General features: G+C 59.5%; 111 protein-coding genes and 3 pseudogenes (2 of these 114 cut by a window edge). 86 read left to right on the top strand and 28 right to left on the bottom strand.

The genetic code is table 11. The features are described from left to right. The 57 genes and pseudogenes from ACYZT1_RS08555 to ACYZT1_RS08835 form a co-directional block, all read left to right on the top strand. A protein-coding gene (locus ACYZT1_RS08555) for a sigma-54-dependent transcriptional regulator (RefSeq protein ID WP_462018543.1) crosses the window boundary here: on the top strand, positions 1-441 show its end. Its footprint begins 1,119 nt before the window's first position; the window shows 441 of its 1,560 coding nt (coding positions 1,120-1,560); its start codon lies off the left edge, out of view; its stop codon occupies positions 439-441. 368 nt (positions 442-809) lie between these two features. After that, positions 810-1,547 (top strand): flagellar basal body rod protein FlgF, encoded by a 738-nt coding sequence (locus tag ACYZT1_RS08560; protein ID WP_462018544.1) that lies wholly within the window; start codon positions 810-812, stop codon positions 1,545-1,547. Between the two features lie 48 nt (positions 1,548-1,595). Further along, on the top strand, positions 1,596-2,381 hold the full coding sequence (gene flgG / locus ACYZT1_RS08565) for a flagellar basal-body rod protein FlgG (RefSeq protein WP_028621830.1): 786 nt from the start codon (positions 1,596-1,598) through the stop codon (positions 2,379-2,381). 50 nt (positions 2,382-2,431) lie between these two features. After that, positions 2,432-3,127 carry a flagellar basal body L-ring protein FlgH gene (gene flgH, locus ACYZT1_RS08570; protein ID WP_028621831.1) on the top strand — a complete coding sequence of 232 codons (696 nt, stop codon included), beginning with the start codon at positions 2,432-2,434 and terminating at the stop codon, positions 3,125-3,127. Between the two features lie 42 nt (positions 3,128-3,169). Next, positions 3,170-4,243, top strand: coding sequence for a flagellar basal body P-ring protein FlgI (locus ACYZT1_RS08575; protein ID WP_462019210.1), 1,074 nt, complete (start codon positions 3,170-3,172; stop codon positions 4,241-4,243). An 11-nt stretch (positions 4,244-4,254) separates the two neighbouring features. Then, positions 4,255-5,544, top strand: a complete 1,290-nt coding sequence (gene flgJ, locus ACYZT1_RS08580; protein WP_462018545.1) for a flagellar assembly peptidoglycan hydrolase FlgJ — start codon at positions 4,255-4,257, stop codon at positions 5,542-5,544. A 23-nt stretch (positions 5,545-5,567) separates the two neighbouring features. Beyond that, positions 5,568-7,628, top strand: a complete 2,061-nt coding sequence (gene flgK, locus ACYZT1_RS08585; protein ID WP_462018546.1) for a flagellar hook-associated protein FlgK — start codon at positions 5,568-5,570, stop codon at positions 7,626-7,628. A gap of 13 nt (positions 7,629-7,641) precedes the next feature. Further along, positions 7,642-9,207 (top strand): flagellar hook-associated protein 3, encoded by a 1,566-nt coding sequence (locus tag ACYZT1_RS08590; protein ID WP_462018547.1) that lies wholly within the window; start codon positions 7,642-7,644, stop codon positions 9,205-9,207. A gap of 113 nt (positions 9,208-9,320) precedes the next feature. Beyond that, a complete protein-coding gene (locus ACYZT1_RS08595; RefSeq protein WP_462018548.1) occupies positions 9,321-12,896 on the top strand; it encodes a glycosyltransferase in 3,576 nt (1,191 codons plus the stop codon). 276 nt (positions 12,897-13,172) lie between these two features. Next, the gene (rfbF, locus tag ACYZT1_RS08600) at positions 13,173-13,946 is read left to right on the top strand and encodes a glucose-1-phosphate cytidylyltransferase (RefSeq protein WP_462018549.1); all 774 of its coding nucleotides are present in this window, start codon (positions 13,173-13,175) and stop codon (positions 13,944-13,946) included. Then, the gene (rfbG, locus tag ACYZT1_RS08605; protein WP_462018550.1) at positions 13,928-15,010 is read left to right on the top strand and encodes a CDP-glucose 4,6-dehydratase; all 1,083 of its coding nucleotides are present in this window, start codon (positions 13,928-13,930) and stop codon (positions 15,008-15,010) included. The genes rfbF and rfbG overlap by 19 nt, the downstream gene beginning before the upstream one ends. Further along, complete coding sequence (locus tag ACYZT1_RS08610) at positions 15,007-15,567, top strand: dTDP-4-dehydrorhamnose 3,5-epimerase family protein (RefSeq protein ID WP_462018551.1); 561 nt, start codon at positions 15,007-15,009, stop codon at positions 15,565-15,567. Before rfbG ends, ACYZT1_RS08610 begins: the two co-directional genes overlap by 4 nt. Further along, entirely contained in the window at positions 15,564-16,790 is a 1,227-nt protein-coding gene (locus tag ACYZT1_RS08615) for a methyltransferase domain-containing protein (protein WP_462018552.1), read from the top strand. The genes ACYZT1_RS08610 and ACYZT1_RS08615 overlap by 4 nt, the downstream gene beginning before the upstream one ends. Beyond that, positions 16,787-17,623: pseudogene (locus ACYZT1_RS08620) on the top strand (NAD-dependent epimerase/dehydratase family protein); the annotation flags it as partial. The gene ACYZT1_RS08615 and the pseudogene ACYZT1_RS08620, both read left to right, overlap by 4 nt. Before the next feature lie 80 nt (positions 17,624-17,703). Next, on the top strand, positions 17,704-18,438 hold the full coding sequence (locus ACYZT1_RS08625; RefSeq protein ID WP_462018553.1) for a cephalosporin hydroxylase family protein: 735 nt from the start codon (positions 17,704-17,706) through the stop codon (positions 18,436-18,438). A 38-nt stretch (positions 18,439-18,476) separates the two neighbouring features. Then, positions 18,477-21,407 carry a TIGR00180 family glycosyltransferase gene (locus tag ACYZT1_RS08630; RefSeq protein WP_462018554.1) on the top strand — a complete coding sequence of 977 codons (2,931 nt, stop codon included), beginning with the start codon at positions 18,477-18,479 and terminating at the stop codon, positions 21,405-21,407. A gap of 343 nt (positions 21,408-21,750) precedes the next feature. Further along, positions 21,751-22,677, top strand: a complete 927-nt coding sequence (locus ACYZT1_RS08635; protein ID WP_462018555.1) for a ketoacyl-ACP synthase III — start codon at positions 21,751-21,753, stop codon at positions 22,675-22,677. A 299-nt stretch (positions 22,678-22,976) separates the two neighbouring features. Beyond that, positions 22,977-23,825, top strand: coding sequence for a flagellin domain-containing protein (locus ACYZT1_RS08640; protein WP_462018556.1), 849 nt, complete (start codon positions 22,977-22,979; stop codon positions 23,823-23,825). Between the two features lie 74 nt (positions 23,826-23,899). Continuing rightward, the gene (locus tag ACYZT1_RS08645; RefSeq protein WP_462018557.1) at positions 23,900-24,265 is read left to right on the top strand and encodes a flagellar protein FlaG; all 366 of its coding nucleotides are present in this window, start codon (positions 23,900-23,902) and stop codon (positions 24,263-24,265) included. An 82-nt stretch (positions 24,266-24,347) separates the two neighbouring features. Further along, entirely contained in the window at positions 24,348-25,775 is a 1,428-nt protein-coding gene (gene fliD, locus ACYZT1_RS08650) for a flagellar filament capping protein FliD (protein ID WP_462018558.1), read from the top strand. 130 nt (positions 25,776-25,905) lie between these two features. Next, on the top strand, positions 25,906-26,301 hold the full coding sequence (gene fliS, locus ACYZT1_RS08655) for a flagellar export chaperone FliS (protein ID WP_462018559.1): 396 nt from the start codon (positions 25,906-25,908) through the stop codon (positions 26,299-26,301). An 11-nt stretch (positions 26,302-26,312) separates the two neighbouring features. Then, positions 26,313-26,609 (top strand): flagellar protein FliT, encoded by a 297-nt coding sequence (locus ACYZT1_RS08660; protein WP_462018560.1) that lies wholly within the window; start codon positions 26,313-26,315, stop codon positions 26,607-26,609. A 173-nt stretch (positions 26,610-26,782) separates the two neighbouring features. Continuing rightward, complete coding sequence (locus ACYZT1_RS08665; RefSeq protein ID WP_462018561.1) at positions 26,783-28,258, top strand: sigma-54 dependent transcriptional regulator; 1,476 nt, start codon at positions 26,783-26,785, stop codon at positions 28,256-28,258. A 110-nt stretch (positions 28,259-28,368) separates the two neighbouring features. Further along, positions 28,369-29,592 (top strand): sensor histidine kinase, encoded by a 1,224-nt coding sequence (locus ACYZT1_RS08670; protein ID WP_462018562.1) that lies wholly within the window; start codon positions 28,369-28,371, stop codon positions 29,590-29,592. Between the two features lie 8 nt (positions 29,593-29,600). After that, positions 29,601-30,980 carry a sigma-54-dependent transcriptional regulator gene (locus tag ACYZT1_RS08675; protein ID WP_462019211.1) on the top strand — a complete coding sequence of 460 codons (1,380 nt, stop codon included), beginning with the start codon at positions 29,601-29,603 and terminating at the stop codon, positions 30,978-30,980. Between the two features lie 129 nt (positions 30,981-31,109). After that, positions 31,110-31,439, top strand: a complete 330-nt coding sequence (gene fliE, locus ACYZT1_RS08680) for a flagellar hook-basal body complex protein FliE (RefSeq protein ID WP_462018563.1) — start codon at positions 31,110-31,112, stop codon at positions 31,437-31,439. A gap of 15 nt (positions 31,440-31,454) precedes the next feature. Next, positions 31,455-33,242 (top strand): flagellar basal-body MS-ring/collar protein FliF, encoded by a 1,788-nt coding sequence (gene fliF, locus ACYZT1_RS08685; protein WP_462018564.1) that lies wholly within the window; start codon positions 31,455-31,457, stop codon positions 33,240-33,242. Next, positions 33,235-34,254: a flagellar motor switch protein FliG gene (gene fliG / locus ACYZT1_RS08690; protein WP_150582620.1), complete on the top strand. Its 1,020-nt coding sequence runs from the start codon at positions 33,235-33,237 to the stop codon at positions 34,252-34,254. Before fliF ends, fliG begins: the two co-directional genes overlap by 8 nt. A 7-nt stretch (positions 34,255-34,261) precedes the next feature. Next, positions 34,262-35,080, top strand: a complete 819-nt coding sequence (gene fliH, locus ACYZT1_RS08695; protein ID WP_462018565.1) for a flagellar assembly protein FliH — start codon at positions 34,262-34,264, stop codon at positions 35,078-35,080. Beyond that, entirely contained in the window at positions 35,070-36,428 is a 1,359-nt protein-coding gene (gene fliI / locus ACYZT1_RS08700) for a flagellar protein export ATPase FliI (protein ID WP_462018566.1), read from the top strand. Before fliH ends, fliI begins: the two co-directional genes overlap by 11 nt. A 6-nt stretch (positions 36,429-36,434) precedes the next feature. After that, on the top strand, positions 36,435-36,884 hold the full coding sequence (gene fliJ / locus ACYZT1_RS08705; RefSeq protein WP_462018567.1) for a flagellar export protein FliJ: 450 nt from the start codon (positions 36,435-36,437) through the stop codon (positions 36,882-36,884). Positions 36,885-36,970: 86 nt separating this feature from the next. After that, positions 36,971-37,276 carry an STAS domain-containing protein gene (locus tag ACYZT1_RS08710; RefSeq protein ID WP_462018568.1) on the top strand — a complete coding sequence of 102 codons (306 nt, stop codon included), beginning with the start codon at positions 36,971-36,973 and terminating at the stop codon, positions 37,274-37,276. Beyond that, complete coding sequence (locus tag ACYZT1_RS08715) at positions 37,273-38,988, top strand: ATP-binding SpoIIE family protein phosphatase (RefSeq protein WP_462018569.1); 1,716 nt, start codon at positions 37,273-37,275, stop codon at positions 38,986-38,988. Before ACYZT1_RS08710 ends, ACYZT1_RS08715 begins: the two co-directional genes overlap by 4 nt. A gap of 30 nt (positions 38,989-39,018) precedes the next feature. Next, positions 39,019-39,366 (top strand): Hpt domain-containing protein, encoded by a 348-nt coding sequence (locus ACYZT1_RS08720; RefSeq protein ID WP_462018570.1) that lies wholly within the window; start codon positions 39,019-39,021, stop codon positions 39,364-39,366. 93 nt (positions 39,367-39,459) lie between these two features. Then, positions 39,460-40,830, top strand: a complete 1,371-nt coding sequence (locus ACYZT1_RS08725; protein ID WP_462018571.1) for a flagellar hook-length control protein FliK — start codon at positions 39,460-39,462, stop codon at positions 40,828-40,830. 177 nt (positions 40,831-41,007) lie between these two features. Beyond that, complete coding sequence (gene fliL, locus ACYZT1_RS08730) at positions 41,008-41,508, top strand: flagellar basal body-associated protein FliL (RefSeq protein ID WP_462018572.1); 501 nt, start codon at positions 41,008-41,010, stop codon at positions 41,506-41,508. A 9-nt stretch (positions 41,509-41,517) separates the two neighbouring features. Next, positions 41,518-42,486: a flagellar motor switch protein FliM gene (gene fliM, locus ACYZT1_RS08735; protein ID WP_008024584.1), complete on the top strand. Its 969-nt coding sequence runs from the start codon at positions 41,518-41,520 to the stop codon at positions 42,484-42,486. 69 nt (positions 42,487-42,555) lie between these two features. Then, complete coding sequence (gene fliN, locus ACYZT1_RS08740) at positions 42,556-43,014, top strand: flagellar motor switch protein FliN (RefSeq protein ID WP_462018573.1); 459 nt, start codon at positions 42,556-42,558, stop codon at positions 43,012-43,014. Further along, the gene (gene fliO / locus ACYZT1_RS08745; RefSeq protein WP_462018574.1) at positions 43,015-43,479 is read left to right on the top strand and encodes a flagellar biosynthetic protein FliO; all 465 of its coding nucleotides are present in this window, start codon (positions 43,015-43,017) and stop codon (positions 43,477-43,479) included. It begins immediately after the preceding gene. Beyond that, complete coding sequence (gene fliP, locus ACYZT1_RS08750; protein ID WP_462018575.1) at positions 43,479-44,237, top strand: flagellar type III secretion system pore protein FliP; 759 nt, start codon at positions 43,479-43,481, stop codon at positions 44,235-44,237. Before fliO ends, fliP begins: the two co-directional genes overlap by 1 nt. Continuing rightward, a complete protein-coding gene (fliQ, locus tag ACYZT1_RS08755; protein WP_150582608.1) occupies positions 44,234-44,503 on the top strand; it encodes a flagellar biosynthesis protein FliQ in 270 nt (89 codons plus the stop codon). Before fliP ends, fliQ begins: the two co-directional genes overlap by 4 nt. A 3-nt stretch (positions 44,504-44,506) precedes the next feature. Further along, positions 44,507-45,292 carry a flagellar biosynthetic protein FliR gene (gene fliR / locus ACYZT1_RS08760; protein ID WP_462018576.1) on the top strand — a complete coding sequence of 262 codons (786 nt, stop codon included), beginning with the start codon at positions 44,507-44,509 and terminating at the stop codon, positions 45,290-45,292. Positions 45,293-45,295: 3 nt separating this feature from the next. Further along, the gene (gene flhB, locus ACYZT1_RS08765; RefSeq protein ID WP_462018577.1) at positions 45,296-46,435 is read left to right on the top strand and encodes a flagellar biosynthesis protein FlhB; all 1,140 of its coding nucleotides are present in this window, start codon (positions 45,296-45,298) and stop codon (positions 46,433-46,435) included. 258 nt (positions 46,436-46,693) lie between these two features. Further along, a complete protein-coding gene (gene flhA / locus ACYZT1_RS08770; protein ID WP_462018578.1) occupies positions 46,694-48,823 on the top strand; it encodes a flagellar biosynthesis protein FlhA in 2,130 nt (709 codons plus the stop codon). 12 nt (positions 48,824-48,835) lie between these two features. Continuing rightward, positions 48,836-50,161, top strand: a complete 1,326-nt coding sequence (gene flhF, locus ACYZT1_RS08775) for a flagellar biosynthesis protein FlhF (RefSeq protein ID WP_462018579.1) — start codon at positions 48,836-48,838, stop codon at positions 50,159-50,161. A gap of 116 nt (positions 50,162-50,277) precedes the next feature. Next, positions 50,278-51,108 carry a flagellar synthesis regulator FleN gene (gene fleN / locus ACYZT1_RS08780; protein ID WP_008001746.1) on the top strand — a complete coding sequence of 277 codons (831 nt, stop codon included), beginning with the start codon at positions 50,278-50,280 and terminating at the stop codon, positions 51,106-51,108. Continuing rightward, entirely contained in the window at positions 51,105-51,845 is a 741-nt protein-coding gene (fliA, locus tag ACYZT1_RS08785; RefSeq protein ID WP_150582603.1) for an RNA polymerase sigma factor FliA, read from the top strand. Before fleN ends, fliA begins: the two co-directional genes overlap by 4 nt. 166 nt (positions 51,846-52,011) lie before the next feature. Beyond that, entirely contained in the window at positions 52,012-52,383 is a 372-nt protein-coding gene (locus ACYZT1_RS08790; protein WP_024012118.1) for a chemotaxis response regulator CheY, read from the top strand. 22 nt (positions 52,384-52,405) lie between these two features. Then, on the top strand, positions 52,406-53,194 hold the full coding sequence (locus ACYZT1_RS08795) for a protein phosphatase CheZ (protein WP_462018580.1): 789 nt from the start codon (positions 52,406-52,408) through the stop codon (positions 53,192-53,194). Between the two features lie 47 nt (positions 53,195-53,241). Next, positions 53,242-55,503, top strand: a complete 2,262-nt coding sequence (locus ACYZT1_RS08800; protein WP_462018581.1) for a chemotaxis protein CheA — start codon at positions 53,242-53,244, stop codon at positions 55,501-55,503. Between the two features lie 51 nt (positions 55,504-55,554). After that, the gene (locus ACYZT1_RS08805; RefSeq protein ID WP_462018582.1) at positions 55,555-56,700 is read left to right on the top strand and encodes a protein-glutamate methylesterase/protein-glutamine glutaminase; all 1,146 of its coding nucleotides are present in this window, start codon (positions 55,555-55,557) and stop codon (positions 56,698-56,700) included. Continuing rightward, positions 56,700-57,440 carry a flagellar motor protein gene (locus ACYZT1_RS08810; RefSeq protein WP_462018583.1) on the top strand — a complete coding sequence of 247 codons (741 nt, stop codon included), beginning with the start codon at positions 56,700-56,702 and terminating at the stop codon, positions 57,438-57,440. Before ACYZT1_RS08805 ends, ACYZT1_RS08810 begins: the two co-directional genes overlap by 1 nt. A 12-nt stretch (positions 57,441-57,452) precedes the next feature. Then, positions 57,453-58,346, top strand: a complete 894-nt coding sequence (motD, locus tag ACYZT1_RS08815) for a flagellar motor protein MotD (protein ID WP_462019212.1) — start codon at positions 57,453-57,455, stop codon at positions 58,344-58,346. 40 nt (positions 58,347-58,386) lie between these two features. Beyond that, positions 58,387-59,175: a ParA family protein gene (locus ACYZT1_RS08820; RefSeq protein ID WP_462018584.1), complete on the top strand. Its 789-nt coding sequence runs from the start codon at positions 58,387-58,389 to the stop codon at positions 59,173-59,175. Between the two features lie 124 nt (positions 59,176-59,299). Further along, the gene (locus ACYZT1_RS08825; RefSeq protein ID WP_462018585.1) at positions 59,300-60,190 is read left to right on the top strand and encodes a CheW domain-containing protein; all 891 of its coding nucleotides are present in this window, start codon (positions 59,300-59,302) and stop codon (positions 60,188-60,190) included. Between the two features lie 71 nt (positions 60,191-60,261). After that, on the top strand, positions 60,262-60,747 hold the full coding sequence (locus ACYZT1_RS08830) for a chemotaxis protein CheW (protein ID WP_007946765.1): 486 nt from the start codon (positions 60,262-60,264) through the stop codon (positions 60,745-60,747). Next, positions 60,748-61,140, top strand: a complete 393-nt coding sequence (locus ACYZT1_RS08835; RefSeq protein ID WP_462018586.1) for a DUF2802 domain-containing protein — start codon at positions 60,748-60,750, stop codon at positions 61,138-61,140. It begins immediately after the preceding gene. A gap of 119 nt (positions 61,141-61,259) precedes the next feature. On the opposite strand, the gene ACYZT1_RS08840 is transcribed toward ACYZT1_RS08835, so the two are convergent. Further along, a protein-coding gene (locus tag ACYZT1_RS08840) for an IS3 family transposase (RefSeq protein WP_462017490.1) occupies positions 61,260-62,635 on the bottom strand; the annotation gives its coding sequence in 2 pieces (ribosomal slippage) (positions 61,260-62,162 and positions 62,165-62,635; 1,374 coding nt in all). A gap of 340 nt (positions 62,636-62,975) precedes the next feature. Between ACYZT1_RS08840 and ACYZT1_RS08845 the strand changes: the two genes are divergently transcribed. Next, positions 62,976-63,218 (top strand): hypothetical protein, encoded by a 243-nt coding sequence (locus tag ACYZT1_RS08845; protein ID WP_462018587.1) that lies wholly within the window; start codon positions 62,976-62,978, stop codon positions 63,216-63,218. 150 nt (positions 63,219-63,368) lie between these two features. On the opposite strand, the gene ACYZT1_RS08850 is transcribed toward ACYZT1_RS08845, so the two are convergent. Both ACYZT1_RS08850 and fliK read right to left on the bottom strand, forming a co-directional pair. Beyond that, complete coding sequence (locus ACYZT1_RS08850) at positions 63,369-63,698, bottom strand: EscU/YscU/HrcU family type III secretion system export apparatus switch protein (protein WP_462018588.1); 330 nt, start codon at positions 63,696-63,698, stop codon at positions 63,369-63,371. Further along, the gene (gene fliK / locus ACYZT1_RS08855; protein WP_462018589.1) at positions 63,695-65,269 is read right to left on the bottom strand and encodes a flagellar hook-length control protein FliK; all 1,575 of its coding nucleotides are present in this window, start codon (positions 65,267-65,269) and stop codon (positions 63,695-63,697) included. Before fliK ends, ACYZT1_RS08850 begins: the two co-directional genes overlap by 4 nt. Before the next feature lie 198 nt (positions 65,270-65,467). Here fliK and ccmA point away from each other — a divergent pair, with 198 nt between their 5' ends. From ccmA to phnN, 11 genes are all read left to right on the top strand, one after another. Beyond that, on the top strand, positions 65,468-66,103 hold the full coding sequence (gene ccmA, locus ACYZT1_RS08860) for a cytochrome c biogenesis heme-transporting ATPase CcmA (RefSeq protein ID WP_462018590.1): 636 nt from the start codon (positions 65,468-65,470) through the stop codon (positions 66,101-66,103). Next, entirely contained in the window at positions 66,100-66,768 is a 669-nt protein-coding gene (gene ccmB / locus ACYZT1_RS08865; protein WP_462018591.1) for a heme exporter protein CcmB, read from the top strand. The genes ccmA and ccmB overlap by 4 nt, the downstream gene beginning before the upstream one ends. Positions 66,769-66,860: 92 nt before the next feature. Continuing rightward, the gene (locus tag ACYZT1_RS08870; RefSeq protein ID WP_462018592.1) at positions 66,861-67,616 is read left to right on the top strand and encodes a heme ABC transporter permease; all 756 of its coding nucleotides are present in this window, start codon (positions 66,861-66,863) and stop codon (positions 67,614-67,616) included. Continuing rightward, the gene (gene ccmD, locus ACYZT1_RS08875; RefSeq protein ID WP_064390881.1) at positions 67,613-67,789 is read left to right on the top strand and encodes a heme exporter protein CcmD; all 177 of its coding nucleotides are present in this window, start codon (positions 67,613-67,615) and stop codon (positions 67,787-67,789) included. Before ACYZT1_RS08870 ends, ccmD begins: the two co-directional genes overlap by 4 nt. Continuing rightward, on the top strand, positions 67,786-68,241 hold the full coding sequence (ccmE, locus tag ACYZT1_RS08880) for a cytochrome c maturation protein CcmE (RefSeq protein ID WP_462018593.1): 456 nt from the start codon (positions 67,786-67,788) through the stop codon (positions 68,239-68,241). Before ccmD ends, ccmE begins: the two co-directional genes overlap by 4 nt. A gap of 3 nt (positions 68,242-68,244) precedes the next feature. Next, positions 68,245-70,248 (top strand): heme lyase CcmF/NrfE family subunit, encoded by a 2,004-nt coding sequence (locus ACYZT1_RS08885; protein ID WP_462018594.1) that lies wholly within the window; start codon positions 68,245-68,247, stop codon positions 70,246-70,248. Beyond that, the gene (locus ACYZT1_RS08890; RefSeq protein WP_462018595.1) at positions 70,245-70,781 is read left to right on the top strand and encodes a DsbE family thiol:disulfide interchange protein; all 537 of its coding nucleotides are present in this window, start codon (positions 70,245-70,247) and stop codon (positions 70,779-70,781) included. The genes ACYZT1_RS08885 and ACYZT1_RS08890 overlap by 4 nt, the downstream gene beginning before the upstream one ends. After that, positions 70,778-71,251, top strand: a complete 474-nt coding sequence (locus tag ACYZT1_RS08895) for a cytochrome c-type biogenesis protein (protein WP_462018596.1) — start codon at positions 70,778-70,780, stop codon at positions 71,249-71,251. Before ACYZT1_RS08890 ends, ACYZT1_RS08895 begins: the two co-directional genes overlap by 4 nt. After that, on the top strand, positions 71,244-72,446 hold the full coding sequence (gene ccmI / locus ACYZT1_RS08900; RefSeq protein WP_462018597.1) for a c-type cytochrome biogenesis protein CcmI: 1,203 nt from the start codon (positions 71,244-71,246) through the stop codon (positions 72,444-72,446). Before ACYZT1_RS08895 ends, ccmI begins: the two co-directional genes overlap by 8 nt. A 12-nt stretch (positions 72,447-72,458) precedes the next feature. Next, on the top strand, positions 72,459-72,872 hold the full coding sequence (locus tag ACYZT1_RS08905) for a hypothetical protein (RefSeq protein WP_462018598.1): 414 nt from the start codon (positions 72,459-72,461) through the stop codon (positions 72,870-72,872). A 101-nt stretch (positions 72,873-72,973) separates the two neighbouring features. After that, positions 72,974-73,570 (top strand): phosphonate metabolism protein/1,5-bisphosphokinase (PRPP-forming) PhnN, encoded by a 597-nt coding sequence (phnN, locus tag ACYZT1_RS08910; RefSeq protein ID WP_462018599.1) that lies wholly within the window; start codon positions 72,974-72,976, stop codon positions 73,568-73,570. A gap of 77 nt (positions 73,571-73,647) precedes the next feature. Here phnN and ACYZT1_RS08915 read toward each other — a convergent pair whose 3' ends face one another. From ACYZT1_RS08915 to gcl, 9 genes are all read right to left on the bottom strand, one after another. Continuing rightward, a complete protein-coding gene (locus ACYZT1_RS08915) occupies positions 73,648-74,853 on the bottom strand; it encodes an MFS transporter (protein ID WP_462018600.1) in 1,206 nt (401 codons plus the stop codon). A gap of 171 nt (positions 74,854-75,024) precedes the next feature. Further along, complete coding sequence (locus ACYZT1_RS08920; protein WP_462018601.1) at positions 75,025-76,023, bottom strand: sulfate ABC transporter substrate-binding protein; 999 nt, start codon at positions 76,021-76,023, stop codon at positions 75,025-75,027. A 94-nt stretch (positions 76,024-76,117) separates the two neighbouring features. Beyond that, the gene (locus tag ACYZT1_RS08925) at positions 76,118-76,942 is read right to left on the bottom strand and encodes an ion transporter (RefSeq protein ID WP_462018602.1); all 825 of its coding nucleotides are present in this window, start codon (positions 76,940-76,942) and stop codon (positions 76,118-76,120) included. Positions 76,943-76,963: 21 nt separating this feature from the next. Continuing rightward, positions 76,964-77,878: an urea transporter gene (locus tag ACYZT1_RS08930; RefSeq protein ID WP_462018603.1), complete on the bottom strand. Its 915-nt coding sequence runs from the start codon at positions 77,876-77,878 to the stop codon at positions 76,964-76,966. 206 nt (positions 77,879-78,084) lie between these two features. After that, positions 78,085-79,500 carry a pyruvate kinase gene (gene pyk, locus ACYZT1_RS08935; RefSeq protein WP_462018604.1) on the bottom strand — a complete coding sequence of 472 codons (1,416 nt, stop codon included), beginning with the start codon at positions 79,498-79,500 and terminating at the stop codon, positions 78,085-78,087. Next, positions 79,490-80,770, bottom strand: coding sequence for a glycerate kinase type-2 family protein (locus ACYZT1_RS08940; protein ID WP_462018605.1), 1,281 nt, complete (start codon positions 80,768-80,770; stop codon positions 79,490-79,492). Before ACYZT1_RS08940 ends, pyk begins: the two co-directional genes overlap by 11 nt. Positions 80,771-81,010: 240 nt before the next feature. Further along, a complete protein-coding gene (locus ACYZT1_RS08945) occupies positions 81,011-81,901 on the bottom strand; it encodes a 2-hydroxy-3-oxopropionate reductase (protein ID WP_462018606.1) in 891 nt (296 codons plus the stop codon). A 203-nt stretch (positions 81,902-82,104) separates the two neighbouring features. After that, positions 82,105-82,887 carry a hydroxypyruvate isomerase gene (gene hyi / locus ACYZT1_RS08950; RefSeq protein ID WP_462018607.1) on the bottom strand — a complete coding sequence of 261 codons (783 nt, stop codon included), beginning with the start codon at positions 82,885-82,887 and terminating at the stop codon, positions 82,105-82,107. 76 nt (positions 82,888-82,963) lie between these two features. After that, positions 82,964-84,739 carry a glyoxylate carboligase gene (gene gcl / locus ACYZT1_RS08955; RefSeq protein WP_462018608.1) on the bottom strand — a complete coding sequence of 592 codons (1,776 nt, stop codon included), beginning with the start codon at positions 84,737-84,739 and terminating at the stop codon, positions 82,964-82,966. Positions 84,740-85,005: 266 nt separating this feature from the next. Between gcl and ACYZT1_RS08960 the strand changes: the two genes are divergently transcribed. Next, positions 85,006-85,446: a GlcG/HbpS family heme-binding protein gene (locus ACYZT1_RS08960; RefSeq protein WP_462018609.1), complete on the top strand. Its 441-nt coding sequence runs from the start codon at positions 85,006-85,008 to the stop codon at positions 85,444-85,446. Positions 85,447-85,650: 204 nt separating this feature from the next. Further along, a complete protein-coding gene (locus ACYZT1_RS08965; RefSeq protein WP_462018610.1) occupies positions 85,651-86,109 on the top strand; it encodes an REP-associated tyrosine transposase in 459 nt (152 codons plus the stop codon). 109 nt (positions 86,110-86,218) lie between these two features. Here ACYZT1_RS08965 and ACYZT1_RS08970 read toward each other — a convergent pair whose 3' ends face one another. Continuing rightward, a complete protein-coding gene (locus ACYZT1_RS08970) occupies positions 86,219-86,827 on the bottom strand; it encodes a TetR/AcrR family transcriptional regulator (protein ID WP_462018611.1) in 609 nt (202 codons plus the stop codon). A gap of 133 nt (positions 86,828-86,960) precedes the next feature. Between ACYZT1_RS08970 and ACYZT1_RS08975 the strand changes: the two genes are divergently transcribed. Continuing rightward, positions 86,961-87,875, top strand: coding sequence for a DUF808 domain-containing protein (locus ACYZT1_RS08975; protein WP_462018612.1), 915 nt, complete (start codon positions 86,961-86,963; stop codon positions 87,873-87,875). Positions 87,876-87,964: 89 nt separating this feature from the next. Here the strand turns inward: ACYZT1_RS08975 and ACYZT1_RS08980 are convergent, their stop codons facing one another. Beyond that, complete coding sequence (locus tag ACYZT1_RS08980; RefSeq protein WP_462018613.1) at positions 87,965-88,753, bottom strand: MlaA family lipoprotein; 789 nt, start codon at positions 88,751-88,753, stop codon at positions 87,965-87,967. Then, complete coding sequence (locus ACYZT1_RS08985; RefSeq protein WP_462018614.1) at positions 88,746-90,044, bottom strand: serine/threonine protein kinase; 1,299 nt, start codon at positions 90,042-90,044, stop codon at positions 88,746-88,748. Before ACYZT1_RS08985 ends, ACYZT1_RS08980 begins: the two co-directional genes overlap by 8 nt. Before the next feature lie 223 nt (positions 90,045-90,267). Between ACYZT1_RS08985 and ACYZT1_RS08990 the strand changes: the two genes are divergently transcribed. Then, the gene (locus tag ACYZT1_RS08990; RefSeq protein ID WP_462018615.1) at positions 90,268-90,624 is read left to right on the top strand and encodes a hypothetical protein; all 357 of its coding nucleotides are present in this window, start codon (positions 90,268-90,270) and stop codon (positions 90,622-90,624) included. Positions 90,625-90,744: 120 nt separating this feature from the next. Here ACYZT1_RS08990 and ACYZT1_RS08995 read toward each other — a convergent pair whose 3' ends face one another. Continuing rightward, complete coding sequence (locus tag ACYZT1_RS08995) at positions 90,745-92,340, bottom strand: glycoside hydrolase family 17 protein (protein ID WP_462018616.1); 1,596 nt, start codon at positions 92,338-92,340, stop codon at positions 90,745-90,747. Positions 92,341-92,626: 286 nt separating this feature from the next. On the opposite strand from ACYZT1_RS08995, the gene ACYZT1_RS09000 reads away from it, so the two are divergent. The 4 genes from ACYZT1_RS09000 to ACYZT1_RS09015 all read left to right on the top strand — a co-directional run bounded on the left by ACYZT1_RS09000 (position 92,627) and on the right by ACYZT1_RS09015 (position 95,989). Next, a complete protein-coding gene (locus ACYZT1_RS09000) occupies positions 92,627-93,478 on the top strand; it encodes a glycine betaine ABC transporter substrate-binding protein (protein ID WP_462018617.1) in 852 nt (283 codons plus the stop codon). 240 nt (positions 93,479-93,718) lie between these two features. Further along, a complete protein-coding gene (locus ACYZT1_RS09005; protein WP_462018618.1) occupies positions 93,719-94,030 on the top strand; it encodes a DUF485 domain-containing protein in 312 nt (103 codons plus the stop codon). Continuing rightward, a complete protein-coding gene (locus ACYZT1_RS09010) occupies positions 94,027-95,685 on the top strand; it encodes a cation acetate symporter (protein WP_462018619.1) in 1,659 nt (552 codons plus the stop codon). Before ACYZT1_RS09005 ends, ACYZT1_RS09010 begins: the two co-directional genes overlap by 4 nt. Positions 95,686-95,824: 139 nt before the next feature. Further along, complete coding sequence (locus tag ACYZT1_RS09015; protein ID WP_462018620.1) at positions 95,825-95,989, top strand: metallothionein; 165 nt, start codon at positions 95,825-95,827, stop codon at positions 95,987-95,989. 20 nt (positions 95,990-96,009) lie between these two features. Here the strand turns inward: ACYZT1_RS09015 and ACYZT1_RS09020 are convergent, their stop codons facing one another. Then, on the bottom strand, positions 96,010-96,288 hold the full coding sequence (locus ACYZT1_RS09020) for a hypothetical protein (protein ID WP_462019213.1): 279 nt from the start codon (positions 96,286-96,288) through the stop codon (positions 96,010-96,012). A gap of 19 nt (positions 96,289-96,307) precedes the next feature. After that, a complete protein-coding gene (locus tag ACYZT1_RS09025; protein WP_008064402.1) occupies positions 96,308-96,535 on the bottom strand; it encodes a DUF6555 family protein in 228 nt (75 codons plus the stop codon). Positions 96,536-96,788: 253 nt separating this feature from the next. On the opposite strand from ACYZT1_RS09025, the gene selD reads away from it, so the two are divergent. Both selD and mnmH read left to right on the top strand, forming a co-directional pair. After that, entirely contained in the window at positions 96,789-97,823 is a 1,035-nt protein-coding gene (gene selD / locus ACYZT1_RS09030) for a selenide, water dikinase SelD (RefSeq protein ID WP_462018621.1), read from the top strand. Continuing rightward, the gene (gene mnmH / locus ACYZT1_RS09035; protein ID WP_462018622.1) at positions 97,823-98,920 is read left to right on the top strand and encodes a tRNA 2-selenouridine(34) synthase MnmH; all 1,098 of its coding nucleotides are present in this window, start codon (positions 97,823-97,825) and stop codon (positions 98,918-98,920) included. Before selD ends, mnmH begins: the two co-directional genes overlap by 1 nt. Positions 98,921-98,998: 78 nt before the next feature. Here the strand turns inward: mnmH and ACYZT1_RS09040 are convergent, their stop codons facing one another. Then, positions 98,999-100,054, bottom strand: coding sequence for a permease (locus ACYZT1_RS09040; RefSeq protein ID WP_462018623.1), 1,056 nt, complete (start codon positions 100,052-100,054; stop codon positions 98,999-99,001). A gap of 91 nt (positions 100,055-100,145) precedes the next feature. Beyond that, a complete protein-coding gene (locus tag ACYZT1_RS09045; RefSeq protein ID WP_462018624.1) occupies positions 100,146-100,820 on the bottom strand; it encodes a histidine phosphatase family protein in 675 nt (224 codons plus the stop codon). Between the two features lie 277 nt (positions 100,821-101,097). Between ACYZT1_RS09045 and ACYZT1_RS09050 the strand changes: the two are divergent. From ACYZT1_RS09050 to hemB, 3 genes and pseudogenes are all read left to right on the top strand, one after another. After that, positions 101,098-101,361 (top strand): annotated as a pseudogene (locus tag ACYZT1_RS09050) (glutathione binding-like protein); the annotation flags it as partial. A 33-nt stretch (positions 101,362-101,394) separates the two neighbouring features. Next, positions 101,395-102,237, top strand: a complete 843-nt coding sequence (locus ACYZT1_RS09055) for a PhzF family phenazine biosynthesis protein (protein ID WP_462018625.1) — start codon at positions 101,395-101,397, stop codon at positions 102,235-102,237. A 129-nt stretch (positions 102,238-102,366) separates the two neighbouring features. Continuing rightward, on the top strand, positions 102,367-103,341 hold the full coding sequence (hemB, locus tag ACYZT1_RS09060; RefSeq protein WP_462018626.1) for a porphobilinogen synthase: 975 nt from the start codon (positions 102,367-102,369) through the stop codon (positions 103,339-103,341). Here the strand turns inward: hemB and ACYZT1_RS09065 are convergent. Next, a pseudogene (locus tag ACYZT1_RS09065) lies at positions 103,341-103,538 on the bottom strand (hypothetical protein); the annotation flags it as partial. The gene hemB and the pseudogene ACYZT1_RS09065 overlap by 1 nt on opposite strands. A gap of 87 nt (positions 103,539-103,625) precedes the next feature. Here ACYZT1_RS09065 and ACYZT1_RS09070 point away from each other — a divergent pair. Next, a complete protein-coding gene (locus tag ACYZT1_RS09070; RefSeq protein ID WP_462018627.1) occupies positions 103,626-104,720 on the top strand; it encodes a DUF1615 domain-containing protein in 1,095 nt (364 codons plus the stop codon). Between the two features lie 104 nt (positions 104,721-104,824). Here ACYZT1_RS09070 and ACYZT1_RS09075 read toward each other — a convergent pair whose 3' ends face one another. The 3 genes from ACYZT1_RS09075 to ACYZT1_RS09085 form a co-directional block, all read right to left on the bottom strand. Then, on the bottom strand, positions 104,825-105,544 hold the full coding sequence (locus ACYZT1_RS09075; protein ID WP_462018628.1) for an anti-sigma factor: 720 nt from the start codon (positions 105,542-105,544) through the stop codon (positions 104,825-104,827). After that, on the bottom strand, positions 105,541-106,074 hold the full coding sequence (locus ACYZT1_RS09080) for a sigma-70 family RNA polymerase sigma factor (RefSeq protein WP_462018629.1): 534 nt from the start codon (positions 106,072-106,074) through the stop codon (positions 105,541-105,543). The genes ACYZT1_RS09075 and ACYZT1_RS09080 overlap by 4 nt, the downstream gene beginning before the upstream one ends. 114 nt (positions 106,075-106,188) lie before the next feature. Next, a complete protein-coding gene (locus ACYZT1_RS09085) occupies positions 106,189-106,710 on the bottom strand; it encodes a DUF3455 domain-containing protein (protein ID WP_462018630.1) in 522 nt (173 codons plus the stop codon). Between the two features lie 159 nt (positions 106,711-106,869). Here ACYZT1_RS09085 and ACYZT1_RS09090 point away from each other — a divergent pair, with 159 nt between their 5' ends. Then, positions 106,870-107,493, top strand: a complete 624-nt coding sequence (locus tag ACYZT1_RS09090) for a glutathione S-transferase (protein ID WP_462018631.1) — start codon at positions 106,870-106,872, stop codon at positions 107,491-107,493. A gap of 106 nt (positions 107,494-107,599) precedes the next feature. Here ACYZT1_RS09090 and ACYZT1_RS09095 read toward each other — a convergent pair whose 3' ends face one another. Next, positions 107,600-108,040 carry a CBS domain-containing protein gene (locus ACYZT1_RS09095; RefSeq protein WP_462018632.1) on the bottom strand — a complete coding sequence of 147 codons (441 nt, stop codon included), beginning with the start codon at positions 108,038-108,040 and terminating at the stop codon, positions 107,600-107,602. A 233-nt stretch (positions 108,041-108,273) separates the two neighbouring features. Here ACYZT1_RS09095 and ACYZT1_RS09100 point away from each other — a divergent pair, with 233 nt between their 5' ends. Next, on the top strand, positions 108,274-110,634 hold the full coding sequence (locus tag ACYZT1_RS09100) for a DNA polymerase II (protein ID WP_462018633.1): 2,361 nt from the start codon (positions 108,274-108,276) through the stop codon (positions 110,632-110,634). Here ACYZT1_RS09100 and ACYZT1_RS09105 read toward each other — a convergent pair. From ACYZT1_RS09105 to ACYZT1_RS09115, 3 genes are all read right to left on the bottom strand, one after another. Then, positions 110,599-111,069 (bottom strand): DUF1810 domain-containing protein, encoded by a 471-nt coding sequence (locus ACYZT1_RS09105; RefSeq protein ID WP_462018634.1) that lies wholly within the window; start codon positions 111,067-111,069, stop codon positions 110,599-110,601. The two genes, ACYZT1_RS09100 and ACYZT1_RS09105, sit on opposite strands and share 36 nt — an antisense overlap. Before the next feature lie 30 nt (positions 111,070-111,099). After that, the gene (locus ACYZT1_RS09110) at positions 111,100-111,921 is read right to left on the bottom strand and encodes an aldo/keto reductase (protein ID WP_462018635.1); all 822 of its coding nucleotides are present in this window, start codon (positions 111,919-111,921) and stop codon (positions 111,100-111,102) included. A 276-nt stretch (positions 111,922-112,197) separates the two neighbouring features. Then, the gene (locus ACYZT1_RS09115) at positions 112,198-113,346 is read right to left on the bottom strand and encodes an aldose epimerase family protein (RefSeq protein WP_462018636.1); all 1,149 of its coding nucleotides are present in this window, start codon (positions 113,344-113,346) and stop codon (positions 112,198-112,200) included. Positions 113,347-113,587: 241 nt separating this feature from the next. Here ACYZT1_RS09115 and ACYZT1_RS09120 point away from each other — a divergent pair, with 241 nt between their 5' ends. Beyond that, on the top strand, positions 113,588-113,803 hold the start of the coding sequence (locus ACYZT1_RS09120; protein ID WP_462018637.1) for a hypothetical protein. It continues 534 nt past the right edge of the window; the window shows 216 of its 750 coding nt (coding positions 1-216); it begins with the start codon at positions 113,588-113,590; the stop codon falls past the right edge of the window.

Below are 113,803 nucleotides of genomic sequence, written 5' to 3' on the forward strand. Positions count from 1 at the left end.
TTGCACATCCCGCCGCTGCGTGAATGCCTCGACGGCTTGACGCCGCTGGTGGAGCATTTTCTTGATCAGGCCAGTCGACAGATTGGTTGTGCGCTGCCGAAACTGGCGCCGGCGGCGATGGATCGGCTTAGTCACTATCATTGGCCAGGCAACGTCCGACAGCTGGAAAACGTGCTGTTCCAGGCGGTTTCCCTGTGCGAGGGCGGCACGGTCAAGGCTGAGCATATTCGCCTGCCGGACTACGGCGCGAGGCAGCCGCTTGGCGATTTTTCCCTCGAAGGCGGGCTGGACGCGATTGTCGGGCGCTTCGAAAAAGCCGTGCTGGAGAGTTTGTACGCCGAGCATCCGAGCAGCCGGCAATTGGGCAAGCGATTGGGGGTTTCGCATACGACGATCGCCAATAAGCTGCGTGAACATGCAGTGGGCAAGGACAACACCTGACCCTGCGGCGATGGGGCTTTTGTGGCGAGGGGCCTTGCCCCCGTTGGGTTGCGAAGCAGCCCGATATCCAGCAAGCAAATACTGCCAAGTAACGCATCGGGCGGGTTTGCGGCCGCTTCTCGACCGAACGGGGGCAAGCCCCCTCGGCACAGGGATTCTGTGTTGGCTGCAAACGGTCGACGCTTGCCGTAAGCGGCATGACACCGCCGGTTTTTCGTCTTTGACACGATTATCAATAACCCTCTTATTCCCCTCAGCCCCAGCATTTGCCGGGTCTCGTCCCCTGAAATAATAGTTGGTCTGCAAATTGCTTAAGGCTCAGCAGTACAGCAGTGGGCGGCAAACGTCCGGCATGCAGAGGAATGAGTGTGGACAAGTACCTTTATGTGGCAATGACCGGCGCCAGCCAGAATGCACTGGCGCAGAAGGCTCACGCGAACAACCTCGCGAACATTTCCACCAACGGTTTCCAGAAAGATCTGGAGCAGGCGCGTTCGATGCCGGTGTTCGGTGACAGCTTTCCGGCGCGTGCATTTGCGCTGTCGGAGCGGCCGGCCACTGACTTCTCTCCGGGGACCCTGGTGCAAACCGGACGCGAACTCGATGTCGCCGTGCAGGGCAATGGCTGGCTCGCCGTGCAGAACCCGGACGGTGGCGAAAGCTACGTGCGCACCGGCAGCCTGAACGTCGATGCGCTCGGCGTATTGCGCGCCGGCAACGGCATGCCGGTGATGGGTAACGGCGGGCCGATCTCCGTGCCGCCCGAGCAGCAGATCGAAATTGGCGAAGACGGCACCGTCAGCATCCGAGCGATGGGCGAAGGCCCTCGCGTGATGGCAGAAGTCGACCGGATCAAACTGGTCAACCCGGACTTCAAGAACATGACCAAAGGCCTCGACGGTTCAATTCACACCAAGGACGGTCAGCCGGCGCAAGCCGATGCCAACGTCAAACTGGTGTCCGGTTTTCTCGAATCGAGCAACGTCAATGCCGTGGAAGAAATGACTTCGGTACTGGCGCTGGCGAAGCAGTTCGAACTGCACATCAAAATGATGAACACCGCCAAAGAAGACGACCAGGCCATGGCTCGGGTCTTGCAGATCTAATAATCATCACAACGTCGCGCCGTTAAACAGGCGCACGAGGAGAATCGAATGCTTCCGGCTCTATGGGTTGCCAAAACAGGTCTGTCCGCCCAGGACACCAACCTCACCACCATTTCCAACAACCTGGCCAACGTGTCGACTACGGGTTTCAAACGTGACCGCGCCGAGTTCCAGGACTTGCTCTACCAGATCAAACGCCAGCCAGGCGCCCAGTCGACTCAGGACAGCGAACTGCCATCGGGTCTGCAAGTGGGTACCGGTGTGCGCATTGTCGGTACGCAGAAAAACTTCAACGCCGGTAGCCTGCAAACCACCGAGCAGCCGTTGGACATGGCCATCGACGGTCGCGGTTTTTTCCAGATTCTGCAGCCGGACGGCACCACGTCCTACACCCGTGACGGTACATTCCACCTCGACTCCAACGGTCAGATCGTCAACTCCAGCGGCTTCGCTCTGGAGCCGGCGATTGTCATCCCGAACGACGCGCAGACCTTCACCGTCGGCAAGGACGGCACCGTCTCTGTGACCGTTGCCGGCAACCCGGCTGCTCAGGTGATCGGCAACCTGCAAACTGCCGACTTCATCAACCCGGCCGGTCTGCAAGCCGTGGGCAACAACCTGTTCCTGGAAACCGCTGCCAGTGGCGCGCCGCAAGTCGGCACGCCGGGCCTCGCCGGTTTCGGTACCACGCTGCAGAACACTCTGGAAACGTCCAACGTCAGCACCGTTGAAGAGATGGTCAACATGATCACCACTCAACGCGCCTACGAGATGAACTCCAAGGTGATCTCCACCGCCGACCAGATGCTCTCGTTCGTAACGCAGAATCTGTAATCAAGTCTGAGGCGGCCGTAAGGTCGCCAGCAACACCGTGAGGTAGGGTCATGAATCGCTTTGTATCTGTTCTGGCACTGAGTGGGATCACCGCGCTGGCGGGCTGCGTCGCGCCGCCGCCCAAGCCCAATGACCCTTACTATGCACCGGTGTTGCCGCGCACGCCGCTGCCGGCTGCGGCCAATAACGGCTCGATCTATCAGGCCGGTTTCGAACAGAACCTGTACAGCGACCGCAAGGCGTTCCGGGTCGGTGACATCATCACCATCACCCTCAACGAGCGTACGCAGGCGAGCAAGAATGCCAACTCGCAAATCGATAAAAGCAGCGACACCAGTGTCGGCCTGACGTCGTTGTTCGGCTCCAGCCTGACCACCAACAACCCTATCGGTGGCGGCGACCTGAGCCTGAACGCCGGCTACGGTGCCGACCGCTCCAGCAACGGCGACAGCAAGTCTGGCCAGAGCAACAGCCTGACCGGTTCGATCACCGTGACCGTCGCCGATGTGTTGCCTAACGGCATCATTGCCGTGCGCGGCGAGAAGTGGCTGACCCTCAACACCGGCGATGAGCTGGTGCGGATTGCCGGTCTGGTGCGTGCCGATGACATTGCTACCGACAACACCGTGTCGTCGACCCGCGTTGCCGATGCACGTATCACCTATTCGGGCACCGGTGCGTTTGCCGATGCGAGTCAGCCAGGCTGGTTCGACCGTTTTTTCCTCAGCCCGCTGTTCCCTTTCTAGGTGGCTACGTTGAATCTTAAACACCTGTTGGTGGCCGCATTGATGATGTTTGCAGCGTTCGGTGCGCAAGCCGAGCGGCTGAAGGACATCGCCAGTATTTCCGGCGTGCGTTCCAACCAATTGATCGGTTACGGCCTGGTGGTCGGGCTTAACGGCACCGGTGACCAGACGACGCAGACACCGTTTACCTTGCAGACCTTCAACAACATGCTCTCGCAGTTCGGCATCAAAGTGCCGGCGGGCTCGGGCAACGTGCAGTTGAAGAACGTCGCCGCCGTGTCGATCAGTGCCGATTTGCCGGCGTTCGCCAAACCAGGTCAGCAGGTCGATATCACGGTCGCCTCGATCGGCAACTCGAAAAGCCTGCGCGGCGGCACCTTGCTGCTGACGCCGCTCAAGGGTATCGACGGCAACGTTTACGCAGTTGCTCAAGGCAACCTGGTGGTCGGCGGTTTTGATGCCGAAGGTCGCGACGGTTCGAAGATCACCGTGAACGTGCCATCGGCCGGCCGCATTCCTGGTGGTGCCTCGGTTGAGCGGGCTGTGCCGAGCGGTTTCAACCAGGGCAACAGCCTGACGCTGAACCTCAACCGTTCCGACTTCACCACTGCCAAACGCATCGTCGACAAGATCAATGAACTGCTCGGCCCGGGCGTGGCTCAGGCCATCGACGGCGGGTCGATTCGCGTCAGCGCGCCGCTGGATCCGAGCCAGCGTGTCGACTACCTGTCGATTCTCGAAAATCTTGAAGTCGACCCGGGTCAGGCGGTGGCGAAAGTCATCATCAACTCGCGCACCGGCACCATCGTGATTGGCCAGAACGTCAAGGTATCGCCGGCCGCCGTCACCCACGGCAGCCTGACCGTGACCATCACCGAAGACCCGATTGTCAGCCAGCCCGGCCCTCTGTCCAATGGCCAGACGGCCGTCGTGCCTCGCTCGCGGGTCAACGCGGAACAGGAAGCCAAGCCGATGTTCAAGTTCGGCCCGGGTACCACCCTCGATGAAATCGTGCGAGCGGTGAATCAGGTCGGCGCAGCACCGGGTGACTTGATGGCGATTCTTGAAGCATTGAAACAGGCCGGTGCGTTGCAAGCCGACCTGATCGTGATCTGAGGAAAACGACCATGGATATGCGCAAGGGTCTGGGTGTCAGCAGCAACGATTCGGGGTCTTATTCGGACCTCAATCGCTTGAACCAGCTCAAGGTCGGCGACAAGAACAGCGATGACAACATGCGCAAGGTGGCGCAGGAATTCGAGTCGCTGTTTATCGGTGAAATGCTCAAGTCCATGCGTTCGGCCACCGACACGCTGGGCCAGGACAATCCGCTCAACACGCAAGCGGCCAAGCAGTACCAGGAAATGTACGACCAGCAACTGGCCGTTTCGATGTCCCGTGAAGGCGGCGGCATTGGTCTGGCAGACGTGCTGATGCGCCAGATGTCGAAGAACAAACCGCTGGCACCGGGCGAAGCGGCAACGCTGTCCGCGGCCAAGCAGGAAGCGGCGAAAGCTGCCGCACACACGCCGATTGCTGCCGGCACGGTCGCCACCGATGGCCCGTTGTCGCGTATCAACGGCCAGCGTCCGCTGTGGGCTTCGCGTGCGGTCAACGCGCCGCAGGCGGCGGGTGAGGGCGGCCAGCGCAATGACATGGAATTGATCAATCAGCGTCGCCTGGCTCTGCCGCCCAAACTGGCCGATCGCTTGCTCGCCGGTCTGGTGCCTTCGGCCACGGCGAACACTGCAACCGTCAACCAGGCTGCACTGCCGGATCGCGCCACAACGCCGACCGGTTCGGGCGCTTTGTATAACGGCGACTGGCTGGCGAACGCGCAAGCGGCAGCGAATCCCGGTCTGCAGATTCAGGGGCGCGCGATTGCGCAGATTCCGCTGGCGCCGGCGAAGAAAGCCTTCAGTTCCTCGGATGAATTCGTTAACACCATGCTGCCGATGGCCAAGGAAGCGGCCGAGCGCATTGGCGTCGATCCGCGTTATCTGGTAGCTCAGGCCGCCCTGGAAACCGGTTGGGGCAAATCGGTCATGCGCGCCCAGGACGGCAGCAGCAGCCACAACCTGTTCGGCATCAAGGCCAGCAGCAACTGGAAGGGCGATTCGGCGCGCGCAATCACCAGCGAATTCAGGAATGGCGCGATGGTCAAGGAGACGGCGCAGTTCCGTTCCTACGACTCTTACAAGGACAGTTTCCATGACCTGGTCACGCTGCTGCAAAGCAACGATCGCTATCAAGATGTGCTGAAGTCGGCCGATAACCCAGAACAGTTTGTACGCGAGTTGCAAAAGGCCGGTTACGCCACCGACCCGAATTACGCGAACAAGATTTCGCAGATAGCCAAGCAGATGACGAGTTACCAAAACTACGCTGCAGCGGGCGCTTCAACCACGCCTCTATAGGCACTAGGCATAAGGTCTGAACCATGAGTTTGCTCAATATCGGGATGTCGGGTCTGGCCGCTGGCCAATCCGCATTGATGACAACCGGCAACAACATTGCCAACGTCGACACCGCCGGGTACTCACGCCAGCAAACAGTGCAGGGCACTAAAGCCTCGCAGCAGTACGGCAACGTTTTCATCGGCAGCGGCACGACCCTGGCCGATGTGCGTCGGGTGTACAACAGCTACCTCGACGCACAGTTGCAGACCACCACTTCGTTGAACAGTGATTCGGCTGCCTATCTGAACCAGGTCACGCCGCTGGACAAACTGCTGTCCGACAGCGGCACCGGCCTGAACGGCGCCCTGACCAAATTTTTTGCCTCGGTGCAAAACGTCAACGCCAAACCGGGTGACGACGCTTCCCGCCAGTTGCTGCTGAGCGACGCCCAGGCCTTGAGCAATCGCTTCAACTCGATCTCTTCGCAGTTGAGCGAGCAGAATGCCAACATCAACGGCAACCTGACGAGCATGGCCGATCAGGTCAACAAACTCGCCACGACCGTTGCGCAACTGAACCAGCGGATTTCCGAAGTCTCCGGCGCCGGCGGCTCGCCGAACGAGCTGCTCGACGCGCGTAACGAAACCGTGCGCCAGCTGGCGACCTTCACCGGTGCGCAGGTCGTGGAGCGTGAAGGCAGCCTCGACATTTATCTGGGCAGCGGTCAGCCGCTGGTCATGGGCAACACCGTCAACAAACTGGAAACCGTGCCGAGCAAGGACGACCCGGGTCGCCTCGCGTTGCAGCTCAATCGCGGTGCCAGCAGCGTCGACATTACCTCGATCATGACGGGCGGCGAGATTGGCGGTCTGTTGCGTTATCGCAGCACCGTGCTCGACCCGGCCATGAACGAACTGGGTCGAGTGGCGCTGGTTGTCGCGGACCAGATGAACACGATCCAGGCGCAGGGCATCGACAAGAACGGTGACTTCGGTTCGACCCTGTTCTCCAGCATCAACAGTGCCGCGCAGATGGCCCAGCGCAGCGTCGCCACCATCGGCAACAGCGTGGGCTCGGGCAACTTCGATGTCAGCATCGAGGACACCGGCAAGCTGACGCTCAGTGATTACAAGGTCACGTTTACCAGCGCCACCGACTACACCGTGCAGCGTCTGCCGGGCAACACGTCGGCAGGTTCTTTCAGCACCACGACCACGCCGGCACCCGTGATTGACGGGTTTTCCCTGAAGCTGTCCGGCGGCACCGCTGCGGCCGGTGATACCTTCAAGATCACCCCGACGCGCAACGCTGCAGCCGCCATCAAGACCGAGATGACCGACTCCAAGCGGCTGGCCATCGCGGCGCCGCTGGGCGCAGCCATCGCTGCTGGCGGTAGCGGCACGTTGTCGATTCCGGCCAGCGGTCAACCGACCCTGACGACTCAATTCGACATCGACGATGTGGCCGTCACCACCGCGATGCAGACCGGCCTGAAAAACTCCACGCCGACCAAAATCGTCTTCGGCGATGTTTCCGCCGACGGCACCAGTCAGACTTATCAGTTTCTGGATGCCAAGGGCGGCGTCATCAGCAGCGGCAGCATCAAGCCCGGCCAGAACAACACCCTGAGCCTGAATATTCCGCTCAAGGACGCCTCGGGCGCGCCGATGCCGGCGCCGCCGGCCGCGCAGTACACCGTGAGCTTCGACATGACCGTTGCCGGTTCCCCGGGCAAAGGCACCGCGGTCAACGTTTCCCTGAGCCAGCCGGGCACGCTGGACAACCGCAACGGCACTGCGCTTGCTGGCCTGCAAACTGCGCAGACCGTTGACACGGCGTCTGCCAGCAAAGGGATTTCCCTGACCGATGCCTACGGCAAACTGGTCGAGGGTGTCGGCTCCAAAGCGGCGCAAGGCAAGCTCGACACGGCAGCGACCGGCGCCATCCTCGCCAACGCCAAAGGCGCGCGCGATTCGGTTTCCGGTGTCGACCTCGATGAGGAAACCGGCAACCTGGTCAAATACCAGCAGTACTACACGGCGTCGTCGCAGATCATCAAAGCCGCGCAAGCCATTTTCAGCACACTGATCAACAGTCTTTAAGGAGTCGTAGTCCATGCGCATTTCTACCGCCCAGTTTTACGAGTCCACGGCTGCGAACTACCAGAAGAATTTCGCCAACATCGTCAAAAGCAGCGAAGAGGCCAGCAGCCTGGTGCGCGTGAATACCGCTGCGGATGATCCGGTGGGGGCGTCGCGTTTGTTGCAGTTGGGGCAGCAGGCTTCGATGCTCACTCAGTACGAAACCAACGCCACTACGATCAAGGCAACCCTGGGCACCACTGAAGCGGTGATGACCAGCATCAACAACGTGCTGCAGCGCGCCAAGGAATTGGCCGTGGGGGCGGGTAACGCGGGGTATACCGACGAGGACCGCCAGGCTAACGCGTTGGAACTGGGGCAGATCGAAGAGCAGCTCCTGAGCCTGATGAACAGCAAGGACGAAAACGGCAAGTATATTTTTGCCGGCTCGAAAGGCGACACGGTGCCGTTCTCGCGCAACAGCGATGGCACCTATAGCTATAACGGCGACCAGGTGACCCTTGACCTGCCGGTCGGCGACACCATGTCGATGGCGACCAACAGCACCGGTTGGGACGCGTTCCAGCAGGCAATCAATACCAGCCGTAGCCAGGTGAGCCGTACGGCGCCTGCGGTGGATGATGGCCGCGTCAACCTTTCCAACGGGCAGGTCTCTTCAAACGTTTCCTACAACAGCAAGTTCCGCAGCGGCGAGCCCTACACCGTAGACTTCGTGAGCGGCACCCAGCTCAAAATCACGGATTCGGCCGGCAATGATGTCACCGCCGAAGCCAGTCAGGGCGGTGTGTTCGATCCAGCCAGCAAGGCAGGCCAGGCGGTCACATTCCGCGGTGTCGAGCTGACGTTGAATATCAACCTGGGTGCCGGTGAGGCCGCGGCGACCGTGTTGCCAGGTCATACTTTTACGCTGGCGGCCAAGTCGGATTCGTTCACCTCCACCCGCGCGCCCGGTAACCCGTCCGCAACGCAGGTAACAGGGACCAGTGTCACGAATCCGGCCGATTATCACGCGAGTTTCCCCAGTGGTTCCGCGATCCTGAAGTTCACCAGCGCCACCGACTTCGAGCTGTACGCTGCCCCCCTGACCGCCGACAGCAGTCCCGTGTCGACCGGCACGCTGGCCGGCAATGTCGCCACGGCGTCGGGTGTGAGTTTTACCCTCAACGGGACGCCGGGCGCCGACGACCAGTTCAGCGTGGCGGTGAATACTCATGAGACCCAGAATATTCTGGACACCGTCAGCCAGTTGAAAACCGCTTTGAGCACGCCAACCAACGGTGATCCCCTCGTCACGCAAAAGCTCCAGGCATCCTTGGCCGCAGGCATCGCCAACCTGGCCAGCGGTACCGATCAGCTGTCCAGCGCCTTGAGTTCTGTGGGTGGGCGTGGCGCGGCGCTGGATACTCAGATGGACACCAACCAGAGCCTGAAGCTGGCCAATACCCAGACTCAGGCGGGCATTCGTGATTCGGATTCGGCTGAAGTGCTGACCCGCCTCACCTTGCAGCAGACCATGTTGCAGGCCTCGCAATTGGCGTTCAGCAAAATTGCTCAGTTGGGTTTGTTCAACAAGGTCTGATGCACACAGGCTGTAGCGCTCGGATGATTCACCTGCCGTAGCCGTCTTTCACAAAGCGGTTCCGGGCACCTCGGGCATTGGCCGGGTGCCCGCCGCGCCAGAGTTCTCGCGTCGTGAATCAATCGCCACTCGTCACCATTGTCATCCCCGCATTCAATCCGCGTTTTTTTGCCATGGCGCTGCAAAGCGCACTTGGACAGACCTACGAGTACCTCGAGATCATCGTATCGGACGACTGTGCGACAGATGAAATCAAGCAAATAGTCGACGAGTGCACCGAGCATTCGAGCGTTGCAGTGCGCTATATGCGCAATAGCCCTCGCCTTGGATTTCAGCAGAACGTTTTGCAGGGTGTCGAAGCGGCGCACGGCGAGTTTGTCAAAGTGCTCTGCGATGACGACCGGCTATTTTCCCAATGCATCGCCTGGCAGGTTCAGTCGATGGTGGCCAACGACGATGTCAGCCTTGTGTTCAGTCAGCGCATGCATGCCGATGCCGATAATTTCACCTTGCCTGGACGTGTGGAGAATTGCACTTTTTCCCCGGGCGATGCGTTGTTCAAAGGTGAGGACCTGCTGGCAATCGTGGAGGGCACACCGCGAAACTTCCTCGGCAACTTCAGCGCTGCATTGATGCGCCGGGCCGATATTCTGACGTTGTTGCCGGTGTTGGCTCAGCCAGTCGGGGGGTTCCTCGCGCTGCTGGATTTCGCGCTGTTCATCTGCCTGCTTCGACGGGGCAACATGATCATGCTCAACACCCCGCTGAGCGTCGAACGTCTTTATCCAGAGCGGTTGTCGAAGCAGGCGTCGACCGTTCAAGCCTCGGTCACGGAGTGGGGTTGGATCAAGCAAATGCTGGTGGCCCGCAGTGGCGAGCCCGCGCCTGCCTCGGGCTGGGTGCGGTACGTGCCGCTGGCCGACGCTGCGGTGCAACCTCGCCTGTGGAAAGAGTTGTGCTTGCTGCGTGTGCTGGGCAATCGTCAGACCACGATTCAAGCCCGGGTCGGCAGTGAATGTGAGAGCTATGTCGAGTTCTACCGTCAATGGCTAAGCTGTCGCCAGTTGTCGAGCGCCCAGCGTCGAACCTTGCCGCAACGTGTGGAAAGCTGGCCACAACGGCCAGGTATTGTCCCGGTCGTTATTGACCTCGACGGCGACGGCGTCGCGCTCCAGGTCACCTTGCGAAGTCTGGTCGAGCAGGTCTACGAGCCGCTGGCCGTACTGCTGTTGTCCAATTCCCCGAGCGTTTCAGATCCACGTGTTCTGCATGTCCCACTGGAATCTGATTGGGCGAACCAGCTCAATGGATTATTGCCAGGTCTGGAAGGTGCGGGCTGGTTTTATCTACTGCGCGCGGGCGATCGTCTGGCGGAATCGGCGCTGTTGGTCCTCGCTGAACGCGTGGCGATGATGCCGGACGCACGGTGTGTTTACAGCGATGAAGGCGCGCTGGTGAAGGGTGCTTCGCAGGAGCCGGTGTTCAAGCCCGACTTCAACCTTGATCTGATGCGCAGCTATCCCTATGTCGGGCGTACGCTGGCATTCGACCGGCAGTGTTTGATCGATTTGGGAGGGTTTGATTCAGGCTACGGCGAACTCGCGCCGCATGATGTGCTTTGGCGCCTGGTCGAAGTATTCGGCACGCATGCAATCGAGCACATTGCGCAGATTCAGGTTGAGTCGTCGTTCACATTCGCAGACTGGCTTTCGCTGCCCGAAGTCATCCAGCACAACAGTCGATTGCTGGAGGGGCATCTGAACCGTATCGGTGTGGAGCATCGCATCGTTCGCGATGAACTGCCGCTGATCAACCGCATTGAGTATGTTCATGTGGGCCGGCCACTGGTGTCGATCCTGATCCAGGCGGGCGATGACCTGGTGGCGTTGCAGCGTTGCACTGAAGGATTGATCGAGAACACAGCCTATGCCAATTACGAAATCCTGATCATCGACAATGCCGGTGATGATCCGGCCATGCGTGACTGGCTGGGCGCAATGGCTCAATTGGGCGCGGCCATGTTGCGGGTAGTCGAGTGCCGTGAGCCCGAGAATGACGCCGCCCTCTACAACGATGCTGCGCGCCTGGCGCGAGGCGAATATCTGTTGATGCTCAGCCCGCGCATCGTCATTCAGCAGCCTGATTGGCTGGGCGAACTGCTCAATCATGCCCAGCGTCCGGAAGTCGGTGCGGTGGGCGCGAAATTGCTCAGTGCTCAGGGCAACGTGCTCCATGCCGGTGTCGTCATGGGTATGTACAACCTCGCGGGACGCCCTTTTGCAGGTGAGCGGGCTGCGGCGCGTGGGTACATGCAGCGATTGCAGGTGGCGCAAAACTGGAGCGCAGTTTCCGGCGAGTGCCTGATGGTGCGCAAAGAGGTATTCGAAAGCGTCGGCCAACTGGACGAAGTGGCCTTTACTCGCGGGTGCAGTGACCTCGATTTATGTCTGCGCATCGGCCGTAGCGGTTACCTGGTTGTTTATACCCCTCATTCCACTTTGATTTTTTCGCAGGACAATCGCAGCGACCCTGTCGCTACCGATACCGACCTGCGAGAGTTGGAGTGCGGCACTTTCTACCAGCGCTGGCTGCCGACAGTTGCCAAAGATCCTGCCTACAATCCGAATTTAAGCCTGACCAATTCGAGCTTTGGTCTGGAGCCCGGGTTGCGTTCCGGCTGGAATCCTTTCTGTTCCCAACCAGTTCCTTTTGTCCTCGGGCTGCCGATCAACAGTTCTGCGGTCGGGCATTATCGGGTCAATCAGCCGTTCACCGAACTGGAGGCGGCGGGGCGTGTAGTGGGGCGTATCTCCTATGAGTCGCCGTCGACCATCGAACTAGAGCGCATGTCCCCGGACGTGATTGTGCTGCAGTGTCGATACGGTGAGGGCACCGCCAAGGATATCGAACGGATCAAAAAGTTTTCCTCGGCGCGCCGCATTTTCGAACTGGATGATTACGTCGTCAGTGCGCCGAAGAAAAACAGTCATACGCGCAACAAGGCAGCCAACACAGAGGATCTGCTGCGCCAGGGAATTGCCTTGTGCGATCGGCTGGTGGTAACAACGCACCCGCTGGCTGAAGCATTGTCGAGCATGCATGAGGACATCCGCGTGGTACCCAACATGCTGGCGGTAGACCTTTGGAGCCATTTGCGAAGTCGCCGCGCGACCTCGTCCAAGCCCCGCGTTGGCTGGGGCGGTGGTACCAGTCACACCGGCGATCTTGAAGTGATTGCCGATGTGGTTCGGGAATTGGCGAATGAGGTTGAGTGGGTATTCTTCGGCATGTGTCCGGAGGCGCTTCGTCCTTTTATTCACGAATTTCATTCCTCGGTTAACCTGCAAGCCTATCCGGCCAAGTTAGCCAGTCTGAATCTGGACCTTGCGCTGGCGCCTCTCGAGTTCCACATCTTCAACGATTGCAAAAGCAACCTGCGATTGCTGGAGTACGGTGCTTGCGGCTACCCGGTGATCTGTACCGACACCGAGGCATACCGGGGCTTTTTGCCTTGTACCAGGGTTCGCAGCAACAGCACCCAGGAGTGGCTTGAAGCGATTCGTATGCACTTGTCCGATCCGGCAGCCAGCTACCGTATGGGGGATGAGCTGCGTGAGGCCGTGCATCGGGATTTCATGCTGCGTGGCGATAACCTGCAACATTGGCATTGGGGTTGGCTCGCCGACTGACCGAACCGGGCGGCGGCCGAGCGGTCGCCGTTTTCCCCATAGCTCGTGTAATTTAAAAAGAACTCAATTCCGGCTTTCGTCATTTTCCTATTCCAGCCGCATCCTTTCATCGTCCAGGCCAATTGGCTCACTTCCTGCAAGTTCCCTTTATATCGCCATAAATCCTTCACCGAGCTACGAGGTGGACGGTCATTGGTTGCGTCTAAATGATGGATAAGTGTTGATTCGCCGGTCCCCTTTCCGGGCGCGAATCGCGCGAAGGGCAAGAGGGCAGCAATGAAGGCAGTAATTTTGGCAGGCGGGCTCGGTACGCGGATCAGCGAGGAGTCCCACCTCAAGCCCAAGCCAATGATCGAGATCGGAGGCAAGCCAATTCTTTGGCACATCATGAAGCAGTACTCTGCTCATGGGATCCACGACTTCGTCATCTGCCTTGGCTACAAGGGCTACGCGATCAAGGATTTCTTCGCGAATTACTTTCTGCACACCTCCGACGTGACTTTCGACATGCGCAATAACCGCATGGACGTTCACCACAATTACAGCGAACCCTGGAGCGTCACCCTCATCGATACCGGAGAGGAGACCATGACCGGTGGCCGCCTGCTGCGCGCAGGCCGTTATCTGAAAGACGAACAGGCGTTCTGCTTCACCTACGGCGATGGTGTTTCCGATCTCAATATCCGGCAGCTGGTGGATTTCCACCTGGCTCACGGCAAGCTGGCTACCGTCACTGCAGTTCAGCCACCAGGACGCTACGGGGCGCTTGAGCGCCAGGGCGACCAGGTCCTGGGTTTTACCGAAAAGCCGCGAGGAGATGGCGGCTGGATCAATGGCGGGTTCTTCGTGCTGTCGCCGAACGTGCTGTCCTACATCGACGGTGACGAGACAACGTGGGAAGCAGAGCCGCTGGCGGGTCTGGCTGCGCACGAAGAGCTGAAAGCTTTCGAACATGATGGTTTCTGGCAACCGATGGACACCCTGCGCGACAAAAATCATCTTGAAGCACTGTGGCAAAGCGGGGAGGCCCCATGGAAGCAATGGGACTGAGTCCGGAGTTCTGGCGTGGCAAGCGCGTTCTGCTGACCGGTCATACCGGGTTCAAAGGCAGCTGGTTGGCGTTATGGTTGCAAAGTCTGGGCGCACACGTCAGCGGATTTTCGCTCGACCCTTCGACTGAACCGAGCCTGTTCGAACTCGCCCGGGTTCACGAAGGCATCCACGATCAGCGCGCAGACCTGCGTGATCTGGGCGCGCTGCTGGATATCATCGCTGAAACCCGTGCGGAAATTGTCCTGCATCTGGCGGCACAGCCGTTGGTGCGCGAAGGGTATCGTGACCCATTGGGTACCTACTCGAGTAACGTCATGGGGACCCTCAATCTGCTTGAAGCGATCCGTCAAGTGGGGGGTGTGCGGGCCTGTGTGCTGGTGACCACCGACAAGGTGTACGCCAATCAGGAATGGCTGTGGCCGTACCGTGAAAACGAAGCCCTCGGTGGGCACGATCCCTACAGCAGCAGCAAGGCGTGCTGCGAGTTGTTGGCGCAATCGTATGGGGCCTCTTTTTTTCCTGCCGAGCGCTATGCCGAGCATGGCCTGGCACTGGCCACGGCGCGTGCCGGCAACGTGCTGGGGGGCGGTGATTTCGCCCCCGAACGCCTGATCCCCGATGTGCTCAAGGCCTGGTCAGCGAGTGAGCCGGTGACTCTGCGTTTCCCGCAAGCTGTGCGGCCTTGGCAGCATGCGCTGGAGCCGCTGGCCGGTTACCTGCAATTGGCCGCCGGCCTGTATGAACAGGGTCCCGCGTTCGCCGGCGCCTGGAACTTTGGCCCCAGCGAAGCTGACATGTGCAGTGTCGGCGATGTGGTTCAGCTGCTTGCCGATCAGTGGCCACAGGCTCCTGGTTTGCGCATCGAAACCAGTGACCTGCATGAGGCCGGTCTGCTGCGTCTGGACAGCAGTCGCGCGCGTCAATTGTTAGCCTGGCGACCACGCTGGTCGCTGCAGCAGTGCCTGTCCCAGACCCTCGATTGGCACCTGGCCTGGCAGAACGGCGACGACATGCGTGAAGTCACGCTTGGCCAATTGAAGTTGTACCGAGGCTTATCGTGAGTGAATTCTTGCTTGAAGCATTGCCTCTGGCTGGCCTGTTCAGCGTGCAACACAGGCGTTTCGAGGACGAGCGAGGGCACTTCGCGCGGTTGTTCTGCGAGGGAAGCATGAACGCTTTCGGTCAGCCATTTTCGATCCGTCAGATCAATCATTCCTGCACTCGCGCATTGGGCAGCGTGCGCGGTTTGCATTACCAGAATGCGAAAGCGCCGGAAGCCAAATGGATCACGTGCTTGCGCGGCGAAGTCTGGGATGTAGCGGTTGACCTGCGGCAGGATTCGCCCACCTTTCTGCGCTGGCATGCTGAGCATCTGCGGGCGGGCGATGGCCGCAGCCTGTTGATCCCCGCCGGGTTTGCCCACGGTTTCCAGACCCTCACGGATGACGCCGAGTTGCTGTACCTGCACAGCGCCGATTACTCACCGGCCGATGAGGGCGGGCTATCGGTCAGCGATCCGCGACTGGCCATTACCTGGCCGTTGCCTGTCAATAATCTGTCAACCCGGGATGCCAGCCATCCGTTGATTGAAGAACAATTTGCCGGAGTGCGCTTATGAACTGCCGTGGCTGCGGGACGCCCGTGGATTTGCCGCTGATCGATCTGGGCACCTCGCCACCCTCCAATGCTTACGTTCGCGCTGATCAGCTTGATCAGGCCGAGCAGTGGGTGCCGCTGAAGGTTGCAGTGTGTCAGCAATGCTGGCTGGTACAGACCGAGGATTACACCCGTGCCGAAAGCTTGTTCGATGCCGATTACGCCTACTTCAGTTCGTTTTCCAGCACCTGGCTGGCGCATGCCGAACAATATGTGGCGCAGATGGTCGAGCGTTTTGGCCTGACCGGTGACAGTCGCGTGGTGGAAATTGCCGCAAACGACGGTTACCTCTTGCAGTACGTAGCGCGCAAAGGCATTCCCTGCCTGGGCGTCGAACCCACTCGCAGCACCGCTAACGCCGCGCGGGAGAAAGGCCTGGATATCCGCGAACTGTTCTTTGGCCGCGATACAGCCATTCAATTGGCCAAGGAAGGATGGTCGGCAGACCTTATGACGGCCAACAACGTGTTGGCGCATGTGCCGGACATCAACGATTTTCTCCGTGGGTTCACCGCATTACTCAAGCCGACCGGGGTGGCGACGTTCGAGTTTCCTCAGTTGCTGACGCTGATGGCCGGGCAGCAATTTGACACGCTATACCACGAGCATTACTCCTACCTCTCGCTGACCGCCGTGCAGATTCTGTGCGCACGCAATGGCCTTGAAGTGTTCGACGTCAGCCAGCTGCCGACCCACGGCGGATCGTTACGGGTGTTCGTTCAGCGCACAGAAGGTGTTCGCCGTGCCGTGCAGCCTGCGGTTCATCAGCAGTTGCGGGCCGAGCTCATAGCCGGCGTGAAAACATCCGGGTACTACGCGACGCTGGCGCCCGCCGCCGAGACGGTCAAACACCAATTGCTGAGATTCCTGTTGCAGGCCAAGGCTGACGGCAAGCGTGTAGTCGGTTACGGCGCGGCGGCCAAGGGCAACACCTTGTTGAACTATGCCGGGGTGAAATCAGACCTTCTGGCCTGGGTCGCTGACGCCAATCCGCACAAGCAGGGCAGGTACCTGCCAGGCAGCCGCATACCCGTCGTATCGCCCGCACAGATCGATATCGAGCAGCCGGATTACGTGTTGGTTCTACCATGGAATCTGCTGCATGAAGTCAGCCTGCAATTGGCTCAAGTACGTGAGTGGGACGGCCGTTTTGTGATCGCCGTGCCTGAGTTGACCGTCCTGTGAAAGTGCTTGTGACCGGCGCGACCGGGTTTGTCGGCAGGCACCTGGTGACAGCGCTGCTCGCCCGCGGCTGCGAAGTACGAGCCGTGGCGCGCAACGTCGAGGCGGCCGCTCATTTGCCCTGGTTCAATACGGTTGAGTGTGTGGCCGCGGACGTTCACGCAAAGGACCTCGATATCACGGCGCTGACCGAGGGCGTCGATGCAATGGCGCATCTGGCGTGGCCAGGCCTGTCGAACTATCAGGCGCTATTTCACTTTGAGCACAACCTGATGGCTGATTATCAGTTCATCAAGCGTGTGGTCGAGGCAGGTGTGTCTCAAGTCCTGGTGACCGGAACGTGTTTCGAGTACGGCATGCAGAGCGGGCCGCTCAGCGAGCAGACAGAACCCCGGCCCGGCAATCCATATGGGCTTGCGAAGAACACCTTGCGTGTATTTCTGGAAAACCTGCAGCGTCAACTTCCATTCACGTTGCAGTGGGCGCGGCTGTTCTATCTGCACGGCGACGGACAGAATCCGAACAGCCTGCTGGCCGCCCTGGACCGTGCGATCGATGCCGCAGATGACAGCTTCAACATGTCCGCCGGTGAGCAATTGCGTGACTTCCTCTCAATAGAAACGGCGGCCGGGTACCTCTGCGCTGTTCTGCATCAGCGTGACTTCAGCGGCATCGTCAATTGCGCCAGCGGCCAGCCGATATCCGTGAGGTCGCTGGTCGAACGGCGGTTGCGCGAACGTAACGCATCCATCCATTTAAACCTGGGTCACTATCCTTACGCGGCCCATGAACCGATGGCGTTCTGGGCAAATGACGAGCGACTGCAGGCATTGCTCCGCAACCAGCGACACCCTTGTTTGACCGAATCGGCCGATGGCACCCACCCGGCCAGACTTAGCATTGATGAGATTGGAAAATGACCCAGACACTGAACGAAGCGTTCGAAGCCGAATGCCAGGCCGAAGTTATTGAGCAGGGCGCAAACGTAAAACTCAAAGACCTCGCCCGTGATTTTTATAACGAATCCGCCAAGCACAAATACACGTATCACTTCTCCTGGATGGGCCGACCGATTATCCAGTTGCCTCAAGACATGATGGCGATGCAGGAGATCATATGGCAGGTGAAACCGGATCTGGTGATCGAGTGCGGCATTGCCCACGGCGGCTCGATTCTTTACTACGCCTCACTGCTTGAGCTGCAAGGCCACGGTGAAGTGCTGGGCATTGATCGTGATATTCGTGCGCACAATCGCGAGGCAATCGAAGCTCATCCGATGTTCAAACGCGTGAGCATGATCGAAGGATCGAGCCTCGATCTGGCCGTCGTCGAACAAGTGCGGGCGGCAGCAGCCGGCAAAAAAGTCATCCTGGTGCTCGATTCCAACCATACCCATGAACATGTGCTCCAAGAGCTTCGTCTTTATGCGCCGCTGGTTTCGGTCGGCAGCTACTGTGTGGTCATGGACACCGTCGTCGAGAACATGCCTGAAGATGCGTTTCCCGACCGACCATGGGGTAAGGGTGACAATCCGCGAACGGCAGTCTGGGCCTATCTGGAAGAAAATCGCGACTTCGAGATCGACAGCCAGATGCATGACAAATTGCTGATCACCGTCGCGGAAGACGGCTACCTGCGTCGCGTTCGCTGATTGCGGCCAGAGCATAAATTTCAGGGTGGGGAAGGGTAATGCACGTTCAGAACAACGCAGGAAATATCGGACCGCTGAGTGAGCGTTTCACGCTGGTACTGATTACTCACAATCGGCCTGCGTTTCTGCAGCGAGCCTTGCAGTATTACAGCCGTTATCCATGCACGGTGCTGGTACTGGATTCAACGCCGGTGGCCAATGCCGCCGCGATAGCGCAGTTTCCGAATGTGGACTATCGCCACCTTCCCCAATTCAGCTACACCGGTTTGCAGGACAAGGTCACCTATGGCGTGGAGCAGGTCACCACGCCCTTCATGGTATTCGCCGCCGATGACGATTTCCTTCTGCATGATGCGATGACGCAGTCGGTGGAGTTTTTGGAGCGTAATCCGGATTACGGCCTGTGCCACGGTTACGGCATGATGTATCTGGCGCGCGCTACGGAGGTCAGTTACTTCCGGCGCGATCGGCGTGTTTGTGAAGATTACGCTTCGGAGCTTGGTGAAGAACGGGTCATGGAATTCATGAGTCAGTTCCTTCCACCGTTCTATGCCGTGACCCGCACCGACCTTTTGCAGCAGTGGTACCGCGCCTTGCCGCCAGGCACCAGTTTCGAGTGGCAGGAAATCGGTCACACTTACTACCTGCTGGCCTGTGCAAAGGCTCGCATATTGCCGATCCCGTTCGCTGTGCGTGAAGCCAATTACGGCGGCTCCGAGCACAACACCAACGTGCTGACCGTACTGACCTACAAGGACCCGAAGACCAACGCCGATCGGCAGCAGTTTGCAGAGTTCCTGGCGTCACTTCCCACCGCTATCAGCGGCAAAAGCCCGCAGCAACTCAAGCAGCTCGCCCTCGACAGTTTTACGGCGATGGCAGAGTGTTTGCTCTCGGGGCGTTCCCTCGCCGGCAAGATGATCGTTCGATCCGTCTGGAAATCCCCGGCATCGGAGCCCGTTCGGCTTTTTGGCGAAACCCAGTTTGTCGAAATGCCTTTCTACAACCAGCCGATGTTCGATTTGTTGACCGAATTCGAATTCCTCATTCATTCGATGCCGGCAGGTCGTCTGCAACTTAAAGAACTCGAAGGTGTGCTGCTCAAACAGCAGGCGCTGATGCATGTTCACGCTAACGATACGGATCGAAGTCTCAAGGCACGCCTGTGGGAAGCGCTGGATTGCAATGTATTCAACCGCGAGGTCGTTCAGCGCTTGATCGAACTCTTGACGGCCGAGAGCGAGCAGGCCGATCTGTCCATGTTGCGCGCCTGGGCGGCTCGCCTGGAAACCGTGCCGGTTTACAACGGCGATGCCTTGCTCGCCAACATGCCGTCCGGTCGCTTGCTGGACTGGCTTAAAGCACGCAGTCCGGACGAAGCAGCGCTCAAACAGTTACGCCGCCGTTTGGCGGATGAGAGGGGCGGTCCGCAATTTGGCGTCCTTTTGCTGGATCTCGACGCTGATATGTTCAAGTTGCAGGCAACGCTGGACAGCCTGGTGGCTGGCCATTGTAAAAACTTCAAACTGGTTGTCTTTACGACAGGCGATCTGCCAGCGAGCACCAGCCCGAAAGACACGCTGCACTTTGTGAAAGTGAGCGCGGGCAATTTTGTGGAAAAACTCAATCTGTACATCCAGCAGTCAACCAGCGATTGGATGGTTCTGGCACGCGCCGGTGATCAGTTTACGCCGGGTGGGTTGTTCCGCGCAGGGTTGGAGTTGATAGGCGCGCAAGGCTGCCGTGCGGTCGTCCTGGACGAAATTCATCGCAACGCAGACGGTACGCTGACCGAGATTTTCCGGCCGGGTATCAACCTCGATCTGTTGCAAGCTGCGCCGTCGAAGATGGCTGGGCACTGGTTGATTCGGCGCGACGTGCTGCTCGACGCCGATGGATTTTCCAGCGAAATGAGTGAGGCGCTGGATTTCGATCTGGTGCTGCGATTGATAGAACGGGGTGGCTTGGGTGGTCTGGCGCATTTGGCCGAGCCTCTGGTGATTTGCGATGCAAATGAACTTGTTGAAAATGCCCATGAGCGCTCGGCGCTGAGCCGTCACCTGGTGGCGCGAGGTTACGAGGCACAAGTCGAGTCGCTGCATCCCGGTTTGTATCGCATCGACTATCGTCACTCCGCGCGCCCGTTGGTGTCGATTGTCATGCATGGCAACTACGATTTCGCGAAATGGCAGGCCTGTCTGATCAGTATTTTGCAGCGCACGCGCTATCAGCATTACGAAGTGCTTATCGCTGATAACGCCAGTGACGATCAGGATTTCAAAGAATGGCTGCACAACCTGGAAGGCAAGGGTGATCGCATTCGTGCGCTTCGGCCGCGAGAGGCCATGAGCCCGGCAGAATTGAGCAATTGGGCGGCGCAAGAGGCTCGGGGCGATTATCTGGTTTTGCTGGATGCCTGCGCAGAGGTCGTCAATGCCAACTGGATGGAGAGCCTGCTCAATCAGGCGCAGCGACCTGAAGTTGGCATCGTGGGGGCACGTTTGGTCGATGACAAAGGCGCGACAACCCAAGGAGGATTGATATTGGGTGGTGCCGATGGGGTCCGGGCTGCATTTGTCGGCGAGCCCAAGGCTGCCAGCGGCTATATGCAAAGGCTACTGGTAGAACAAAATCACTCTGCAGTATCGTCGATCTGCTTGATGATTCGTACAGCGCTGTATGTTCAGGTGGGTGGTCTGGATGACAGCTATCAGGACTCGACAGTTGGCGATGTCGACCTCTGTCTCAAGGCCGCCGAGGCCGGTTTCATGACGGTATGGACGCCACAGGTACAGATCCTGCACCCTGGAGTGCCTGCTATCGGAGCCGTGGGACGTCAGGTTCTTGAAGAGAAGTGGTCGGGCACCATGAGCAGCGATCCGTTCTATAATCCGAACCATTCACAAGAGCGAAAACCTTTCACGTTGGGCGCGCAGGTCGCGTTTGATTGGTCAACACTGGCCAGTTGATCCGCGTTGAGCTGTGCTGAGACTGCCGCTTTTCGAAAAACGCCGCAGTTCGGGGAAAGCCACGATCACCATGACGGGACGTGGCTTTTTTGTGCGTTGGACGAAGCAGGCAGTCCGGCAGTTATTGCGCGATTGGCAAATAAGCGTGACCTGCGAGTCATAACGCGCATCTTCACTGTATTGTATTGACCGGGAAGACGGCGCCTGACCCTTCACAGGGTCCAGTGACAGCCATTTAAGCTTCCTGCTGCCGGCCGCATGGACGGCTGGAGTCTTGGTTTGTCGGCGCCCCTCGATTCCTTGCGAGCGGTGGTATTTGGCTGTTTTTTATTGGGAAGCCGGAATGATTGGCATAAAAAGCATTGCGAGCTACGTACCTGTAGCCGGCGTGGACAATTACGCACAAGGTGCAAAATTCGAGAAGGATGAAGAGTTCATCCTGGGCAAGATCGGTTCCGCTTTCCTGCCGCGCAAAGACGCTGATCAGGAAACATCGGACTTGTGCGTAGAAGCGGTCAATGCACTGTTCGCCAATAACCCGGACTTGAAACGTGATTCCATCGATGTCCTGATTGTCGTCACCCAGAACGGCGACGAAGAAGGATTGCCTCACACTGCGGCCATCGTTCAGGACAAACTGGGGCTGTCGACCAACGTCGCAGCGTTCGATATATCCTTGGGTTGCTCTGGCTACGTCTACGGCATTTACGCGATCAAGGGATTCATGGAAGCGGCAGGGCTGAAGAACGGCTTGCTGGTGACGGCCGACCCTTACTCCAAGATCGTGGACCCGGAAGACCGTAACACCACAATGCTCTTCGGTGATGCAGCCACTGCAACGTGGATGGGCGAAGACGCACCGTGGCAGTTGGGTAAGGCCAGGTTCGGTACCGACGGTTCCGGCGCGCCCCACCTGAAAGTCACCGATGGCGTGTTCTACATGAACGGTCGTCAAGTGTTCAACTTCGCACTGCTCAAGGTCCCTGCGCATTTACATGAGTTGCTCGCCGACTCCGGCCTCGTCGCTGCAGACATCGATGCCTTCTGCATTCACCAGGGCAGTGCCGCCATTGTCGACGCCGTGGCGCGTCGCTTCGAAGGGGAGCCGGAAAAGTTTTTGAAGGATATGGTCGAGACCGGCAACACGGTGTCCTCCAGCATTCCATTGTTATTGGAAAAGCACGTATTGGACTCCGACTGGAAGCGCATTGCGATCAGCGGGTTTGGCGTCGGTTTATCCTGGGGCTCGGCGATTATTTATCGTCCTTGACGTTATGCGGCACAAAAAACGCTCCTGTTCAGGAGCGTTTTTTTTTGCACCTGAAAACCCATGGGCAAGCAATTGGCTGAGCCCAGACGTCAAGCCAATTCCATGACGTCATTTTTTTTGCCCTCGATAGGGGCTGGCAGCCTTGATTTACGGGGGGTGGCAGTGTGATGGCAATATTTTTTCAAAATCCCCTAAAGCAAGTTGCGTTTACGACGATAACTATTACGTAGGTTCTCTAGGCCACACCCGGCGGTTGCCAGGGCCGGAAGCCGCAGTATCCAACCAACGAGGAATTCGTCATGGCTTTAACAGTAAACACTAACGTTACATCGTTGAACGTTCAGAAAAACCTGAACCGTGCTTCCGACGCTCTGTCGACTTCGATGACTCGTCTGTCTTCCGGCCTGAAAATCAACAGCGCTAAAGATGATGCCGCTGGCCTGCAAATCGCTACCCGTATGACCTCGCAGATTCGTGGTCAGACCATGGCAATCAAAAACGCCAACGACGGTATCTCGATCGCTCAGACCGCTGAAGGCGCGATGCAAGAACAAACCAACATTCTGCAGCGTATGCGTGAATTGGCTGTTCAAGCACGAAACGACAGCAACGGCACTGACGATCGCGTTGCTCTGAACAAAGAATTCGAAGCGATGAGTGCTGAACTGACTCGTATCGCCAATTCGACCAACCTGAACGGCAAGAACCTGATCGACGGTTCCGCTGGCACCATGACCTTCCAGGTGGGTTCCAACAGCGGTGCTGACAACCAGATCACTCTGACTCTGGACAGCGGTTTCGACGCAGCTACCCTGAGTGTTGACTCTGGCGCCATCGCAATCACCGGCGACAGCGACACTATCGAAGCTGCATTCTCCGGCGCTATCACCGCTATCGATGCTGCTCTGAAGACCATCAACACCGCTCGTGCCGACCTCGGTGCTGCACAAAACCGTCTGACCAGCACCATCTCCAACCTGCAGAACATCAACGAAAACGCCAGTGCTGCACTGGGTCGCGTACAAGATACCGACTTCGCTGCTGAAACTGCACAGCTGACCAAGCAACAAACTCTGCAACAAGCTTCCACCGCAGTTCTGGCTCAGGCCAACCAACTGCCATCCGCTGTACTGAAACTGCTTCAGTAATAGCTGGTGAGTTTTGGGCGGGGGAGTGCGGTTATCGCACTTTCTCGCTTTTTTGATTTAACGAGGTGATGGACATGGATATGAGCGTAAAGCTGAACTTGTCTTATCCTGCGGCCAAGCCAGTAGCGCCCGTTGCTGAGGCAACTGCAGAAAAGCCTCGAGCTGATGCTGCGCCAGTGGCATTGGTCAAGGATGAGCCCAAGGATGTAATCAGTGAGCGGGATAAACTGAAGATGGCCGTTCAAGAAATTGAAAAGTTCGTTCAGTCGGTCAAGCGTAACCTGGAGTTCTCTATCGATGAGCCTTCAGGCAAAGTCGTTGTCAAAGTTATTGCCAGTGATTCCGGTGAGGTGGTCCGTCAGATCCCCAACGCAGAAGTCCTGAAACTGGCCACTAGTTTGAATGACGCAAGCAGTCTGCTGTTCAGCGCAAGAGTCTGACGGCTGGCATGAAATTTGTTGCTATGTTCTTTTGGGCGTTGTAGTGGTCAAAAGACCGGCGAGACACTGAAGGGAGATCTACATGGCAAGTCCAATTCTACCGGGCCTGGGCTTAGGCTCCGGCCTCGATACCAGTGCTATCGTCAAGGCATTGGTCGATTCCGATAAAGCGGCCAAACAGGGTCAGATTGATCGGGGGGCAAAAACCAACACGGCATCCATATCCGGTATCGGCAGCCTCAAGTCATTGCTCGCCACGTTCCAGGCCTCCTTGAAGGCGCTGGGCAATACTACCGAGCCGCAGTTCACTGGTTTCGCCGCCAGTTCTTCCGATCCCAAAGTGCTGACCACCACTGCTAACAATTCGGCGGTGAATGGCATCTACAAAGTCAATGTCACGCAACTCGCCACGGGCTCCAAAGTTGCCACGGCCGCATTCGATGGCGGCTCGAAGGCGTCCGTCAATGGTGGTGCTGCCGGCTCGTTGACGATCTCCCAAGGCGTGCCTGGGGGAACAGCCAAAACCTACGACCTCGACATACCCGCCGGCTCTACCCTTGAGTCTGTTGCCAAAGCACTCAACGACAAGTTTCAATTCAGCGGTCTGAGCGCCAACATCGTTACCGACAACTTTGGCTCGCGACTGGTCGTAAGCTCGGCGAACACTGGCGCGGGAACCGATATCTCGCTCAGCGGTGCCGGTCTTGATGTCGATGGTTCTCAGGTCATCCCGGCCGTGTCTACAAAGACCTCCGCGGGGTCCGTTGGCGCGCTCGCGATGGACGCGTTGTTCACGGTTGATGGCCTCTCGGTCAGCAGTCCGACCAACAAACTGGAGAACACTGTTTCCGGTCTGTCGATGACGCTGCTTGCCAAAGGCCCATCGGAAGTTCTGGTCACCACTAATACCGATGGTTTGAAGGCCTCGATTCAGAAGTTCGTCGATGCCTATAACGCAGTGGCCAATGCCATTACGTCACTGACCAAGCCTTCCCTCGATGAGGATGGCAACCCGACCATCCCTGCCGCACTGACCGGTGACGCGATGCCTCGCTCGATTCTCGCTGCGATGCGCGGGCCGTTAGCGGAAACGGGTACCGGCGACAAGCTCACGGTACTGTCACAGCTGGGTATCACCACCGATCAGAAAACCGGGGCGTTGAATTTCGACAGTACCAAGTTCAGTGCTGCCATGAATGACAAGAAGCTCGGCGGAGAAGTGCAAACACTGTTCTCCGGTGATGACGGTCTTCTGGCCCGCATGAGTAAGGAGTTGACGCCTTATACCGAGACCGGCGGGATTCTCGATACGCGCAACACTGCACTTGCCAAAACGAAGACGAAGCTGGCCGAAGATCAATTGGCACTGGACCGTCGAGTGGCAACCTTGACCGATGTACTGACCAAAAAGTACAACGACATGGACACGCTCGTCGGCAAACTCAAGGCCACTGCCAGCAACATCACGTCGATGTTCGAAGCGATGGCTGCGCAGCAGAAGAACAGCTGATAGTGCAGTAACGCCAAAAGCCCGGCAGCGTCATTTGACGCGCCGGGCTTTTGTGGTTTGGCTCTAAAGTTTTTTGACGCACCGTCGATATATTGTTTATACGAACCACAGATTTCAGATGAGGTAGAACATGAACCCGATGTTAGCCCTTCGCCAATACCAGAAGATTGGCGCGCAGGCGCAGACTTCCGAAGCCAGTCCCCATCGTCTGGTGCAGATGCTGATGGAGGGAGGCCTGGATCGCATTGCTCAGGCCAAAGGCGCGATGGAACGTAAAGACATACCTAACAGGGGTGTGTTGATTGGCAAGGCCATCGGCATCATCGGTGGCTTGCGAGAAGGTCTTGATCTGGAGAACCAGGCGGCATCGGTGGGTGAGCTGGACAACCTCTACACCTACATGATGAAGCGTCTGGCCGAAGCCAATATCAAGGCCGATCCAAAAATACTCGACGAAGTCGCCGATCTGCTCCGCACCGTCAAAGACGGCTGGGATGCTATCGCCGCGCCGGGTCCGCAGTTTTAAGGGAGATCACCATGAGTCTTGTCTTGCAGCGTATCGAACAAACCCGTGAAGGCCTGGTGGGTGCACTGGCCGAGCGAAACTGGGAAGCCATTGGTGCATTGGACCTGGCCTGCCGATCCTGCATGGAAGACGTCTTGAGTGAAGCTGCCGTGGACGAAGCCGCGTTGCGCGACAACCTCGAAGAGCTGCTGGGTGTGTACAAAAAACTGCTCGAAGCAGCGACCGGAGAGCGTCAGGCAATAGTTGACGAGATGTCGCAGATCCATCAAGCACAGAGCGCGGCAAAGGTTTACCATCTGTTCGGTTGAAAAACCGTCAGTTAATTGAAACTTTTCTGCGCCATAAATTTGACTGTGCGACATTTTTTGACTTAACTAGTGGCTGTTTCCGATTACCAGACGTCTACAGGCATATGGTGTCTGCAAGCGTCCAGCTTGCCCGACTTTGGGCATCCGAGTTTGACTAGGGAAGTTGCTATTGCATGTGGCGTGAAACCAAAATTCTGCTGATCGATGACGATAGCGTCCGCCGCCGCGACCTGGCGGTGATTCTAAATTTTCTTGGTGAAGAAAATTTACCCTGTGGCAGCCATGACTGGCAGCAGGCTGTCGGCTCGTTGTCATCAAGTCGTGAAGTGATCTGCGTCCTGATCGGAACGGTGAACGCTCCGGGCGCACTTTTGGGCTTGTTAAAGACACTCTCAACCTGGGATGAGTTCCTTCCGGTCTTGTTGATGGGCGATAATTCTTCCGTTGACTTGCCTGAAGACCAGCGTCGCCGAGTGCTTTCGACCCTCGAAATGCCACCCAGCTACAGCAAGCTGCTGGATTCCCTGCACCGTGCCCAGGTCTATCGCGAGATGTACGACCAGGCCCGCGAGCGCGGCCGTCATCGCGAACCCAACCTTTTCCGCAGCCTCGTCGGCACCAGTCGGGCGATTCAACACGTCCGCCAGATGATGCAGCAGGTCGCCGACACCGACGCCAGCGTGTTGATCCTCGGCGAGTCCGGCACCGGCAAGGAAGTGGTCGCGCGCAACCTGCACTATCACTCCAAGCGCCGGGAAGCGCCGTTCGTACCCGTCAACTGCGGGGCGATCCCGGCCGAGTTGCTGGAGAGCGAATTGTTCGGCCATGAGAAGGGCGCCTTCACGGGCGCGATCACCAGCCGAGCCGGGCGTTTCGAACTGGCCAACGGCGGCACTTTGTTCCTCGACGAAATCGGCGACATGCCGTTGCCGATGCAGGTCAAACTGCTTCGCGTATTGCAGGAACGCACCTTCGAACGCGTGGGCAGCAACAAGACCCAGAGTGTCGACGTGCGCATCATTGCCGCGACCCACAAGAACCTCGAAAGCATGATCGAGATCGGCTCCTTCCGCGAAGATCTCTACTATCGCCTGAACGTGTTCCCGATCGAGATGGCGCCCCTGCGTGAACGCGTCGAAGACATTCCGCTGTTGATGAACGAGCTGATCTCGCGCATGGAGCACGAGAAGCGCGGGTCGATCCGCTTCAACTCCGCCGCGATCATGTCGCTGTGCCGTCACGGCTGGCCGGGCAACGTACGTGAACTCGCCAACCTGGTGGAGCGCATGGCGATCATGCATCCGTACGGGGTGATCGGTGTGGTCGAATTGCCGAAGAAATTCCGCTATGTCGATGACGAAGACGAGCAACTGGTCGACAGCCTGCGTAGCGATCTCGAAGAGCGCGTGGCCATCAACGGTCACACGCCGGACTTCACCGCCAACGCCATGCTGCCGCCGGAAGGTCTGGACCTCAAGGATTACCTCGGTGGTCTTGAGCAAGGGTTGATTCAGCAAGCGCTCGATGATGCCAATGGCATTGTCGCCCGTGCAGCTGAGCGCCTGCGGATTCGTCGTACCACGCTGGTTGAAAAGATGCGTAAGTACGGCATGAGTCGTCGTGACGGTGATGAACAGGCGGATGATTGACGCCCGTTTTTCAAGTCACTAATTTATGGGCGGTTTTTTTTAGGCACGGGTATTGCTATATCCCTCGCAACGTTCCGTTTCACTGACGGTCAGCCAAGCGAGAGAGCACGATGCCCCAAGCCGCCCAGATTTTTCCTGTCCCTGACGTAGCGGGGCAACCCTCGTCCGTAGAACAGGCGAGCCGGCTTGGTCTCGAGCAGGCATTCTCGCTGTTCAACCAGATGTCTAGCCAGTTGACTGACTCGTACAGTTTGCTCGAAGCCCGGGTCACCGAGCTCAAGGGTGAGCTGGCCGTCGTCAGCGCCCAGCGCATGCAGGAGCTGGCGGAAAAAGAACGGCTGGCCAACCGCCTGCAAAACCTGCTCGATTTGCTGCCCGGCGGTGTCATCGTCATCGACGCTCAAGGCATCGTGCGGGAGGCGAACCCCGCCGCTCGTGAGCTGCTCGGTCTGCCCCTCGAAGGCGAGCTGTGGCGCCACGTGATTGCCCGTTGCTTCGCGCCCCGCGAGGATGACGGTCATGAAATCTCTCTCAAGGACGGCCGCCGTCTGTCCATCTCTACCCGTTCGCTGGACGCCGAGCCGGGTCAATTGGTGTTGCTCAATGACCTGACGGAAACCCGTCACCTGCAAGATCAATTGGCGCGCCACGAGCGCCTGTCTTCGCTGGGCAAAATGGTCGCGTCGCTGGCGCACCAGATTCGTACGCCATTGTCCGCCGCGTTGCTTTATGCCAGTCATCTGACAGAGCAGACCTTGCCGGTGGAAACCCGGCAACGTTTCGCTGGCCGCTTGAAAGAACGCCTGCACGAGCTGGAGCATCAAGTGCGCGACATGCTGGTGTTCGCCCGGGGTGAGTTGCCGCTGACGGATCGCATTACCCCCGCGCTGCTGATGCAGTCGCTGCAATCGGCCGCACTGACCCATGTTCAGGACCTGCCGATCCGATGGCAGTGCGACAGTCATGCAGGGGAGTTGTTGTGCAATCGCGATACGCTGGTCGGTGCCATCCTCAATCTTCTCGAAAATGCCATCCAGGCCAGCGCCGGTGTAGTGCGCCTGAAAGTCCATCTTTACACCCGTGGCGGCTGCTTGCGTGTGTGCGTCAGCGACAACGGTAGCGGCATCGACGACAAGGTGTTGGCGCGACTGGGTGAGCCGTTTTTCACCACCAAAACCACCGGCACCGGCCTCGGCCTGGCAGTGGTCAAGGCGGTGGCCCGTGCCCATCAGGGCGAATTGCAGCTGCGCTCGCGGCCGGGTCGCGGGACTTGCGCGCAAGTGATCCTGCCGCTGTTCTCCAGTGATCGGCCTGGCGCGCAGGTTGCGTTGTGAGCAGGCAAATCAAGGTTCTACTGGTCGAGGACGACCGATCGCTGCGCGAAGCGCTGGCTGACACGCTGTTGCTCGCCGGCCACGACTACATGGCGGTCGGTTCTGCCGAAGAAGCGCTGGAGGCAGTCGGCGCCGAGGCCTTCAATCTCGTGCTCAGTGACGTAAATATGCCGGGGATGAACGGCCATCAGTTACTCGGTCTATTGCGTGCGCGTCAGCCGCAGCTGCCGGTTTTATTGATGACGGCGCACGGTGCTGTCGAACGCGCTGTCGATGCCATGCGCCAGGGTGCGGCAGATTATCTGGTCAAGCCTTTTGAGCCCAAAGCGCTGCTGGATCTGGTATCGCGCCATGCCCTGGGTACCCTCGGTGCAGCGGAGAGTGAGGGCCCGGTCGCCTTCGAGCCGGCCAGCGCGCAGTTGCTGGAATTGGCCGCGCGAGTGGCCCGCAGTGATTCCACGGTTTTGATCTCCGGAGAATCCGGCACCGGTAAAGAGGTGCTCGCCCGTTACATCCATCGGCATTCCCATCGCTCCAGTCAGCCGTTCATTGCGATCAACTGCGCGGCGATCCCTGACAACATGCTTGAAGCGACGCTGTTCGGTCACGAGAAAGGCTCGTTCACCGGCGCCATTGCGGCCCAGGCCGGCAAATTTGAACAGGCTGATGGCGGCACGATTCTGCTCGATGAAATCTCCGAGATGCCGTTGGGGCTTCAGGCGAAACTGCTGCGGGTTTTGCAGGAACGTGAAGTCGAGCGGGTCGGTGCGCGCAAGCCGATCTCCCTGGACATTCGTGTGGTCGCTACCACTAACCGCGATTTGGCTGGCGAGGTGACGGCAGGGCGATTCCGCGAGGACCTCTATTATCGGCTCTCGGTTTTTCCGCTGGCGTGGCGTCCGCTGCGCGAGCGCACCGCCGATATCCTGCCGCTGGCAGAGCGACTATTGGCCAAACATGTCAATAAAATGAAGCATGCTGCGGCGAAGCTGTCGCCGCAGGCTCAGGCGTGCCTGATTGCTTATCCATGGCCGGGCAATGTGCGCGAACTGGATAACGCCATTCAGCGCGCGCTCATCCTGCAGCAGGGCGGGTTGATCCAGCCTCAGGATTTCTGCCTGACCGGGCCGGTCACCTATGCGCCTTTGCCCGCAGCGACGCCTGCGACTGTTCGCGCCGTGGCAATCGAGTCAGAACCCGCCGGGGCGCTGGGCGATGACCTGCGTCGCCGCGAATTCCAGATGATCATCGATACCCTGCGGGCCGAGCGTGGTCGTCGCAAGGAAGCGGCCGAGCGTTTGGGCATCAGCCCGCGGACCCTGCGCTACAAGCTGGCGCAAATGCGGGACGCCGGCATGGATGTGGAAGCGTATCTGTTTGCGACCTGACAACGCCTGCGACAACGTCGCGCAGGCCTTTTGTTCAGTGCTGTCAGTGAGCTGGCACCGGTCTTGCTAACACCTCACTACCCGCCGAGTGAGTGTCAAAAAATTGCGGGTCGCCAAAGAGAGCAGATCATGAGCCAAGGTATTGAATTCAATCGATTGATGCTGGACATGCGGGCCATGCAAATGGATGCCATGTCTGCGCCTAAATCGTCTGCCGCTGTCCCTGAATTGAGTGGCAGCAGCTTTTCCGACATGCTCGGCCAGGCCGTGAATAAAGTCAGCGAAACCCAGCAAGCGTCCAGTCAGTTGGCCTCCGCCTTCGAGATTGGCAAGAGCGGTGTCGACCTGACAGACGTGATGATTTCTTCGCAAAAAGCGAGCGTGTCCTTCCAGGCGTTGACTCAGGTGCGCAACAAACTGGTTCAGGCCTACCAAGACATCATGCAGATGCCGGTATAAGGACGAGATTGAGTCATGGCAGATGCAGCCGCTGATAATGTTCCGGCCAAGTCCACTCCGATAGACGGTAAACCGCCGCTGTTCGGGTTGTCTTTTCTGGAAAACCTCTCCGAGATGACCATGTTGCGTCAGGTGGGCCTGTTGGTCGGCCTGGCTGCGAGCGTGGCGATTGGCTTCGCCGTCGTGTTGTGGTCGCAGCAACCGGACTACCGCCCGCTGTACGGCAGCCTTGCCGGTATGGACGCCAAGCAGGTGATGGATACCCTGGCCGCCGCTGACATTCCTTACACCGTCGAACCCAATTCCGGCGCCTTGCTGGTCAAGGCCGAAGACCTGTCCCGTGCACGGCTCAAACTCGCGGGCGCTGGTGTCACTCCCAGCGACGGCAACATCGGTTTCGAAATCCTCGACAAGGAGCAAGGCCTGGGCACCAGCCAGTTCATGGAAGCGACCCGTTATCGTCGCGGCCTTGAAGGCGAACTGGCACGGACCATTTCCAGCCTGAACAATGTCAAGGGCGCCCGCGTGCACCTGGCCATTCCAAAAAGCTCGGTGTTCGTGCGCGATGAGCGCAAGCCGAGTGCATCGGTTCTGGTCGAACTGTATTCCGGTCGTTCGCTGGAACCGGGTCAGGTGGTGGCGATCATCAATCTGGTTGCCACCAGCGTGCCCGAGCTGAGCAAGTCGCAAATTACTGTGGTCGACCAGAAGGGCAATCTGCTCTCGGATCAGGCGGAGAACTCCGAGCTGACCATGGCCGGCAAGCAATTCGATTACAGCCGTCGCATGGAAAGCATGCTGACTCAGCGTGTGCACAACATCCTCCAACCGGTGTTGGGCAACGATCGCTATAAAGCTGAGGTGTCGGCCGATGTCGACTTCAGTGCCGTCGAATCGACCTCCGAGCAATTCAACCCGGACCAACCGGCATTGCGCAGCGAGCAATCGGTCAATGAACAACGCACCGCCAGCAATGGCCCGCAAGGTATTCCGGGCGCGCTGAGCAATCAGCCGCCAGCGCCAGCCTCGGCGCCGCAAACCACCGGTGGCGCCGCAGCGGCGGCCGGCATGGTGCAGCCGGGTCAGCCGCTGCTGGACGCTAACGGTCAACAGATCATGGACCCGGCCACCGGCCAGCCGATGCTCGCACCGTACCCGGCGGACAAACGTCAACAATCCACGAAAAACTTCGAACTCGACCGTTCCATCAGCCACACCAAGCAACAGCAGGGCCGTTTGAATCGCCTGTCGGTGTCGGTGGTTGTGGACGATCAGGTCAAGGTCAACGCAGCCAACGGCGAAACCAGCCGCGCGCCGTGGACCGCTGACGAGCTGGCGCGCTTCACGCGTCTGGTGCAGGACGCCGTCGGTTTCGATGCCAGCCGTGGTGACAGTGTCAGCGTGATCAACATGCCGTTCTCCGCCGAGCGCGGGGAAGTGATCGCCGACATTCCGTTCTATTCCCAGCCGTGGTTCTGGGACATCGTCAAGCAAGTGCTGGGTGTGTTGTTCATCCTGGTGCTGGTATTCGGTGTGCTGCGTCCGGTGCTCAATAACATCACCGGTGGCGGCAAAAGCAAACAGCTGGCCGGCATTGGCAGTGACGTGGAACTTGGTGGCATGGGCGGACTCGACGGCGAACTGGCCAACGACCGCGTCAGCCTCGGCGGTCCGCAAAGCATTCTGCTGCCGAGCCCAAGCGAAGGCTATGACGCTCAGTTGAATGCAATCAAAAGTCTGGTGGCAGAAGATCCGGGTCGTGTGGCCCAGGTCGTGAAAGAGTGGATTAACGCAGATGAGTGATAACCGAGTCGCTGCCGCCAAACTGACCAAAGTCGACAAAGCCGCCATTTTGCTGCTGTCGCTGGGTTCGACCGATGCCGCCCAGGTGTTGCGCCACATGGGGCCCAAAGAGGTCCAGCGTGTGGGCGTGGCGATGGCGCAAATGGGCAACGTGCACCGCGAGCAGGTCGAGCAGGTGATGAGCGAGTTCGTCGACATCGTTGGCGATCAGACCAGCCTCGGTGTCGGCTCCGATGACTACGTGCGCAAAATGCTCACTCAGGCATTGGGCGAAGACAAGGCTAACGGCCTGATCGACCGCATCCTGCTGGGCGGCAACACCAGCGGCCTCGACAGTTTGAAATGGATGGAGCCGCGTGCCGTGGCCGACGTAATCCGTTTCGAGCACCCGCAGATCCAGGCGATCGTGGTGGCGTATCTCGACCCTGATCAGGCCGGCGAAGTGCTCGGCAATTTCGATCACAAGGTGCGTCTGGACATCATCCTGCGTGTCTCGTCGCTGAACACGGTGCAACCCGCTGCGCTCAAAGAGCTCAACCAGATTCTCGAGAAGCAGTTCTCCGGCAACTCGAATGCTTCGCGCACCACCCTGGGTGGCATCAAGCGTGCGGCCGATATCATGAACTTCCTCGACAGCTCGATCGAAGGTCAGTTGATGGACTCGATTCGCGAAGTCGACGAGGACCTGTCCGGTCAGATCGAAGACCTCATGTTCGTGTTCAACAACCTTGCCGACGTCGATGACCGTGGCATTCAGGCGCTGTTGCGCGAAGTGTCTTCCGATGTACTGGTGCTGGCCCTCAAAGGCTCCGACGAAGGCGTCAAGGAAAAGATCTTCAAGAACATGTCCAAACGGGCGGCCGAACTGTTGCGCGACGACCTCGAGGCGAAAGGCCCGGTGCGCGTCAGCGATGTGGAAACCGCACAGAAAGAAATCCTCACCATTGCCCGCCGCATGGCCGAAGCCGGAGAAATCGTTCTCGGCGGGAAGGGCGGCGAAGAGATGATCTAGGTTCACTATGTCGACCCAACACGATGAGTCCCAGACCGACCTGATCCGTGCCAAGGACGTCGGCGGTTTCGATGTCTGGTCGTTGCCGAGTTTCGATCCGCATGTGCCGGAGCCCGAGCCGCAACCGGAACTCGAACCCGAGCCGCCGCAGATGGAAGAAGTGCCGCTGGATGAAGTCCAGCCACTGACCCTCGAAGAGCTCGAAAGCATTCGGCAGGAGGCCTATAACGAAGGCTTCGCGGTGGGCGAGAAAGAAGGTTTTCACAGCACCACGCTGAGGGTTCGTCAGGAAGCGGAAGTCGCACTGACGACCAAGATCGCCAGCCTCGAGCAATTGATGGCGCATTTGTTCGAGCCAATCGCCGAACAGGACACCTTGATCGAGAGGTCGCTGGTGGATCTTGTGCAGCACATCACCCGGCAGGTCATTCAGCGCGAACTGGCCATCGACTCGACGCAAATCGAAATTGTCATGCGTGACGCGCTCAAGCTGCTGCCCTTGGGCGTGAACAATGTGCGCCTGTTCATCAATCCGCAGGATTTCGAACAGGTCAAAGCCCTGCGCGAGCGTCACGAGGAAACCTGGCGTATCGTCGAGGACGAAACGTTGTTAGCGGGTGGTTGCCGGGTCGAAACCGAGCACAGCCGGATTGACGCCACCGTCGAAACCCGCGTGGCGCGGGTGATGGACAAGCTGTTCGACCAGATGCACGAACAAGCCTTGCACCCGGCCGCGCCGGACATAAGCCTGGCATTGCCGGTCGACGCCAGGCCGGTCGCCGAGGCAGTCGCCGAGCCAGAAGCGAAGGTTTCCGATGCGCCTTGATCGCACCAGTTTCGCCAAGCGTCTGAGTACGTATGCCGACGCCACTGAACTGGCCGGCGCGCCGATCCTCGAAGGACGCTTGCTGCGCATGGTCGGCCTGACCCTTGAGGCCGAGGGCTTGCGCGCCGCCATGGGCAGCCGCTGCATGGTCATCAATGACGACAGTTATCACCCGGTCGAGGTTGAAGCCGAAGTCATGGGTTTTTCCGGCAGCAAAGTATTTTTGATGCCGGTCGGCAGCGTCGCCGGTATTGCCCCTGGCGCCCGCGTGGTGCCACTGGCCGACACCGGTCGTTTGCCGATGGGCATGAGCATGCTCGGTCGAGTGCTCGATGGCGCCGGCCGAGCGCTGGACGGCAAGGGCGGAATGAAAGCCGAAGACTGGGTGCCGATGGACGGCCCGACCATCAACCCGCTCAAACGCCATCCGATCAGCGAACCGCTGGACGTGGGCATTCGCTCGATCAACGGCTTGTTGACGGTCGGGCGCGGCCAGCGTCTGGGTCTGTTCGCCGGTACGGGCGTCGGCAAGAGCGTGCTGTTGGGCATGATGACGCGCTTCACCGAAGCCGACATTATCGTCGTCGGGCTGATCGGCGAGCGCGGTCGCGAAGTCAAGGAATTCATCGAGCACAGCCTCGGTGAAGAGGGCCTCAAGCGTGCTGTGGTCGTCGCCTCGCCTGCGGATGATGCGCCTTTGATGCGTCTGCGCGCTGCGATGTATTGCACGCGCATCGCCGAGTATTTCCGCGACAAGGGCAAGAACGTCTTATTGCTCATGGATTCCCTGACCCGTTTCGCCCAGGCCCAGCGGGAAATCGCTTTGGCCATCGGCGAGCCCCCGGCGACCAAGGGTTATCCGCCCTCGGTGTTCGCCAAGCTGCCGAAACTGGTGGAGCGGGCGGGTAATGCCGAGAAAGGCGGCGGTTCGATTACGGCGTTTTATACCGTGTTGTCCGAAGGTGACGATCAGCAGGACCCAATCGCCGATTCGGCGCGAGGCGTGCTCGACGGGCACATCGTGTTATCCCGTCGCCTGGCCGAAGAAGGTCATTACCCGGCCATTGATATCGAAGCGTCGATCAGCCGGGTGATGCCATCGGTGGTGACGCAGGAACACATGAATCGCGCTCAATATTTCAAGCAGTTGTGGTCGCGCTACCAGCAGAGCCGCGACCTCATCAGCGTCGGCGCCTATGTTGCGGGCGGTGACCGCGAGACCGATCTGGCGATCGCCCTGCATCCGCAGTTGGTCAAATACCTGCGACAGGGTTTGAACGACAGCATCAGCCTGGGCGAGAGCGAAGCCTACCTCGGCTCGATCTTCGCACCCGCGGCCGGCGGTTAATCGCTCATGGCGCAGAGTCGGGCAGGGCGCCTGGCGCCGGTGGTCGAAATGGCCGAAAAGGCCGAGAAGACCGCTGTCCAGCGCCTGGGGCATTTTCAGGGGCAGGTGCGTTTGGCCGAGAGCAAGCTCGCTGACCTGGAAGCGTTCCGCCTCGATTATCAGGAACAGTGGATCGTGCGCGGCAGCAGCGGTGTTTCCGGTCAGTGGCTGTTGGGCTATCAGGGTTTTCTTGCGCAGTTGGGCATCGCCATCGATCAGCAGCGCCAGAGCCTGGCGTGGCACCAGAACAATCTGAACAAGGCGCGGGACACCTGGCAACAGGCGTTCGCCCGGGTTGAGGGCTTGCGCAAGCTGGTTCAGCGTTATGCCGACGAAGCGCGGGCGCTGGAGGACAAGCGTGAGCAGAAGCTGCTGGACGAGTTGGCGCAGCGGTTGCCACGCCAGAATCAGTTTTGAATCCGCAAATCGCCAGCCTTGCCCCTATCCCCGCCAAATGCTAAACCTTGTACACATACTTTCAACAATGACAAGGAAGCCGTTCTATGTCAGTCCATTCAGAAACATCCCAGGAAGGGAAAAAGCTGACGATATCGATCAAGGGACGATTCGATTTCGCCAAGCATCAGGAATTTCGTGAATCCTACGAAAACCGTCAGCCAAAACCCGAATCTTTCGAAGTGGACCTGAAGGACGCCACCTATCTGGACAGTTCCGCCCTCGGCATGCTGCTGCTGTTGCGTGACCACGCGGGTGGCGAGAACGCTGAAATCAGGCTGACAAACGCCAACGCCGATGTGCGCAAGATCCTCGCCATTTCCAATTTCGAACAGATCTTCGACCTAGCATGACCGCCCTGCAGGCATCGTTCGAGTCGCTGACAATCCTCATCGCCGAGGACAGCGCAGCCGATCGTATGCTGCTGTCGAGCATCGTCCGTCGTCAGGGCCATGAGGTGCTGACCGCAGCCAACGGTGCTGAAGCGGTCGAGACGTTTCGCGAGCAGCGCCCGCATCTGGTGTTGATGGACGCCATGATGCCGGTGATGGACGGGTTCGAAGCGGCGCAGCAGATCAAGGCCCTGGCCGGGGAAACCCTGGTGCCGATCATCTTCCTGACGTCGATGAGCGAAAGCGAAGCGCTGGCGCGATGCCTGGAAGCCGGCGGCGACGACTTTCTGGCGAAGCCGTATAACCAGGTGATCCTTGGTGCCAAGATCAAGGCGATGGATCGCTTGCGGCGATTGCAGGCGACCGTGCTGCAGCAGCGTGACCAGATCGCCCGCCACCACGAGTACTTACTCAACGAACAACGTGTGGCCAAGGCCGTGTTCGATAAAGTGGCTCATTCCGGTTGCCTCAGCGCCCCCAATGTTCGCTATCTGCAATCGCCTTATGCGCTGTTCAACGGCGACCTGTTGCTGGCGGCGTTTACACCGGCGGGGCATATGCATGTATTGCTCGGTGATTTCACCGGCCATGGCTTGCCCGCCGCGGTCGGGGCGATGCCGCTGGCAGAGGTCTTCTACGGCATGACCACCAAAGGCTACGGCCTGGCGGAGACGCTGCGCGAGATGAACGCCAAGCTCAAGCGTATCCTGCCGGTGGACATGTTCTGCTGTGCAACGCTGTTGTGCCTTAATTTTCAGCGCCGCTCACTGGAAGTCTGGAACGGCGGCATGCCGGACGGCTATCTGCACACGATCAAGAGTGGCAGGCGCACGCCGCTGGTGTCACGGCATTTGCCGCTGGGCGTACTGAGCCCGGAAACCTTTGCGGATAACACTGAAGTCTTTCCCATGGCGCTGGGAGATCGGGTCTTCCTGCTGTCCGACGGCGTTATCGACACGTGCGATGCCAACGAACAATTGTTTGGCGTGGAACGCTTGCAGCAGGTGTTCGCGGCGAATCGTCAGCCCGATCATCTGTTCGAGGACATTGAGCAGGCCTTGCGTGATTTTCGCGGGGAAGCTCGCGACGATGTCAGCATGGTCGAAGTGAGCCTGCTGGAAACGACGCAGTTCAGCCAGCCGGCCCTGGTCTATTCCGACAGCGGTTTGTCCTGCCCGCTCGACTGGTCGGTGAATTTCGAGTTTCGCGCAGCAACGCTCAAACGCTTCAACCCGGTACCGCAGCTCTTGCAATTGCTGTTGGAAGTGCATGGCTTGCGTGCCCAGAGCGGTGCGCTTTACAGCGTGCTGGCGGAGCTGTATTCCAACGCGCTCGAGCATGGCGTGTTAGATCTGGACTCCAGCCTCAAGCGCGATGCTGCAGGGTTCAGCCGCTACTATCAACAACGCAGCGCGCGCCTGGATGCTTTGCAGGAGGGTTACATTCGCGTGCATTTACACGTGTCGCCCACGGCCGCGGGCGGGTGTTTGACCATCCGGGTCGAGGACAGCGGCGAGGGTTTTGATATCGAGCGGGTGATGGCTCGGCCTGTCAGTGACGTCCGTCTGTCGGGAAGGGGCGTGAGCCTGATCCGCCAGCTCAGCCACGATGCGAGTTGGTCCGATAATGGTAGAAGTGCCCGCGTAGAGTTTTTCTGGAACGCTCTGGCATAATCCACGCATTCTTGATCAAGGAGTGAGCAAGTGGCTGACACACATCTGGATCGCGACGTGTTAAGCGCGTTGCAAGAAGTGATGGAAGATGAGTATCCAACGTTGCTGGATACTTTTATCGCCGATTCCGAAGAGCGCTTGAACGTATTGCGCCAGTCCGAAGATGCCGTGCAACTGATGAATGCGGCGCACAGCTTCAAAGGCAGTAGCAGCAATATGGGCGCCATTCGCCTTGCAGAGCTGTGCAATGAACTTGAGCAGCGAGCGAAAAGAAAACTTCTGGAAGGCATCGAGCAATTGATCGGCGAGATCGACGGCGAATTTGCCCTTGTCCGCCCGCTGTATGAAGCGGAGCGCCAGCGTTCCCAGACCGGCTGAGCAGCCGTCCAGCGTCCTCGGCGAAAGCTGGCTCAAACCTTGCAATGTTCTTCGCACCTGTACCTTCGATCCCAGTGCAGCGGAGAGCGTTTCATGCCCGTCACCCAAAATATTCTGCTTCAGGCCGCCGCACAGGCTAAAACTTCTACGGCCTCCGCCAAGTCGTCGGCGCAGCTTGCCGAGCCCGGGGACAAGGCGTCCAGCTTCTCTCAGGTGTACGCCAAACAGGGGCAGAACAAACCTTTGGCCACCGCCGATGGGCCGGTGAAGCCGGTACGGGACAAGACCGCCGACACCCCGAATCCCAACGACGTCGGCAACGACAAAGCCGCCGCCCCGGACGCGCCGGTTGCCGATAGCGGCAAATCCTTGCCCGCCGAGAAACCGGCGCCTGCCGATGACAAGACGGTCAGCGAGGACGCTTCCGATGTGGATGTGGGCGTGACGCCGGTCGCCGATATCGCGCCGATAGATCCTGCTCTCGATCCAGCATTGGCGACCGAATTGCTAGTGACGACGGCGCCGGCACCCGCTGTGCCTAAGGCTGTCGTTGCGACCCCTGCGCCGTCCGCCGCCGATGCGGCTCTGGCAGTTGCCGCTACGATGACGCAGGCGCAGGCGTCCGCAGTCGAGGGTGAATTCGATCCCGAGGCCGATCCGCTCGACGCCTTGCCGGCCTTGCGCCTGGCGATGGAGCAGGGTGGTCATATCTCCCCGGCGAGCCAGGCGCAGCCCAAAGCCGCCGCCACGTCGGCACAGGCTCTGGCTGACGGAGAAGCGACCCCGGCGCAGAGTTTCGCCAGCGGCCTGGTCAGCATGCTTGATGTCCAGGGCGAGAAAGAGAGCACCGGGCAGGGCGGCGAAAAAGCCTTTGCCGGGCTGCTCGACGACGGTCTCAAAGACTTGAAATCAGCCAGCAGTGACACTCGGGTCGATGATTTCGCCAACCGTCTGGCGGCGCTGACACAGGCAGCCACCCCGAAGACCGCCAACGCCGTGCCGGTCAATCAACCGATCACCATGAATCAGAGCGGTTGGACCGAAGAAGTGGTGAACCGGGTGATGTACCTGTCCAGCGTCAATCTCAAGGCGGCGGACATTCAGTTGCAGCCGGCTGAGCTGGGCCGCCTCGATATTCGCGTGAACATGGTGCCCGATCAGCAGACCCAAGTGACGTTCATGAGTGCCCATCCAAGTGTTCGCGAAGCGCTCGATGGTCAGATGCACCGGCTGCGCGATATGTTCGCGCAACAGGGCATGGGCCAGGTCGATGTCAGTGTGTCGGACCAGTCGCGTGATTCGCAGCAGGGGCAGGAACAGGCCCGGCAGAGCCAGAGTGGACGCACCGGCGCCAACGGTGGCCGTCTCGGTTCTGCAGATGACGAGGCCTTGCCAACGGTTGCCGAAGTGGCGGCCACGACCAGCAGCGTGATCGGCTCCAGCATTGTCGATTATTACGCCTGATCCCGTATCCACTCTGGAGCGAGCTTGCTCGCGATGGACGTCAACGAAATCGCGCTAAACCTGACACCCGACGCCGTTCTCAGGTTTTTCGCGAGCAAGCTCGCTCCTACATGGCATAACACTTGCTCTTGCCTTGCCGTGCAACTGTGAAAAACCGAATAGTGACGGATTATTGGCATGGCGAAGAGCGAAGCAGCAGTAAAAGACCCCACAACCAAAGGCAAACTCAAACTGATCATCTTGATCGTGGTGGCGCTTATATTGGCCATCGGCTTGTCCGTGGGCGCGACGTGGTTCTTCATGCAGGGCGCTCAGAGCAAGCCTGATGTCGCGGCTCAGACCGCCCCGGTCGGCAAGCAGGCGGCGGTTTTCGAACCCATGGCGCCGGCCTTTGTGGCCAATTACAACCAGAATGGTCGTCAGCGTTACATGCAGGTGAGCATCACCCTGCAAGGGCGCAATCAGGCGGATCTCGATGCGTTGAAAGTGCACATGCCGGTGATCCGCAACAACCTCGTCATGCTGTTCTCCGGGCAGGACTTCGCCACACTCGCCTCGCCGGTGGGCCAGGAGATGTTGCGGCAGAAAGCGACCGCCAGCGTCCAGGAAGTGGCGCAGAAAGAACTCGGCAAAGTGGCCATTGAGCAGTTGCTTTTCACTAATTTCGTACTGCAGTAGGAACACGACATGGCCGTGCAGGACCTGCTGTCCCAGGATGAGATCGACGCGCTGTTGCACGGTGTCGACGATGGTCTGGTACAGACCGATACCGCTGCCGAACCGGGCAGTGTCAAAAGCTACGACCTGACCAGCCAGGATCGCATCGTCCGCGGACGCATGCCGACCCTGGAAATGATCAACGAGCGTTTCGCCCGTTACACCCGCATCAGCATGTTCAACATGCTGCGTCGTTCGGCGGACGTTGCCGTTGGCGGTGTGCAGGTGATGAAGTTTGGCGAATACGTGCACTCGCTGTATGTGCCGACCAGTCTCAACCTGGTCAAGATCAAACCGTTGCGCGGCACCGCGCTGTTCATCCTCGACGCCAAACTGGTGTTCAAGCTGGTGGACAACTTCTTTGGTGGCGACGGCCGCCACGCCAAGATCGAGGGGCGCGAATTCACCCCGACCGAATTGCGCGTGGTACGCATGGTGCTGGAACAGGCCTTCGTCGATTTGAAGGAAGCCTGGCAGGCGATCATGGAGGTCAACTTCGAGTACATCAACTCGGAAGTGAACCCGGCCATGGCTAACATCGTCGGGCCGAGCGAAGCCATTGTGGTGTCGACGTTCCACATCGAACTCGACGGCGGTGGCGGTGACCTGCACGTGACCATGCCGTACTCGATGATTGAGCCGGTACGCGAAATGCTCGACGCCGGCTTCCAGTCGGACCTCGACGATCAGGATGAGCGCTGGGTCAACGCGTTGCGTCAGGACGTGCTCGACGTGGACGTGCCGATAGGTGCCACCGTTGCTCGTCGCCAGTTGCGTCTGCGGGACATTCTGCACATGCAGCCGGGGGACATCATCCCGGTGGAAATGCCGGAAGAAATGATCATGCGCGCCAACGGCGTGCCGGCCTTCAAGGTCAAGATGGGCTCGCACAAAGGCAACCTCGCGTTGCAAGTGATCGAGCCGATCGAGCGCCGTTGACCGGCGCTCCAACTCCCTATTTGCTAAATGACTGTTTCGAATCGAACAGTTGCACGCCGAGGACAAATGATGGCTAACGACATGAATACCCAGGACGACCAGGCGCTGGCCGATGAATGGGCTGCGGCTCTGGAAGAGTCGGGTGACGGCGGGCAGGACGATATCGATGCCTTGCTGGCCGCTGATGCCGCGAGCTCGCCGTCCAGTCGACTGGCGATGGAAGAGTTCGGCAGCGTGCCGAAGAACAACGATCCGGTGACGCTCGACGGCCCGAACCTGGATGTGATTCTCGATATCCCGGTGTCGATTTCCATGGAAGTGGGCAGCACCGACATCAACATCCGCAACCTGTTGCAACTCAACCAGGGCTCGGTGATCGAACTCGACCGACTGGCCGGTGAGCCGCTCGACGTGCTGGTCAACGGCACATTGATCGCTCACGGTGAGGTTGTGGTGGTCAACGAGAAGTTCGGCATTCGCCTGACCGACGTGATCAGCCCAAGCGAACGCATCAAGAAGCTGCGCTGAGTGAAAAGGGTGCTGAGGCTTTTGCAAGGGTTTGCGCTTGCGGTGGCGCTTGTGTCGCCATTTGGCGTGCTGGCAGCCGAGCCGGTTGTCACGACTGCGGCGGCGCCTGCTGTCGGCGGTGGGGTAGCGGGGCAACTGACACAGCTGGTGCTCGGGTTGCTGCTGGTGCTGGGCCTGATTTTCTTTCTCGCCTGGCTGTTGCGCCGGGTGCAGCAGGCCGGGCCGGCGGGCAAAGGGCAGGTGATCGAACTGATCGGCTCCCGGGCGCTCGGTCCGCGTGATCGACTGCTGCTGGTGCAGGTGGGTAACGAGCAGATTCTGCTGGGCCTGAGCCCCGGCACCATCACCGCATTGCATGTGCTTAAAGAGCCGGTTGAAGTGCCAAGCGGGACTGAAAAAGCGACCCCTGAGTTCGCCCAGCGCCTGATGGAGCTGATGGGCAAGGACCATAAGGATAAGAAGTAATGGGTGCGCTGCGCATCATCTTGACGCTGGCCCTGCTGCTGGCTGCACCGCTGGCTTTCGCCGCCGATCCGTTGTCGATTCCGGCCATCACCCTGGGCACCAATGCCGAGGGCGCGCAGGAATATTCGGTCAGCCTGCAGATTCTGCTGATCATGACGGCGCTGAGCTTCATTCCGGCGTTTGTCATGCTGATGACCAGTTTCACCCGAATCATCATCGTCTTTTCGATCCTGCGTCAGGCCCTCGGTCTGCAGCAAACGCCGTCGAACCAGATCCTCACCGGCATGGCCTTGTTCCTGACCCTGTTCATCATGGCGCCGGTGTTCGACCGGGTGAACCAGGATGCCTTGCAGCCCTATCTGGCGGAAAAACTCACTGCTCAGGATGCCGTCGCCAAGGCGCAGGTGCCGATCAAGGACTTCATGCTCGCGCAAACCCGCAGCAGCGATCTCGAGCTGTTCATGCGCCTGTCCAAGCGCACCGACATCGCTACACCGGATCAGGCGCCGCTGACCATTCTCGTGCCGGCGTTCGTGACCTCTGAATTGAAAACCGCGTTCCAGATCGGTTTCATGATCTTCATTCCGTTCCTGATCATCGACCTGGTCGTCGCCAGTGTGTTGATGGCCATGGGTATGATGATGCTCTCGCCGCTGATCATTTCTCTGCCGTTCAAGATCATGTTGTTCGTGCTTGTGGATGGCTGGGCGCTGATCATCGGTACCCTGGCGAGCAGCTTCGGAGGTGTCTCACCATGACGCCGGAAGTTGCGGTCGACATTTTTCGTGAAGCGCTGTGGCTGACCACCGTGATGGTGGCAGTGCTGGTGATTCCGAGCTTGTTGGTGGGCTTGATGGTGGCGATGTTCCAGGCCGCCACGCAGATCAACGAACAGACCTTGAGCTTTCTCCCGCGTTTGCTGGTGATGCTGGTGACGCTGATCGTCGCCGGCCCCTGGCTGGTGCAGACCTTCATGGAATACATCCTGCAGCTGTACGGCAATATTCCGCGGGTCATCGGCTAGGTCATGGAGTCGCTGCTGCAGCTCACCGATACCCAGATCAGTACCTGGGTGGCGACGTTCATGTTGCCGCTGTTTCGCATCGCTTCGTTGCTGATGGTGATGCCGATCTTTGGCACCACGCTTGTCCCGACGCGGGTACGCCTGTATTTCGCCGTGGCGATCACCGTGGTCATCGCCCCCGGCCTGCCGCCGATGCCGCCGGTCAATGCGCTGGACTTGTCGGCGTTGATGCTGATCGCCGAGCAGATCCTGGTCGGCGCGGTGCTGGGCTTCTCGTTGCAGCTGTTCTTTCAGGCTTTTGTGGTGGCCGGGCAGATTGTTGCGATCCAGATGGGCATGGGTTTCGCGTCCATGGTTGACCCCACCAACGGCGTGTCTGTAGCGGTGATCGGGCAGTTCTTCACCATGCTGGTGACCTTGCTGTTTCTGGCAATGAACGGCCACCTGGTGGTGTTCGAAGTGCTCACCGAAAGCTTCACCACGTTGCCGGTCGGCAGCGGTCTGATGGTCAATCATTTCTGGGAGCTGGCTGGCAAGCTGGGCTGGGTGTTGGGCGCTGCGCTGCTGCTTGTGCTGCCGGCGATCACCGCGTTGCTGGTGGTCAATATCGCGTTCGGCATCATGACCCGCGCGGCGCCGCAACTGAACATTTTCTCCATCGGTTTCCCGCTGACCCTGGTGCTCGGCTTGTTCATCGTCTGGGTCGGGCTGGCGGACATTCTCAATCAGTATCAACCGCTGGCCTCCGAGGCTCTGCAGTTTTTACGCGAACTGGCACAGGCGCGCTGAGTCATGGCCGAGAGCGAAAGCGGCGCGGACAAAACGGAAGACCCCACCGAGAAGCGCAAAAAAGACTCGCGGGAAAAAGGCGAGATTGCGCGCTCCAAAGAACTCAATACCCTGGCAATCATGCTGGTCGGCTCTGCTGCGCTGCTGATATTCGGTGGCGCGCTGGCGCAGGAACTGATGGAGTTGATGCGACACAATTTTACTTTGTCGCGAGAAGTCATCCTTGATCAGCGCTCCATGGGCACGTACCTGTTGAGCTCGGGTTTGATGGCGCTGCTGGCGATTCAGCCGATCATGATCACCCTGGTGCTGGCGGCGATCATCGGCCCGATCTCCCTCGGCGGCTGGTTGTTCGCGGCCGGGTCGCTGGCGCCGAAGTTCAGCCGCATGAACCCTGGCGCCGGCCTCAAACGCATGTTTTCCTTCAAGGCTGTGGCTGAGCTGCTGAAGGCGCTGGCCAAATTCATCATCACCCTGGCCGTGGCCATGATGGTGTTGTCGGCCGACATTGACGACTTGATGCGCATTGCCCATGAGCCGCTGGACATGGCGATTATTCACAGCCTGCAGGTGGTCGGTTGGAGTACCTTATGGATGTCGTGCGGGCTGATCGTCATCGCGGCGGTGGACGTGCCGGTGCAGCTGTGGGAGAGCCACAAGAAACTGCTGATGACCAAGCAGGAAGTGCGTGACGAACACAAGGATCAGGAGGGCAAACCGGAGGTCAAGCAGCGTATTCGTCAATTGCAGCGCGAAATGTCCCAGCGGCGGATGATGGCGGCGATCCCCGAGGCGGACGTGATCATCACCAACCCGACGCATTACGCCGTGGCGCTCAAGTACGACCCGGACAAGAGCGGCGCGCCGATGCTCATTGCCAAGGGCAGCGACTTTCTGGCGCTGAAGATCCGCGAAATCGCCGTGGCCAATAACGTGCTGCTACTGGAATCGCCGGCGCTGGCGCGTTCAATCTATTACTCCACGGAGCTGGAGCAGGAAATTCCGGGCGGGTTGTACCTGGCGGTCGCTCAAGTCCTGGCCTACGTCTACCAGATCCGCCAGCACCGCGCGGGCAAGGGCAAACGCCCGGATCCGCTCAAGGATGATCTGCCGATTCCACCGGACTTGCGGCGCGATTCCTGAGGTCTTGCTCTATCCGCGGGTGGCCCCATCGCGGGCAAGCCCGGCTCCCACAGGTTTTGTGGTGACCACGGATTTCGCAGACACCCCGGTCCATTGTGGGGGCCGGGCTTGCTCGCGATGACGTCGGCACAGTCAGCCCAAATCCCCGGTCAAACCCTCTGTTCCAATACTCTGCACAAGTTGGAAGGCTTCTTGCAGTAGCCATCCTGCGCCTGCTTCGGGCGTCAAAAGTTTGCTTTAAAGGAACGGGGAAAATCGGTGGATCGCTCTCAGTTTATCAACAGTGCCCGTACAAACGTTGCCGACCTGAGTCGAGGCAATCTGGGTGTGCCGTTGTTGCTGCTGGTCATGCTGGCAATGATGATGCTGCCCATCCCGCCGTTCCTGCTGGACGTGTTTTTCACGTTCAACATAGCCTTGTCGATCGTTGTCCTGCTGGTTTGCGTCTACGCCTTGCGGCCGCTGGACTTTGCGGTATTCCCGACCATCCTGCTGGTGGCTACGCTATTGCGACTGGCGCTCAACGTCGCGTCCACTCGCGTGGTCATGCTCCATGGTCAGGACGGCCATGCCTCGGCGGGCAAGGTGATCCAGGCCTTTGGTGAAGTGGTCATCGGCGGTAACTACGTGGTCGGTATCGTGGTCTTTGCGATCCTGATGATCATCAACTTCGTCGTAGTGACCAAGGGCGCCGGACGCATTTCCGAGGTGAGCGCGCGCTTCACTCTCGATGCAATGCCCGGCAAACAAATGGCCATCGACGCCGACTTGAACGCCGGCCTGATCGATCAGCATCAGGCGAAGTTGCGCCGGACGGAAGTGGCGCAGGAAGCCGAGTTTTACGGGTCCATGGACGGTGCCAGCAAATTTGTGCGCGGTGACGCCATCGCCGGCTTGCTGATCCTGTTCATCAACCTGATTGGCGGCATGGCTGTCGGTATCTTCCAGCATGGCATGACCTTCGGCGACGCCGGCAAGGTCTACGCGTTGTTGACCATCGGTGACGGTTTGGTGGCGCAATTGCCATCACTGCTGTTGTCCACGGCCGCCGCGATCATGGTGACCCGTGCTTCCGGTTCGGAAGACATGGGCAAACAAATCAATCGGCAGATGTTCTCCTCGCCCAAAGCACTGGCGATGGCAGCGGCCATCATGGCGGTGATGGGGCTGGTGCCGGGCATGCCGCATTTTTCCTTCCTGAGCATGGCGGCTGTCGCAGCGGGCGCCGCCTACCTGTTCTGGAAGAAGCAGAACGTGGTCAAGGTGCAAGCGTTGCAAGAGGTCAAGCGTCAGCAGGAACTGCTGCCGTCGCCGGCCCGCGCGCAGGAAACCAAGGAGCTTGGCTGGGACGATGTGACGCCGATTGACATGATCGGACTGGAAGTTGGCTATCGCCTCATCCCTCTCGTGGATCGCAACCAGGGCGGTCAGTTGCTGGCGCGGATCAAGGGCGTGCGCAAGAAGCTGTCCCAGGACCTGGGCTTTCTGATGCCCACCGTGCACATCCGCGACAACCTCGACCTGGCGCCAAGTGCATACCGGCTGACGTTAATGGGCGTGATCCTCGCCGAAGCCGAGATCTACCCGGACCGCGAATTGGCGATCAACCCCGGTCAGGTCTACGGCTCGCTCAACGGCATTACCGCCAAAGATCCGGCTTTCGGCCTGGAGGCGGTCTGGATCGAAATCAGCCAGCGTGCGCAGGCGCAATCGCTTGGTTACACCGTGGTCGATGCCAGTACGGTGGTGGCTACCCACTTGAACCAGATTCTGTACAAGCATTCCAGCGAGCTGATCGGTCACGAAGAAGTCCAGCAACTCATGCAATTGCTGGCCAAAAGCTCGCCTAAACTGGCGGAAGAGCTGGTGCCTGGCGTGGTGTCGTTGTCGCAGTTGCTCAAGGTCCTGCAAGCGCTGCTGGCCGAGCAGGTGCCCGTGCGCGACATACGCAGTATCGCTGAAGCCATCGCCAACAACGCTGCCAAGAGTCAAGATACTGCCGCGCTGGTGGCCGCTGTGCGCGTCGGCGTATCCCGCGCAATCGTCCAAAGCATTGTAGGCACTGAGTCCGAGCTGCCAGTTATCACGCTCGAGCCAAGGTTGGAACAGATATTGCTCAATAGTCTTCAGAAGGCGGGACAAGGCTCGGAAGAGGGCGTTCTGCTGGAGCCAAGCATGGCTGAGAAGCTGCAACGTTCGTTGATCGACGCGGCGCAGCGTCAGGAAATGCAAGGTCAACCGGTGATTCTGTTGGTAGCCGGTCCGGTTCGCGCCATGTTGTCGCGATTCGGCCGACTGGCAGTCCCGGGTTTGCATGTGTTGGCTTATCAGGAAATTCCTGACAACAAGCAAGTGACCATCGTTGCGACAGTAGGGCCCAACGGCTGAGGGTAGTGGTTTATGCAAGTTAAGCGTTTTTTCGCCGCCGATATGCGTCAGGCCATGAAACTGGTTCGTGATGAGCTGGGTGCTGATGCGGCCATTATTGGCAACCGCCGGATCGCCGGTGGTGTCGAGCTGACGGCTGCCCTCGATTACACACTGTCGGCGCTGGCCCCGCGGGTTCCGAACATGGAACTCGAGAACGAGCTGCGCAAGACCCAGTCGCGGATCGTCACCGCCCAGGCCGAATTGAGCCTGCGAGGCGAGGGCGAGAGCGACAAGACGTCCAATCGCCAATTGTTCGCCGGCCTGCCGTTGACCGCCGCCGAGCCACTGATCGAGCCGACCGCGGCCGAGCCACGTCGTCCTGCGCCGGCACCTGCCGCCGCGACCGGCGTCGATCCACGGGCGTTCGACTCGATGCGATTTGAACTCAACAGCCTGCGCGAACTGATGGAAGTACAACTCGGTTCGCTGGCCTGGAATCAGCTGCAAGGCAGCCGTCCGGCCCAGGCCAATCTTTGGCGTCGTCTGCAACGCATCGGCCTCTCCGGCCCGTTGTCGCGCGACCTGCTCGAGCTGATTACCGGAATTGAAGAACCCCGTCAGGCCTGGCGCATGTTGCTGGCGCACCTGGCGCGCATGATCGTCACACCGGACGTCGAGCCGCTGGAAGAGGGCGGTGTAATTGCCATGGTCGGTCCTGCCGGCATGGGCAAAACCACCACGCTGGCCAAGCTCGCGGCCCGTTACGTGCTCAAGTACGGCGCGCAGAACATTGCCCTGGTGAGCATGGACAGCTACCGCATTGGCGCTCAGGAACAACTGAAGACGCTGGGGCGGATTCTCAACGTGTCGGTCACCCATGTCGATCCGGGCCAATCGCTGGTGCAGGCATTGGAGCCGTTGCTGCGCAAGCGTGTGGTATTGATCGACACCGCCGGCCTGCAGGCCAGCGATCCGGCACTGCGCATGCAACTCGAAAGCCTGGCCGGTCGTGGCATCAAATCAAAAAATTATCTGGTCCTGGCAACAACCAGCCAAAAACAGGTTCTAACCGCCGCTTATCATAGTTACAAGCGCTGCGGCCTCTCCGGCTGCATTCTGACTAAACTGGATGAGACGGCGAGCCTTGGCGAAGTGTTGAGCCTGGCGATCAGTCATGAGTTGCCGGTGGCTTACCTGACCGACGGACCGCGGATCCCGGATGATTTGCATCTGCCGCGCCGTCATCAACTGGTCAGTCGCGCCGTCAGCGTGCAAATGCAGGAAGAACCCAGCGAAGAAGCCATGGCTGACATGTTCGCTGACCTCTACCACAGTCCGACCAAGCGGGTTGGCTGAGGTGATAATGAACAGTTTTCGTACCTACATCGATGGTCTGCCATGCATTGTTCCGTTTGTGAACGCGCAGCCAGTAATGTGGCCTCCGTCTATGCAAGACAAGGTAAAGAAATAAAATGGGCAGCATGCATCCCGTACAGGTGATCGCGGTGACCGGCGGCAAAGGTGGCGTCGGCAAGACTAACGTGTCAGTGAACTTGTCCCTGGCTCTAGCTGAACTTGGCCGACGCGTCATGCTGCTGGACGCCGATCTGGGGCTGGCGAACGTCGACGTTCTGTTGGGACTGACACCCAAGCGTACGCTGGCCGACGTGATCGAAGGCCGCTGTGAGCTGCGCGACGTATTGTTGCAAGGGCCCGGCGGCATTCGCATCGTTCCGGCCGCGTCCGGCACCCAGAGCATGGTTCATCTGAGCCCGGCGCAACATGCCGGCCTGATCCAGGCGTTCAGTGATATCGGCGACAACCTCGATGTGCTGGTCATCGACACCGCTGCGGGTATCGGTGACTCGGTAGTCAGTTTCGTTCGCGCTGCGCAGGAAGTGCTGCTGGTGGTGTGCGACGAGCCGACTTCGATCACGGACGCCTACGCGCTGATCAAACTGCTGAATCGCGATTACGGCATGAACCGCTTCCGCGTCCTGGCCAACATGGCCCAGAGCCCGCAGGAGGGTCGCAATCTGTTCGCCAAGCTGACCAAAGTCACGGACCGCTTCCTCGACGTTGCCTTGCAGTACGTCGGTGCGGTGCCCTACGACGAAAGCGTGCGCAAAGCGGTGCAGAAACAGCGCGCCGTCTATGAAGCCTTCCCGCGTTCCAAGTGCTCCCTGGCGTTCAAGGCCATCGCACAAAAGGTCGATACCTGGCCGTTGCCCGCCAACCCGCGTGGGCATCTGGAGTTTTTCGTCGAGCGCCTCGTGCAACAGACCGCAGGACCCGTGCTATGACAGCTACCGGTTACAACCTTTACAAGAAGTCGGCACGTGACGCGCAGTACGAATTGATCGAGCGTTACGCGCCACTGGTCAAGCGCATTGCCTACCACTTGCTCGCGCGTTTGCCGGCCAGTGTTCAGGTTGAAGATCTGATCCAGGCGGGCATGATCGGCCTGCTTGAAGTTTCCACCAAATACGACGCCAGCAAAGGCGCGAGTTTCGAAACGTACGCGGGCATTCGAATCCGCGGCGCGATGCTCGATGAAGTGCGCAAGGGCGACTGGGCACCCCGTTCGGTTCACCGCAATACGCGCATGGTCAGCGACGCAATTCGCTCGATTGAAGCTAAAACCGGCCGTGACGCTAAAGATCATGAAGTTGCGGCCGAACTCCAATTGAGTCTCGACGACTACTACGGGATTTTGAACGACACCTTGGGTAGCCGTTTATTCAGTTTCGACGATCTGTTGCAGGACGGCGAACACGAGGGGCTGCACGAGGACGGCGCGAGTGCACACATGGAGCCGTCCCGCGATCTGGAAGATGAACGCTTCCAGGCGGCATTGGCGGACGCGATTGCCAATCTGCCGGAGCGGGAGCGGCTGGTATTGGCGCTGTACTACGACGAAGAGCTGAATCTCAAGGAAATCGGCGAGGTCCTGGGGGTCAGCGAATCCCGGGTCAGCCAGTTACACAGCCAGTGCGCGGCCCGTTTGCGGGGGCGTTTGGGGGAGTGGCGAGCGCGCTGAAGGCAGTGTGGGGACACTGCGAACGTGGCTGGTGTGGTGTTGAACCGCGCCGGTCGCGATCTGCTGTGCTCCAGACAGTCATCGAGTGTTTGCCGGATTGATTGAAGTGGCGCGTCCAGGTGCTGGGCGTGTTTAAGACTGCTTGGAGGTCGAATTGGACAAGAACATGAAAATCCTCATCGTTGATGACTTCTCAACGATGCGGCGGATCATAAAAAACCTGTTGCGTGACCTTGGGTTCACCAACACGGTCGAGGCTGACGATGGCACCACCGCCATTCCGGTTCTCAACAGCGGCAGCATCGACTTTCTGGTAACGGACTGGAACATGCCTGGCATGACCGGTATCGACCTGCTGCGCCACGTGCGCGCCGATGAAAAGCTCAAGCACCTGCCGGTGCTGATGGTCACCGCTGAAGCCAAGCGCGAGCAGATCATCGAAGCGGCCCAGGCCGGCGTCAACGGCTATGTGGTCAAGCCCTTCACGGCCCAGGCGTTGAAAGACAAGATCGAGAAGATTTTCGAACGCATCGGTTGAGAAACGGCGCCACGGGGGAGCTATGGACAACAACGAATCTTCACAGGGCGATTTCGAATCGACCCTGAAAAAACACGCGGTCGAATTGGTCGAAAGCCTTGAAAAAGGCAAGTTCGGCGACGCGGTGCAATTGATCCATGAGCTCAATCAGACCCGTGACCGCGGCCTGTATCAGGAAGTGGGCAAACTCACTCGCGAGCTGCACAGCGCGATTGTCAATTTCCAGATTGACCCGCACATGCCCCAGGCCGAGGAAGTGTCCCAGATAACAGACGCCACCGAGCGTTTGAGTTATGTGGTCAAGCTGACCGAGGCTGCGGCCAACCGCACCATGGACCTGGTGGAAAACGCCACGCCGCTGGTCAATGGTCTGAGCGATGAAGCGCAGGCGCTGAGCGCGGATTGGGGACGGTTCATGCGTCGCGAAGTCGGGGCTGAAGAGTTCCGCGAGCTGGCCCGGCGCGTCGACAATTTCCTGACACGCAGCAGTGCGGACAACCGTGTGGTGTCGAGCAACCTCAACGACATCCTGCTCGCTCAGGACTATCAGGACCTCACCGGTCAAGTGATCAAGCGGGTGACCCAATTGGTCACCGAAGTCGAAAGCAACCTGCTCAAGCTTGTGCTGATGGCCAGTCAGGTGGACCGCTTTGCGGGCATCGAACATGACCGTGAAGCCATGCACAAAGAAAAAGATCCGCAAAAACATCTCTCTCAGGGTGAAGGTCCGCAGATCCATGCCGATAAAAGAGAAGACGTTGTGTCCGGTCAGGACGATGTGGACGATTTGCTATCCAGCCTAGGGTTTTAGAATTTTAGGTTTTTTAGGTTTTTAGACCTGTAGGAGCACCCCCCTTAATGAGCTTCGGCGCCGATGAAGAGATCCTTCAGGATTTCCTGGTTGAGGCCGGCGAGATTCTAGAGCAGCTGTCCGAACAGCTGGTCGAGCTGGAAAGCCGACCGGATGATGCGAATCTGCTCAATGCAATTTTTCGCGGTTTTCACACTGTAAAAGGAGGCGCCGGCTTCCTCCAGCTCAACGAGCTGGTGGAGTGCTGTCACATCGCCGAGAACGTCTTCGACATCCTGCGCAAGGGTGAACGTCGTGTCGACTCGGAACTGATGGACGTGGTTCTCGAAGCACTGGACGCGGTGAACGGCATGTTCACCGAAGTCCGCGAGCGCAGCCCGATCACGGCTGCCACGCCTGAATTGCTGGCGGCGCTGGCTCGCCTGGCCGAGCCGCAGAGCGCCGATGAGGTGGCACAGGCTGCGCCTGACGCTGTTGCAGAGCCGGCTGCCGAAAGCGAATCGGAAGACATCACCGATAACGAATTCGAACAACTGCTGGACTCGCTGAACGCCGTCAAGGCCCAGGCCGAGGCGCCCGCTGCTGCTCCTACGCCTGCTGCGCCTATGGCTGCTGCCAGTGATGAAATCACCGACGACGAATTCGAATCGTTGCTGGATCAGTTGCACGGTAAAGGTCAGTTCGCCATCGATGCGGTCACCGCACCTGCTGCACCTGCTGCACCTGCTGCACCGGCCGCCCCGGCTGCGCCAAAAGCGGCGGGCGACAGTTCCGACATCACCGACGACGAATTCGAAGCACTGCTCGACCAGTTGCACGGCAAAGGCAACTTCGCCGTCGATGCACTTGATTCGGCGATTGCCTCGTTACCGACACCGGCGGCTCCGACCGCTGCGGCGGTCGGCAGCGATCTGATCTCCGATAGCGAGTTCGAATCGCTGCTGGACGAACTGCACGGCAAAGGCAAGTTCACCGAAGTCGGCACCGGTCCGGCTGCTTCCTCAGTGGCCGCACCCGTGGCCAAAGCCGCGACGCCTGTCGCCAAAGCGCCTGCGCCGAAAGCCGAAGCACCGAAGCCCGCTGCTGCAGCGCCGGCCCGTGCTCCAGCGCCGCCGCCTGCGGACAAACCGGCCAGCGAAGCGGAAACCACCGTACGGGTCGACACGGCACGCCTTGACGAAATCATGAACATGGTCGGCGAGTTGGTGCTGGTGCGTAACCGCCTGGTTCGCCTGGGTGCCAACAGCGCCGACGAGGCCATGTCCAAGGCGGTGTCGAACCTCGACGTGGTCACCGCTGACCTGCAAACCGCGGTCATGAAAACGCGGATGCAACCGATCAAGAAAGTCTTCGGGCGCTTCCCGCGTCTGGTTCGCGACCTGGCTCGCCAGCTCAAGAAAGAGATCAACCTGGAGTTGGTCGGCGAAGAAACCGACCTCGACAAGAACCTCGTCGAGGCCCTGGCCGATCCGCTGGTCCACTTGGTGCGCAACTCGGTCGACCACGGTATCGAAGAGCCGGCCGAACGCGAAGCGATGGGCAAACCTCGCAGCGGCAAGGTAATTCTCTCCGCTGAACAGGAAGGCGACCACATCCTGCTGTCCATCTCCGACGACGGCAAAGGCATGGACGCTGATGTTCTGCGCGCCATCGCCGTGAAGAAAGGCCTGATGGACAAGGATGCAGCGGACCGTCTCAGCGAGTCGGACTGTTTCAACCTGATCTTCGCGCCGGGCTTCTCGACCAAGACCGAAATCTCCGACGTGTCGGGACGTGGCGTGGGCATGGACGTGGTGAAAACCAAGATTGCCCAGCTCAACGGCACCATCAATATCTACTCGACCAAGGGCAAGGGCTCCAAGATCGTCATCAAGGTCCCCCTGACCCTGGCGATCATGCCGACGCTGATGGTCATGCTCGGCAACCAGGCGTTTGCGTTCCCGCTGGTGAGCGTCAACGAGATCTTCCACCTCGACCTGTCGCGCACCAACGTGGTCGACGGTCAGGAAGTGGTGATCGTGCGCGACAAGGCACTGCCACTGTTTTACCTCAAGCGCTGGCTGGTCAGCTCCGCCGCTCATGAAGAGCAGCGTGAAGGCCATGTGGTGATCCTTTCGGTGGGCACTCAGCGGATCGGCTTCGTCGTCGATCAGTTGGTGGGTCAGGAAGAAGTGGTCATCAAGCCATTGGGCAAAATGCTTCAGGGAACCCCGGGCATGTCGGGCGCCACCATCACCGGTGACGGCCGTATTGCGCTGATTCTCGATGTGCCGAGCATGCTCAAGCGTTACGCCGCACGGCGTATTTGATTCTGGGGGCGCGGGGCGATCAAAGCCTCGCCCCCGCCTAACGGAGTTTTTATGGCAGTCAAAGTCCTGGTGGTGGACGATTCGGGGTTTTTTCGCCGCCGCGTCTCGGAAATTCTTTCAGCGGATGCAAACATTCAGGTCGTCGGCACGGCGACTAACGGCAAGGAAGCCATCGATCAGGCGCTGGCCCTCAAGCCCGACGTGATCACCATGGACTACGAAATGCCGATGATGGATGGCATCACGGCCGTGCGTCACATCATGCAGCGTTGCCCGACGCCGGTCCTGATGTTTTCCTCACTGACCCACGAAGGCGCCCGCGTAACCCTGGATGCGCTGGACGCCGGCGCGGTGGATTTCCTGCCGAAGAATTTCGAAGACATCTCGCGCAATCCGGAAAAGGTCAAGCAACTGCTGTGCGAAAAAATTCTGAGCATTTCGCGCAGTAACCGTCGCGTTAATACCTACAGCGCCCCGGCCCCGGTGGCTGCACCGGTCGTCGCGCCGGCACCCGCCAGCGCCGGCAACAGTTACACCGGCAGCGCCTCGGCACGACCGGCTCCGGCTCCGGCTCCTGCGCCGATGCCGGCCCGTGCGCCTGCGGCCAGTCCGTCGTCCCCGGCGCCGAAACGCAAAGCCTACAAACTGGTTGCCATCGGCACGTCGACGGGCGGGCCGGTAGCGTTGCAACGGGTGTTGACGCAACTGCCGGCCAACTTCCCGGCCCCGATCGTGTTGATCCAGCACATGCCGGCGGCGTTCACCAAAGCTTTCGCCGAGCGTCTGGACAAGCTGTGCCGCATCAGCGTCAAGGAAGCCGAGGATGGCGACATTCTGCGTCCTGGCCTGGCGCTGCTGGCGCCGGGTGGCAAACAGATGATGATCGACGGCCGTGGCGCCGTGAAGATTCTGCCGGGCGATGAACGCCTCAATTACAAGCCGTGCGTGGACATCACTTTCGGTTCCGCCGCCAAGTCTTACGGTGACAAGGTTCTGGCAGTGGTGTTGACCGGCATGGGGGCCGACGGTCGCGAAGGTGCGCGTCTGCTCAAGCAGGGCGGGAGCGCGATCTGGGCTCAGGATGAAGCGAGCTGCGTGATTTACGGCATGCCAATGGCCATCGTCAAAGCCGAGCTGGCCGACGCGGTCTACGGGCTCGACGACATTGGCCGGCACCTGGTCGAGGCGTGTATCTGATGGATGTACTGAGCCTGATCGGCATCGTCATGGCGTTTGTCGCCATCATTGGTGGCAACTACCTCGAAGGCGGTCACCTTGGCGCGCTGGCCAACGGACCGGCAGCGTTGATCGTGATCGGCGGGACCGTCGGCGCCGCCTTGCTGCAATCGCCGATGAGCGCCTTCAAGCGGGCGATGCAGATTGTCGGCTGGATTCTGTTCCCGCCTCGCGTGGACCTGGCCGGCGGTGTCGATCGTGTCGTCAACTGGAGCCTCACCGCGCGCAAGGAAGGTTTGCTGGGTCTGGAAAGTGTGGCCGACGCCGAGCCTGACAGTTACTCGCGCAAAGGCCTGCAGTTGCTGGTTGATGGCGCCGAACCGGAAGCGATTCGCAGCATTCTGGAAGTGGATTTTTACACCCAGGAAAGTCGCGACATCGAAGCCGCTAAATTTTTCGAAAGCATGGGCGGTTACGCGCCGACCATCGGCATCATCGGCGCGGTGATGGGGCTGATCCATGTGATGGGCAATCTGGCCGACCCTTCGCAACTGGGCAGCGGTATTGCCGTGGCCTTCGTCGCCACTATCTATGGTGTGGCCAGTGCCAACCTGGTGTTGCTGCCGATTGCCGCCAAACTCAAGTCCGTTGCCTTGCGCCAGTCGCGTTACCGCGAAATGTTGCTTGAAGGCATTTTGTCGATCGCCGAAGGTGAAAACCCTCGCTCTATCGAATTGAAGCTTCAGGGCTTCATGGATTGATGGAGGAAGTGAATCGTGGCTCGACGCAGGCATCGTGAAGAACATGTAAACCATGAACGCTGGCTGGTTTCCTACGCCGACTTCATCACGTTGCTGTTCGCTTTTTTTGTGGTGATGTACTCGATTTCGTCGATCAACGAAGGCAAGTACAAGGTCATTTCGCAAGCCTTGGTCGGCGTGTTCAACGACGCCGATCGCGCGCTCAAGCCGATTCCGATAGGGGATGAGCGTCCGTTGTCCGTGACCCCGGCCAAACCGCTGGTCAAGGACAGCGAGCAGATCGACGCCGGTATCTCCGGCGCGAGCGACCCGCTCAAAAGCATTGCCGATGACATCAGCGCCGCGTTTGGTGACCTGATCAAGTCCAATCAGATGACCGTTCGCGGCAACGAGCTTTGGGTCGAGATCGAACTCAATTCCAGCCTGTTGTTCGGCAGCGGCGACGCCATGCCCAGCGACATGGCATTCAGCATCATCGACAAGGTGGCTGCGATCCTGAAACCGTTCGACAACCCGATCCACGTTGAAGGTTTCACGGACGATCAACCAATCCGCACCGCGCAATACCCGACCAACTGGGAATTGTCCTCGGCCCGTTCGTCGAGCATCGTGCGCATGCTGGCGATGCAGGGCGTCAACCCGGGTCGACTGGCGTCGGTGGGTTACGGCGAATTTCAACCGGTGGCCAACAATGCCACGGTCGACGGCCGCGCGCGCAACCGGCGCGTGGTGCTGGTGGTGTCGCGCAATCTTGATGTTCGTCGCAGTCTGACCGGCACCGGTACCGCTCATGCGCGACCGGACGCCGCACTGAAGCGGGCTGGCACACAAACTGCACCGACCCCGGTCAAGTCGCCGGGACGAGAGAGCGCCGTCAATTCTCCGTCACCCGCATTAACACGTTGAGCTATTTTCCCGGTCACCCCGACCGGGTGGAACAATCCGAATGAGAGTCTGGGCAGTCGCCAATCAAAAGGGTGGTGTTGGTAAAACCACTTCCTCCATCGCTCTGGCCGGGCTACTGGCCGAGGCGGGCAAGCGCGTGGTTGTGGTCGACCTCGACCCCCACGGCTCGATGACCAGCTATTTCGGTTATGACCCCGACAGCCTCGAACACAGCAGCTACGACCTGTTCCTGCACAAAGGCAGCGTGCCCGCAGGTTTGCCCGGTCAGTTGCTGCTGCCCACCAGCCACGCCAGTATTTCCCTGTTGCCGTCGAGCACCGCGCTGGCCACCCTTGAGCGCCAGTCGCCGGGCCAGAGTGGGCTGGGCCTGGTGATTGCCAAGAGCCTGGCGCAGCTGTGGCAGGATTTCGATTACGCCGTGATCGACAGCCCGCCGTTGCTCGGACTGTTGATGGTCAATGCCTTGGCGGCCAGTCAGCAATTGGTGATTCCGGTGCAGACCGAACACCTGGCGGTCAAAGGTCTGGAGCGCATGGTCAATACCCTGGCGATGATCAACCGCTCACGCAAGGTACCTTTGCCGTTCAGCATCGTGCCGACCCTGTTCGACCGTCGCACACAGGCGTCGTTGGGGACGTTGCGGGTGTTGCGCGACAAGTACCCGGAAGAGATCTGGCAAGGCTACATTCCGGTCGACACCCGTCTTCGCGATGCCAGCCGTGCCGGTGTGACGCCTTCGCAGTTCGATGGCAAGAGCCGTGGTGTGCTGGCGTATCGTGCGTTGCTCAAGCACATGCTGACGGCTCAACTCGTCCCGCAGGTGGCTTGATGAAATCATTACCTGTAGGAGCGAGCTTGCTCGCGATGGACGACAACGATAACGCGCGCTGTCTGGGTGACCGCGTTTTCAGACAGTTTTTCGCGAGCAAGCTCGCTCCTACAGGGGCGTGCTCATGAGCAAGCCGTTGAAGGTCACTTCACGTCCGCAATTGGCGCTCCAGTCTTATCTGGACAACCTGTTGATGGACGCGACCGAAGAGTGGGTGGCGCCAGCAATCGATGCTGCGCCTGAGCCGGTCGAGGTCGTCGAGGAGGAGGGCGCACTGGATGAATTCCAGGCAGCAGTTCTCGAAGAACAGGCCCGCGATGCGCGCAAACCTGCAATGGCGGCCGCCCCTGTTGTTGCGCCAGTGCTGGCCGCAGTCGCCAAAGCGCCGGTCATCATCGAAGAAGCACCCGCACCGGTTCTGTCGTCTGTTTCGACCATCGCGCCGCTGCTGCAAACCCTGGTGCCCGCGGTTGTCGAAGTGCACCTGCCGCCGAGCAATACGCCGCCTCCGGTAGCGAACAACGGTCGACCGGCCTGGGCCGCCGAGCCGTTCGAATGCCTGTTGTTCGATGTCGCCGGTTTAACGCTCGCCGTTCCGCTGGTGTGCCTGGGTTCGATTTATTCGTTGGCCGGCCACGAGCTGACGCCGCTGTTTGGCCAGCCGGACTGGTTCTTGGGAATCCTGCCGAGTCAGGCCGGCAACCTGAAAGTGCTGGACACCGCGCGCTGGGTCATGCCCGACCGCTATCGCGATGATTTTCGACAGGGCCTGCAGTACGTTATTTCGGTTCAGGGCTATGAGTGGGGGTTGGCCGTGCATCAGGTCAGCCGCTCGTTGCGTCTGGACCCCAACGAAATCAAGTGGCGCAGCCATCGCGGTCAACGACCGTGGCTGGCTGGCACGGTGATCGAACACATGTGTGCCTTGCTCGACGTTTCCGAACTGGCCGAACTGATCGCCAGCGGTGGGGCAAAGCACATGGGCGGCAGCAAGCCGACGCTTAAATCAACCTGATAAACAGGCACGGGCAGCCACTGCCCGTGCACGAAACACACCGCCAGTGCGGTTTCTCGAGGGGTCAAGGTATGAATGACAAGGCAACAGCGGCAAAGGGCTCCGAAGATCCGATCCTGCAATGGGTAACCTTCAAGCTCGACAACGAAACCTACGGCATCAACGTGATGCGCGTTCAGGAAGTGTTGCGTTACACCGAAATCGCTCCGGTTCCGGGTGCGCCAAGCTACGTACTGGGCATCATCAACCTGCGCGGCAACGTGGTCACCGTGATCGACACCCGTCAGCGCTTCGGCCTGATGAATGCCGAAATCAGCGACAACACACGCATCGTCATCATCGAAGCCGACAAGCAAGTGGTCGGCATCATGGTCGACAGCGTCGCCGAAGTGGTTTACCTGCGTCAGTCGGAAATCGAGACTGCACCCAACGTAGGTAATGAAGAATCCGCCAAGTTCATTCAGGGCGTGTGCAACAAGAACAACGAACTGCTGATCCTCGTCGAGCTGGACAAGATGATGAGCGAAGAAGAATGGTCGGATCTGGAGAACATCTGATTGATTCTTGAGGTAGCGGTGATTGTCCTGTTCCTGCTTTGGGCAGGCACGCTGGCAAAGTTTCTGGCGTACATACGCGCTCAGCGGCAGATTGCCGCGCAACAGGCTGAGGGCGATGCGCTGCGTGATCAGCGCATCAAGGACCTGGCCAAGCGCGTTGACGATTATCAGAGCGGCAACGTGCGCATGGGTGAAAGCCTGCACGAGCTGCGCGCAATCGTCGGGCCGTTGCCGGACAAATTGGCCCAGCTCGAACAGCGCGACCCGTCGAGCCTGTCGTTTGCCCAGGCGGCACGGTTGGTCGGGATGGGTGCCAGTGTTGACGAGCTGACGGCGTCCTGCGGCCTGACCCAGGCCGAGGCCGAGTTGATGCGCAAGATGCACAAGAACTGATTTCGCGATTGTCCTGAAACCGCCATCGCGGGCAAGCCCGCTCCCACAGGAACGGTGGTGGTCACACAGCTTGTGTTCACCACAGCTGAAGTGCGCCCCAAAACCTGGACACCGGTTGGCTAAGCTATCGCGAACTGCGCCCTGTACGCTACAGGGCTCAGTCCGCCCAGTTTCATCTTGATTCGATCATGGTTGTAGTAACGGATGTATTCATCCAGCCCGGCTTGCAACTGGGCCACGCTGTCGAAGCGCTCGCGGTAGAAATATTCAGACTTCAATGTGCCAAAAAAGCTCTCCATCGTCGCGTTGTCCAGGCAGTTTCCCTTGCGCGACATGCTTTGTTCCAGGCCCGCTTTTTCCAGGCGTTCCCGGTAATCCGGGTAGCGGTAGTGCCAGCCTTGATCGGAGTGCAGCAGGGGCTTGGCAGTCTCAGGTAGCCGCTCCAGAGCCTTCTCCAGCATGTCACCCACCAAGGTATAGCGAGGCCGGGTGGCGGTCTGATAAGCGACAATTTCGCCGTTGTAGAGATCCAGCACCGGAGACAAGTACAACTTTTCACCCGCCACTTTGAACTCGGTGACATCCGTGACCCATTTCTGATTCGGCTGCCCGGCCTCGAAATCGCGAGCCAGCGTGTTGGGCGAGGCTTCGCCCATCAGCCCGCGGTATGAGCGGTATTTCTTCGGGCGCACCGTGCACTTGAGACCCAATTCGTCCATCAGCCTTCGCACCGTTTTACTGTTAACCATCTGGCCGATGTTACGTAGCGCAGCAGTCATCCGACGATAGCCATAACGCCCCTTATGAGTGGCCTGGATGCTCTGGATAGCGGCTTTCAGTGAGGCGAACCGATCTCCACTCGCCATTGCCTTGGCTTGATAGTAGTAAGTGCTGCGTGGCAGGTCGGCGGCTTCAAGCAGCTCATCGAGCGCAAAATGCTCTCGCAACTCAGTAACTAGCGTGGTTTTTTGCCGACGGCTTTCGCCTGCTCCTGCCTTTTCTTCTCCTCCCTGAACTCTTTGAGCTTTTTTAGCCAGGCATTCTCCACCTGGAGCTTGCGAAGCTTGATCAGCAACTCTGCGTGCGAAAGGTCATCATCACTTGGCGATGTCGGGTCAGGAATCTTGTCAGGTGGCAGGGTCATGGCGGTGTTCAATCCTTTCCCTGCAGACAGGGCTTCGAAGCCGCCACTGTAATACCGCTGCTGCCATCTGCCCACCTGGCTTGAGTTGCCAAGATTGAAAAGGGCCGCGACGCGACGTAAAGACAGCTTGTCTCGCCACATGCGCTGTAGAACGCCGAGTTTGAACTCAGGGCTGTAGACCCTGCTGCGAACCTTCAGGCTGGCATCACCATGCAACCGGTAGGCCTCCACCCAGCGGCGAAGCAAGGTAGGGTCCATCTGGAATTGGGCAGCTATGAAGCGAAAACCTCTGCCTCGCTCGAGAAAAGCGGTGATAGCAGACAACTTGAATTGCGATGTGTACTGACTCATGAAAACACCCCAGAGATTGGATTGGATGTCCAACTTCTGGGGCGCACTTCACAGCCCTTGTGGGAGCTTGCCCGCGATAGTGTCTCCTAAAACCCGCATCAGTAACGCCCCCACTCTGTTTGAATTCGAAACTCGCCAGCGGCCCTCCTGCAAGGTCCAGCAGAGCCCATGGCTTGCATTAAATTTGTATTTCTATTGTCTATTGTTATTTCTGAAATTATTTCTATCAGAACTGATAGTGTCCGTTTGGCGGGTGGTCGTGTTTAATTATGCTCTCTTCAATTGTTGTTATTAATGTATGCGCTCTAACTACATGTTGAGCGCTACTAGAGGGCTTTATATGAGTAACCTACCGAACCGTACTGTTGGAGTAATCGTTTCTTTTGAAGCGGAAGATCCCGATTGGCCATTGTCCCGCGTAAAAGGCACGATCAGGGATGACCGCGATGGCATTCTTTACAAATTTAATGAAAAAACGTTTGTGGGGTGGTTTGAGGGGTTGCCGCTGCTTGGCAAGCGTGTCCGTTTTTTAGCGACGAACGGGGCCCCAGGTTATGTGGCCGAGGACGTTGAGCTGGAATAAAAAGTAGGTTTTCAAGCCTCTCTTCTGCACAGGAGGGGCTGCTCAAAGTATGCGTGCACTTGCCTGCAATGAATTAGCAGTGTCCACACTTTTCGTGTTAGTTCCCTGTATTTCCTGGAGCGAGCTTGTTCGCGATAGGGGCTAAAACTTTCAGTAGTCATCCCCGCGGTCGGTGATGTCTTTCTCGATCAATGGCGCATCCGGATCGTGACCCTGCGGAAACTTGCCCTTCAGATTCCACGCAAACGCAATGATCTCGGCAATCGTGCGATACAACTCCTCCGGAATACTATCCCCCAGTTCCATCCTCGCCAGTAATTTCACCAGTTCGGCGTTTTCGTAAATCGGTACTTCGTAATCCCGGGCGATCCGCAGGATTTCGTCGGCCAGTGCCTCATCGCCCTTTGCAGTTAGGGTCGGCGCGTGAGTACCGTCGTATTTAAGGGCGATGGCCTGGCGGGGAGTATCGGACGTGCTCATGCGGTTTCATCGACCCAGCGTTGTTCCAGACGGGTGTGTGCGCCTTGCGGCGGTGTGCCGAGGTGGCAATCGAGATCGCCGACGGTGAGGCCCGAGGCCAGCAGCCTTTCACGCAATCCGGCGAGGTTGCTTTCGATCAGATTTGCCGTGTACGGCCGTTCGGCCCACAGCTGACTGGACAGGCTGCCCTTGATCAGCTGCGCCTGAATCTGCATCGGCCCCAGCGGTTCCATGTCGAACGCCAGCTCGACGCGCCACAGTTGCTGCTTGGGTTCACGCTCATCACGGCGTTCGTTGGGCTGCTCCTTTTCGGGGGAGTCTTCACGCTGGAATTTGACCTGTAACGGCACGATGTCTTGCAGATTGCGCATCGGGATTTCCAGCTGCCAGGTGCTCATCAGCCGGCCGTCATCCGTCACGCCGGTTTGCTCAAGGCTCGACAATTGGTGGGTCTGCAGGCGTGAAACGGCCGCGGCTGCCAGACGCAACAAATGTTCGAGATCGCCTTCGCCCTCCGAACTTTGCAGCATGCGCTCTGGCAGCGGAAAACTGCCCGGCTGCGGTTTGGCACTGACCTGACCCAACATGCCAAGGGCACTGCGCACGAAGCTCGGCATGGTCTGCGCGAGCGTATTGGCGGCAATGATGGCCTGCAGATTGGTATTGGCCGGCAAGCCCGGGGACAGCTGCGCGATGAGCTTGAGCAGATCGCCTTTCATGTCGGGCGCCAGCGACGGATTCTGTCCGGCCAGCAGCCTGGCTTCCAGAAACACGCCGCTGTTGGCAAGCGCCTGGGCCAGGCCTTTGGGCGTGCTCAGTTGCTGCACGTCGGGCAAAGCGGAGAGTAGCCTGTCGACGGCAACCCGCAGATCGCGCGGAGTCTGCTCGGACGCTGGCAAGCTTTGCAGGACTCGGAGCAACCCGTCCAGCGAGCCCTGACGGCTTTGCTGACTAACCAGTTGCTGAGTCAACGCCAGTTGTTCCTGACGGTTGGCCAGCGGAACGAATTTCAAGGTGTGCGTATCCTGCACCAGTGCGCTGAGCAGTGTACCGATGCGCAACGGCGTCGGGCTGTCGATGTTCAACGTGCTGCCGGCTTGCGCCGTATTCAACAGGCTCACCAGCGAACGAAATACGGTGGGCTGGCCCGGCACCTGCGGCAACACCTGGGACGTCAGCACTTTGCCTTGCAACAGCGTGCCAACCGGCAGCTGTGCGGTGTCGATTCGGGTGAGGGTGGCGACGCTGGAGGCGATCGCTTGCTGCACGGTAACAGCCAGGTTTCCCGCAGACGGCTGAGTGATGGCGAAGTTGGTGCCCTGGGCGAGCGGTTGCGTGCTGGTCGCTTGAACGGTGGTCTGACGCCCGCTGTCCAGCGTGACCTTGAGCAGCAATTGAAAGGTCTGATCCGCCTGCTTCAAGGACAACACTTCAGCCTTGGCGCTCTGGCCGGCAGCGATCAAGCCCTCCATCGGTGCCAGCAGCTTGAGGAACTCGCCGCTGATGACCTGCGGCCGCACGTTTGCGGGCGTGGTCGGCGGCAGCGGGAGGATGTTCATTTCGCCTGTCATACGCGGTCACAACCTGAAGAAATTGCCCTCTTTAGAGTAGGGCATGGCATGTATAATGCCGCCCCGTTGTCATCGGGGCGCTAAAAAACAGCGCATTTGTTTGACGCAGCTCTCTGGAACGGGTCGCCAATGCATTTATCCTGCATCTCTTTAGCGGCCGCACCCTTGCCGACTTGAACCGTAAAGGCCCGTGATCTCTTGACCAGTCCAGTCCTGCAAACCGTTGCCCTTGCCTGTGAGCGAGACCTTCGGCTGCTCTTCGAAAATCTCGAACTGAGACTGGCCAGTGGCGAGATGTTACAGGTCAGTGGCCCCAATGGCAGTGGCAAAACCAGTCTGTTACGACTGTTGTCCGGTCTGATGCAGCCGACAGCGGGTCAGGTGCTGCTCAACGGGCTGCCGCTGCAGGAACAACGCAGTGAACTGGCGCATAACCTGTTGTGGATCGGCCATGCGGCAGGCATCAAGGACCTGCTGACCCCGGAAGAAAACCTCAGTTGGCTGTGCGCGCTGCATCAACCGGCGTCCCATGAAGCGATCTGGCAGGCGCTTGCTGCGGTTGGCCTGCGTGGTTTCGAGGATGTGCCCTGTCACACGCTGTCCGCCGGACAGCAACGTCGCGTGGCGCTGGCGCGTTTGTATCTGGACAGCCCGCCGCTCTGGATTCTCGACGAGCCGTTCACCGCCCTCGACAAACAAGGCGTGGCGCAGCTCGAAGAACACTTGGCTGCACACTGCGAGCGCGGCGGCATGGTGGTGTTGACTACCCACCACACGCTGGCCCGGTTGCCGGACGGTTATCGGGAACTTGACCTCGGGAATTGGGCCGTATGAGTGTTTTCGGCCTGTTGGTCGCCCGTGAAGCCCGGCTACTGTTTCGCCGTCCTGCCGAGTTGGCCAACCCGCTGGTTTTCTTCGCCATCGTGGTCGCGCTGTTCCCGTTGGCCGTCGGCCCCGAGTCTCAATTGTTGCAAACCTTGTCTCCGGGGCTGGTCTGGGTGGCCGCACTTTTAGCGGTTCTGCTCTCGCTGGACGGGCTCTTTCGCAGCGATTTCGAGGATGGTTCCCTTGAACAGTGGGTCCTTTCGTCGCACCCCCTGCCTCTTCTGGTTTTGGCCAAGGTGCTGGCACACTGGGCCTTCTCCGGTCTGGCGCTGGTGTTGCTGGCACCGTTGCTCGCGTTGATGCTCGGTTTGCCTGCCGCCTGTCTGCCAGTGTTGCTGGTTTCTTTATTGCTGGGTACACCGGTGCTGAGCCTGCTCGGTGCGGTGGGCGCAGCCCTGACAGTCGGCTTGAAGCGTGGCGGCCTGTTGCTGGCGCTGCTGATTCTGCCGTTGTACATCCCGGTATTGATTCTGGGCAGTGGCGCTTTGCAGGCGGCTTTGCAAGGCATGCCGGCGACCGGTTATCTCTTGTGGCTTGGCAGCCTGACCGCCCTGGCGATAACCCTGACACCCTTTGCAATAGCGGCTGGCCTGAAGATCAGCGTCGGCGAATAATAATAAGGTCTGCTCAATTCTTGACCACCTCGTCAAGAAAGCAGACCCTTGACTGCTTGTGACAACGAGCGGCAACCGTGATGGAAACAGCAATGAACTGGACCTGGTTTCACAAGCTCGGCTCACCCAAATGGTTCTACGGCATCAGCGGCAAAATGCTGCCATGGCTGAGCGTCGCCGCCTTGCTGTTGATTGGCGTCGGAGTAGTCTGGGGGCTGGCGTTTGCGCCGCCCGACTACCAGCAAGGCAACAGCTTTCGCATCATCTATATCCATGTTCCCGCTGCCATGCTGGCGCAGTCGATTTACGTGATGCTGGCGGTCTGCGGCATTGTCGGGCTGGTGTGGAAGATGAAACTGGCCGACGTCGCCCTGCAATGTGCGGCCCCCATTGGTGCGTGGATGACCGCCGTCGCGCTGGTTACCGGTGCCATCTGGGGCAAGCCGACGTGGGGCTCGTGGTGGGTCTGGGATGCACGACTGACGTCGATGCTGATTCTGCTGTTTCTGTACTTCGGTCTGATCGCACTGGGCAACGCCATCAGCAATCGCGACAGCGCGGCCAAGGCCTGTGCGGTGCTGGCGATTGTCGGTGTGATCAATATTCCGATCATCAAATACTCGGTGGAGTGGTGGAACACCCTGCATCAGGGCGCGACGTTCACACTCACCGAGAAACCGGCCATGCCCGCCGAGATGTGGCTGCCGCTGCTGCTGACGGTGTTAGGTTTCTACTGTTTCTTCGGCGCCGTGTTGTTGCTGCGCATGCGCCTCGAAGTGCTCAAGCGTGAAGCCCGCGCCAGTTGGGTGAAGGCGCAAGTGCAGAACGCCCTGGAGGTCGCGCGATGAGTTTTGCTTCATTCGGCGATTTTCTCGCCATGGGCCATCACGGCCTGTATGTCTGGTCAGCCTATGGCATTTGCCTCGCGGTGCTGGCCTTCAACGTCGCGGCGCCAATCCTGGCCCGCAAGCGGTATCTGCAACAAGAGGCGCGTCGTCTGCGCCGGGAGAACGGCAAGTGAATGCGCTGCGCAAAAAGCGTCTTATCATTATTCTGGCGATCCTCGTCGGTGTCGGCGCGGCCGTCGGCCTGGCCCTGAGTGCCCTGCAACAGAACATCAATCTGTTTTACACGCCGACCCAGATCGCCAACGGCGAAGCGCCAAAAGACACACGCATCCGCGCCGGCGGCATGGTCGAGGCGGGTTCGCTGCAGCGCTCCGGCGATTCGCTGGACGTGAAATTCATCGTCACCGACTTCAACAAATCCGTGACCATCAGCTATCGCGGCATTCTTCCTGATCTGTTCCGCGAAGGGCAGGGCATCGTCGCCCTCGGCAAGCTAAACGCCGACGGCGTGGTGGTGGCCGACGAAGTACTGGCCAAGCACGACGAAAAATACATGCCACCGGAAGTGACCAAGGCCCTCAAAGACAGCGGCATGTCCGCACCTGCTCCAGTGAAAGAGGGCTAACCGATGAGTTCTGCACTGTACAGCTCGGGTCTGTTCATCCCCGAATTGGGCCACTTGGCAATGATTCTGGCGCTGTGTTTCGCGCTGGTTCAGTCCGTGGTGCCGTTGCTCGGTGCCTGGCGCGGCGACCGCTTGTGGATGAGTCTTGCGCAGCCGGCCGCCTGGGGGCAGTTCGCGTTTTTGCTGTTCGCCTTCGGTTGCCTGACTTACGCGTTCATGGTCGACGACTTTTCGGTCGACTACGTCGCGAGCAACTCCAACAGTGCCCTGCCGTGGTATTACAAATTCAGCGCGGTATGGGGGGCTCACGAAGGTTCGTTGCTGCTCTGGGCGTTGATTCTCGGCGGCTGGACCTTCGCGGTCTCGGTGTTCTCGCGCCAATTGCCGCAAGTCATGCTGGCTCGGGTGCTGGCGGTGATGGGCATGATCAGCACGGGATTCCTGCTGTTCCTGATCCTCACCTCCAACCCGTTTGCGCGGATCCTGCCGCAAATTCCCGCTGACGGTCGCGACCTTAATCCGTTGCTGCAGGACATTGGCCTGATCGTGCATCCGCCAATGCTCTACATGGGTTATGTCGGCTTCTCGGTCGCCTTCGCATTCGCCATCGCTGCGCTCTTGGGCGGTCGTCTCGATGCCGCCTGGGCCCGTTGGTCGCGTCCATGGACCATCGTCGCCTGGGCCTTCCTCGGTATCGGCATCACGCTCGGTTCGTGGTGGGCGTATTACGAACTTGGCTGGGGCGGCTGGTGGTTCTGGGACCCGGTGGAAAATGCCTCGTTCATGCCTTGGCTGGTGGGCACAGCGCTGATTCACTCGCTGGCGGTCACGGAAAAACGTGGCGTATTCAAAAGCTGGACCGTGTTACTGGCCATCGCCGCGTTTTCGCTGAGTCTGCTGGGGACCTTCCTCGTGCGCTCCGGTGTGCTGACGTCGGTGCACGCCTTCGCCTCCGACCCTGAGCGCGGCGTGTTTATCCTGATCTTCCTGATGTTTGTGGTCGGTGGTTCATTGACCTTGTTCGCCCTGCGTGCGCCGGTGGTGAAAAGCCACGTCGGTTTCAACCTCTGGTCACGGGAAACCCTGTTGCTGGGCAATAACCTGGTGCTGGTGGTGGCGGCGTCGATGATTCTGCTCGGCACGCTGTACCCGTTGATTCTCGATGCGATGACGGGCGCCAAACTGTCGGTCGGCCCGCCGTACTTCAACGCGTTGTTCATTCCGTTGATGGCGTTGCTGATGATGGTGATGGCGGTCGGCATGCTGGTGCGCTGGAAAGACACCCCGGTCAAATGGCTGATGAGCATGCTGACCCCGGTGTTGCTCGGCAGCGCCGCCTTGGCAGTGGTTGCAGGCATCGCGTATGGCGATTTCAACTGGGCGGTGATTGCGACCTTCATGCTCGCGGCCTGGGTATTGCTCGCCGGCGTGCGCGACATCTTCGACAAAACCCGCCACAAAGGCTTGATCAAAGGCTTGCCAACGCTGACCCGCAGCTATTGGGGCATGCAGATCGCTCACCTCGGCATTGCCGTGTGCGCCCTGGGCGTGGTGCTGTCGAGTCAGAACAGTGCCGAGCGAGACTTGCGCCTGGCGCCGGGCGAGTCCATGGACCTGGGCGGCTACCAGTTTGTGTTCGAGGGCGCCAAACACTTCGAAGGCCCGAACTTCACGTCCGACAAAGGTACGGTGCGGGTGATCCGCGATGGCAAGGAAATCAGTGTGCTGCACCCGGAAAAGCGCTTGTACACGGTGCAGAATTCGGTGATGACCGAAGCCGGGATTGATGCCGGTTTTACCCGAGATCTTTACGTTGCGCTGGGCGAACCGCTGGGCGGGGGCGCCTGGGCGGTACGCGTTCACGTCAAACCGTTTGTGCGCTGGATCTGGTTCGGGGGGTTACTCACCGGTTTGGGCGGGCTGGTGGCGGCGATGGACCGACGTTATCGGGTCAAGGTGAAGAGCCGCGTGCGTGAAGCACTGGGCATGACAGGAGCCACGGCATGAAACGCTGGTTGATGTTGCTGCCGCTGGCAATCTTCCTGCTGGTCGCTGTTTTTCTGTATCGCGGTCTGTATCTGAATCCGACCGAATTACCCTCGGCGATGATCAACAAGCCGTTCCCGGAGTTTTCCCTGCCAGCGGTGCAGGGCGACAGGACGCTGACCCGCGCCGACATCCTCGGCAAGCCGGCGCTGGTCAATGTCTGGGGTACGTGGTGCATTTCCTGCCGGGTCGAGCACCCGGTGCTGAACAAACTGGCCGGGCAGGGTGTGGTGATTTACGGCATCAACTACAAGGACATCAACGCCGATGCCTTGAAGTGGCTGGCTGAATTCCATAACCCGTATCAGCTGGATATCCGCGATGACGAGGGCACGCTTGGCCTGAACCTCGGTGTTTACGGTGCTCCGGAAACCTTTTTCATTGACGCCAAAGGCATCATCCGCGACAAGTTTGTCGGCGTGATCGACGAGCAGGTCTGGCGTGAAAAACTTGCCGGCAAATATCAGGCGCTGGTCGATGAGGCCAAGCCATGAAGCGCTGGATTGCCGCTGCTGTTTTAGGCCTGAGCATCGCCGGTATGGCCCATGCAGCTATCGATACGTATGAATTCGCGCAAGAAGGTGATCGCGAGCGTTTCCGCGAGCTGACCAAAGAGCTGCGCTGCCCCAAATGCCAGAATCAGGACATCGCCGATTCCAATGCGCCCATCGCGACCGACTTGCGTAGAGAGATTTTCCGCATGCTGGGTGAGGGTAAGTCCAACCAGCAGATCATCGACTTCATGGTCGACCGCTATGGCGATTTCGTCCGCTACAAGCCTGCGTTGAACGCCAAAACCGCTTTCCTGTGGTTCGGTCCGGCCGGTTTGCTGCTGGGCGGTTTTGTCATCATTGCCGTGATTGTCCGTCGTCGCCGGATTCAACGTGCTGACACCCCGGACTCGCTTTCTGCCGAGGAGCGCGAGCGCCTCGACCACCTGTTGGATAAAACCAAGAATGATTGATTTCTGGCTCGCTGCAGGTCTGCTGCTTCTGATTGCCCTGAGTTTTCTGCTGATTCCGGTTCTGCGGGGTCGTCGTGCGCAGCTTGAAGAGGATCGCACGGCCCTCAACGTCGCGCTGTATCAGGAGCGGGTCGCCGAGTTGCAGACTCAGCAGGAAGAGGGCGTGCTCGATACCGCACAGGTAGACACCGGTCGCGCCGAAGCGGCGCGAGAGCTGCTCGCTGATACCGAGGGCGTCGAAGCGCCGCGTGTCTCGCGTCTGGGCAAACCCTGGCCGTTGCTGGCGGCGATTCTTGTGCCGGTCCTTGGGCTAGCGCTGTATTTGCATTTCGGCGCGAGCGACAAGGTCGAGCTGACCCGCGAATTCGCCCAGGCGCCGCAATCGATGGAAGAAATGACCCGTCGCCTGGAGCGCGCGGTCGAGGCTCAGCCGGATTCTGCTGAGGGCCTGTACTTCCTGGGGCGCACCTACATGGCTCAGGATCGTCCAGCCGATGCGGCGAAGATTTTCGAGCGCACGGTGAAGCTCGCCGGGCGTCAGCCGGAATTGCTTGGGCAATGGGCGCAGGCGCAGTACTTCGCCGACGGCAAGAAATGGTCTGACAAGGTTCAGGCGTTGACCGACGAAGCGTTGAAAGCCGATTCAAAGGAAGTCACCAGCCTCGGCTTGCTTGGCATCGCCGCGTTCGAGAGCGAGCGTTATCAGGACGCCATCGATTACTGGAACCGTCTGCTGGCGCAATTACCGCCGGAGGATAATTCCCGCGCCGCGTTGCAGGGCGGAATCACCCGGGCCAGCGAGAAACTGGTTGCCAGTGGCGGCAAGCTGGCCGAAGCGCCAGCGGCCAAAGCCGCGGCGCGGCTCAAGGTCCGTGTGGATCTTGCGCCGGAGCTTGAAGCCAAGGTTCAACCCGGCGACAGCGTGTTCATCTTCGCTCGCGCCACCTCCGGCCCACCTGCGCCGCTCGCGGCCAAACGCCTGACCGTGGCCGACCTGCCGGCAACTGTCGAGCTAAGTGATGCCGATGCAATGATGCCGCAATTGAAACTGTCCAACTTCCCTGAAGTCCAACTCGTTGCGCGCATTTCCCGCGCCGGCCAACCCACTGCCGGCGAGTGGATCGGTAGCAGCCAGCCCCTGGCCAGCAGCAGCACCGCCGCGCAAAAACTGACTATCGACAGCCCGGACAAATAACAGGAAACCTTCATGACGGCCATCGCTCGTATCACCCTGCTCAGCATCATGGTCCTGGGGTTAAGCGCGTGTGCGGTCCAGCGGCCAGAGCCTGTGCAATCGCCAATGCCGCCCATTCCACCGTCGCAACCAAGACCTACGCCGTCGACCTCGCCGACGCCGAGCAAGCCGAGCATCCCGGCCAAACCTGCGAAGCCAGCGCCGCGCACTTCTGCCAGCTTCGCGCCGCCACCGGGTGGCAACAGCCATTGGGACGCCAAGCTTGGGGTGTATGTGCTGGAGGACCAGACCAACACGTTCTACCGCCAGCGCACCTACTACCGCTGGAACAACGGCTGGAGCCGCTCGATCAGCCCGAACGGCCCGTGGGAGGACACGGATATTCAGGGTGTTCCGGGAGGGTTGGGACGCAAATTCGGGCAGTAACAAACAATACTTAAAAGGCGACCTTCGGGTCGCCTTTTTGTTATGGTCGCGACTTTGATCGCGGACTGAACAGCTCTGCGTTGAGCAAAAGAGGTTTATTGATGGCGGGCAGGTTGATCTATCTCATCGGACCTTCAGGTTCGGGCAAGGACAGCCTGCTGGATGCCGCACGGACAACGCTGACGGAGCGCAACTGTCGCATTGTGCGGCGAGTGATCACCCGTTCGGCGGAAGCCGTGGGTGAGTCCGCCCACGGCGTCAGCGCGCAACAATTCGCCGAGCTGGAGGCGCAAGGTGCGTTCGCCCTGAGCTGGCACGCCAATGGCCTGGCGTATGGCATTCCCCGCGAAATTGACGATTGGCTGGCGGCGGGGCAGGACGTGCTGGTGAATGGCTCGCGCGGTCATCTGTCGGCTACGCAAGAGCGCTATCCCGATGCGCTGGTCCTGTTGCTGACGGTGAGTGACGCGGTATTGCGTCAGCGCCTGCTGGCGCGCGGCCGCGAGTCTGCCGCCGACATCGAACAGCGCCTGGCGCGCAATGCGCGGTTCAGCGAATCCCTGCTCGTTAATGACGATCCGGCACTGTGCGTAATCGATAATTCCGGACCGCTGGAGCAATCGGTGCAGCGCCTGCTCGACTGCCTCGACAGAAAACCTCGAATCGACCTGGGAATGCCTCCTGATCGCACGTTGTAAAACACACCGCACCGCTCGCTTCAACGTTAGCGCGAGCAAGGCGGCGATCCGAAGGGTTCGCAAAGCTTCGGCGCCTCTCAAGCGGCAGCGGGCGAACGCTCCTCTGAAACACTCATGAACCGCACCAATGCCAGCAACGGAAAAGCGCTGCCGACAATCACGATCCACAACCAGCCGCCATGCTCATACACCGCGCTGGCAATCGAAGAGCCGAACGCACCGCCGATGAAGATGCTGGTCATGTACAGGGCGTTCAACCGACCGCGGCTCTTGGCATCAAGGGCGTAGACCGCGCGTTGGCCGAGGACCATGTTCATCTGCACACAAAAATCGAGGACCACGCCGGTGACCGCCAGGCCAATGACGCTGTAGACCGGATGGATCAACGCCGGCAGAAAACTCACGCTGGCGAACAGCAGCGCCAGTAGCGAAGCAACGCGGGTGTGGCCGGCATCGGCGAGTCGGCCGGCGATGGGTGCGGCGATGGCACCGATGGCGCCGACCAGGGCGAAGATCGCAATCCCGGTTTGTGACAGGCCATGACTGCGCGCCAATTCCAGCGGTACGGCGGTCCAGAACAAACTGAACGAGGCAAACATGCATCCCTGATAAAACGCGCGCTGACGCAGCACCGGTTGCTGGCGCAGCAGGGTCCAAAGCGAACCCAGCAATTGGCCATAAGTGGCGCTGTGATCGGGTTGGCGCTGTGGAATCGTCATCGCCAGTACGATGCTGATCGCGGCCATCAATGCCGCAGCCATCATGAACATCGCACGCCAGCCGAAATGGTCGGCTATCACGCTGGACACCGGCCGCGCCAACAGGATGCCCAGAAGCAAACCGCCCATGATCCCGCCGACCACTCGTCCTCGGGATTCCTCCGGCGTCAGGTGGGCAGCCAGGGGAATCAGGATCTGCACCGACACCGAACTGAAGCCCACCAGCAACGAGATCAGCAGAAACACGTTGGGCTGATCGGTGAACGCCGCGCCGAGCAAGCTGGCAATCGCGATCACCGTAGTGATGATCATCAGTCGGCGGTTTTCCAGCAAATCGCCAAGCGGCACGAGGAAAAACAGGCCCAGTGCGTAACCGATCTGGGTCAGCGATACGATCAGGCTGGCCATGGTGCTGGTCAGGCCGATGTCCGGCGCGATCAGACCAATGATCGGTTGCGCGTAGTAGATGTTGGCCACGATGGCGCCGCAGCAAAAGGCGAACAACAGCACCATGCCCTTGGTCATCGTCGCCGCGCCGTGGGGCACCTGGATCGCTGGGTTCATAACGTGTCTCGCAGAATCGTATGGAATGGAATGCGCGCAGGTTAAAGCGCCGTCCGGCATCGCAGAAGTCAATTTGAAGTGATAGTAATTATTTCCCGGCGGAATGAGCGGCGCTGAGTGAATCCATAAAAAAGGCGACCTCAACGGTCGCCTCTTTCGTGAATCTGAAAATTACTGACCCGTGTAAATCTGATCAAAAACCCCACCGTCATTGAAGTGGGTTTTCTGCACCGTGCGCCAGTCGCCGAAAGTCTTTTCCACCGACAGAAAATCGACTTTCGGGAAACGATCGGTGTACTTGGCGAGCACTGCCGGGTCACGCGGACGCAGGTAGTTGGCCGCTGCAATCTCCTGGCCTTGCGGCGACCACAGGTATTTGAGGTATTCCTCGGCTGCCGCGCGGGTGCCTTTCTTCTCGACGACTTTGTCGACCACCGTCACGGGCGGCTCGGCTTCGGCGGAGACGCTTGGGTAAATCACTTCGAACTGATCGCGACCAAATTCGCGAGCAATCATTTCCGCCTCGTTCTCGAACGTCACCAGCACATCGCCCAATTGGTTGGTCATGAACGTGGTGGTGGCTGCACGGCCGCCGGTATCCAGTACAGGCGCTTGTTTGAACAGTTTGCCAACGAACTCTTTAGCCTTGTTTTCGTCACCGCCGTTCTTCAGCACATAACCCCACGCCGACAGGTAGGTGTAACGGCCGTTACCCGAGGTTTTCGGATTCGGCACGATCACTTGCACGCCGTCCTTGAGCAAGTCCGGCCAGTCCTTGAGGGCTTTCGGGTTGCCTTTGCGGACGATGAACACGGTGGCCGAGGTGAACGGCGCACTGTTGTTCGGCAGGCGGGTGACCCAATTGTCCGGGACCAGTTTGCCGTTGTCCGCCAACGCGTTGATGTCGGTGGCCATGTTCATGGTGATGACGTCAGCCGGCAGGCCGTCGATGACCGAGCGCGCCTGTTTGCTTGAGCCGCCGAAAGACATCTGCACCGTGATGTTTTCCTTGTGCTCGGCTTGCCAGTGTTTCTGGAAGGCTGCGTTGTAATCCTTGTAGAAATCGCGCATCACGTCGTAAGAAACGTTGAGCAGCGTCGGTGCAGCCTGAACCACACTGGACAGGGCCAGGCCAGCGGCCAGGAGTGAGGCGCCAAAGAGTTTTTTCACCGCGCAATCCTTGTTCTGAATGTAAAGGTGAGGCAATTTGCCAGCGACTATAACCGTGTCCGCATAGGCCCTTAAAGATTTAAAAGCACTTTGCTTATTCCTGTTTTTTGAACAACGCATTGCCGCAGCGAGAACAGAACGCCGCGCCATGCTCGTGACTGTTTTTGCGGCACACCGGGCAATCGTGTTGCAGCTGTTCGCCGCGCATGGCGTTGGCGAGTTCGGCGGTAAAGATCCCGGTCGGCACGGCGATGATCGAGTAACCGGTGATCATCACCAGGGATGAAATGACCTGGCCCAAGGGTGTCTTCGGCACGATGTCGCCGAAGCCTACCGTGGTCAAGGTGACGATTGCCCAGTAAATGCCCTTGGGGATGCTGGTGAAGCCGTGCTCCGGGCCTTCGATCACGTACATCAAGGTTCCGAACACGGTCACCAGGGTGCAGACGCTGACCAGAAACACCACGATCTTCTGCTTGCTGCCGCGCAGCGCCGACATCAGGTAATTGGCTTGCTTGAGATAGGGGCTGAGCTTGAGCACGCGGAAAATCCGCAGCATCCGGATGATCCGGATGATCAGCAGGTACTGCGCGTCGGCGTAATACAGCGCGAGGATGCCGGGGACGATCGCCAGCAAATCCACCAGCCCGTAAAAGCTGAACGCGTAGCGCAGCGGCTTCGGTGAACAGTACAGCCGCAGGCCGTATTCAATAATGAAGATGAGGGTAAAACCCCATTCGATATACGCCAGCAGGTCGGCGTAGTTCTGGTGAATCGAGTCGATGCTGTCGAGCATCACGACGACCAGGCTGGCGAGGATGATCAACAGCAAGATGCCGTCGAAGCGCCGGCCGGCCTTGGTGTCGCTCTGGAAAACCATGACGTAAAGCTCTTCACGCCAGTTTTTATTGCTGTCCATGGAAACCGCCCAAATCAATGATCAGCGCAGCCTAGGTTGATTCTCCTCTGGAAGGCAAGGTGCACGGTTGATTGTGACTTTGCCGAGCACTTGAACGGCCGGGCGAATCAGCCAGCAGGCGAGGATGAACGGCGCGGTCAGCGTGGGCAGACCGATAGCGGCAAACACCGGCGTCAGCAACAACGCGAATACAATGCCGAGCAGCGGCAGCCACGGTTGTTGGCGCAGTGAACTGAAGGCGAGGGCGGCGAGTACGGCGTTATAGCCCCCCAGACCGAGCAACGCGGTGTAAAAGTCCTGGTGCAGCAGGCTCCAGCCCATGCCTGCGATCGACGCGAGTATTGCCCAGCAAAACGCCCGACGATCAGCGACCAGCAACCCGGCAGCAATCAGCGCACCGGCCAGTGGATGCCCGAGGAACATCACTTGGCCCAGACCTTTGAAGGGCGCGGCAAGCAGGTTCAGCGTATCGATCTCGATCAAATGCGCCTTTGTCGAGGGCGCGGCGAAGCACAGTAGCAACCAGCTCAGCACCACGAAGGGCGTCGTGTAGGCAGGCAGGTAGTGGCTGACGCGGGCGCGCTTGAGCCATTGCTGAGTGAGCATTGCACTCAGGCCGCCCGCGGCAACGATCAGCGGCGGCAACAGCGCAGACCACGGAAAGTACAGGCTCAGCAGCAACCCGAGCAGCACACCGTTGTAACTGAAAAGCCCCGCCTGACGGTCGGCCTTCGCGTAGTTGCGGCGTTGTGCGGTGAGCAGCCCGGCGACACCGCCAAGCAGGGCGCCGCCGAGCAGCGCAGGCGCGGTGAAAAGAATCGCCAACAGGCACAGCAGGCCGCACAGCGGATTGCGCTGCAAAAAGATCTGGCTGAAACCGTTGAGCAGGGCTGTCGCCCAATCGGGGCAGTGGGTGTTGAAGTGGTTGGCAGGCATGATGAGGTCTGTGGGCAGAGAAAAATCCGGGGTCTTGCACGAAGTCAGTGGGCAGAAGGAAATCCGGGGACTTGCACGAAACCCTGTGGCGAGGGGGGCTCGCCCCCGTAAGGCTGCAAAGCAGCCCCAAATAGCGGAAGCGGTGTCTCTTCGGAATCCGTCATTCAAAATCTACGGGGGCAAGCCCCCTCGCCTAAAAGCTGTTCTTAAATCAGCGTCTCGATGCGCAACGAGTTCGTCGAACCCGGCTGGCCAAACGGCACACCCGTGGTGATCAACAACGTATCTCCGCGCTGCGCCATGCCTTGCGCCTGAGCAATTTCCAGCGCCGTCGAACACACCTCGTCTACCTGGCGCAGGCGATCATTGACCACCGAATGCACGCCCCACGCCACGGTCAAGCGGCGAGCCGTCTGCAGATTGGGCGTCAGGTTGAGGATCGGCACCGTCGGCCGCTCCCGCGCGGCACGCAAACTCGAGCTCCCCGATTCGCTGTAATTCACCAGCACCGCCACCGGCAGCACGTTGCTGATACGGCGGATCGCACAACTGATCGCATCGGAAACTGTGGCTTCGGCTTTCGGTCGGCTGACATCCAGTTGCGCCTGATAATCCGGACCGTTTTCCACCTGACGGATGATTTTGCTCATCATCTGCACGGCTTCCAGCGGGTAGTCGCCGGACGCAGTTTCTGCCGACAACATCACCGCATCAGCCCCTTCGGCCACGGCGTTGGCAACGTCGGTGACTTCAGCGCGGGTTGGGGCCGGGGAGAAACGCATGGACTCAAGCATCTGCGTCGCGACCACCACCGGTTTGCCCAGCGCTCGGCAGGTCGAGATGATGTTCTTCTGAATCTGCGGCACGCTTTCCGCCGGAACTTCCACGCCGAGGTCACCGCGAGCGACCATGATCGCGTCGCTCAACTCGGCGATTTCGCGCAGTTGGGTCACCGCCGACGGCTTCTCGATCTTGGCCATCAAAAAGGCTCTGTCGCCGATCAACTCGCGGGCTTCGCGAATGTCTTGCGGGCGCTGCACGAACGACAGCGCGACCCAGTCCACGCCCAGCTCCAGGCCGAAGCTCAAGTCGCGACGGTCCTTGGCCGTCAGCGGACTCAGATCCAGAACGGCTTGCGGCACGTTCACACCTTTGCGGTCCGACAGTTCGCCACCGTTGAGCACGGTGGTGTCGATCGCGTCGTCATACCGGGTGACCACACGCAGGCGCAGCTTGCCGTCATCCAGCAGCAGGTCCATGCCTGGCTCCAGTGCGGCGATGATTTCCGGATGCGGCAGATTGACCCGACGCTGATCGCCCGGCGTCGGGTCGAGGTCCAGGCGCAGGGCCTGACCTCGATGCAACTGGACTTTGCCGTCGGCGAATTTGCCCACGCGCAGTTTCGGCCCTTGCAAGTCCATCAGAATGCCCAGCGGATAATTCAGTTGGCGCTCGACTTCGCGGATCCACTGAAAACGCATGGCATGGTCGGCGTGATCACCGTGGCTGAAGTTGAGGCGAAAAATATTAACGCCCGCCTGCACCAGTTCGCGGATGTCTTCGATGCCTTCGGTGGCCGGGCCGAGGGTGGCGAGGATTTTGACCTTTTTATCAGGCGTCATGTTCAGGTTTCTCGAGAATCAGAATGGCACGGAAGTCGTTGACGTTGGTGCGGGTCGGCTCGGTAACGATCAAGGCGTCCAGCGCCTGGAAGTAGCCGTAGCCATTGTTGTTGTCCAGTTCATCGCTGGCGCTCAGGCCGAGGGCTGCGGCGCGGGCGTAGCTGTCGGGGGTCATGATCGCGCCGGCGTTGTCTTCGGAACCATCGATACCGTCAGTGTCACCGGCCAGGGCATACACACCGGGCAGGCCTTTGAGACTCTCGGTCAGGCTGAGCAGGAATTCGGCGTTGCGGCCGCCACGGCCATTGCCGCGCACGGTCACCGTGGTTTCGCCGCCCGAAAGGATCACGCAGGGCGCCGGCAATGGCTGACCGTGCAGAACCACTTGCCGGGCAATGCCAGCATGGACTTTGGCCACCTCGCGGGACTCGCCCTCCAGATCGCCGAGAATCAATGGACTGAAACCGGCCTGACGCGCCTTCACTGCCGCCGCTTCGAGCGACTGTTGCGGGCGGGCAATCAATTGGAAATGACTGCGCGCCAGGCTCGGGTCGCCAGGTTTGACGGTCTCCGATTCCGCGCTCTGCAGCCAGGTGTGCACCGAGGTCGGAACGTCGATGGCGTAGCGTTTGAGGATCGCCAGTGCTTCGGCCGACGTACTCGGGTCGGCCACGGTCGGGCCGGAGGCGATGACTGTGGCGAGGTCGCCCGGTACATCGGAAATCGCGTAGGTGTAGACAGTGGCGGGCCAGCAGGCCTTGCCGAGACGGCCGCCCTTGATCGCCGAAAGGTGCTTGCGCACGCAGTTCATCTCGCCGATGGAAGCGCCGGATTTGAGCAGGGCTTTGTTGATCGACTGCTTGTCAGCCAGCGTGATGCCAGCGGCCGGCAGCGCCAGCAGAGCAGACCCGCCGCCCGAAAGCAGGAATATCACCCGGTCGTCTTCGCTCAGGTCGCTGACCAGTTCGAACACCCGTTTGGCGACGGCTTGCCCGGCCGCATCCGGCACTGGATGCGCGGCCTCGACCACTTCGATTTTCTCGCATGGGGCGCCGTGGCCGTAACGAGTCACCACCAGGCCGGACACTTCACCCTGCCAGCAACGCTCGACCACCTGGGCCATGGCCGCCGCGGCTTTACCGGCGCCGATGACGATGACACGGCCGCTGCGATCAGCCGGCAAATGCGCTTCGAGAACGTGCTGCGGATGGGCCGCGTCGATGGCTGAGGCAAACAGCTCGCGCAGAAATTGTTGCGGATCGACCGTCATGGCGGGCTCCCGGAGGCTTTTATTATTTGAAAGGACAACTCGGATCCCTGTGGGAGCGAGTGTGGCGGGGGGCTTGGCGAAACGTCGCACCGCGCCGTTTGAGTGCGAAGCACTTACAAAATCTCTGCTGCATCGCCGTTTTTTTGGGGCTGCTTTGCAGCCCAACGGGGGCAAGCCCCCTCGCCACAGGCAAGCCCCCTCTCCACAGGCTAGCTCCCACAGGTTTTGTGCAGGGCTTTGTTACTTATCGCGAATCGAGAAATTCGCCATGTGTTCCAGGCCTTTGATCAGCGCCGAGTGGTCCCAGTTGCTGCCACCGATAGCCGCGCAGGTGCTGAACACTTGCTGGGTGTTAGCGGTGTTCGGCAGGTTGATGCCCAGTTCGCGCGCGCCGGCCAGCGCCAGGTTGAGGTCTTTCTGGTGCAGGCTGATGCGGAAGCCCGGGTCGAAGGTGCCTTTGATCATGCGCTCGCCATGCACTTCCAGGATCTTCGACGAAGCAAAACCGCCCATCAATGCTTCACGCACCTTGGCTGGATCGGCACCGTTTTTCGAAGCGAACAGCAGGGCCTCGGCGACCGCTTGAATGTTCAGAGCGACGATGATCTGGTTCGCCACTTTCGCGGTTTGACCGTCGCCATTACCACCGACCAGGGTGATGTTCTTGCCCATCGCCTGGAACAGCGGCAGCACGCGCTCGAACGCGTCGGCATCGCCGCCGACCATGATGCTCAAGCTTGCAGCCTTGGCACCGACTTCACCGCCGGACACCGGCGCGTCGAGGTACTGAGCGCCTTTTTCGTTGACCTTGGCCGCGAAGGTTTTGGTGGCGGTCGGCGAGATCGAGCTCATGTCGATGACGACTTTGCCTTTGCCCACACCGGCTGCAACGCCGTCAGCACGGAACAGCACGTCGTCAACCTGTGGGGTATCCGGAACCATGATGATGATGAATTCGGCTTCTTGCGCAACTTCTTTCGGGTTGGCCAGGGCGACTGCGCCACCGGCAATCAAATCAGCAGGCGCAGCGTCGTGGTGCGCCGACAGGAACAGGCTGTGACCGGCTTTCTGCAGGTTCAATGCCATAGGGTGGCCCATGATGCCGGTGCCGATAAATCCGATTTTAGCCATGTGAAATTCCTCTTGTTTTTGTTGCCCCCCGGTACGCACCGATGAGCGTTTTGTGGGGAGGGGGCTTGCCCCCGTTGGGGTGCGAAGCAGCCCTGAAATTGAGTGTTTCTTTGAGTCACTTGCAGGGTGCCGGTTTACGACTGCTTCGCAGCCGGACGGGGGCAAGCCCCCTCACCACAAAAGCCGTTTTACAGGGATCAGCGTCAGATCGCGTTATGGGTTTTGAGCCAGCCAAGGCCCGCTTCAGTCGTGGTCAGCGGCTTGTATTCGCAACCCACCCAGCCCTGGTATCCAATGCGGTCCAGGTGCTCGAACAGGAAGCGGTAGTTGATCTCACCCGTGCCGGGTTCGTTACGCCCCGGGTTGTCAGCCAATTGCACGTGGTTGATCTCGCCCAGATGCGATTGCAGGGTGCGGGCCAGGTCGCCCTCCATGATTTGCATGTGGTAGATGTCGTATTGCAGGAACAGATTGGCGCTGCCGACCTGCTCGCGAATCGACAGGCCTTGCGCCGTGTTGTTCAGGTAGAAGCCGGGGATGTCGCGGGTGTTGATCGCTTCCATGACCAGTTTGATGCCCGCCGCTTGCAGCTTGTCAGCCGCGTACTTGAGGTTGGCAACAAAGGTTTTTTCCACCGTCGCGTCATCAACGCCTTGCGGACGAATACCGGCCAGGCAGTTGATCTGGGTATTGCCCAGCACTTGCGCGTAGGCGATCGCCAAGTCGACGCCAGCGCGGAATTCTTCCACCCGGTCCGGCAGACACGCGATACCGCGCTCGCCCTTGGCCCAGTCGCCGGCCGGCAAGTTGAACAGCACCTGAGTCAGGCCGTTGGCGTCCAGCGTGGCTTTGATTTCGGCGGAGCTGAAATCGTAGGGGAACAGGTATTCGACACCACTGAAGCCGGCCTTGGCGGCCGCTTCGAAACGGGCGAGAAAGTCCTGTTCGGTGAAGAGCATGGACAGGTTGGCTGCGAAACGCGGCATAACTGATCTCCTGTAAATATAAGTCCCTGTAGCAGCTGCCTCGTACCTCGACAGCTGCCACAAGTATCAGGTCATCTTAATCAAGCATCGAAATCGCGGTCGGTGCATCGTTGCCGACCAACGCCAGGTCTTCGAATTCATTGACGGCGTTGATCTCGGTACCCATGGAAATGTTGGTCACGCGCTCCAGGATGATTTCGACGATTACCGGCACCTTGAACTCTTCCATCATTTCCTGAGCCTTGCGCAGTGCCGGCTGGATCTCAGCCGGTTCGAACACACGCAATGCCTTGCAGCCGAGGCCTTCGGCAACCGCGACGTGATCGACCCCGTAACCGTTGAGCTCGGGCGCGTTGAGGTTATCGAAGGACAGCTGCACGCAGTAGTCCATGTCGAAACCGCGCTGCGCCTGACGAATCAGCCCCAGGTACGAGTTGTTCACCACGACGTGGATGTACGGCAGCTTGAACTGCGCGCCCACCGCCAGCTCTTCGATCATGAACTGGAAATCATAGTCGCCCGACAGCGCGACAACCTTGCGCGTCGGATCGGCCTTGACCACACCCAGCGCTGCCGGAATGGTCCAGCCCAACGGGCCGGCCTGACCGCAGTTGATCCAGTGACGCGGCTTGTAGACGTGCAGGAACTGCGCGCCGGCAATCTGTGACAGACCGATGGTGCTGACATAGCAGGTGTCTTTGCCAAACACCTGGTTCATCTCTTCGTAAACGCGTTGCGGCTTGACCGGCACGTTGTCGAAGTGAGTCTTGCGCTGCAGGCTGGCTTTGCGCTGCTGGCAATCCTGCAGCCAGGCGCTGCGGTTTTTCAGTTTGCCGGCGGCTTGCCACTCGCGAGCGACTTCGATGAACACGGTCAGCGCGGCAGCGGCGTCGGAAACGATGCCCAGGTCCGGCGTGAATACGCGGCCGATCTGTGTGCCTTCGATGTCGACGTGAATGAACTTGCGGCCTTCGGTGTAGACGTCGACCGAACCGGTGTGACGGTTGGCCCAGCGGTTACCAATGCCCAGCACCACGTCGGATTTGAGCATCGTCGCGTTGCCGTAGCGGTGCGAAGTTTGCAGGCCGACCATGCCGACCATCAGCGGGTGATCGTCCGGAATCGTGCCCCAGCCCATCAGGGTCGGGATCACCGGGATGCCGGTCAGTTCGGCGAATTCGACCAGCAAGTCGCTGGCGTCTGCATTGATGATGCCACCACCGGCCACCAGCAATGGGCGCTCGGCTTGATCCAGCAAGGCCAGGGCTTTCTCGACCTGCACGCGGGTCGCGCTCGGTTTGGCCAATGGCAGCGGCTGGTAGGCGTCGATATCGAATTCGATTTCAGCCATCTGCACGTCGAACGGCAGGTCGATCAGCACCGGGCCGGGGCGGCCGGAGCGCATTTCGAAAAAGGCTTTCTGGAACGCGTATGGCACCTGGCCCGGTTCCAGAACGGTGGTCGCCCACTTGGTCACTGGCTTGACGATACTGGTGATGTCGACGGCCTGGAAGTCTTCTTTGTGCATTCGGGCGCGGGGTGCTTGCCCGGTGATGCACAGAATCGGGATCGAGTCGGCCGAGGCGCTGTACAGCCCGGTGACCATGTCCGTGCCGGCAGGGCCGGAAGTGCCGATGCAGACGCCGATGTTGCCCGCCTTGGTGCGGGTGTAACCCTCAGCCATGTGGGAGGCGCCTTCAACGTGGCGAGCGAGGACGTGATCGATGCCACCGACCTTTTGCAAGGCGTTGTACAGCGGGTTGATCGCGGCGCCCGGGATGCCAAAAGCGGTATCAACCCCTTCACGGCGCATCACCAGAACGGCGGCTTCGATTGCTCTCATTTTGCTCATGGTTTTGTGCCTCTTACGTTTTGTAATTGTATACAAGTGGCTTTGCGCAGAGTGTATTCACGGCGGACGGCGCGGGTCAATCCATTTTCTCAAGCGCTTGTTTCATTCGTCGGACGCCCATCCCGCTGTGGCTTTTCGTCGCATGTGGCGCTTTTCGATAATTATTGTATACAAAAAAGTAACTCATTGTGTTCTATTTGTTGCATCGACCTGCGTCACTTGAGCGCAGGACACCGCATTCCCTATAACAAAATGAGGACGGCACCATGAGCGCTTTAACCTTGAACGTTGCAGTGAACCTGACCACCCAGGCCATCTCCGCCGGCCGCGCCATTAGCGCGGCCCCTTTGACCATTGCCGTGCTGGACGCGGGCGGGCACTTGCTCAGCCTGCAGCGCGAAGACGGCGCCAGCCTGTTGCGCCCGCAAATCGCCATCGGCAAAGCCTGGGGCGCCATCGCTCTCGGCAAAGGCTCACGCCTGCTGGCGCTGGACGCCCAGCAACGCCCGGCATTTATTGCTGCATTGAACAGCTTGGGGCAGGGCAGTGTTGTGCCAGCACCGGGTGGCGTGCTAATTCGTGATCAGGAAGGGAAAGTGCTGGGAGCGTTGGGGATCAGCGGCGATCTGTCGGATATTGACGAGCAATGCGCGATCAGTGCGATTGAGGCGTTGGGGTTGCGGGCGGATGCTGGGGTGAGTGCTTGATCCTGCATTGACTGAGCTGCCGCCATCGCGAGCAAGCTCGCTCCCACAGGGATCGAGGATGCTCACCTGTTTTGCAAACCTGCTGTGGGAGCGAGCTTGCTCGCGATGGCTGTCTTTGAGAAACATCCAGGTAAAACTCTGCACCGCTTTCAGGCATTCTCTGGTCTAGCCTTCACATGACCAAATCATGAGAGTGGCAAAGGAATGCCTGATCTACCAGCTTCACATCGCCTGCGCCTCGGCCGTTATGCCGAACCCAATCGCATCTATCTCCTGACCACCAATACGCTTGGCAGAGATCCTGTCTTCAGGGATTTGTCTCTGGGTCGATTGGTGGTGCATCAGTTTCGACATGCTCAAAATCAGAATTGGGCATATTCATTGGCTTGGGTGGTGATGCCTGATCACTTTCATTGGTTGATCGAGCTTCGGCAGGGATCATTGAGCGAGCTAATGCAAAAGACCAAATCACTGAGTACGCGAGCAGTGAACCTGTGCGCATGTCGCAGCGGCAGTCTTTGGCAGAAGGGCTTCCATGACCGTGCTCTGCGTCGTGATGAGGACCTGGTGAAGGTCGCCCGGTATGTTGTAGCCAACCCATTGCGGGCAGGGCTGGTTGAGAAGCTAGGCGACTATCCGCTGTGGGATGCTATCTGGGTTTGATCCAGGAACGGCTTGGCTTCATCGCCAGCAGGCTGGCTCCCACAGTTGATTCCTGACACTCGGATATCCCAAGTGGGAGCCAGCCTGCTGGCGATGCCCGCACCGCGCTCTACCGATCCGGCTCACACCCCTTCAACACCAACCGAATAATCGTCTGCGCCGCTGCTTCGTAATCTTCTTCATCCAGCTTGGCTTTGCCGGTGATCGCGGTGATCTGCCAGTCGAAGTCTGCGTACGTTTGGGTGGCGGCCCAGATACTGAACATCAGGTGATTGGGGTCGATGGGGGCGATCTGGCCGCGGTCGATCCAGGTCTGGATGCAGTCGATATTGTGCCGGGCCTGGCCATTGAGTTGTTCCACCAGATCAGGGCTCAGGTGCGGGGCGCCGTGCATGATTTCGCTGGCGAATACTTTCGAGGCAAAAGGCAGATCGCGGGAGATGCGGATTTTCGAACGGATGTAGCCGCTCAGGACTTCACTGGGCGCGCCATCCGGATTGAACGGGGTCGACGCCTGCAGAATCGGCTCGATGATGCTTTCCAGGACCTCGCGATAGAGGTTTTCCTTGGATTTGAAGTAGTAGTAGACGTTGGGCTTGGGCAATCCCGCCTTGGCTGCGATATCACTGGTTTTGGTCGCAGCGAAGCCCTTGTCGGCAAATTCTTCACTGGCGGCACGCAGGATCAGTTGTTTGTTGCGCTCGCGGATAGTGCTCATAAACCAGGGGGTTCCTTGCCTGTTCTGGCGGTTGCGCATGGTAGCACCGGCCTCGTTCGACGCTCAAGAATGCCCCGTGGAGCGTAGGTCGCGGTATGCTGCGCAGCATTCACTTTTGAAGGACATCTCATTCATGGCAGGAAGCAGCTTGCTGTTACTGATCGACGACATCGCCGCAGTGCTCGACGATGTAGCGTTGATGACCAAATTGGCCGCGAAAAAGACCGCTGGCGTGCTCGGTGACGACTTGGCGCTCAATGCCCAGCAAGTCTCTGGTGTGCGGGCCGAGCGGGAAATCCCCGTGGTGTGGGCGGTGGCCAAAGGGTCGTTTCTCAATAAGTTGATCCTCGTGCCTTCGGCGCTGGCAATCAGCGCGTTCATCCCGTGGCTGGTCACGCCGCTGCTTATGGTCGGCGGCGCATACCTGTGTTACGAGGGTTTCGAGAAACTCGCGCACAAATTCCTGCACAGCAAAACCGAAGACAAGGCCGAACACGCAGAGCTGGTCGAGGCGGTAGCCAACCCTGCGGTCGATCTGGTGGCCTTCGAGAAAGACAAGATCAAAGGCGCGATCCGCACCGATTTCATTCTTTCGGCAGAAATTATCGCCATCACTCTGGGCACTGTGGCGGGCGCCTCGCTGACCCAGCAAGTGCTTGTGCTATCGGGCATCGCCATGGTCATGACCGTGGGCGTTTACGGGTTGGTGGCGGGCATCGTCAAGCTCGATGACCTCGGCCTGTGGCTGACGCAGAAACCTGGCCAGATGGCCAGAAGCATCGGCAACGGAATTCTGCGCGCAGCACCGTACATGATGAAAAGCCTGTCGGTGATCGGTACTGCAGCGATGTTCCTGGTCGGCGGCGGGATTCTGACCCACGGCATACCTGTCGTTCATCACTGGATCGAAAGCGTCAGCGCAGGGGCGGGCGGTGCCGGGTTTATCGTGCCGACGTTGTTGAATGCGGTGGCGGGGATTGTCGCGGGCGCCGCGGTGTTGGCGGTTGTGATGGTTGTAAGCAAGATCTGGAAAGCAGCGAAAGGCTGACACTCCCACATTGGTTTTTGGTGTTTGCAAGACGGCATGAAAAAAGGCCATTCGACTCCCATCGAATGGCCTTTTTCATTGCCGAGGATTTATTCGGCGATCTGCAACTTGCGCGACTCGGTGTACACGTAGCGCACTTTCTCGTATTCGAACGGCGAATTCAGCTGGCCGTAGCGGAAGCTGGTCTGATTACGCTTGTCGACGCTGCGCAACAACCAGAGTTCGGGATGGTTGGAGCTAACTTGCGCGACGTTGAGGAAGTTGATTGCCGACTCGGCCGTGAAATCCACCGCCAGGCCTCCGGTATCGCGGATGTTGGATGGCCCGAGGATTGGCAGCACAAAATAGGCGCCGCCCGGCACACCGTAGAAGCCGAGTGTCTGACCAAAGTCTTCGCTCTGGCGCGGCAGGCCCATGGCAGTCGCCGGGTCCCACAGACCGGCGATGCCGACGGTGGTATTGAGCAACAGGCGTGCGGTGGTTTCCATCGAACGCTTGCCCTTGAACTGCAGCAGGCTGTTCATCAGGTTTGGCACGTCGCCGAGGTTGTTGAAGAAGTTGCTGACGCCGGTGCGCAAGAAGCTCGGCGTGATATAGCGATAACCATCGACGACGGGCAGGAACACCCACTGGTCGAAACGGTAGTTGAAGTGGTACACGCGACGGTTCCACCCTTCCAGCGGGTCGTACACGTTCAGCGCGTTGAGCGTCGAGCGTTCGAACTCGCGCTGGTCCAGGCCCGGGTTGAATTTGAGTTTGCTCAGCGGTTCCTTGAAACCGTCGTTGTCGATCACAACCGGCGCGTTGGCTTTGCTGTTGTCGGCATTGGCGACGCCTGCACAGAGTAGCGCTGCGATTAGCAGGAGATGTTTAGCCACGGAAAAACTCCAGCATGGCGTCGCTGTTGACGCGGTAATTAAGGTTGCCGCAATGGCCGCCCAGTGGATAAACGGTCAAACGGTCGCCAAAGGTCTTGCGCAGGAAACCGAGGTCGCCAGGGCCGAGGATGACGTCATCGGCATTGTGCATGACGGCGATTTTCGGGCTGTCGCGCAGGTAATCCTCAAGGGCGTACAGGCTCACCTGGTCGATCAGCTGCAACAGGCTGCCGCCGTCAGTGCGCGCGCGCCACATCGGGATGACTTGCTCGGTGATGTAGCAATCGAAGTCGCACTGCAACGCACGCTTGAGGAACGGCGTGAGGCTGGTGCCCTGAGTGATCGGGTGCTTTGGCGGCGTGATCAGGCCGCGACGGTTGATCAGGTCGGACGTGAAGGCGATGTCGGCTGCGGAAAAGCGGAACGAGGTGCCGATCAGCATCGCCATCTGTTCATTGCTCAAGTGCTGCTTGGACTGCTGAAAGTCGTAGAGCAGGGCATCGTTGAGGTCGATGTAACCCTTCTGCTGGAAGTAACGCGTCAGCTTGTTCAGCACCAATTCGTAAAAAGTGGTGGAGTCGGTGATGCCTTTGACCTCGGTTTGCACCAACCGGTCGAGGTTGGTGATCGAGGTGTACAGGTTGACCGGCGGATTGAGCAGCAAAACTTTCTTGAAGTTGAAGCTGCGGCGGGTTTCATCCAGGTGGGCGACGAATGCCGCATCCAGGGCGCCGAGGCTGTAGCCGGTCAGGTAGTAATCGGTTACCGGCAGGTTCGGGTTTTGCGCCCTGATCGCCTGCATTACCCGATACATGTCTTCGGCATCTTCCTTGGTGATACCCGGCGTGGCGAAGCGTGAGGCGGCGCTGATGAAGTCGAAGCTGGTCGGCGACGACAATTGCACCACGTGATAACCGGCCTTGTAATAAAGCTTCTTGAGGTACTCATTGAGGCTGCTGTCATAGCGCGCACCCGTGCCGGCGATCAGGAAGATCAGCGGCGCGGCTTTATCCTGGGTGGCAATGCGATAGGTGAGTTTCTTCACGGGCCAGAAGTTGTCCGGCAATTCGAATTCACGCTCCGGCCGCAAGGTAACGCTGCGGTCCTGCTGATCGATGTCATCGTCCAGGGGCAACTCCGGACGCAGGTCCGGAGGTGTCGTGGCGATGGTCGCCTCGAACGGGTTGGTCAAGGGGTAGCCATAACTGGCGGCGTCGATATCGACCGCCAGTGCGGACGCACTCAAAATAAGGCCGCCAAACAGGGCGGCAAAGCGCAAGGAACGGAGCATGACTGGATCCTAAGAGGAAGGGTGCCGAATAAAGTTTGCAGGCTATGACCGCCGGGGTTGCGCCAAAGTGCCATGGTTCGGCACCCATCAGGCCTAATTCGGGGTAATAGTAGCTGGACGATACACTTTGCAGCTATTTCGTGACTATTTATCTGTTGCGCGCGTTTGCTTAACGCGGTCGGGCGATTAAGCTGGCCGCCGTTTTTATCCGTTGGAGTGTGACATGTCCCGCCGTGTACCCGTGGTATTACTGCTTGTTCTGCTGCCATTGTGGCTGGCCGCCAGTTATGGCGCACGCTATGGTTTCATGGAAGATGCGCAGTGGGTTGGCATCTGCGTGGATGAAGCCAGTCGTTGGGAATGCGTTGTACGCTCGAATCTGGGATTGATGATCCACTTCCAGGTTCTCGGCTATTCGGCACTGGCGTTGGCCATCATCGGTTTCGTGATTCCAGGCAGGGCCGGGTGGTGGCTTGCGGTGCTGGCGCTGGTGTTCGGGCTACCGGCGCTGGCGCTGTATAACACGACGCTGGCGGTGTTTGCAGTGGTGATTGCGGGATTGCCGTCTCGCGGCGCCTGATGCACGCCATCGCGGGCAAGCCACGCTCCCACATGTCCCGTGTCGCACATTGTTTTCGTGATCGACAAATCCTGCGGAAGCTTGGCGTGCCAGCGATGGGGTCAGAAGCTTCGCTGCAAATCAGACGTTGCGAACCCGTAGACACCGCCACAACGCAAACGCCATCAATACGCTCACCAGCGCCCAGCCCCAGGCCTGCTGATTCTGCAAACCTTCGCGGTACAGCTGCGGTGCGATGCCCGCACCGACGATAAAGGTCAGCAGGGCGATCTCCCGACGCGGGACATTCACCGGACGGCACAGGTACACCAGCGCCGGAAGGATGAACGCGACGCTCGGGAAGCTGCGGTAACGCGGATCAAGCACCAGTTCCAGCATGGTCACTGCCGCGGCGAAACCTGCGGCAGCCACTAGCCAGCCAGCCCGGCGCTCCAGCACTGCAAATGCCCGTTCACGCCATCCTTCGCGGGCACTCAAGGTGAGCGCAGCATGCGCCAACACCAGCAGGTTCAGCCCGGTCAACAGCGCGACCCATAACCACTCGCTGGCAAACCGCGTGGTCAGCCGCGCCAGATCACCCCAGGCGCCGAGTGCGCAAGCCGCCAACGCAGCCAGCAGCGGCAGCACCCATGCAGCGCGAGTGGTGCGAACGCGACCGCCGAGCAGCAGCGTGCCGACGAAGATCAAGCCGCCCACTGCCAGCCATTGCGACCAATAGGGTACGTTCGAGACCGGGCCGGCGAGCACGCCTTTGTCCTGGCGATCGGCATCAAACAGCCCCCAATAACCGCCAACGGCACCTTCACTGGCGCGTTTCCATGGTTGGTCGAAGGCTTCGATCAGGTTGTAACGCCAGCCTTGCTGTTCGGCCATGATCACAAAGCCGCGAATGAAACTGGCTTCGTTGACGCGGCTCGGCAGGGCGGTTTCGCGCTGGCGGCCTTCGCTCGGCCAGCCGGTTTCACCGATCATCACATCCTTGGGGGCGAACTTGTTGCCGAACACCTGACGAATTTGCGCAACATGCTGCAGCGCGGCGTCAATGTTCGAAGGATCGTCTTCCCAGTACGGCAGCAAATGAATGGTCAGGAAATCAACGGCCGGGGCGACTTCCGGGTGTTTGAGCCAGAATTCCCAGACATCGGCGTAGGTGACCGGTTGCTTGACCTGACTTTTGACTTTGTTGATCAGCCTGGCCAGTTGAGCGCCGGTGATTTCCTTGCGCAGCAAGGTTTCGTTGCCGACGATGACCGACGTGATCACATCGGCGTTGGCGTTGGCAGAGGCAATCAGCAAGTCGACTTCTTTTTCGGTGTCCGCCGAGTTGCTGTTGACCCACGCGCCGATCATCATTTTCAAGCCGTGCTTGCGCGCCAGATCAGGCAAGCCCTCAAGGCCGGTCATGGAATATGTGCGGATGCATTCAAAGCGCGTGGCCAGCAACGCCAGATCGGCGTCCATGCGCTCCGGGCGCAATTTGAAGGGCACGTCGAACGGCGACTGGTCCTTGTCGAACGGCGTGTAGGACGCGCATTGCAGTTTGTGCGCGGCGCTCGCGACGTCCGGCAAAACCACCGGTTTGCCGAGGCCGTACCAGAACCCGCAAAGCGCAAATAGCCCGAGGAGGCAGGCGAATAAATAAGCAGCAAAAGGAAAGCGGGATGTCGCGGGCATGGTCAGGCCGTCTGGGAGCAAAGCGGCGCATGTTACCTGCATTTAACGCTCGCTTGGTGGTCTGCATGATTTTGACATGCAAAGTTCGGGCGGCCTGGACGACGGATTCAAGGCAGTGTCGTTAATGGCTTTCTGATGTCGTTTCTCGATGCTTTGAGGTCGCTGGCAGAGCAGGTCGCCGTTGGCGTCGGGTTGATGATCGAAAGTGTCAGTACTCCGCTGATGTTTGGGCGAGTTTGCGGTGAGCGTGATGGAGGCGCTGTGCACCACAACAATACGTTGACGCGACTCGGCATCCGTCGAGCGCAGCACTTTCGGGGAAGTAACGATGAAGATGCGACGACTTTTAGGCGCGGGTGCCGCACTGGTGCTTGCGATTGGCTCTACCCACGCCCTGGCCGCGAAAGGGGCTTTGACCATCGGTTATGTCGACGGCTGGTCCGACAGTGTTGCGACCACCCACGTCGCGGCCGAAGTGATCAAGCAAAAGCTCGATTACGATGTGAAGCTGCAAGCGGTTGCCACCGGGATCATGTGGCAGGGTGTTGCCACGGGCAAACTCGACGCCATGCTGTCCGCCTGGCTGCCCGTCACTCACGGCGATTACTGGACCAAGAACAAGGATCAGGTCGTCGATTACGGCCCGAACTTCAAGGACGCAAAAATCGGTTTGATCGTGCCTGAGTACGTCAAGGCCAAATCCATCGAGGACCTGAAAACCGACGACACCTTCAAGAATCGCATCGTCGGCATCGACGCCGGTTCAGGTGTGATGCTCAAGACCGATCAGGCCATCAAGGACTATGGCCTGACCGGTTATCAACTCAAGGCCAGCTCCGGCGCCGGCATGATCGCCGAACTGACCCGTGCCGAGAAGAAAAACGAATCCATCGCTGTGACCGGTTGGGTGCCGCACTGGATGTTCGCCAAGTGGAAACTGCGTTTCCTCGACGATCCGAAAAGCGTGTATGGCGCAGCGGAGACCGTGAACAGCATCGGCAGCAAGGAACTGGAAACCAAGGCGCCGGAAGTGGCGAAGTTCCTGAAGAACTTCCAGTGGGCTTCGAAGGATGAAATCGGCGAAGTGATGTTGGCCATTCAGGACGGTGCCAAGCCTGACGCAGCGGCCAAGGCGTGGGTTGCCAAACATCCGGAGCGTGTTGCGGACTGGACCAAATAACCCAAACACCGCAGACCCCCTGTAGGAGTGAGCCTGCTCGCGATAGCAACCTGTCAGATGACATAACCGTCGACTGACACAGCGCGATCGCGAGCAGGCTCACTCCTACATTTATTTGGGCATGCTTGAGATTGGCGCATGTGTCACGTCGTTCTAATACTAAGGTCGTCTGGAACCTGTCCCGCAGCCGCATAAAGTGGATGACGTCACAACTTCATCTGTGCTGCGAGGATAAAAACAATGAACGACAGCATTTACCTCTCGATTCAAAACAGCCCGCGCTTCAAGGAGCTGGTTAGTAAGCGAGAAAAGTTCGCCTGGATTCTTTCGGCGATCATGCTTGGGCTTTACTCCGGATTCATTCTTCTGATTGCGTATGGGCCGCATATATTGGGCGCCAAAGTCAGCCCCGAGTCTTCTATCACCTGGGGTATACCGATCGGTATCGGGCTGATTCTTTCGGCCTTCGTCCTGACCGGCATCTACGTACGACGCGCCAATGGCGAATTCGACGACCTGAACAATGCGATTCTCAAGGAGGCTCAGCAATGATCCGGCGTCTAATGGCTCTATTGAGCATCGCAGCATTTGCACCAGGCGCCTGGGCGGCTGACGCCCTGACCGGTGCAGTGGCCAAACAGCCGTTGAACGTTGCCGCCATCCTGATGTTTGTGGCGTTCGTTGGCGCGACTTTGTACATCACTTACTGGGCGTCCAAGAAAAACAACTCGGCGGCGGACTATTACGCGGCGGGTGGCAAGATCACCGGTTTCCAGAACGGTCTGGCGATTGCCGGCGACTACATGTCTGCGGCGTCCTTCCTGGGTATTTCCGCTCTGGTGTTCACCTCGGGTTATGACGGCCTGATTTACTCGATCGGCTTCCTTGTGGGCTGGCCGATCATTCTGTTCCTGATCGCCGAGCGCCTGCGTAACCTGGGTAAATACACCTTTGCCGACGTGGCGTCCTATCGCTTGGGGCAAACCCAGATTCGTTCGCTGTCGGCGTGCGGGTCGCTGGTGGTGGTGGCGTTCTACCTGATCGCGCAAATGGTCGGTGCCGGCAAGCTGATTCAGCTGCTGTTCGGTCTCGATTACCATGTTGCGGTGATTCTGGTCGGTATTCTGATGTGCGCCTATGTGCTGTTCGGCGGCATGCTGGCGACCACCTGGGTGCAGATCATCAAGGCTGTATTGTTGCTGTCCGGTGCCTCTTTCATGGCGCTGATGGTGATGAAAAGCGTCAACTTCGATTTCAACGCGCTGTTCTCCGAGGCGATCAAGGTTCACCCTAAAGGTGAAGCGATCATGAGCCCCGGTGGTCTGGTGAAAGATCCGATCTCGGCGTTCTCGCTGGGTCTGGCGCTGATGTTCGGCACCGCTGGCCTGCCGCACATTCTGATGCGCTTCTTCACCGTAAGTGACGCAAAAGAAGCGCGCAAGAGCGTGCTGTACGCAACCGGTTTCATTGGTTACTTCTACATTCTGACCTTCATCATTGGCTTCGGCGCGATCCTGCTGGTCAGCACCAACCCTGCGTTCAAAGATGCGGCGGGCGCGCTGTTGGGCGGTAACAACATGGCGGCGGTGCACCTGGCCAATGCGGTCGGTGGCAGCATCTTCCTGGGCTTCATCTCGGCGGTAGCGTTCGCGACCATTCTGGCAGTGGTTGCCGGTCTGACCCTGGCCGGTGCTTCGGCGGTGTCTCATGACCTGTACGCCAGCGTGATCAAGAAAGGCAAGGCGAACGAGAAGGACGAGATCCGCGTCTCGAAAATCACCACCATCGCCTTGGCGGTGCTGGCGATTGGTCTTGGCATTCTGTTCGAGAAGCAGAACATCGCGTTCATGGTGGGTCTGGCATTCTCCATCGCGGCAAGCTGTAACTTCCCGGTACTGCTGCTTTCGATGTACTGGAAGAAACTGACGACGCGTGGTGCGATGATCGGCGGCTGGCTGGGGCTGATCAGTGCGGTTGGTTTGATGGTGCTTGGGCCAACCATCTGGGTGCAGATTATGGGGCACGAGAAGGCTGTCTTCCCGTATGAATACCCGGCGCTGTTCTCGATGATCATTGCCTTTGTCGGGATCTGGTTCTTCTCGATCACTGACAAGTCCAAGGCTGCGGACAATGAGCGGGCGCTGTTCTTTCCGCAATTTGTTCGGTCGCAGACCGGGCTTGGGGCGAGCGGGGCGGTTTCTCACTAAGGGTTTGAGTGGTTAGTTGCTGAAATGGAAATGCCCCGGTCGAGAGATCGGGGCATTTTTTTGCTTTGTTTGGCTACACTGGTGAGACCGGCGCATCCTGAGCGCCCTGTGCGACTTCCACCACCAAGGAGTCAGACCCATGCCCGAAAAAACATGCGATTGCCCGCAATGTTCGTGCAAACTCGGCGAGCATCCCATTGCTCGCCACGGCAAGCATTACTGTTGCGATGCGTGCGCCCACCACCATGCAAATGGTGAAGCGTGCACCCATGAAGGTTGCAAATGCGCAGCACCGAAAAAATAGCAGCGCAAAAAAAGTGGAGCCTATTCAGGCTCCACTTCCAGTCTCAGGCTGTCATCATCCAGCCGTTCGGTATGGCGGATCACGCCGCTGAGTCGTCGCCCGTCGACGCTCACCAGGAGCGTATTGGCTTCCTCAAGGTCGACCGGCAGGGGGGGCTGGACGCGTAAGGCAAAACGGTTCGGCTCACCCTCAACCTGTTCGAGGCCCACCTGGCACTCGGCACTTTTAGTGAGGCGACCAAACAGTGTATCGATGCCATAGTCGATGTGAGCCTGACTGGTTTGCGGTGCGGTCATCATCATTTACCCTCTCGATCGTTCACCCGGCTGGCCGCCACTTGACGTTTTCCACCCCGAATTTTTCCGCCATCGGCTTGCTGGTTTTCTGCACCTTTTCGCGGCCGAAACGCGGGATCCGTCCTACGCCCGCGTCACAGCTTGCCCAATGCCATGCCTCAGCGTTATCCATTTTGTCAAGGCGGATAATGAAGGACTTGGGGGCGCCGTGTAGGGTGTATTCAATGACGAAAAGTTTTGCGTTGTTCATAAAGCCCGAATTTCTCCCTGTAGTAATAGAAGGATCGTGACGGTGGCGGAAAATTCAGTTGGATTGTCAGGCGGTAGTCGTCGATAGCGACAGGGTTCATGCCCGTGCGTCAGGAAGTTGTCGCAAGGGCCAATGATTGCTGATCATCGTCCTCAGCGGGCGTTCGATTCGAATGTTTGCGGGTTTGCGTGAGACGACTGGCCGGGACCACGCTCTGCTAGAATCGCCGGCATTGACTTCACAAGGTGCCACCATGAGCGAACCCATCCGTCTGACCCAGTACAGCCACGGCGCAGGATGCGGTTGCAAGATTTCTCCGCAGGTGCTGGAGGTGATTCTCGCCGGCAGTGGCGCACAGAATCTTGATCCCAGGCTGTGGGTCGGCAACGCCTCGCGCGATGACGCGGCGGTGTATGCGATTGATGAGGAACGCGGGGTCGTTTCGACCACAGACTTCTTCATGCCGATTGTTGATGACCCGTTCGATTTCGGCCGGATTGCCGCCACCAATGCGATCAGCGATATCTACGCCATGGGCGGCGATCCATTGATGGCGATTGCGATCCTTGGCTGGCCGGTCAACGTGCTGGCGCCGGAAATTGCCCGGGAGGTGATTCGCGGCGCACGTTCGGTCTGCGATGAGGCAGGAATTCCATTGGCCGGCGGCCATTCCATCGACGCGCCGGAGCCGATCTTCGGCCTGGCCGTGACGGGTCTGGTGCACAAGCGCCACATGAAGCGCAACGACACCGCCACCGTCGGCTGCCTGCTCTATCTCACCAAACCCCTGGGCATCGGCATCCTCACCACGGCTGAGAAGAAGGGTAAGTTACGCCACGCCGATATCGGCCTCGCCCGCGACTGGATGTGTACCCTCAACAAACCGGGCAGCCGCTTCGGCAAGCTCGACGGCGTCACGGCGATGACTGACGTGACCGGGTTCGGGCTGCTGGGGCATCTGGTGGAAATGGCCGACGGCAGCGACCTCAGCGCGCGCATCGAATATGCCCGGGTGCCACAATTGCCCGGTGTCGAGTATTACCTCGAACAGGGCTGCGTCCCCGGCGGCACCTTGCGCAATTTCGACAGCTACGCCGGCAAGCTGGGGCGGCTTCAGGAATTGCACAAACGCGTGCTGTGCGACCCGCAAACCAGCGGTGGTTTGCTGATTGCGGTGACGCCCGAGGGGAACGCGCAGTTCCTCGAAGTCGCCACCGGCCTGGGCCTGTCGCTGGAGCCGATCGGGGAACTGGTCGAGCGACAGACCCACGCGGTCGAGGTGTATTGATGCCCATCGACGTCACCGATTACCGCGACATCTTCCTTCATGACCGGCCGATGATGGACACGCGTGCGCCGGTCGAATTCGCCAAGGGTGCCTTCCCCGGCGTCGCTAACTTGCCGCTGATGAATGACAGCGAGCGCCAGCGTATCGGCACCTGTTACAAGGAACAGGGCCAACAGGCGGCGATCACCCTGGGCCACCAACTGGTGTCAGGCCCGGTCAAGGCGCAACGCATCCAGGCCTGGGCGCAATTTGCCCAGGCTCATCCGGACGGTTTGCTGTATTGCTTTCGCGGCGGCTTGCGCTCGCAAATCGTCCAGCAGTGGCTCAAGGACGAGGCGGGCATTGATTTTGCGCGGGTGGGTGGCGGTTACAAAGCCATGCGCACCTTCTTGCTGGAGACGCTCGATCAAGCGGTGACCCAGTGCGATTTCATCTTGCTGGGCGGCATGACCGGCACTGGCAAGACTGAGGTGCTCACGCAACTGAACAATGGCCTTGATCTGGAAGGTCATGCCAACCATCGTGGCTCCAGCTTCGGCAAACGCGCGACCGGGCAGCCGTCCAACATCGATTTTGAAAACCGTCTGGCGGTGGACCTGCTGAAAAAGCGCGACCGTGGCATCGAGCAGTTTGTGCTTGAAGACGAAAGCCGCATGGTCGGCAGTTGCGCCTTGCCGTTGCCACTGTTTCAGGGCATGCAGCGGTTTCCGATGGTCTGGCTCGAAGACAGCCTGCAAGGTCGCGTCGAGCGGATCCTGCGCGATTACGTGGTGGACCTGTGCGCCGAATTCATCGGCGTGCACGGCGAGGAAGGTTTTGCGTTGTTTTCCGAGCGCTTGCTGGCAAGCCTGAACAATGTCCAGAAGCGCCTGGGCGGGGAGCGGTATCGGCGGCTGCTGATTCTGTTGGAAGTGGCGTTGGCGGAGCAGGCGCGCAGTGGCGCGGTGGACCTGCATCGTGGCTGGATCGAAGGGTTGCTGCGAGAGTATTACGACCCGATGTATGCGTTTCAGCGTGAGAAGAAGGGCGCGCGGATCGAGTTTGTCGGGGAGCAGGCAGCGGTGCTTGAGTACCTTCGCGACCGAGTCATTGCGTGACACTGATGTTGAATCGGCGGACCCCTTGGCGGGCAAGCCTTGCTCGCGAAGAAGAGGCTCGCCCAACCACTACAAATTTCACAGCAACGCCGCACCGATCAACCCGCTGACCACTCCGATCCCCATGGTCATCAGCGCCACGCTGACCAGCACTCGCGCGTCGAAATCCTTTCGCAGCATCAACAGCGACGGCAGGCTGATGCTCGGCAGGGTCATCAACAAAGCCACGGCGGGCGCGGTGCCCATGCCCAACGTCATCATGGTTTGCACGATAGGGATTTCGGCAGCGGTCGGAATTACAAACAGCGTGCCGACAATCGCCAACGGAATCAGCCACATCAGGCTATTCGCCATGGCCCCGTCGATGTGCGGGAATACCCAGACGCGCACTGCGCCCAGCACCAGCACCGCGAGGATGTAGACCGGGATGGTGCTCCAGAACAACTGCCACAGGGTTTTCGCCCAGCGCGCCAGGAAAGGTTGCGTGTTTTTCTCTGTCGCGTGGGTGACCGCTTCGACCGCCGCTTCCGGCAGCTTTTCCGGGCCGGCAATACGTTGCGCCACCAGCGACACGCCGAACACCAGCACGATCCCCGCCACCAGGCGCAATGCCGTGAAGCCCCAGCCGAGGACGAAACCCATGAACACCAGTGTGGCCGGGTTGAGCACCGGGTTGCCGATCCAGAACGCCAGCGCCGCGCCCACCGAGACATTCGAACGGCGCATGCTCGCGGCCACTGGTGCCGCACAGCATGAGCACATCATCCCCGGCAGGGCAAAGAGCCCGCCGCGCACGGTCGAGGCAACACCGGCGCGGCCGAACAGGCGCAGCAGCCAGTCTCGCGGGATCAACACTTGCAGCAGGGAACCGAGAACGATCGCCAGCACGGCGGCTTTCCAGATTGCCAGAAAATACACTTTCGCGTAGGTCAGGGCGGCGGCCAGCGGGGCGGTCTGAGCATCGTTGAGAATGGAAGCGCCGATGCTGTGATTGTCAGCGGCAACGAACGCTTTCACATAGTAGGGCGACCACTTGACGTAGTAGAGGCCGATGCAGGCCACCAGCACGAACAATGCAGGTTTCCACCAGAACGACCAGCCCCGGGCGGGAACGGCTATGGTTGAGAGCGACATGAGGAGGATCCGGACCAAGGGGAGATGGGCTGCATGATAGCCCAGCCCCTTGGTCCATGCTGGAGTTCGCGGGTGTGCCTGACCGACAGCGTCAGGTCGGACAGGTTTGTTGACCGTTATCCAGGCCCTGCTTGTAAGTGTGGCTCTGCAGACTGGCCTTGCCGTTATGCCACGTCAGGGTGAGCACGTAGAGCGAGTCGAAGTCACTGGATGCCCAGTCCTCGGTGATGTTCTGCTTCTTGCCAGCCGCTTCGCCCGCGACCTTGTTGATCAGCTCGGGCAAGTAACCGTGGGACCAGGCGGTGTAGATCACCGAATTGTGGTACTTGTCCTCCAGCAACTCATTGGCCAGGTCGCTGGTGTCGTTGGCCGAAAATTCGATGTTCACCGGCAAACCGAGCTTGATGGCGCTGGGGCTGATGGTGATTAAAGGGCGAATGTAGCTGTAGGAGTTATCGAGCTCGCCTTCTTCGACATTGCGCGTCGGGTTGGCAGCGAACACGTAGTCGGCCTTGCCGAATTTCTCCGGCAGCAGGGTGGCCAGGTCAATGGCGCGGTTCAGGCCCTGGCAGTTCAGCTGGCCGAGGCCGCCGGCGGGTTTCTCCGCGTGGCGCAGAAAAACCAGTGTCTGGGTACCGTCCGCCGGCTGGGCGCGACTTTCGCTGGATTCCAGCGACAGAAACAAGGCGCTCACCGCCAGCAAGGAAGGCAGCAGGATGTAGGCGCGATGCTTGAAAGGCTTGGCGAATTTCAAAAACTTCATCATTCGATTAGTTCTTCAGCACAGTCGGTTAAGGCTGACAAACCTCTACACCTCGAGCTCCCGGCAGCAGGTGGTTTCCATGTCGTTGTGGCCATTGCAATTTCCAATGGCAATCCTCAGAGTCCTGCGAGGCTTTTTGGTTCGATCAACGCAAGGGCGCAGCACTGTAGCCGCAACCACATCGGGATCGGGAATAAGGTTATCGACAGGATGTTGCGATTTGAAGTACGCCGGTGCCAGCAAGCAAACTGCACAACCATTGGCCGACGATCGTCGATTAGACAAGCGACCTAGCGATCGCTACGTCGAGGAACCTAAACGCTTGTTGAAAGTGGTCGATGGGCGGCTTGAGTGGCGTGACTGGATCATGGGCGAACGCTACACCATCGCCGACATTGCGACACTTCCGTGGGTGCGCAATCTGATCGGTTTCCATGAAGCAGGCGATCTGATCGGCATCAACCATTTCAAGAACGTGACGCAAGTGCTGGAACGCTTCCTGGCGCGGCCGGCCGTCATCCGCGGGCTGGAAATTCCCAGGTAGAACGTTTCGACACCAACAGGACCAAGGCCGGCCATGCATACATTGGATTTCAAGCAAGTAGATGTCTTTAGCCGCATCGCGCTAAAAGGTAATCCGTTGGCCGTAGTGTTCAACGCGGACGAGCTCAGCGATGAACGCATGGCGGCATTCGCCACATGGGCCAACCTCAGTGAAACCACATTCATCCTTGAGCCGCAGGATCCCCGGGCAGATTACCGGGTCAGGATTTTCACCACACTGAACGAGTTGCCATTCGCTGGTCACCCGACGCTGGGCACTTGTCATGCCTGGCTCGAAGCCGGCGGTGTGCCCAAGGGCGAGGAGATCATTCAGGAATGCGGCGTCGGCCTGGTGCGGGTGCGTCGACAAGGCGCGGAGCTGGCTTTTCTCGCACCGCCACTGCTCAAGAGCGGGCCGGTGGAGGCCGATGTCATGGAACGCGTCCGGCGTGGGCTCAGGCTGGAACCGGGCGCCATTGTTCGGGCGCAGTGGGTCGATAACGGCGCAGGCTGGCTGGCGGTAATGGTTGAGAATCGCCGGCAGGTGCTGGACCTGCAACCGGATCACGCGCACATGCTCGGCCTCGCGGTGGGAGTGATCGCACCGTGGCATCCGGAGCGCGACGGTGATAACGCACAGTTCGAAGTGCGCGCGTTCATCTCCGGCGATGGCATGCCGGAAGACCCCGCCACCGGCAGCCTGAATGCCGGGATTGCCCAGTGGTTGCTCGGCGAAGGGCTAGCGCCGGCGTCTTATGTGGTCAGTCAGGGCCTGACCATGGGGCGCGCCGGGCGTATTCAGGTTGAGAAAACCGGCGATGATATCTGGATTGGTGGTTCTGTAGTGACCTGTATTACCGGCACGCTGAAAATCTGAACCTTGCGGTAATTATTGCCGAAGCGGTAAGGGTTTTTCCTCCACTGAGGTTTGTCGCTGGCAGCACGCAGGGCATAAGCTTTCCCCCCTTACGGCTTTCGTCTCATCTTCCGATTTCAGGAACCTCCCATGCCCAGCCAGTTCCCCGAAGCACGTCCCCGCCGTCTGCGTCGCAATGCGAGCCTGCGCAGCCTGTTCCAGGAAACCGAATTCAGCTTGGGCGACCTGTTACTGCCGATATTCGTCGAGGAAGAAATCGACGATTTTGTGCCGATCAGCAGCATGCCCGGTGTGATGCGAATCCCGGAGTCGAAACTGGCCGGCGAGATCGAGCGCTATGCGCGTGCCGGGATCAAATCGGTGATGACGTTCGGTGTGTCCCACCATCTGGACAGCAGTGGCAGCGACACCTGGAGCGACAACGGCCTGGTCTCGCGCATGTCGCGGATCGCCAAGGACGCGGTACCGGAAATGATTGTGATGTCCGACACCTGTTTTTGCGAATACACCGATCACGGGCACTGCGGCGTGTTGCACAACCATGAAGTGGACAACGACCAGACCCTGATCAATCTCGGCAAACAGGCCGTCGCCGCCGCCCGTGCCGGCGCCGACGTGATAGCCCCGTCGGCGGCGATGGACGGCCAGGTTCGGGCGATCCGCAAGGCACTCGACGAAGCCGGTTTTACCCAGATTCCGATCATGGCCTATTCCACCAAATTCGCCTCGGCGCTTTACGGGCCATTCCGTGAAGCTGGCGGCAGCGCGCTCAAAGGGGACCGCAAAAGCTATCAGATGAACCCGATGAACCGCCGCGAAGCCGTGCGCGAATCGTTGCTGGACGAGCAGGAAGGCGCCGATGCCCTGATGGTCAAACCGGCTGGCGCGTACCTCGACATCATCCGCGACATCCGTGAAGTGTCACGCCTGCCACTGTCGGCGTATCAGGTGAGTGGCGAGTACGCGATGATCAAGTTCGGTGCGCAGGCGGGGGCGATCGACGAAGACCGTGTGGTGCGCGAAAGCCTGGGCGCGATCAAGCGTGCGGGCGCGGATCTGATCTTCACCTATTTTGCGATGGACCTTGCGCTGGCCGGCATCTGAAGCCCCAATCCCTTGGTCACGCATATACCGCAGGCCGCGCAGCCGGGAAGCACCGAGGCATCGTTAAGCAGCACATCGGCGCCGTCTTCGGCCGGTTGATCCTGAATCAGCTGTTCGGTGTAGGAGGCCGTGCTGAACGGCACTTCCAGTAACGTCGTGCATTGGATTTGTCGGATTGGTCTGTAGGAAGTGGCCAGCGGGAACGGGCAGGGGCAGCGACAGTCATAGCCTGCGCCATGCCATTGATCGTATGGTTACCGCCCCAACGGATTTGATGGAGCACCATGCAAGCCAATCGATTGATCATGAGCGTTGCCGCTTTGCTGGTGCTGGCCGGTTGCGGCACTCAGCGCGTGCAGGAACCCCCGGCGCGCAAGCCTGCCGAAGTCAAGGCAGAAATTGTGCGTCTGCTGCCGGCGAAAACCGTCGACCGCCAAGGTTGGGCCACGGATATTTACGTTGCATTCGCGACGCAGGACATCTACCCGTCGACGCAAAACCTCTGCTCGGTGCTGGCCGTTACCGAGCAGGAATCAACCTTCCAGGTCGATCCGTCCGTGCCAGGGCTGGGCAAGATCGCGCGGGAAGAAATCAACCGCCGCGCCGCTAAAGTGCACATCCCCAGCCTGCTGGTGAGCGGCGCGTTGCAGGTGCGTTCGAGCAATGGCAAAAGCTACAGCGAGCGCCTGAATGCTGCGCGCAGCGAAAAGGAGCTCAGCGCGATCTTTGATGATTTCATCGGCATGGTGCCCATGGGGCGCACCTTGTTCGGTGGCTTCAACCCGGTGCATACCGGCGGGCCGATGCAGGTCAGCATCGATTTTGCCGAGTCCCGGTCGGGAAATTATCCCTACACAGTGGACGGCTCGATCCGACGCGAAGTGTTCAGCCGACGTGGCGGCATGTATTTCGGCATCGCGCATTTGCTCGGATACCCAGTGAGCTATCAACAGCCGCTCTACCGCTTCGCCGATTTTAATGCCGGCTGGTACGCCAGTCGCAATGCGGCGTTTCAGAACGCGGTGAGCCGTGCTTCGGGCATACCGCTGGCGCTGGACGGGGATCTGGTTCGCTACGATTCGATCATGCCGGGCACGACCGAACTGGCGGTGCGAACATTGGGTAAACAGTTGGGCATGCGCAATCCATCGATTCGCGATCAACTGGAAAAAGGCAAAAGCCTGGAGTTTGAAGAGACCGCTCTTTATCGACAGGTTTTCAAATTGGCCGAGCAAGCGGAAGGCCGGACGTTACCGCGTGCGGTGCTGCCGGGAATTGTCTTGCAGAGCCCGAAAATCACTCGCAAGCTGACCACGGCGTGGTTTGCCAAACGGGTGGATGAGCGTTATCAACGTTGCATGGCGCGGGCGGGGAAGTGAGGCGGTGAAGCAAATGCATTCCTGTAGAGCCGCATTCACCCAACCACCACCATGCCTTGCGGAGCCAGCAAGCTTGCTCCTGCAGAGGTTCTATCCGGCGCTGATCAAATCACCTTCACCGCGCGACCGATGAACTGAATCGGGCCGGTCGGTTTGCCGGTCGGTGAGCCATTGGGGTTTTCCAGGGTCAGCTCGAACAGCTGATCCGCTTGCAGCGGCGGCAACTTGTCCAGCGGCACAGAAATTGTCTGCCCCGGTTTGACCAGGCCAAGCGAAACCGGTCCTTGCCAGTCATTGCCCTTGGTCCAGAACTCCAGCGCCTTGTCGGCCGGAACCTCAACCACACCCAACGGGATCAGCTGGATTTCCCTTGGGTTGCTCGCCTGAATCACCCAGCCCGGCGCCTTGTCCTGCGGCGCGACCAGCACCACCAGGTACGTTGGTTTGACCGAGGTTTGCGTCAGCATCAGCGCACCCAGCAGCACAGTCGCGGCCAGACCCGCGCCGGCGAGTCCACGCCACAGCGGCAGTAGATTCCACCAGGATGAAGAGGCAACGGTTGCGGCGGCCGGTGCACGGTTAAAACCCTGCACGCTGCGCTCGATGCGCTGCCACAGGTGGGGTGACGGTGTCTGCGGTTCGGCCAGTTCGGTCAGGCCCAGCAAGCGGCGCTCCCAGGTGTCGACGGCGCTGCGCAAGCGGTTATCTGTTTCAAGGCGCTGTCGCACTTCGATACGCCGCTGCGCCGAGAGCGTGCCCAATACGTATTCGCTGGCCAGTTCGTCGAGTTCTTCCGGTGTTTCATTTGCCGGTCCGGTGGTCATCCCATGCACTCCCGCAAGGCCGTCAGGCTCCGCTTTATCCAGGCTTTGACGGTGCCCAGCGGGGTGTCGAGTTTACTGGCGATCTCGGCGTGGGAATAACCGTCGACGTAGGCATGCACGATGCAACTGCGCCGCGCCGGTTCCAGTTGCTCCAGGCACCCATGAATGCGCGAAGAATGCGCCTGGGGATCGAAGCTTTCCGCATGTTCCTGCTCATGCCCGGCAACCTCGCCGTAAACTTCGCGGCTGTGGTCGCGCAGAAAATTGAGGGCCAGGTGGCGGGTGACGCTGAACATCCAGCCGCGCGCCGACCCCCGTGACGGGTCGAAGCGTGCAGCGCCTGCCCAGATTTTCAGGAAGGCGTCGTGCACGATGTCTTCGGCCAGCGCCGTGTCGCGCACCAGACGCTTGGCCACTCCCAATAAACGTGGGCTCTCCTGCACATACAAATCCCGCAAGGCCTGACGCTCACCGCGTGCGCAGGCGGCCAGACGGGCTTCGTAATCAAAATTCGATTCAGGCAAGGACACAGAGCTCAGCCGTCAAATGTGGATACCCTGCAATCTAGCAAACAATTCGTGAGTGTCGGAGCGAAGATGTGGCGTCAGCCGATACCACCACGGCTGACACTCCACCTCATGGCATCAAGCCTGCGACCAGAAAATATAGTCCGCCTGATATTTCACCACTTCCTGTTTGCCCTTGTTGGCCGCCGTGCACTCTGCGCTCGGCGCCACGCCGCCTTTGAGCGCGACACGTTGAATGTAGCTCACGCCACTCATTGCGCCTTTGCCTTCGGCAGGATTGGCCTTGACCAGTTGATAAGGCAGGTTGCCGGCGCTCGACGGCGCCACGGCCAGTTGCGTGCCGGTCACTTTCGAACCGTCCTTGGCCTGCCAGGTAGCCGGCGGGCCAAAGTAGGTGCCGACCTGCTTGCCACTACGATCATTGAGCACCGCTTTTGGCCCCACGAACACCCACTCGGTCTGGCCGGCGGCGTTCGCCTTGTCCCGGCATTCGTAAGTAATTTCGCCGACCCCGGTGGTTTCCATGGCGACCTTGTGGCCATCGGGCACTTTGATGCTGTCGGGCAGACTGGTCTGGGCGTAGGCTGCCGGGATGGCGGCAAACAGACCGGCGATGCAAATCAGTTGTCTGGCGTTCATGATGTTTTCTCCGAAAGTGAGTAACCCGCTCGGCAGCATCAGAGGCTGCTACAGGTACTACCCATCGGATCGCGATTTGGATGCAGTGCGAAAAAAAGAAATTTTTCGGCAGGCCTACAGTCAGCTGCTACAACGACAGGATCGCCATTGGAGGTGTTTATGTACCAACTTTATGGGCACCAGAATTCCGGCGCCGCCGCGATTGAAGCGGCACTTGAACTGTGTGAGATTCCTTATCGCTTCATCGACGTCGAATCATCTCCCGAATCTGCAGCAGCGCTGGAAAAACTCAATCCGCTCAAGCAAATTCCGACGCTGCAATTGCCCGATGGCAGCATCCTCACCGAGAGCGCGGCGATTCTGATTCACCTCGGCCTGGTGTTCCCCAAGTCCGATTTGCTGCCCAAAGAGCCCGCCGAGCGCGATCAGGCGATCCGTGGCCTGGCCTTTATCGTCAGCAACTGTTACGCCGCAATTGGGGTCATCGATTATCCGGAGCGTTGGCTGGCCGAGGCGGATCAAGCCGCCATGGACAATCTCATGGCCGGGGCGCGCACTCGTTTGCACTGGTGTTGGGAGGTGTTCGCCGATCAATTCTCGGGCGAGTTGTACCTGGGCGATGAAACGCCCGGAGCCCTTGATGTGCTGGCAGCGGTGGTGACGCGCTGGGCGGGGAGCCGGGAGCATCTGCGCAACGCCCGGCCGGGGTTTTTCGCCTGGCTGGAGCGCATCGACCGGCACCCGACGCTGGCGCCGGTGTTTGCGCGGCATTGGCCGATCTGAAGTCTCGCCCCGCCCCCTGTAGGAGCGAAGCTTGCTCGCGAAGGCGGTAGGTCAGTCAACATCGTAATCGACCTGTCCACCCCCGCCGCGACCAGGCCGCTTCACACTATTCACCCCGAATATACTGCTCCAGCTGCTGAATCAATTCCGCCTGCTCGGCAATGGCTTCTTTCACCAGATCGCCAATCGACAGCAAACCGATCAGCCTGCCGTTTTCCACCACCGGCAAATGCCGCAGACGCTTGTCAGACATGATGCTCAGACACCTTTCGACGGTTTGGTGGGTGTCTACCGTGATTACCGGCGAGACCATGATGTCGCGCACCGGCGTGCCCACCGATGAGCGGCCGTGCAGTACCAGTTTACGGGCGTAATCGCGCTCGCTGATGATCCCCAACACCTCTTCATTTTCCACCACCAGCAAAGCGCCGACGTTCTTCTCGGCCATTTTCATCAGTGCTTCGAGCACCATGTGATCGGGCTTGATCTGGTGCACTTCCTGATTTTTCTGATCTTTCATTTTCAGTAGTTGGGCGACGGTTTTCATGGCGGTTACTCTGGTGTTGTCGTTGTTCCTGAAGAATCGTAGACGCTGGCCCGCAGAGCAAGGCGCAAAGCGGCAGATAATGCGCAAAAAACGTCATTTACCGGTTTTCTCGGGTCAATGGCGCGTTTTGCTCCGGGATATCCGCATGTGTGGAACAAGCCTGCTCGCAGAAGCGATCTCATCCCACGATGACGGGTACAATCACCGCCTGAATCAATCTCGAGGGTGCAGTGGTGGATTTACAGCGGGGCTTCGTCCTCACCCGGCATTGGCGCGATACCCCGGCGGGCACTGAAATCGAATTCTGGCTGGCGACCGACAAAGGGCCGCAGTGTATTCGCCTGCCGCATCAACCGTCGGTGGCCTTTATCCCGGCAGTCCATCGCGATCAGGCCGAAGCGCTGCTGCAAGATGAAAAGAACGTCGAACTGCGCCCGTTGGCCTTGCAGGATTTCGAACATCGCCCGGTGCTCGGTCTGTATTGCCAGCAACACGGCCAGTTAATGCGCCTGGAAACTGCGCTGCGCAAGGCCGGCGTTGATGTCTTCGAAGCTGACGTGCGTCCGCCGGAGCGCTACATGATGGAGCGGTTCATCACGGCGCCAGTGATCTTCGGCGGTACGCCCGATGCCAATGGCCTGCTGCGCGACGCCCAGATGAAACCCGACCCCGATTACCGCCCGACGTTGAAACTGGTGTCTCTGGATATCGAAACCACCGCGCGCGGCGAGCTCTACTGTATCGGGCTGGAAGGCTGCGGCGAGCGCCAGGTGTACATGCTCGGGCCGCCCAACGGCGACGCTGGCGCGGTGGATTTTCAGCTCGAATATTGCGACTCCCGCACCGTCCTGCTGAAAAAGCTCAATGATTGGTTCGCCCGCTTCGATCCTGACGCGATCATCGGCTGGAATGTCGTGCAGTTCGATTTGCGCGTGCTTCACGAACACGCACGGCGTCTGGCGGTGCCGCTGAAACTGGGGCGCGGCGGTGAGGAAATGCAGTGGCGCGAACACGGCAGCGGCAATCATTACTTCGCCTCGGCGGCGGGCCGGCTGATCATCGACGGCATCGAAGCGCTGCGCTCGGCGACCTGGACTTTTCCTTCTTTCAGCCTGGAAAACGTTGCGCAAACCCTGCTTGGCGAGGGCAAGGCGATCAACAATCCTTATCAGCGCATGGACGAAATCAACCGCATGTTCGCCGAGGACAAACCGGCGCTGGCCAAATACAACCTCAAGGACTGCGAGCTGGTCACGCAGATTTTCGCCAGGACCGAGTTGCTCACGTTTTTGCTGGAGCGGGCCAGCGTTACCGGTTTACCGGCGGATCGCAGCGGCGGGTCAGTGGCGGCATTCACGCATTTGTACATGCCGCTGATGCACCGGCAGGGATTTGTCGCGCCGAATCTGGGCAGCAAGGCCGCTGAGGCGAGCCCGGGCGGTTTTGTCATGGACTCACAGCCGGGGCTCTACGAGTCGGTGCTGGTGCTTGATTACAAGAGCCTTTATCCGTCGATCATTCGCACCTTTCTGATCGACCCGGTCGGCCTGATCGAGGGCCTCAAACATCCTGCTGACAGCGAGTCGGTGCCGGGTTTCCGTGGCGCGCGTTTTTCCCGAACCCGCCATTGCCTGCCCGCTATTGTCGCGCGCGTGGCCGAAGGCCGCGAAACCGCCAAGCGCGAACGCAATGCGCCGCTGTCCCAGGCGTTGAAGATCATCATGAACGCCTTTTACGGCGTGCTCGGCTCCAGCGGTTGCCGGTTCTTCGACACACGGCTGGCATCGTCGATCACCCTGCGCGGCCACGAAATCATGCTGCGCACTCGCCAGTTGATCGAAGCCCAGGGCCACACGGTCATCTACGGCGACACCGACTCGACGTTCGTCTGGCTGCGGCGTGCCCACGGGCAGGAAGAAGCTGCGCAGATCGGCCGTGCGCTGGTGGACCACGTCAACCTGTGGTGGCGCGAACATGTGCAGCAGGAATTCGGGCTGGAGAGTGCGCTGGAGCTGCAGTTCGAGACGCATTACAAACGCTTTCTGATGCCGACCATTCGTGGCGCGGAGGAGGGCAGCAAGAAACGTTATGCCGGGCTGGTCACCCGTGCCGACGGCACCGACGAAATGGTCTACAAAGGCCTGGAAACGGTGCGTACCGACTGGTCGCCATTGGCCCGGCAATTCCAGCAGGAGTTGTATTTGCGCATCTTCCAGCGCAAGTCTTATAAGGATTACGTACGCGATTACGTGCGCAAGACCCTCGCCGGTGAGTTCGATGATCGCTTGATCTACCGTAAACGCCTGCGCCGCGCCCTCGACGATTACCAGCGCAACGTGCCCCCCCATGTACGCGCTGCGCGTCTTGCCGACGAGTTCAACGATCGGCAGGGCCGGCCCCGGCAGTATCAGAACGGCGGCTGGATCAGGTACGTGATCACCGTCGCCGGGCCGGAACCGCTGGAAATCCGCACAGCGCCGATCGATTACGACCATTACGTGACGCGGCAACTGCAGCCGGTCGCCGATGCGATTCTGCCCTTCGTGGACGACGATTTCTCAACCCTGATTGGTGGGCAACTGGGCCTTTTTTAAGTCAAGCAAAGACAATGTCCAGTCGTCGGGGATACCGTGAAAATACTGTTCGAGCGCCTGCTTGAACAGCGTGGGATCGGGGGCGACTTGCGCGAACAGCGTCATCGACGAGCGAAATTTCAGGTCGTCGGGATGACCGAAAATATCGGCGGCGCAACGCTGCTTGACGTTCAGCACTAACTGCGTGCAGTCGCGCAGACGCGCGCCCAGCAGTGGATGTTGAAGGTAGGCCACTGCTTCGTCGGCGGACTGGATGGCAAAATAGCGCGACATTTCACTGCCGCCGAGTCCGGCCAGTTGCGGAAAAATGAACCACATCCAGTGTCGGCGCTTTTCGCCGGCGGTGAGTTCTTCCTTGACCTTGGCGAACACCGGATCCTGCGCATGGATGAAGCGCTGCAGATTGAACGAATCTTGTGAATCGGTGCTTCTCATGCCGAACCCCTCTGACAAAACGGCATTGGCTCAGACCATGGCCAGTCGCTGTTTACGTTGCGGCGCGCGAAATGCCTGGTCCAGCGCCTCCAGGTCCTCGGGTTGAAGTTGTAATTGTGCAGCTTGTGCGTTTAAACGCACATGTTCCGGCCGGACGGCTTTGGGAATGGCAACGACGCCGCGCTGGCGCAGAATCCAGGCCAGTGCTATTTGCGCGGGGCTTGCGTCGTATCGGTTGGCGATGTCTTTGAGGGACGCGTGAACCAGCATTTGCCCGCCTTGGCCGATGGGACAGTACGCCATCAACGGCATTTGCTGTTGTTGCTGCCACGGCAGCAGGTCAAATTCGATGCCACGCTCTTGGAGGTTATACAGAACCTGATTGGTGGCGCAGGCCGGGGAGCCCATTTCCTGCAGGTCATCAACGTCAAAATTGGACACGCCCCAGCGACTGATCTTGCCTTCATCGCGCAGCCGTTCGAACGCATCGACAGTTTCTTCGAGGGGATACTGGCCGCGCCAGTGCAGCAGGTACAAATCGATGTGGTCGGTGTCGAGCCGCCGCAAACTGCGCTCGCAGGCCTGTGGGATACCGTTGCGGCTGGCGTTGTGCGGATAGACCTTGCTCACCAGAAAGACCTTGTCGCGCTGACCGGCGATGGCTTCACCGACCACTTCCTCGGCGCCGCCGTCTGCATACATTTCTGCGCTGTCGATCAGTGTCATGCCCAGCTCGATGCCTTGGCGCAGCGCCGCCACCTCCTCTTTGCGCCGCGAATCGTCCTCGCCCATCCGCCAAGTGCCCTGGCCGATGACCGGTACGTTAACGCCGGCCAATTCAAGGGTCCGCATCAAAACCTCCTTGCAGCACACCGATTAATACTACGGTGGGCAGCAAAATCGGCCGGTGGTTCCCTTTCAGAAGCGCCCGCGCCCCGTACCGGCGCCCCTTCGTGGACATGCATGCTCGCTGTAGCCGCTGGCGAGCCTGCGAGGCTGCGTCCGGCTGCGCAGCAGTCGTCATTGCGGAGTGCGTGGTTTCACTGAAAAAACCGCGCTGTAGGTTTGGCGACTGCTGCGCAGCCGGACGCAGCCTCGCAGGGCTCGGCAGCTGCTACAGGCTATGCGCTAAAGGGTTGAGAACTTCAACACGGTGGATTGCGTGTACGTTTTGCCCGGATCCAGGCGTGTAGACGGGAAGTCCGGCTGATTGGGCGAGTCGGGATAGTGTTGGGTTTCCAGGGTGAACGCGCTCCAGTGGGCGTAGGTCTTGCCGGCTTTGCCCTTGACCGACCCGTCGAGGAAGTTGCTGGTGTAGAACTGCACGCCAGGCTCGGTGGTGTACAACTGCAAGCGCCGGCCGGATTGAGGATCACTGACATCGGCGGCAAGTTTGCCGAGGTCACCTTTGGCGTTCAGTACCCAATTGAAGTCGAAACCGCCCTGTTTCGGTTCGGCAAATTTCAGTTGCGGATGATTGGCCTTGATGTGTTTGCCGATGGCCGTCGGTTGGGTGAAATCCATCGGTGTGCCGGCCACCGGGGCCAGTTCACCGGTAGGAATCAGCTTGCCGGTGACCGGCGTGTAGTGGCTGGCGTGCAAGGTCGCAACCTGCTGCAGGACATCGCCGTTACCCGCGCCTGCGAGGTTGAAATAGCTGTGGTTGGTCAGGTTCAACACTGTCGGTTTGTCGGTGGACGCCTTGTAGTCGATGCGCAGCTCGTTGTTCTCGGTCAGGCTGTAAGTGACCTCGGTTTTCAGGTTGCCGGGAAAGCCCATTTGCCCGTCGGCCGACAAGTACGTCAGGGTCACACCGACGGAATCCTTGTCGTTGACGGGCTGCGCTTTCCACACGTGTTTGTCGAAGCCCTGAGCGCCTCCATGCAGCGAATTCGTGCCGTCGTTGAGCGGCACCTGATAACGCTTGCCGTCCAGTTCGAACGCTCCATTGGCCAGGCGATTGCCGAAGCGTCCGATGGTGGCGCCGAAGAACGCGGTGCCCCCCTGATAGCCTTGCACATCATCAAATCCAAGCACGACGTCTTCGAGTTTGCCGTGCTTGTCCGGCACTTTCAGCGACTGCAAAACGCCGCCGTAGGTGATCACGGTGGCCTGCATCCCATGGCTGTTACGCAGTATGTATTGCTCGACCGGCGTGCCGTCATTGGTCTTGCCGAAAGCTTTGTGTTCACTGGTCAGGCCGTTGGCCTGGGCGGATAGAGTGGCAATCATCAGGGACAATCCTAAGCCGCCAAGCGAGGGACGAGATTGAAGCATGCTGATCTTCCTTTTTGTTTTTTGATTGATTAGTCATACCAATGATCTGTGTATTGCGATCATTACTTAGATTTATAGCTTATTAGGCTTGGCTTTCAATATAAAGTATTACTAATTAGCGCCAAGTCGCGGTCGGTTCGCGTGATGGACCGTCGGTACTGCACTTTTTCGGCTTTCACGGCTCTATCCTTGGCCAGCCTGCGGCGATCCCCACCGCCGGCCCATGCCAAGTTCATAATCCATGGTTCAGGTGTCACCCCTCATTTCCCTGCATATCCGTCGGCTCGGCTTGCTGCTCGCCGTCTTGTCAACGTTGTTCACGGTCGGCTGCAGCCACCGGGAGGGCCAAGGCATCATCACGCAGTTTCGCGAAGGCAAGCCCCAGGAGTTCCTGCAAACCAGCGTTGACCGCATGGCGACCCTGGCGATGCGCGACAATCTGGACAGCTTGTATTTG

It is taken from the genome of Pseudomonas sp. PB3P13, from assembly GCF_054897735.1.

Excerpts from the sequence above, each read along its gene's own strand:
- flgG (WP_028621830.1), top strand. The coding sequence starts at position 1,596 with ATGCTTCCGGCTCTATGGGTTGCCAAAACAGGTCTGTCCGCCCAGGAC.
- flgH (WP_028621831.1), top strand. The coding sequence starts at position 2,432 with ATGAATCGCTTTGTATCTGTTCTGGCACTGAGTGGGATCACCGCGCTG.
- ACYZT1_RS08575 (WP_462019210.1), top strand. The coding sequence starts at position 3,170 with ATGATGTTTGCAGCGTTCGGTGCGCAAGCCGAGCGGCTGAAGGACATC.
- flgJ (WP_462018545.1), top strand. The coding sequence starts at position 4,255 with ATGGATATGCGCAAGGGTCTGGGTGTCAGCAGCAACGATTCGGGGTCT.
- flgK (WP_462018546.1), top strand. The coding sequence starts at position 5,568 with ATGAGTTTGCTCAATATCGGGATGTCGGGTCTGGCCGCTGGCCAATCC.
- ACYZT1_RS08590 (WP_462018547.1), top strand. The coding sequence starts at position 7,642 with ATGCGCATTTCTACCGCCCAGTTTTACGAGTCCACGGCTGCGAACTAC.
- rfbF (WP_462018549.1), top strand. The coding sequence starts at position 13,173 with ATGAAGGCAGTAATTTTGGCAGGCGGGCTCGGTACGCGGATCAGCGAG.
- rfbG (WP_462018550.1), top strand. The coding sequence starts at position 13,928 with ATGGAAGCAATGGGACTGAGTCCGGAGTTCTGGCGTGGCAAGCGCGTT.
- ACYZT1_RS08615 (WP_462018552.1), top strand. The coding sequence starts at position 15,564 with ATGAACTGCCGTGGCTGCGGGACGCCCGTGGATTTGCCGCTGATCGAT.
- ACYZT1_RS08625 (WP_462018553.1), top strand. The coding sequence starts at position 17,704 with ATGACCCAGACACTGAACGAAGCGTTCGAAGCCGAATGCCAGGCCGAA.
- ACYZT1_RS08630 (WP_462018554.1), top strand. The coding sequence starts at position 18,477 with ATGCACGTTCAGAACAACGCAGGAAATATCGGACCGCTGAGTGAGCGT.
- ACYZT1_RS08635 (WP_462018555.1), top strand. The coding sequence starts at position 21,751 with ATGATTGGCATAAAAAGCATTGCGAGCTACGTACCTGTAGCCGGCGTG.
- ACYZT1_RS08640 (WP_462018556.1), top strand. The coding sequence starts at position 22,977 with ATGGCTTTAACAGTAAACACTAACGTTACATCGTTGAACGTTCAGAAA.
- ACYZT1_RS08645 (WP_462018557.1), top strand. The coding sequence starts at position 23,900 with ATGGATATGAGCGTAAAGCTGAACTTGTCTTATCCTGCGGCCAAGCCA.
- fliD (WP_462018558.1), top strand. The coding sequence starts at position 24,348 with ATGGCAAGTCCAATTCTACCGGGCCTGGGCTTAGGCTCCGGCCTCGAT.
- fliS (WP_462018559.1), top strand. The coding sequence starts at position 25,906 with ATGAACCCGATGTTAGCCCTTCGCCAATACCAGAAGATTGGCGCGCAG.
- ACYZT1_RS08660 (WP_462018560.1), top strand. The coding sequence starts at position 26,313 with ATGAGTCTTGTCTTGCAGCGTATCGAACAAACCCGTGAAGGCCTGGTG.
- ACYZT1_RS08665 (WP_462018561.1), top strand. The coding sequence starts at position 26,783 with ATGTGGCGTGAAACCAAAATTCTGCTGATCGATGACGATAGCGTCCGC.
- ACYZT1_RS08670 (WP_462018562.1), top strand. The coding sequence starts at position 28,369 with ATGCCCCAAGCCGCCCAGATTTTTCCTGTCCCTGACGTAGCGGGGCAA.
- fliE (WP_462018563.1), top strand. The coding sequence starts at position 31,110 with ATGAGCCAAGGTATTGAATTCAATCGATTGATGCTGGACATGCGGGCC.
- fliF (WP_462018564.1), top strand. The coding sequence starts at position 31,455 with ATGGCAGATGCAGCCGCTGATAATGTTCCGGCCAAGTCCACTCCGATA.
- fliG (WP_150582620.1), top strand. The coding sequence starts at position 33,235 with ATGAGTGATAACCGAGTCGCTGCCGCCAAACTGACCAAAGTCGACAAA.
- fliH (WP_462018565.1), top strand. The coding sequence starts at position 34,262 with ATGTCGACCCAACACGATGAGTCCCAGACCGACCTGATCCGTGCCAAG.
- fliI (WP_462018566.1), top strand. The coding sequence starts at position 35,070 with ATGCGCCTTGATCGCACCAGTTTCGCCAAGCGTCTGAGTACGTATGCC.
- fliJ (WP_462018567.1), top strand. The coding sequence starts at position 36,435 with ATGGCGCAGAGTCGGGCAGGGCGCCTGGCGCCGGTGGTCGAAATGGCC.
- ACYZT1_RS08710 (WP_462018568.1), top strand. The coding sequence starts at position 36,971 with ATGTCAGTCCATTCAGAAACATCCCAGGAAGGGAAAAAGCTGACGATA.
- ACYZT1_RS08715 (WP_462018569.1), top strand. The coding sequence starts at position 37,273 with ATGACCGCCCTGCAGGCATCGTTCGAGTCGCTGACAATCCTCATCGCC.
- ACYZT1_RS08725 (WP_462018571.1), top strand. The coding sequence starts at position 39,460 with ATGCCCGTCACCCAAAATATTCTGCTTCAGGCCGCCGCACAGGCTAAA.
- fliL (WP_462018572.1), top strand. The coding sequence starts at position 41,008 with ATGGCGAAGAGCGAAGCAGCAGTAAAAGACCCCACAACCAAAGGCAAA.
- fliM (WP_008024584.1), top strand. The coding sequence starts at position 41,518 with ATGGCCGTGCAGGACCTGCTGTCCCAGGATGAGATCGACGCGCTGTTG.
- fliN (WP_462018573.1), top strand. The coding sequence starts at position 42,556 with ATGGCTAACGACATGAATACCCAGGACGACCAGGCGCTGGCCGATGAA.
- fliP (WP_462018575.1), top strand. The coding sequence starts at position 43,479 with ATGGGTGCGCTGCGCATCATCTTGACGCTGGCCCTGCTGCTGGCTGCA.
- fliQ (WP_150582608.1), top strand. The coding sequence starts at position 44,234 with ATGACGCCGGAAGTTGCGGTCGACATTTTTCGTGAAGCGCTGTGGCTG.
- fliR (WP_462018576.1), top strand. The coding sequence starts at position 44,507 with ATGGAGTCGCTGCTGCAGCTCACCGATACCCAGATCAGTACCTGGGTG.
- flhB (WP_462018577.1), top strand. The coding sequence starts at position 45,296 with ATGGCCGAGAGCGAAAGCGGCGCGGACAAAACGGAAGACCCCACCGAG.
- flhF (WP_462018579.1), top strand. The coding sequence starts at position 48,836 with ATGCAAGTTAAGCGTTTTTTCGCCGCCGATATGCGTCAGGCCATGAAA.
- fleN (WP_008001746.1), top strand. The coding sequence starts at position 50,278 with ATGGGCAGCATGCATCCCGTACAGGTGATCGCGGTGACCGGCGGCAAA.
- fliA (WP_150582603.1), top strand. The coding sequence starts at position 51,105 with ATGACAGCTACCGGTTACAACCTTTACAAGAAGTCGGCACGTGACGCG.
- ACYZT1_RS08790 (WP_024012118.1), top strand. The coding sequence starts at position 52,012 with ATGAAAATCCTCATCGTTGATGACTTCTCAACGATGCGGCGGATCATA.
- ACYZT1_RS08795 (WP_462018580.1), top strand. The coding sequence starts at position 52,406 with ATGGACAACAACGAATCTTCACAGGGCGATTTCGAATCGACCCTGAAA.
- ACYZT1_RS08800 (WP_462018581.1), top strand. The coding sequence starts at position 53,242 with ATGAGCTTCGGCGCCGATGAAGAGATCCTTCAGGATTTCCTGGTTGAG.
- ACYZT1_RS08805 (WP_462018582.1), top strand. The coding sequence starts at position 55,555 with ATGGCAGTCAAAGTCCTGGTGGTGGACGATTCGGGGTTTTTTCGCCGC.
- ACYZT1_RS08810 (WP_462018583.1), top strand. The coding sequence starts at position 56,700 with ATGGATGTACTGAGCCTGATCGGCATCGTCATGGCGTTTGTCGCCATC.
- ACYZT1_RS08820 (WP_462018584.1), top strand. The coding sequence starts at position 58,387 with ATGAGAGTCTGGGCAGTCGCCAATCAAAAGGGTGGTGTTGGTAAAACC.
- ACYZT1_RS08825 (WP_462018585.1), top strand. The coding sequence starts at position 59,300 with ATGAGCAAGCCGTTGAAGGTCACTTCACGTCCGCAATTGGCGCTCCAG.
- ACYZT1_RS08830 (WP_007946765.1), top strand. The coding sequence starts at position 60,262 with ATGAATGACAAGGCAACAGCGGCAAAGGGCTCCGAAGATCCGATCCTG.
- ACYZT1_RS08845 (WP_462018587.1), top strand. The coding sequence starts at position 62,976 with ATGAGTAACCTACCGAACCGTACTGTTGGAGTAATCGTTTCTTTTGAA.
- ACYZT1_RS08850 (WP_462018588.1), bottom strand. The coding sequence starts at position 63,698 with ATGAGCACGTCCGATACTCCCCGCCAGGCCATCGCCCTTAAATACGAC.
- fliK (WP_462018589.1), bottom strand. The coding sequence starts at position 65,269 with ATGACAGGCGAAATGAACATCCTCCCGCTGCCGCCGACCACGCCCGCA.
- ccmB (WP_462018591.1), top strand. The coding sequence starts at position 66,100 with ATGAGTGTTTTCGGCCTGTTGGTCGCCCGTGAAGCCCGGCTACTGTTT.
- ACYZT1_RS08870 (WP_462018592.1), top strand. The coding sequence starts at position 66,861 with ATGAACTGGACCTGGTTTCACAAGCTCGGCTCACCCAAATGGTTCTAC.
- ccmD (WP_064390881.1), top strand. The coding sequence starts at position 67,613 with ATGAGTTTTGCTTCATTCGGCGATTTTCTCGCCATGGGCCATCACGGC.
- ACYZT1_RS08885 (WP_462018594.1), top strand. The coding sequence starts at position 68,245 with ATGAGTTCTGCACTGTACAGCTCGGGTCTGTTCATCCCCGAATTGGGC.
- ACYZT1_RS08890 (WP_462018595.1), top strand. The coding sequence starts at position 70,245 with ATGAAACGCTGGTTGATGTTGCTGCCGCTGGCAATCTTCCTGCTGGTC.
- ACYZT1_RS08895 (WP_462018596.1), top strand. The coding sequence starts at position 70,778 with ATGAAGCGCTGGATTGCCGCTGCTGTTTTAGGCCTGAGCATCGCCGGT.
- ccmI (WP_462018597.1), top strand. The coding sequence starts at position 71,244 with ATGATTGATTTCTGGCTCGCTGCAGGTCTGCTGCTTCTGATTGCCCTG.
- ACYZT1_RS08905 (WP_462018598.1), top strand. The coding sequence starts at position 72,459 with ATGACGGCCATCGCTCGTATCACCCTGCTCAGCATCATGGTCCTGGGG.
- phnN (WP_462018599.1), top strand. The coding sequence starts at position 72,974 with ATGGCGGGCAGGTTGATCTATCTCATCGGACCTTCAGGTTCGGGCAAG.
- ACYZT1_RS08915 (WP_462018600.1), bottom strand. The coding sequence starts at position 74,853 with ATGAACCCAGCGATCCAGGTGCCCCACGGCGCGGCGACGATGACCAAG.
- ACYZT1_RS08925 (WP_462018602.1), bottom strand. The coding sequence starts at position 76,942 with ATGGACAGCAATAAAAACTGGCGTGAAGAGCTTTACGTCATGGTTTTC.
- ACYZT1_RS08930 (WP_462018603.1), bottom strand. The coding sequence starts at position 77,878 with ATGCCTGCCAACCACTTCAACACCCACTGCCCCGATTGGGCGACAGCC.
- pyk (WP_462018604.1), bottom strand. The coding sequence starts at position 79,500 with ATGACGCCTGATAAAAAGGTCAAAATCCTCGCCACCCTCGGCCCGGCC.
- ACYZT1_RS08940 (WP_462018605.1), bottom strand. The coding sequence starts at position 80,770 with ATGACGGTCGATCCGCAACAATTTCTGCGCGAGCTGTTTGCCTCAGCC.
- ACYZT1_RS08945 (WP_462018606.1), bottom strand. The coding sequence starts at position 81,901 with ATGGCTAAAATCGGATTTATCGGCACCGGCATCATGGGCCACCCTATG.
- hyi (WP_462018607.1), bottom strand. The coding sequence starts at position 82,887 with ATGCCGCGTTTCGCAGCCAACCTGTCCATGCTCTTCACCGAACAGGAC.
- gcl (WP_462018608.1), bottom strand. The coding sequence starts at position 84,739 with ATGAGCAAAATGAGAGCAATCGAAGCCGCCGTTCTGGTGATGCGCCGT.
- ACYZT1_RS08960 (WP_462018609.1), top strand. The coding sequence starts at position 85,006 with ATGAGCGCTTTAACCTTGAACGTTGCAGTGAACCTGACCACCCAGGCC.
- ACYZT1_RS08965 (WP_462018610.1), top strand. The coding sequence starts at position 85,651 with ATGCCTGATCTACCAGCTTCACATCGCCTGCGCCTCGGCCGTTATGCC.
- ACYZT1_RS08970 (WP_462018611.1), bottom strand. The coding sequence starts at position 86,827 with ATGAGCACTATCCGCGAGCGCAACAAACAACTGATCCTGCGTGCCGCC.
- ACYZT1_RS08975 (WP_462018612.1), top strand. The coding sequence starts at position 86,961 with ATGGCAGGAAGCAGCTTGCTGTTACTGATCGACGACATCGCCGCAGTG.
- ACYZT1_RS08985 (WP_462018614.1), bottom strand. The coding sequence starts at position 90,044 with ATGCTCCGTTCCTTGCGCTTTGCCGCCCTGTTTGGCGGCCTTATTTTG.
- ACYZT1_RS08990 (WP_462018615.1), top strand. The coding sequence starts at position 90,268 with ATGTCCCGCCGTGTACCCGTGGTATTACTGCTTGTTCTGCTGCCATTG.
- ACYZT1_RS08995 (WP_462018616.1), bottom strand. The coding sequence starts at position 92,340 with ATGCAGGTAACATGCGCCGCTTTGCTCCCAGACGGCCTGACCATGCCC.
- ACYZT1_RS09000 (WP_462018617.1), top strand. The coding sequence starts at position 92,627 with ATGAAGATGCGACGACTTTTAGGCGCGGGTGCCGCACTGGTGCTTGCG.
- ACYZT1_RS09005 (WP_462018618.1), top strand. The coding sequence starts at position 93,719 with ATGAACGACAGCATTTACCTCTCGATTCAAAACAGCCCGCGCTTCAAG.
- ACYZT1_RS09010 (WP_462018619.1), top strand. The coding sequence starts at position 94,027 with ATGATCCGGCGTCTAATGGCTCTATTGAGCATCGCAGCATTTGCACCA.
- ACYZT1_RS09015 (WP_462018620.1), top strand. The coding sequence starts at position 95,825 with ATGCCCGAAAAAACATGCGATTGCCCGCAATGTTCGTGCAAACTCGGC.
- ACYZT1_RS09020 (WP_462019213.1), bottom strand. The coding sequence starts at position 96,288 with ATGATGACCGCACCGCAAACCAGTCAGGCTCACATCGACTATGGCATC.
- ACYZT1_RS09025 (WP_008064402.1), bottom strand. The coding sequence starts at position 96,535 with ATGAACAACGCAAAACTTTTCGTCATTGAATACACCCTACACGGCGCC.
- selD (WP_462018621.1), top strand. The coding sequence starts at position 96,789 with ATGAGCGAACCCATCCGTCTGACCCAGTACAGCCACGGCGCAGGATGC.
- mnmH (WP_462018622.1), top strand. The coding sequence starts at position 97,823 with ATGCCCATCGACGTCACCGATTACCGCGACATCTTCCTTCATGACCGG.
- ACYZT1_RS09040 (WP_462018623.1), bottom strand. The coding sequence starts at position 100,054 with ATGTCGCTCTCAACCATAGCCGTTCCCGCCCGGGGCTGGTCGTTCTGG.
- ACYZT1_RS09045 (WP_462018624.1), bottom strand. The coding sequence starts at position 100,820 with ATGATGAAGTTTTTGAAATTCGCCAAGCCTTTCAAGCATCGCGCCTAC.
- ACYZT1_RS09055 (WP_462018625.1), top strand. The coding sequence starts at position 101,395 with ATGCATACATTGGATTTCAAGCAAGTAGATGTCTTTAGCCGCATCGCG.
- hemB (WP_462018626.1), top strand. The coding sequence starts at position 102,367 with ATGCCCAGCCAGTTCCCCGAAGCACGTCCCCGCCGTCTGCGTCGCAAT.
- ACYZT1_RS09070 (WP_462018627.1), top strand. The coding sequence starts at position 103,626 with ATGCAAGCCAATCGATTGATCATGAGCGTTGCCGCTTTGCTGGTGCTG.
- ACYZT1_RS09075 (WP_462018628.1), bottom strand. The coding sequence starts at position 105,544 with ATGACCACCGGACCGGCAAATGAAACACCGGAAGAACTCGACGAACTG.
- ACYZT1_RS09085 (WP_462018630.1), bottom strand. The coding sequence starts at position 106,710 with ATGAACGCCAGACAACTGATTTGCATCGCCGGTCTGTTTGCCGCCATC.
- ACYZT1_RS09090 (WP_462018631.1), top strand. The coding sequence starts at position 106,870 with ATGTACCAACTTTATGGGCACCAGAATTCCGGCGCCGCCGCGATTGAA.
- ACYZT1_RS09095 (WP_462018632.1), bottom strand. The coding sequence starts at position 108,040 with ATGAAAACCGTCGCCCAACTACTGAAAATGAAAGATCAGAAAAATCAG.
- ACYZT1_RS09105 (WP_462018634.1), bottom strand. The coding sequence starts at position 111,069 with ATGAGAAGCACCGATTCACAAGATTCGTTCAATCTGCAGCGCTTCATC.
- ACYZT1_RS09110 (WP_462018635.1), bottom strand. The coding sequence starts at position 111,921 with ATGCGGACCCTTGAATTGGCCGGCGTTAACGTACCGGTCATCGGCCAG.
- ACYZT1_RS09115 (WP_462018636.1), bottom strand. The coding sequence starts at position 113,346 with ATGCTTCAATCTCGTCCCTCGCTTGGCGGCTTAGGATTGTCCCTGATG.